Origin of the sequence: Haloarcula montana (assembly GCF_035666295.1) — an archaeon.
Classification (GTDB): domain Archaea; phylum Halobacteriota; class Halobacteria; order Halobacteriales; family Haloarculaceae; genus Haloarcula; species Haloarcula montana.
Genome location: NZ_CP142028.1, coordinates 115,343 through 228,562 on the forward strand (window position 1 = coordinate 115,343; position 113,220 = coordinate 228,562).

A 113,220-nucleotide genomic window follows, 5' to 3' on the forward strand; every position below is an offset into this window, starting at 1 on the left:
TGCTCGTCGGCGGCGGCCACGTCCGCCGAGAAGAACGCCGTCGGGAGGACGAAATGCCCCGCAGGGAGCCCCCGCGCGTCCGATCCGAACACCGCGTCTCCTAACACCGCGATCCCGCGTGCCTCGTCGACGAGCGCGTGATGGTTGGCCGTGTGACCGGGGACGTGGACAGCGGTGAACGGGCCGACCGTGTCGCCGTCGCCGTATCTGTGGTCGACGGCAGCGGTAGTCTCGACGCCCGCCGGAACCCAGGATTCGACATCGTAGCGGTCGACAATCCCTGCGAGCCCGCCGATATGGTCGGGATCACCGTGGGTGACGACCACGCGTTCCGGCGTGATACCGAGATCGTCGAGTTCCCCGGCGAGGACTTCGACCGTGTCCTCGAACCCGGTGTCGACGAGCGTCGGCGTCTCGCCGTCGAAGACGTGGACGCGCCAGCGGGCGTCCGGCGCAGTCTTGACCGTGATGTCGTACACGTCCGGGGCGATTTCCGTAGCCATACCTGGTCGTGGGTCGACAGCAGCAAGCCTCTTTCGGGACCGATACGCTGATAGTGGTTCACACTGTGTCACTCGGTACTGAGAATGTCGGACCGAACTGCGAGTCCCGCAGCCGTCCTTCGTGGTGTCGATCCGGCCTGGCTCTCCGTCCCGGCCGGAATACTCGCGGCGGGTGCCGTCCTCCGATTTGCCCCGCTCGCGCCTGATGCGGCCCGGATGCTCGGCATCACGCTCTTCTGTATCGCGCTGTGGGTCGGTGCCCCGGTCAAGCCGTGGTTCACCGCCCTGATCGGCATTGGCCTCATCGGCGTCACCTTCTCGACCGAACTCGCGTTGACGGGGTTCCAGTCCCCGGCGACGTGGCTCGTCGTCGTGGGTATCCTCATCGGCGAGGCCGCCCGACAGAGCGGGCTGGCGGACCTCGTCGAACGGCTGGCGTTGTCCCGGATGCCGGCGGCTGTCGCAACCGACGCCGTCGCAGCCTACCGATATCTGCTGGTTGTCCTCTCGTTCGGAAGCCTCGCGCTCGCGGTGTTGATCCCGTCGTCGCTGGTCCGGGTACTCATCCTCGCGCCCATCCTCCAGTCCCTGGGGGAGCGCTTCGAGGAGCGGCGGGCGAAGATCGGGATCTTCCTGGGGCCGCTGTTCGCGACGTTCTACGGCGCATCGGGTATCCTCACGGGCTCGCTGGCGAACATCATCGTCACCGGCCTCGTCGAGTCAAGTGGCGGCCCGGCAATCACCTGGACCGAGTGGACGCTGTGGCTCGGGCCGGTGATGGGGATCGGTCGGGTCGCGCTCATCGTCGGTATCACGTACCTCCTGTACCGCCCGCGGGACCGTGACGGCGTGACCGCCCCGGACCGCGGCGGGAGCGTCTCGACGACGCCACGGGAACGGCGGATGCTGGGCTTTCTCCTGCTCGGGGTGGCTATCTGGGCGACGGACTTCCTCCACGGTCTGCATCCGCTGTTCGGCGCTGTCGTGGTGACGCTGCTAGCGTTCGCACCGCGGATCGGTGTCGTCGGCGCTGACGCCGTCGGTGACGCCGACTTCTCGATCCTCTTTTTCCTCGGGGCGATCTTCGCCATCGCCGAGGGGCTCCGACAGACGGCCTTCACCGACCTCGCGGCGAACCGGCTGTTGTCGACGCTCCCGGCGGACCCGTCCCTACCGCTGGTGCTCGCGGTCGTCGTCGTGGCGGCGCTGGCGCTGACACTCGTGATGGAAGGGCTGGCCGTCGCTAGCGTGCTCACCCCGGTGTTGGTCTCGTTCGCGAGTAGCGCCGGAGTTCCCCTCGTCCCCGTGGCGATGATCGAGGCCGTCGCGCTGAACGCCTACTTCTTCCCGTACCAGTCGGCGGTACTGGTGGCGATTCTGGGCCTCGACATCGTCGACTCGATGGAACTGACGAAGATGGCCAGCGTCTGCTCGCTGGCGACGCTACTCCTGTTGGTGCCGATCCAGATCGGGCTGTTCGCGCTGTTTTTCTGAGCTACCGGTCGGGGAAATGGTCCTCGACGAGTCGGTTCCGGAGGACGGTCCCGGTGTCCGACCGCGCGAGGGGGTCGCTGGTCACGGCGTACTCCCGGGGGCGTTTGAAGTCGGCCAGCGACTCCGTTTCGAGGCAGTAGTCGTCCAGTTGCTCGGCCGTGAGGTCGCTGTCGGTGACGACGACCGCGGTGACGACCTGGCCCCACTGTTCGTCGTCGAGGCCGAAGACACAGACCTCCTCGACGTCCGGGTGGTCCTCGATGACGGTCTCTACCTCAGCGGGGTAGACGTTCTCGCCGCCGCTGACGATCATGTTGTCGACCCGGTCGACGATGTAGAGGTAGCCGTCCTCGTCGACGGTCGCCACGTCCCGGGTGCGGAGCCAGCCGTCGAAGTACGTCTTCGAGGCCGCCTCGGGGTTGTCGATGTAGCCCTCGGACTTCCCGGGGCCGCGAGCGATGATCTCGCCCCGCTGGCCGGCGTCAACCGTCGCCTCCGGGTCCGGATGCTCGTCGAGGGGTGCCGTCTCGACGACGCGGATCTCCCACGAGAACGATTCCTTCCCGATGGTACCCGGATGGTCGTCCTGGGCACTCGGGTGGGCGAAGGTGAGATCCGGGCCGGCCTCGGTCATCCCGTAGGTGTTGTAGACTTGATCAGTCAACTGTTCGGTCGTCTCCTCGACGAGGTCCTCGGTGACGATGGAGCCACCCGTCCTGATGTACGCAAGCGTCCCGACATCGAAGTCAGCCTCGCGCTGGACGTCGTTGAGCGCCGTCAGTTGGGTCGGGACGGCGAGCAGGCCAGTCGCGTCGTGCTCTTCGATGAGCGCCAGCGACGCCGCCGGATCGAACGAGGACTGGAGGACGATCGTCGCACCGGCGACCAGGTGGGGGTAGAGCCACGCGTCGGTGGTCACCATGTGGTACCACGGTGTCGTACACAGCGCCGTGTCCGTCTCGTCGACGCCGTGTTCCATCACGACCTGGATGGCACCGTACCACAACTGTTCCTGGTCGAAGGGGACCGCTTTGGGCGTATCAGTCGTCCCGCTCGTATAGAGAATGCCACATTCGTCGCCGACCGGGAGCGCCGGGTCGCTGTCGGCGTCAGCGTCGGCAACGACGGCCTCGTAGGACTCGACCAGATCGTGGTCGATCTCCCGGTCGCCGGCGTGGATCGCGGCCTCGAACCCATCGCGGTCGAGCAGGTCGAGCGCTACCTCCGCGTTGTCGTCGTCGAAGACGAGCGCACGCGCCGACGCCGTCTCGACCATCCGTTCCAGTTCTGCCGGCGGCGCCCGGTAGGACAACTGGACGGTCCCCACCCCGCGCTTGTTGTTGGCGAGCATCGATTCGATGGCCGGAAGTCCGTTCAAGGCAAGCACGGCACACCGCCCGTCACCGATCCGCTGCTGGAGTGCGTTCGCCAGGCGTGTGCTCCGCTGGTCGAGGGTCGCATAGGTAATCGACCGCCCGGCCTCGGTGATGATCGCCGTCTCGTCGGGGTAACACCGTACTGACCGGGCGAATGCCTCTCTGAGTTGCATGGTGGTGTCGGTACCGAATACCAGACTAACTGCAGTATTAATAGTTCTGGTTACACCGGTGTGACCGGGACAGTGTGGCTTATGCCGGTCTATCGAGTACCCGGTGGTATGGCAGGACGCCTCGCCGGGCTGGCCGCACACGTCCGTCCCGCGTTCATGCTGCCGGTGATCGGGACATCGGTCTGTGGAGCGATGCTCGCACCGACCGTGAGCGGGTGGACCGGGGGCCAGCACGCTGTCGCCGTCGGAACGGCGCTGTTCGTCGCCCACCTGCGTGACGGCCTCGTCGACGGCCACGTGCGTGGCGAGGAGGAACCGCCGCTGTCGGTATCGGCGTATCGATGGGCGACGGGGGCTGGGACCGCCGTAGCGATCCTACTGGCGGCCTCGCTGACCATGAGCGCCGGCGCCCTGGCCGGCGGGTCAGTCCTCGTGCTACTCGGTCTCGCGCTGTTGCACGCCCCGTACCTCGACCGGCATCCGGTCCCGGTGACCGTCGACTACCCGGTCGGTATCGCGATCACGCTCGCCGGCGGGTTCGCCACACAGACCGGGCGACTGCCGACCGGCGTCGTCGCGGTGGCCGCGAGCACAGCGGTGCTGTTGGCGGGGATCAAGGTCGGCATCGACCGGCTCGACGCCGCCTTCGACCGTACTATCGGGAAACGGACCGTCCCCGTCATCACAGGGACCACGGGTACCCGGGCGGTCGCGGTCGGGAGCTTCGCTACCGCGGCGCTGTCCGTGGGCGGCATCGTCTGGGTGGGCGTCCTCCCGCCGATCGCGGCCGTCGCCGCAGTCGCTGCGGGCGGGTGTGCTGCGGCCACGCTGCTCGTCCCGGCTCGATCGGCCGTGCGAGTCCAGATGGTCCTGAGCTACGTGTTCGTCGGCACGCTGGTTGCCGCTCGCTGTGACGGTGCGTGTGCCGGGTGGACGGTGGTGACCAAGGTGGCCCCGCTCTCAGCGGTACGCCAGGTTCAATTCGATCTCGTCGGTCGCGGCCCGGAGCTGATCGAGTACCTCGCCCTCGCAGCGTGCCCGTGAGAGCCGGTGAGCCGGGCCAGCGATGCTCAGGGCACCCTGTATCTCCCCCTCGAACGTCAGCGGGATACCGATCGCGTGGACGCCCTTCAGGTCCTCGCTGAGGTTCAGCGCGTACCCCTGCTCGCGGATCTGTGCGAGTTCGTCGAACAGGGCCTCCCGCGTAGTGATCGTGTTCTCGGTCCGGGCCGGCAGCCCGTGCTCGTCGACGATGGCGTGGATCTGTTCCTCGGGCAGGTGCGCGAGAATTGCCTTCCCGCCGGAGTTGCAGTGCATGTACGCCCACGTGCCGAGGATGGTGTTGATATCGATGTCGTTCTGTCCGCCACGGCCGTAGAGGTACATAGCCTTCCCGTTCTCGTGGGTGATGAGCCACGCCATCTCCCCGGTTGCCTCCTCCAGTTCGTCGACCGCCTGCATCCCGGACCGGAAGATGCTCTGCTGGCCTCTGACGTACTGTCCGTAGTCGAAAAACCCCAGCCCGAGATGGTACTCCGTCCCGTGTTTCACCACGAAGCCGTGCTCGCGCATCGTCGTCAGATGACCGTGGATAGTACTCTTTGCGACATCGAGGCGTTCGGCCAGTTCAGTCACGCCTGCTCCGTCTAGCTCCCTGAGTGATTCGATGAGAGCGAACAGCGTTTCGTCCGATTTGATCCCGCGCCCGGTCTTCGCAGGCTGTTCCATACCCACAGCTACGGATACATCACAATTAAGCATTACTGACCGTCCGAGGAGCCGTCGACAGCCCTTCGAAAAGCTGTTCGATACTATCGAACCAATGATCCACGCGGTCGGCGTCAGCTGGATAACAGCCGTACATCTATTATCCCGATCCGGTGCCGCCACGCTGCCAGCTTTCCGTGAACGCGGATGACTGCGCGAACGGCCGTTATTCGGCCTTCGATCAGTCGTCGGTTCCTGCCTCGGCCGCCGTCCCACGGTAGGTCGCCGCGAGTTCGACGTAGCTCTCGTGGGTCTCGCCGATCTGTGCCAACTGTTCGTCGGTTAGTGGGCGTGTCTCGGCGGGAATACCGTAGGCCATATGTCCCGACGGGACCCGCTGTCCCTGCCGCACGACCGCGTTCGCCGCGACGATACAGTCCGACTCGACCGTTGCACCCCCCATGACGGCGCTCCCCATCCCGACCAGTGCGTGGTCGTGGACGGTGGCGTAGTCGACGACCGCCCCGTGGCCGATCGTCACTTCCTCGCCGATGGTCGCCCCGTGCAGCATCGTGAACTCCTGAACGTTGCTTTCCTCGCCGACCGTGACCGTCCCGCCATCGCCACGGAGACAGACGAACGGCCAGATACTCGCCCGTGGGCCGACTTCGACATCGCCGACCGCGTATGCCATCTCCGAGACGAACGCCTCGTCCGCGACCCGTGGAGCCGTACCGTCGAACGGTCGTTGCATAGCTACCGCACCGTCGGCGAGCGACTAAAACCTGGCCAAACGTTCCTGACAGACCGTTCGACGTTATCGAACACATCGACCCGGTCGGGATGACAGGTCGCTTACCCCTCACGCTCGGCCGGTGGACGCTGGACTGCGTCGACGACTGGGGACGCAAGCGAGAGGTGCATTTCGAGTTCGCCGCCGAGTTGTTCGATGACATCGAACCCAACGTTGTCGTACACGGTGATAGCCGCGTCGTTGTCGGCCTTCACAGTCAGCACGAGCGTCTCGTGACCGCGGTCGGCCGCATAAGCCACCAGTTGCCGTATCAGTTCCGAGCCGATACCCCGGCCCTGGGCCTCACCGGTGACGAAGACGACGAGATGGGGTGCCGCCGCGTCCCCCGGTGTCACGCCCGCGTGCCCGACGACCGTCGAGTCCACCTCCGCGACCAGACTCCAGCCGTCGTCGACGAACCGGTCGAGCCACCGCCGGAGTTTGGTCTCCGTAGCAGGGGGTAGTCCCATCGTCCGGTCGTCCGGATCGAAGTCGAGGTACATCCCGACGAGTGCCTCCAGGTCTTCGGGTTCGTGGGGCCGAACGAGTACCGTCGCCGCCTCACGGTCGGTAAAGCGTGGACAGCGCGGCGGACAGTACGGTGTCCCCACACACTGACTGCTGTCCCAGCCGTCACAGGCCAGGTCGTCTTCTCGACCCATGTGAACAGATGACAGCTATGGATACTTAACAGATACCGCGAACGCCGCCTGCCGAGAACACACAGTAGTTATAAGGACGCATACAACGAACGGAACCTCATGGTACGATTGCTGGTGGCGCTCGACGACGATCTATCCCAGGCACAGGCACAGATCGAGGCGATCGAGGACATGGTGGAGACGGCGGAGGGCGCGGAGGCGTTCCTCCTCCACGTCTTCGACGACAACCCGGAAGGGGCCTCGGTCAGCCAAGTAGAGGCGGTCAGGGAGACCAAAGACCGTCTCGAAGCCGCAGGTGTCACCGTCGAACTCCTCGAATCCAGCGGGGACCCGGCGGAGGAGACACTCAAACACGCCGAACAGTACGACGCCGATCAGATCTGCGTCGGTGGCCGCAAGCGAAGCCCTGCAGGGAAAGCGCTGTTCGGAAGTGTCACACAGGACGTGATTCTCGGAACTGACCGCCCGGTGCTCGTCTGTGGGAGCACGGCGGAGTAAACGTCAGTTCGTCTCGACGACCTCGTCGAGGTTCTGCTCCAGGGCTTCCACGCCCTCGCGAATCGTCCGGATCTGTGCGGTCTGGCGCTGATTCGCCGATGCGAGTTCGGCGACCTCCTCGGCGACCTGCTTGACACCCTCGACGGTTCGATCCAGTACTGCCGCGATCTCCTCGGCGCTTGTCGCCTGGTCGTCGGTCGCATCGGCGATCTGGCCCAACTGAGTCGAGATATCCGTGATCGCGTCCTGTATCTGCTGTTGGTTCTCGTTCACCGCCCGGATCTCCGTTTCGATGTCCGCGACTTGCCGGGTCGTCTCTTCGACGCTATCGACCGTCTCAGTCGCTATCGCGGAGATATTGTCGATCAGTCGCTCGATCCGGTCGGCCTCGGTCTGGGACTCCGAGGCCAGGTTCTTCACCTCGTCCGCGACGACGGCGAACCCCGCGCCGGCCTCCCCGGCACGCGCCGCTTCGATCGAGGCGTTCAGCGCGAGCATGTTGATCTGCTCGGCCAGGTCGTCGATCGTCGCCACCACGTCGTCTATCTCGTCGATCTGCTCGGCCAACTCGGTTGCGTCCGTCGCCATCTGCTCGCTCGCATCGGTGACGGCGTCGACCGTTTCCAGGAGGTCCCGAGTCGCAGTCTCGGATTCTTCGGCCAGCGTCTCCGTCTCGGTGCTCTGTGTGCTGATCGTCTCGACGCTCGACGCGACTTCCTCGGTCGTCGCGCTGAGCGTCTGTACCTCCTGGTCGATACCGTCGATGTTATCGGCCTCCTGTTCCGCGATGTCGGCGATCTCCTCGGCGTTCTCGGTCACCTGTGCGGACGCGGATTCGAGATCACTGACAGATGTCTCGATGTCTCTCTGGACCTGTTCTTGGACCTCTTGCATCGACTCACGCTGTTCGACGAGTCCGGTGACGCGACTGACGTACTCGAAACAGCCGACGACATCGCCACCGGGAGCGACCAGTGGCACACCGGTCGCTCGGACGTGCCAGTCGGTGCCGTCCTCGTGGGTCCCCGATCTGACATCGGTCTCCCGGACGGCCTCGCCGGTTCTAGCGACTTGTTCCGCGAGGGTCTCGGTCACGTCGTCGGTTCCGACCACCTCGTGTGCCGGGCGGTTCAGCGCCTCGTCGGCCGGAGTCCCGATAAACTCCACTTGCTCGTCGTTCCAGTGTGTCAATCGCCCGTCGTCGTCGACGACGATGACCGGTTCGGGGAACGACGCGACCAACTGGTCGAAGAGGTGACGCCAGTGGTCACGCTCGGCACGGAGCCGTTCGGTCTCGTCTGCTTCCTCCGGGAGGGGCGGATCAAGTGTCGCGTCGTCCGAGGCGGTCTTTGACATACCCTGACGTGTTGGATCATCTGTGATAAAGGTAACTGTCCACACACTAACACTTGTCGAGGGTGACCAGTCGCACTAGTGCCGCATCGTCTTGGAGAGCACGAACCCGATGACCCTGTTCGGCGGCCCGGGAACGGCTACTCGTCGCTGCGCCGCCGGACCATCGCGGTCGCCTCGTAGGAGATGACCAGATCGTCGTCCTGGTTCACGCCCTCGTGGCGGGTCGTCACGAACCCGCGATCGCCACGACTCTCGGAGGGACGCTTCTCGATAATCTCGCTGCGGAGTCGGAGTGAATCACCCGGCCGGAGCGGACGGTGCCAGCGGAGGTCGTCGATGCCGACGCCGGCCTGGATCGCCGTCTCCTCGCTGCTCTGGACGTGGAGACGCATACAGAGAGCGGCAGTCTGCCACCCCGAAGCGACCAGTCCACCGAAAACAGAGTCTTCGGCCGCCTCCGGGTCCGTGTGGAATGGCTGGGGGTCGTACTTCTCGCCGAACTCGATGATCTCGGATTGGGAGATCCGGTAGGGCTCCGAACGGGACTCGTCGCCGATCGGGATGTCGTCGTAGAAGCGCATGTTGGTGTGGTCGCGACGGATAGACAAAAAACCGACGTGCTGCCGCCGCTAGTCCCTCGGGTGTCCCCGAAGTGCCGCGTAGCCTCCAGTGTGCCATCCTGTTCAACAGAGCAGACGACCGCGACCGAACTGCACAGTCGAAAATTATATTCAATCCACTGGAGAAGCGTACGTGTGAGTCTCACAGCGTTGTTCGATCCGGACAGCATCGCAGTCATCGGTGCGTCGAAGACACCGGGGAAACTCGGAAACGACGCGATGGCGAACGCGAAGGAGTTCGACGGCCCGGTCTACCCCGTCAACCCCTCGGGCGAGGGAGCCGTCTACGGCTACGAGTTCGTCGACTCCGTCGGCGACACCGACGCGGACCTCGCGCTCTGCTGTGTCCCCGGGCCGGCGACCCCGGAGGTCATCGAGGAGTGTGGGGCGGCCGGTGTCGGTGCCGCCGTCGTCTTCGCCGGCGGTTTCGCCGAGTCGGGTGACCGCGGGAGAGAACTCCAGGCCCAGATCCGGGACACTGCAGACGAGTACGACATCGCCGTCCTCGGGCCGAACACCGCCGGACACATCATCCCACACCGGGACCTGTTCAGTTCCTTCGTCCCGGGGTTCGACGAGATCGAGTCCGGTGACGTCGCGATCGCCGCACAGAGCGGGGGTGTCGGCGTGACTGCGACCTTCCAGTTGGACCGCGAGGGGTACGGGACCGCCGGGATGTACGGGCTCGGAAACCGCGTGAACACGGACTTCGACGACGTCGTTCCGATGCTCGACGAAGACCCGGCGGCCGAGGCCATCGCGCTCCACATCGAGGGGACCAGCGAGATCGACGCCGCGATCGACGCGATCGACGAGGCCGAGACGCCCGTCGCCGCGCTCAAGTCGGGCGACCGGATGGCGGAGTTCGTCCAGGCACACACCGCGGCGCCGATACAGGAGTCCGAACGCTACGAACAGGCCTTCAGGGACGCGGGTGCCGTCATGGCCGACTCGTTGACCGAACTGCTCGACGCGAGTCGCGTCCTCGCACAGTGTCCGCAGGCGGACGGCCCGAACGTCGGCCTCGTCACCGCACAGGCCGGCCCGGGGATCATGATGGCGGACTCCCTCCAGGAACGCGGCGTGACCTTCCCCGAACTGACCGAGGAGACCCGCGAACGACTCGACGAGATCCTGCTGGGGTTCACCTACGATCAGAACCCTGTCGATACGGGCCGGCCGATGCCGGAGTTCGGCGACGTCATCGACGCCGTGGGACGGGACGACAACGTCGACATCGTCCTCGTCTACGAGATCTTCGAGCATTCGCTGGGGTACCCCGTCGAGGAACTCGAACAGCTCACGGCCGACATCGACAAACCCGTCGTCTTCACCGTCGCCGGCCCGGACGACGCGTTGACCGAGGACCGCGAACGGTTGGAAGAACTCGGTGTCGCAACGTTCGATACGCCCGAGCGTGGTGCCTACGCCGCGTCCGTCCTCGCCGAAACATCGCGGTAGGCACGCGTACGGCACCAGAAACGTTTAGTTGATATCGTCCATCATCGACTATATGGTTCGAGAAAGCGACTTAGCGGAAGTGGCTGCTGAAGCCGACGACCTCCCGCACCCGCGTGACGTCGTCGGTGAACACGAGGAGATCCCCGTCGAGGAGATCTTCGACCAGCCGTTCATGCAGGAACACACCGACTTCGAGATCTTCGACGAGATGGTCGCGGCCAGTCCGTCGGACGCAGAGGACGCCGCGGAACTGGAGCTGGTGCCCGACGGGAGCTGGGACGCGTTCGTCGCCGAGACGACGGTGTTCGAGGACGAAGAGGCGATGGTGTTTGCGGCCAGGGACCACTGGGTCGAGACGCAACTGGGCCTATAGGTGGCCCTCACGGGGCGTCCGCTCCTCCCGATAGCCGTGGGCGTCTCCGCCGATATAGCGTCTGTATTCCCGGATTTCCCGGGAACACCACAATAATTATGATGGTCGTGTCACAAGGATCGAGTAGACACGATGACCACTACTGATGCGGAACGCCCAGTGTTGATTGCAGGTGCGGGGCCAGTCGGGATGACCACGGCCCTCGCGCTGAACGCACGCGGTGTGCCCGCGACGATTCTCGAAGCGGAATCGGAGGACCGCGACCGGTCAGGGAGTCGCGCCATCTACGTCCACGGCACGACACTTCACACCCTCGAACGGGTCCACCCGGGCCTGGGCGAGAACCTCGTCGAGGAGGGGTTGGTCTGGCCCACCCGACGGACCTGCTGGCGAGGGAAGGAAGTGTTCAAGCGGACCTACGAGAACCCCGGTGGCGACGGGAAGTTCCCACACTTCACCAGCGTCCCGCAGGTCCGCACCGAGGAGTACATGCACGAGGCACTCGACGAGGCCGGTATCGACATCCATTGGGACGCTGCCGTCGAAACCGTCGAGAGCAGCGCCGACGGCGTCCACGTCGAGACGGCCGACGGCCGTGAGTGGGAGACACCGTACCTCGTCGGCGCGGACGGCGGCGGTTCGACGGTCCGCGACGAGATCGGCGCACAGTTCGAGGGCGACCAGTCGAAGAACTCCTTCATCATCGCCGACGTGGACGAACTCGACGACGAGGACGAACAGTGGCCACTGGAGCGTCTCTTCCACTACGACGACCCGAGTGTCGGCGGCCGCAACGTCATGCTGGTTCCGTTCACGGGCGGATGGCGCCTCGACATCCAGTGTATCGAGGACGACGACCCGGACGAGTTGGTCACCGACGAGAAGATGCGGGAGTTCGTCACCGCGGTGATGGGCGACGCCTACGCCGACAACCTGACGTGGGTGTCCAGCTACAAGTTCCTCCAAGTGATGGCGGATACGTTCGTCGACGATCACCGACGGGTCCTGCTGGCCGGCGAAGCGGCCCACCTCCTCGCGCCGTTTGGCGCACGCGGGATGAACTCCGGGGTCGCCGACGCCGACGAGGCGGCCTCGGCGATCGCTGTCGCCTATCGCGCCCAGAGTGCTGCCGTGGCCCGTGACGAGGTCGAACTGTACGCGGCTCGACGGGAGAAAGCCGCCGAATACAACCTGAACGCGGCCGGGCAGGCCCTGGAGTATCTCCAGGGGGACAATCCCGCGACCGTCCTCCGCAAGGAGGCCGCCGCCTCGCTGGCCGACTACTTCGAACCGGCCGGCGAGTACCTCGACGACGCGCCCTACGGCCCACACGATGCGCCGCCGATCGTCTCGACCGGCAACTACTGAGCGCAGAGAGGAAGACGCCGGTAGTAGCTCCGTGCCGTTCTCGCGTCTCTCTCATTTTCTGGAGTTCTGGAGATAGAGATGCCATTTCATCGTTACTTATAGCCGATAGAGTGTTTTTCTCGGTTCTAAAGAGATGTATTGGCCGTATTTACTTCCGTAATTTACCACTACCGTAGTCGATTCGAGAAAGATGCGGTTTTGAGGGATGTTCTAACTGTGAGAGGGTTCGATCCAGAGCCGTTTACTGTGATTTCAGTTCCTCAGGCGTAATTCGGGAGAGCCGCATCGCGTTGCCAGTCACACCGAGGCTCATTCCCATGTCACCGACGACGACGGCCAGCGCGACACTCACTAGTCCCAGGGGGACACCGAGTGCGAGCAGGAACTTCACGCCGAGACTCACCCAGATGCTCTGTCGGATCACGCCGTTGGCGGTGTGTGACAGGTCGTACAGGTACGGTAGCTTCCCGATGTCGTCGCCCATCAGCGCGATGTCGGCGGTCTCCAGTGCGGTGTCGGTGCCGGCCGCGCCCATCGCGACGCCGACCTCTGCGGTGGCCAGCGCCGGCGCGTCGTTGATTCCGTCACCGACCATGGCCACCGCACCGTACTCGGATTGCAGTGCCTCGACCGCGTCGACCTTCTCGTCCGGGAGGAGTTCGGCGCGGTACTCGTCGACGCCGACCGCCTCGGCGATCGCCCGGGCGGTCCCCTCGTTGTCGCCGGTCAGCATCACGACCCGTTCGACCCCGAGCTCGTGGAGACGTTCGACGGCCCGCTTCGAGGCGGGACGCACCTCGTCGGCGATGGCGATGGCGCCCAGTACCTTCGATCCCGTACCGACGACGACGACCGTCTTTCCCTCCCGTTCCAGCGCGGCGAGGGTATCCTCGGCGAATGCACCGCTGTCGGACTGGCTCGTCTCTTCTGCAACGACGCCACCGTCGGTCTCACGGCGCGCGAGAGAGAGATCGAACCCTAACTCCTCGAAGAGTGCGGGCTTCCCCGCGTAGTACGTCTCACCGTCGATTTCCCCACGGATGCCTTTGCCCGTCAGGCTCTCGAAGCTCGTCGGCTCGGGCAGGTCACCCATGCCCGCCTCGTCGGCCCGGGCGAGGATGGCCGCGGCGATAGGGTGTTGGCTGCGGCGCTCCAGTCCGGCAGCGTAGCGGAGCAGGTCGTCGTCGGTCGTGTTGAGTGAGACGACATCCGTGACGGCGAGTTCCCCCTTCGTGAGCGTCCCCGTCTTGTCGACGGCGACGGCGTCGACTCCCCCCATCGCTTCGAGGTAGTTGCCGCCCTTGATCAGGACACCGTTCTTGGCAGCGCTGGTGATACCCGAGACGACGGAGACCGGCGTCGAGATGACGAACGCACAGGGACAGGCGATCACGAGCAGGGTGAGTCCGTGGACGAACCACGTCTGCCAGTCGCCGGCGAAGACGAACCCGTATCCCGCAAACTCGACCGACACGGGATCGGCAATGACCAGCGGTGGGATGGCAGCAGTCAGGATCGCCAGCACGACCACGGCCGGCGTGTAGTACCCGGAAAAGCGGTCGACGAACTGCTCGGTCTCGGTCCGGTTTGCCTGTGCGCCCTGTACCATCTCGATGACCCGTGAGAGCGTCGAATCGCCCGCCGTCGACGTGACCTCGATTTCGAGATAGCCCTCCTCGTTGATGGCCCCGGCGTACACCTCGTCGCCCGCGGCCTTGTCCACGGGGACGCTCTCGCCCGTGATCGGCGATTGGTCGACCGCACTCTCGCCCTCGCGGACCGTCCCGTCGAGCGGGATCTTCTCGCCGGGCCGGACGACGACCGTCTCGCCGACTTCGACCTCGCCGGCCGGTACTGCCAGTTCCTCACCCGCGCGGAGGACGGTGGCCTCGTCGGGCGACAGTTCCATCAGTTCACGCAGGGAGTCCCGCGCCCGATCCATCGCGTAGTCTTCGAGCAGTTCGGCGATACTGAACAGGACGGCAAGCGTGGCAGCCTCGACGAAGTAGCCGATGCCGGTCGCGGCGATGATCGCCGTCCCCATCAGTAGGTCGATGTCGAGACTCCTGTTTTTCGCCGAGTAGTAGCCGCTCCGGACGACAGGGATGCCGCTGGCGGCGACGGCAGCCAGGAACAGCACGTCCGCGATGGAAAGCGGATAGTCGAGGACATTCGCCACCGCGACGTTCTGTGTCGACAAGAGGAACTCGAAGAGGAGCCCAACGACGACAAACACTGCGCCGATCCAGGTCTTCTTCGCGCGGGGCGTCGTCCAGATCTCCGACGGCGGCGCGATGTCGACGCCATCGCCCGTCTCCCCTCGTTCGTCTTCGTCGGTACCCGAACCACCTGCGACCTCGTACCCGGCGGCCTCGATCGCCTCGATGACATCGGCCTCGCTGATCCGGTCGGAATCGTAGGTGACGGTGGCTGTGCCGGTAGTCGGCTGGAGTGTCGTGTCGACGACACCGTCGACGCGCTGGAGGCTCTTGTCGACCTTCTGCGCACAGGAGGGGCAATCCATTTCGGGGACGACGAGGCGGGCAGTCAACTCCCGGCGTCGACCGTCGCCGCCCGCCCGCTCGTCTTCGTGTGATCCGTCGGTCATTACCCTGAGGTAGGGGTGTTAGTTCGATAAGCCTTTGTTGGAATATTCCAACCCCTGGCGTCAGATCGGTGGTGACGGCCCCTCGGTCACTCCCTCGCCGGTGACGTGCTGTTTCGCGAGGTGTTCTTCGGCCCGTCGGAGTCGATACGTGAGCGTCGACCGTGGTACGTCGAGGTGTTCGGCCAGTTCACCGACATCGACCGCACGCGGGGACTCGTAGTATCCGTGTTCGACGGCGCCCCGGAGTGCGGCTTCCTGCTCCGGAGTCAGATCAGTCGACGCCCCGTCTCTGTCGCCTGCTGATGCCGCCGTCTCCGCCGTTCGGAGCATCTCCATCTGTGCACACTCCCCGACGGCAGCCTGGAGATCGTCGAAAAACGCCGCCACGTCACCCGCACCGGAATGGATGAGTCGCCACGTGTAGTGACGGCCCTCGTGGCGAGTCTCGAACAACACGCCGTCGCCGAGGTGATCGTGGGCGATATGCGGGACAGACGCACAGGACGGGGTGCGCTCCCAGTCGGAGTAGAGGACGAGCGTGTCTTCGGTGCGGTCGAGGACGCGAGTCGTCTGGGTGGCACCGCAGTCCTCGGTTGTGAGACAGTCGGCGTAGTAGTCGCTGTTGAGAAAGGCCTCTTCGATAGCCGCAACTGCGGCCGGGGGTCCGGTCGCATGGTCGACCCGCCAGAGACGTTCGGCGGTTGCGTGCAGCGAGAGCGAGCGGACGCGGGCGTCGGGGTGGTCAGCGAGAGCGTCAGCGACCCGGTTACAGCCGGGTTTGTATTCGAGAGCGAAGACCAGCTCGCGCATAGCCTGTCTTGGTGCCGGCGAGATATAAGCCATCGGCTCGCCGAAACCGGTTGTATCGTCACTGTCGGCGTGGCAACGGGCACAGCTGGCGGTGTCGGTGGAATCACTGCCACTGTCGACGGCGGTACACCGGATGCAGGCGAAGCCTTATCATCTCACCGACACGAATGGTACTGTGTCACAACGAGACGAATACGAAACCGAGCTGACCGGCAGTCGTGCGGAGATCGCGTCGGTATTGCACGGTGTGGCTGACGGGCTCCGGACAGGTGCCGTTCGGTTAGGTGACGAGACGGGCGCTGTGACCGTGGAAACGCCGGAGGAACTCACCCTGGAGATCGAATTCGAAACCGAGGACGACGGTGCGAGTCTGGAACTGGAGCTAGAGTGGTCCGTATCGAGCGATACGGCCGCTGTCTCGTCCGCCGAGCCCGCTTCCGAGGAGACGGCCGAAGAACCAACACCCGTGGGAGCGGCCGATGGCTCACAGTCGCTGGCCCGGTTCGAGGTCTACCAGGCTCGTGACGACACGTGGCGCTGGCGGCTCCGCCACCACAACGGGAACATCATCGCGACCGGCGGGCAAGGGTACACGCGTAAGCACAACGCCCTGAAAGGGCTCCGGAGTGTGATGGCGAATTCGCCGGAAGCAGCGGTCAACGGGGAGTTCACGGAGTAATGGTCAGTCCGAGCCCCGACAGGCGATCGAAGCCGGAATTCCGTTCGGATCGGCCCTGCCGTCGTAGTTCGACGACGGCAGAGTGAGCTTGCGGTTCGCTTTCTGAGACGCACACTCGTCGCTGGCGTTCCGGGGGACAGGGATGTAAACGGGATGCCGTGCGAGAGAGAACGGACCGGCAGTTGTCCCGTCTCAGTCGGTTTACCCGGCGATACCAGGCCACTGTACACATCGATAGAGGTGTGTGAACACTCCACGAGAGGTCCGAGTCGACAGGCGCGTACCGATCGTGAGGCGGTTCTGCGCTGTCCGACCCCCACCCACGCAAATCTTTATATCCGAGACGGGGGAACGCCAATCCACGATGAATCGAACAAAACTCATCGCGATCGTCGCTATCGTCGCTATCGTCGTCATCGGTCTCCGCCGCCGTGGCGGGAACGACGAAGAACCGACCGAATAACGGATCGGCGTCCGCGTCGGGTTCCCTCCGATCGACTTCTCGCGACGCGTGAGAGCCCACGGAATCGAATGCCGAGTTCAGCGAGAGGTGCGGCGTCCGAAGGTATTATTTCGGTAAGTACCTTCAAGAAACTATTGGGGAGAGCGGCGAGCCCGTTTTATCGTGCGGTTCGTTCGAAACCGCCAGTACGGTGTCTCGAACCGCGGGACGAACGATACCGGTCGAATGTCCGGCCAGCGAGTTCAGTCGTCGTTGAGCACGCCGTCTGCGACGGCGACGTCGTCGACGCTCGGATCGTCCGCGGACTGCCTGAGCACGAACCGCTTGCGGACCAGGTCTGCGGCGTAGATGACCGTCCCCAGGATGATCAGCGTATCACCGGGGAGTCGCGCCCAGAACAGCGTCTGGACGATCGGTTGGTTGTAGAACGCCAGGCTGCGCGCGGCGTCGTAGCTCTGGGTGAACGCCGTCTCCAGTTGCAGGAACCCAACCGGCAGGACGGAGACGAACACCATCAGCGCGAGGCCGACGTTCCAACACCAGAAGGCCGCGCGGAGCCAGGAGGCGTCCCAGCGGCGCGGCTGGATCGACAGTTGGAGCATGTAGCTGACCATCCCCAGCGCGAGGAAACCGAAGGCACCGAACATCGCGGCGTGGGCGTGGCCGACGGTAAGGTAGGTCCCGTGCTCGTAGTAGTTGATCAGCGGGAGGTTGATGAAGAAGCCGAGCACGCCGGCGCCCACGAAGTTCCAGACGCCGCTGGCGATGATGAACATGAACGGGAGTTTGTAGGGGAACCCGCCGCTCTCGGACATCGCCTGGTACTGGCCCAGCGCCTCGTAGAGGATGAATACGAGCGGGATCAGCTCCAGGGTAGAGAAGGCGCTCCCGATAGGGATCCACATGTCGGGCATCCCGACCCACCAGTAGTGGTGCGAGACGCCGATGACGCCGGTCCCCATCACGAGCAGCGCCTGCAGCATGACGGCCTTCTCGGCGCTGCGCCGGGAGAGGAGGTTCATCGACACCAGCGTCAGTCCGACGATGGCGACGATGAAGAACTCGAAGGCGCCTTCGACCCACATGTGGACGACCCACCAGCGCCAGAACTCCGTGACGGCGATGTTGGTGTCGGGGGTGAAGAGGAACCCGGCGGTGAACAGCAGGGCGATGGAACCCCCCGCATAGAGGATCATGTGGCCGAGCCCGAAGACGGGCTCCTCGTCGAGCAGCGGCTTGAGACCGCGGATCGACAGCACTGCCCAGATCCCGAAGCCGGCGAGCAGTCCGACCTGCCAGATTTTCCCGACTTCGAGGTACTCCAGCCCTTCGTTGCCGAAGACCCACCAGAGGTCGCCGAAGTAGCCGTGCGAACCGAGCCAGATGCCGCCGAGGCCGCCGACGGTCACGACGACGATGGCACCCAGCAGGCCGTCGATGTACGTCGACTGCCGCTTGGGCTCGTGGCCGGTCAGCAGGGGCGGGAGGAAGAGCCCGGCGCCGAGCCAGGTCGCGGCGATCCAGAGGATCCCCAGGTCGATGTGCCAGGTCTTGGCGATAGCAAAGGGCAGCATCTGGAGGATGTGGACGCCGAAGATCTCCTCGATACCGAAGAAGCCGGCCCGTTCGATGTAGAAGTGCGCCAGTAACCCGCCCAGTAACACCTGTGCGAGGAACAGTCCGGCCGCGACGGGGATGAACCGCAGTGCCGCCCGCTGGCTGGGGAAGATCTCTACCTCGCTCGGTTCGGGCACCGAGAGCCCGTCGGCGGAGGGTTCCGGGAGTTCGACCGACCGGTAGAGCCAGATCCCGAAGCCGGCGGCGCCGACCAGCAGGACCATCGCGATGACGCTCCAGGTCATCGCGGCGGCGGTGGCGTCGTTGCCTGCACCGGGCGCGTAGGGCCACTCGTTGGTGTAGGAGTGGTCACCGTCTGGCCGGTCGGTGTGGGAGAACCAGGCCGTCCAGAGAGCGAAGTCCGCGAACTTCCTGGCGTCGGCCTCGGAGTCGATCATCTCGACCGGGACCCCGCGCTCGTGGCTACCTTCGTGGTAGCGCTCGACGTATTCTTCCCGGACCTGCTTGTGGGCGAACAGTTCCGCGGCGGAGTACTGGATGTCGCCGCCGTCGTACTTGTCGTCTAAGTCCTGTCTGACGACGTCGTCGATCGCGGCTTGCTCGCTGCTTTCCAGGGCCGTGTAGTCGTCGCCGTAGCGCTCACGGGCGTAGTACTGGCGCATGTACTCGGTCTTCAGATCCAGCGTGTCGGCAGTGTAGTCCGCGCCGTAGTACGCGCCGTTGCCCAGGATCGACCCGTGGTTCATCAGCCCGTCCCGCTGGAATGCCTTCTTCCCGTCTCTGATCTGTTCGTCCGTGACGACGGTCGCCCCGTCCGGACCGGTGATCTCGTCGGGGATCGGCGGGGCCTCCTGGTAGGCGAACCAGGCCCCTGCCCCCATGACGACGAGGTTGAGGACGAAGGCGGCGGCGATGAATTTCGCGATCGTCTTGCGTTGTACTTCCATACAGGCGGTGGTTCGATACGGACACTCCAAAAGTGCCTACCGGGTTCCCAGTCGCCGGGCGGGTACGCGAACATGTTCGATACGGGGGCGAGCGTTCCGGACCGGAACTAGATCTGGGCCAAAATTGTCGGTCCAGGAACTATTATTTGGATGGATACTCACAGTGGTAGTAACGCAGCCGATGGGTGGTTCGTATGTTCCATGGAGAGATCGGGGCGTCTCGTCACTGATCGGTGTGGTCCTCATGGTCGGCGTAGTCGTCCTCGTCGGAACGCTCCTGACGGTGCTCGCGTTCTCGTTCGGTGACAGTGTCTCGTCGGTCGCCCCGACGGCCGACATCGAGTTCGAATCCCGCTACTTCGGTGACGGCGTGGCAAAAAACGACTCGGTCGTCATCACACACGGCGGCGGCGACCGACTTCGACGGACGCGCCTGGAAGTCGTCGTCGGCGGGACGACAGTGTTCAACGATACTGCCGACAGCGAGAGCAACAACGCCTCGCCGTCGACCGACGTGAAAGGCCTGATCGTCGAAATCAGCGACGACGAGTTCAACGACCTCAACAAGCCCCCGTCGATCGCACCGGCAGACACCCGTGGCGGACCACCGGGCGACGGGGACGGCTCTGACCCCGGTGTGGTCAACGAATGGGAGGAAAACGTCACGGCCGGCCAGCGACTCGTCATCCAGGAACGGAACGCTCCGAAGGCAGTCGACGTTCTCGAACCCTGTGATCCGATCACGGTCATCTGGCGTGGCCAAGAGGCGACGGCGATCATCGACGAAGGGACGGTCGCCCCGGGGACAGGCTGTGATGGGTGAGAGAGCGACCCGGTGGCTGTTCAACCGTCCTCGACGGCGGCGGCGACGAGCGCGGCCTCGGCCTTCCGGAGGAGTTCGCCGGCGGTGCTGTGGGCGCAGTCGAGTTCGGTCGCCACGTCGGCGACACTACCGGTTCTGGGTATCTCGTAGTAGCCGACCGCCGACGCCGCATCGAGGGCTGCACGCTGGCGATCGGTGAGAACGCCGGTCGCCTGTCCCCGCTCGAAGGGGCGGACCCGCCGGATCGTCGTCGGGACACGCTCGTCCAGTGCCTCGTAGAACTCCCCCAGTGCGGCCCGACTTCCCACGGCTTCGACCGTCGCCGCTCCCGCTTCCTGGAAGACGACCGGCGGGAGGAAGATGACGCGTGCGTCGGCAACGACAGCCAGCACGCCCGTATCGAGTTCGTAGTGGTCCTGTTCGAGAAACGCGTAGGTGCCCGCTCCCTCCCCGATCAGTTCCCTCGTCGTGGAATCGACCGCATCGAGCAGGTCTTCCGCCCGGTCCGGCGGGCAATCGAGCCACAATAGCGACGTGATCCGGCCCGTCGGCCCCCACATCAGCAGTTCGGCGCGCGAGACGCCCGCAGTCGTCTCGACGGCGTGGTGGAGTGGATGCCTTCGATCCGGCGGATACGTGACGGCGAACTCGACGCGTTGCACAGCCGCCCGATCGTCGCTTGTATATAAATAACCGGATGCATCCGCCAGAGGACATTCGTATCGAGGGGCGGTAGCGACAGGCGATGCAAGTGAGCGCTACGGCCCTTGAACCAGACCGTGAGCGTGACGGAGCGACGCGGGTGTCCCGCGTCCCGATCGGTGGCGACCGTCACGTGGCCTACGCCGAGTACGGCGACGCCGATGGCACACCGCTACTTCTGTTCCACGGCACGCCGGGGTCACGCCTCGTCGGTGCGCTCTTCGACGGCCCCGCCAGCCGGGAGTCCGTTCGGGTGATCGCGCTCGATCGACCCGGCTACGGCCGATCGAGCGCCTGGCCCGACCGTCGGCTCGACGATACCGCGGCGTTCGCGCTCCCAGTGCTGGACGATGCCGGCGTCGATACGGCGACGGTCGCGGGGTTCTCCGGCGGTAGTCCCCACGCACTCGCGCTGGCGAGGACACGGCCGGAGCGTGTCGACCGTGTTGCGGTCCTCTCCGGTGCGGTGCCACCGAGCCTGCAGGAGGAACCGCCGGCCGTCCAGCGGTTCCTGGGCGTTCTCGGGACCCACGCTGGGTGGCTCCTGGCCGGGGCGTTTGCCGCCACTGGCCGCCTGGCACGTGTCCTCCCGCCGTCGTTCGTCGTCTCACAGTACACGACCGCGGAGGGGCCGGCGCTCAGTGAGGCCGAGGAAGAACTCGTCCGCGAGGAGTTCGTCGCCGCCATCGAGCGAACCCGGAGCGGCGCGGTAACTGAGGCAGGGCTACTCGCCGATCCCTGGGAGTTCGACGTGGCAGCCGTCGAATCGCCCGTCAGGCTCTTTCACGGGGAGTTGGACACGAACGTTCCGCTGGCGGCTGCCAGACGCTTGGCCGACACGATCCCTGGTGCCGAACTCCACGTCGACGACACCGATCACCTCACGACGCTGCTTCGCGCTCGGGAACGCGTTCTCGCTGCCTGTACGCAGTGATGGGACGCCACTCAGTGCATCCCTGGTGACGGTCACCCCGCGCCCGGTCGCTCGGTCCCTGCAGTGATCGTGCGGAGCTGGCTGACGCCGGTGTAGGCGACGTGTGAGAGGACCAGTAGACCGACAGCGATCACCAGCAGACCGATCGGCGAGGTCGTGACGCCGAAGAGCACGGCGCCGACGACCAGATCGATCGCGGCGAGGGCGACGGCACGGAGGGCGTGGAGGGAACTCGTCATGGTACTAGCGACGAAACGCGCGGTCCCCCTAAAGCCGGCTTTCGCTCAAACGGCGACTGAGCGACGCCAATCGGCGGCGTCACTTACTCCTCGCTCCGTTCCGTACCGCCGCTATGCACGACGTCTCGGCCGGGAACGCCGACGTTCCGGCACTCGGTGTAGGGACCTTCCAGATGGACGACGGGGAGTGTCGGGAGGCCGTGCGAACTGCCCTGGAACTGGGCTACAGACACGTCGACACCGCGGAGTACTACGGGAACGAGGCGGCAGTCGGGGACGCGATCGAGGCGTCCGCCGTCGACCGCGACGACGTGTTCGTGACGACGAAGGTATGGCGGTCGAACCTCCGTGCCGACGACGTCCGGCGGGCGGCACGGGCGAGCCTGGACCGACTGGGGCTCGACTCCGTCGATCTGTTGTTGATCCACTGGCCCCACCCGCGGGTCCCCGTCGGGGAGACGCTGGGCGCGATGGCCGACCTCCGGGCCGAGGGGGTGGTCGAGCACGTCGGCGTCAGCAACTTCACCCGATCGCAACTGGCCCGGGCTCGGCGAGCAGTCGATATCCCGATCGTCGCCGATCAGGTCGAGTACCATCCCTACAAGGACCAGCGGGACCTCCGGGAGTACTGCGCCGACAACGACCTCGCGCTGACGGCCTACAGTCCGCTCGCACGGGGCGACGTGCTCGACGACCCGATCCTCGACAGCATCGGGGACGGCTACGGCAAGAGCCCGGCCCAGGTCGCGCTCAGGTGGCTGGTCCAACAGGAGGGGGTCGTCGCGATCCCGAAAGCCCGCAGCCGGGACCACCTGGAGGCGAACCTCGACGTCTTCGACTTCTCGCTGTCCCGGGCGGAGATGCAGCGAATCCAGGATCGGACCGGCAGCATCGGTCGTCGACTCCGCAACCAACTCCCGAAACTCGTCCGGTCGTTCCCGCTGTAACGGCCGGTGTTTCAGCACGGCGGGAGGTTTTATCATTGCTTGCGGCCCTCATATCCATATGGTAGATTCGGTCGAGCGAGAGCGGGTCCCGTCCGGAACGCCCGGCCTGGACGCCGTGTTACACGGCGGATTCCTCCGTGGGCAGACGACGATCGTCAACGGAGGGCCAGGGACCGGCAAGACAGTGCTCGCACTGCAGTTCCTCGCTGCCGGCGAGTCGGGACTGTACGTCGGATTCGAGGAGCGAGCGGACGATCTCCAGCGCAACGCCGCGACCCTGGGAATCGATCTTTCGAGCAGTACGATTCTGGACCTCAGCGAATCGGGATCGCGGTTTTTCACCGAACAGGGGTACTCCCTCCTCTCGCCCGACGAGGCCGAGGGGACGGATCTCATCGGGAAGATCGGGGACGCGATCGACCGCGAATCGCCCGACAGACTGGTGATCGACCCGCTGACCGAGCTCCGTGCGCTCCTGCCCGACGAGTATCAGTTTCGGCGCCATATCTCCTCGCTCGTCAACGCACTCAAAGAGCGATCGATCACGACAGTCTGTACTGCACAGGCGACGAGCGAGAACGAAGAGCGGGACATCCAGTTTCTCGGCGACGCGTCGATCGAGATTCGCCGGACGACGAATCACCGGAGTCTGGAGGTCACGAAGTTCCGCGGCTCGGACTACGCCAGTGGCAGACACACGTACCGCATCCGCTCGGGGGCTGGCGGCCACGTCTATCCGGAGTTAGTCCCCGGCGACCACCAGGACGAGCGCTCGCGGGAACAGGTCGGCTCCGGGATCGAATCGCTGGACGGCCTCCTGGGTGGCGGAATCCAGCGTGGGTCCGTGACAGTGATCTCCGGACCCTCGGGCGTCGGGAAGTCGACGCTCGCGACCGTGTTCCTGCGGGCGGCGGCCCAGCGCGGCGACCGTCCACAGGGGTTCCTCTTCGAGGAACTCGCCGCTGATTTCCAGTATCGGGCGCGACAACTCGACCTCGACCTTGACGAGTTGGTCGCACGAGACCAGTTACTGCTGACCGAGATCGAATCGCTCACACAGAGTCCCGACGAGTTCGCCGCGATGGTCAGAGACGGTGTCGAAGAAGACGGCGTCGGGATGGTCGTTATCGACGGGATCTCGGGGTACCGGCTCGCCCTGCGTGGCGGCGATTCGGAGACCCAACTCACCCGGGAACTCCACGCGCTGTGTCGATACCTCAAACGGATGGGCGTGACGACGATTCTCCTCGACGAGGCCTCGACCGTCACCGGTGATCTGACCGCCACGAAGGACCAGATCAGCTACCTCGCCGACAACATCGTCTTCCTCCGGTACGTCGAGATCGACGGGGAGATCCAGAAGGTCATCGGCGTCCTCAAGAAACGATACGGTGACTTCGAGCGGACGATCCGGAACGTAGAGATCGGCGCCGACGGGCTCACCGTCGGTCCCTCGGTGGCGGGTTATCAGGGCGTGCTGACCGGCGTGCCCAGACGGGCCGACGAGGGAGACTGATGGCCGACGACCGCTCGCCAAACCGGCTTGCGAGTGGTGGCAGGGGGGCTGGCGAAATTCCGCTCCCCGAACGAGGAGCGATCACAGTCACAGTAGCCGTCCCGGACGGGCGTGATCGGCAGCTTCTGACCGAGACGCTCTCGGAGTACGAACTGCGACGCGTCGAGGACGGAATCTCCGAGGGAACGGATATCTGTGTGGTCGGCGTCGGTCAACTCGAAGACTGTCGCACACGGCTCCGTGACTGGAAACGGTCCGAGCAGCCGGCGATGGCGCCGGTCTTGCTGTTGGTTCCCGACAGCGTGTCCGACCCCTGGTCCCAACACGCGGGGGAGTTCGGTGACGTGATCGACGGGATCATCCAGATACCGGCATCGAAACGTGCGATCCGCTCACACGTCGACGGACTGATGGCCATCCGTCAGTACTCGCTGGTCGCTGCACGCCGCTGGGAGCGCCTCGAACTGTACAGCCGCGCGATGGACAACGCGGACATCGGCATCAGTATCGCCGATGCGCGTGCCGAGGAGGACCCCCTGATCTACGTCAACCGTGGGTTCGTCGATCTGACCGGTTACTCGCTACCGGAGGTGTTGGGGCGGAACTGTCGGTTTCTCCAGGGGGACGGGACCGACGAGACGACGGTGACGCAACTGCGCGAGGCGCTGGAGGCCCGGGAACCGGTCTCCGTCGTCATCCGGAACTACCGGAAAAGCGGTGAGCCGTTCTGGAACCAACTGGATATCGTCCCGGTCTACGACGGTAGCGGGACGGTGACACACTTCCTCGGGTTCCAGCGGGACGTGACCGAAGAGATCGAACGCAAGCAGTTGCTCGAACAGTACGAACACGTCTTCGAGTCCGTCAGCGATCCGGTCGTCGTGTTGCGTGCGGATACGACGGTGATCCACGCCAACGGCGCCGCGACAGACGTGTTCGGAGCCGGGTTCGGCGGTCCGGAGCCGACCGTTTTAGCGGACCACCTCCCCACAGAGCTTGCCGCCATCGTCCGTCGAGCCTGTCGGATCGTCGTCGAGACGGGCCAGACCCAGGAACGGGAACTGTCGCTTTCGGTTCCGACAGGCCAGAAGCGGACGTTTCAGGTGAAGTTCGAACACGAATCCGTCTCGGAGCGCGACGGCGACCAGATTATCGCGATCGCGCGTGACATCTCCGCGATCCGCGAACAACAGGGCCGACTGACCGTACTGGATCGAGTCCTCCGGCACAACCTCCGGAACCGGTTGACGGTCATCTCAGGCCAGGCGGAATACGTCACGACCCACGCCGACGAGCTGGACCCGTCAGCGCTGGCGGATAGCGCCGGAGCGATCCAAGCCGCGTCGGACGATCTGTTGGACATCGTCGATACCGTCAGACAGTTCGAGATCGGGCGAAACCCCGAGAAATCGAGCGATCCACTCGACGTGCCGACACTCGTTCGGTCGGCAGTCTCGGCGCTCCGGACGGAGTATCCGGACATCGAGTTCTCGGTCGACGGGCCGAGGACCGCGAGGGCGCGCTGTCCACCGCAACTAGAACTCTGTCTCGAACAGCTCGTCGAGCGCGCTGTCGACGGGTGGGAACGTCCGTCGGGCCGGTTCGCCGTACGGATCGTCGACGATCCGTCGAACGACACAGTTCGAGTTCGGGTGGAGGTCCCCGGCATGGAGTTCTCGGAGATCGCCCTCAGTGCGCTGGAGGCAGGAAGCGAGACGCCGCTGGAACACACACAGGGAATCCGACTCTGGCTCGTCAAGTGGGCTGTCGAGAACGCTGGCGGCTGGGTGTCGCTCGAAAACACCGAGGGCGGTGGCGTGGTGATCCTCTCGTTCCAACGGGACGCAGAGACGGAGAGCCGACAGACACATTGACGGTTCTGCGGTCGCTGGAACGTGTACGGACTATGGAGGGGTGCCAAGCAGTCGTTTTCAGTCACGACGAGGAGTACGTCGACCGGATTCACGCGCACGTCACGGAGATCGAACTCGGACAGGCCGAGACGGTCGACGACATCGTCGGTACCGGGATCGACATCGATATCGCCGTCCTGGATCTCGCGACGTTGGCGGTCGAGGTCCCGGCGATCGTCGAGGAACTCGACGCCAGCGGTGCCGGAGCGGTGCTTCTGATCGCGGGGAGCGAGACGGCGCCCGAGACGGTCGTCGATAGCCTGGAAGCCGGTGCCGTCGGGTACGTCGAACGCGATCCGCCCAACGGAGGCCCGGCCCGCGTCGCGTCGTCGATCGAGGCGGCGAATAGAGCCACCGACAGGGCACGGGAGACCCCGTTTGTCGATCTGTTCCGGGAGGAACTGATCACCCGCCGACACGCCGACGCACGGTTGGCCGCCGTCATCGACTGTGTCCAGAACCCCACGTTTCTCAAGGACGCTGACGGTCGATACGTGGTCTGTAACGACGAGTTCGTGTCGTTTGTCGAGCGGGACCGGGACGCGATCATCGGCAAGCGAACCGCGGAGTTCCGCCCGGATCTCGCGGAGGTCTGTGATACCACCGACGCGCAGTTGCTCGCCACTGGTGGCACCGAACAACTGGAGTTGACGATCGAACTGGCCGACGAGAACCGGGATATCGTCGTCGAGCGGCGCGGCTACGACGGGGACGAGTTCAGTGGGATCGTCGGTGTTATTCAGGACGTGACGCTCCAACAACGCCGTGAAACCGAACTCCGCGAGCAGACACGGAACCTGGAGATACTGAACCAGGTCACCCGCCACGACATCCGAAACGACATGCAGGTCATCCTGGGAATGGCCGACGTGTTGCGCGGGTACGTCGACGAGGAGGGACAGCAGTACCTCGAACGCCTCACCGAAAGCGGCAAACACGTCGTCGACCTCACGCGGCAAGCCCGGGACCTGACCGAGACGATGTTGAGCGGCGACGAGGAGCTGACGGCGATGTCGCTTCGCCCCGCCCTGGAAGCACAGGTCGACGAGGTAGGGTCGGCATACGACAGGGCAGTCGTCACTATCGCCGACACCATCCCGGAGGCGGAAGTCGTCGCGGACGAGATGCTCTCGTCGGTCTTCCGGAACATCATCGCGAACGGCATCCAGCACAACGATTCGGAGGTCCCCAGAGTGACCGTCACCACGACAATCGACGACGACTTCGCCGAGGTGCGGATCGCCGACAACGGGCCGGGCGTCCCGGACGAACGCAAAACCGAAATCTTCGGCCGCGGCGAAAAGGGCCTGGAGAGTTCCGGAACCGGGCTGGGGCTGTACCTCGTCGATAGCCTCGTCGAGAAGTACGGCGGCGAAGTCCAGGTCACCGACGGCACGGAGGGCGCCGAGTTCGTCGTTAGACTACCGCTCGCGACTGCAGCAAGGACTGGGGTGTGAGCCGTCGCTTCACTCGGCGGTCGGCAGGGTCACCTCGACAGCGGTCCCGCCCAACGTCGACTCGGTAACGTCGAGCGCGCCGCCGAAGTTCTCCACGAGCGTCGCGGCAAGTGAGAGACCGCCGCCACCGGTGGCGGTACTGGCGTTCAACAGCTGTTCTTGGCCCACCGAGTCGATCCCCGGGCCGTTGTCGGCGACCGTAATCGTGACTGTCTCCGGCTCGTTGTGGACTGTTACCTCGACTCTCGGCTCGGCCGAGTCGTTGTGTTCGATCGCGTTCTCGACGAGATTGTCCAGCACCGAGCGAATACCGGCATTCGCCGAGACGACCGCCGACTCCGGGAGATCGATCGTGACCGTCGCCTGGAAAGCGTCGTCGAACTGGGTCGTTATCTCACGGACGATCGGGACGACATCGACGGGATCGAGCTCCGGGTCGTGGAGGAGCGTCGAAGCGATCGCGCGACTGGTCTCGATCCGGGTCAGGGCCTCCATGGACTTCTCACGGACGATCGCTGGATCACCCGGTTCGTTCGTTTTCCGGTCGGCGTCGGCGAGCAGGTCCGCGTGTCCGTGGATCACGTTCAGGTCGTTCCGGAGGTCGTGTCGGATGAGTTCGTTGACGAACCCGAGCGCGTTTCTGGCCGTGGTGGCACGGCGTGCGCTCGCCCGAGCACGGGCGTTGTAGTAGCCCCCCAGAAAGCCGGCGACGCCACCGGCCTCGGCAGCGATCAACAGCGAGAAGCCGGGTTCGGAGACCGTCCGCCCTTCGATGAACTGGATACCCAGCGTCGCCCCGATGACGGCGACGAACAGGATGACACCGGCGAAACACCAGACACACACCGTCCAGCGTTCGCGTTGATCGAGGGGAGTCCGCGACAACCAGTATCCGGCGTAAGTCAGTCCCACCGCTGCGGGGACATCCAACACCAGCGCAGCGATCGGCCCCACGGCGGTGTCGAGAACTAACAGTTCCGTAATATGATGGACGATGGCAGCGACGAGCAACAACACACCGACTCCGGCGATAAGGGCTGGCGAGGAAGACCGGAAAGAGCCGGAGGACATATTTCAACGAATAAGTCAATCCTGCTTAGCTGTTGTGGAACCGTCCTGCGATCCCGACCGAGACCGGGGAGAATCGATGTCGCCGACGAACCGGTCACTGATGTCGTCGTCGGGGATCATACACTGGTCTTTCCGGCCGAACCACTCGTAGCGACGGTCGGCGACGAGATCGTAGACGAAATCGCTGATCCGGACGGGGACGAGTCGGCCGACGGTAGCGAGCCGGTAGGGCCATCCGAGCAGTTCCAGGACTCTGATGACGGCCCGTGACTTCGTGTAGATCTGCTCGCCGTCGACGAGGACGACGGAGTCGAGCGAGTCCGTCGAAAGGCCGTGAGACGTTCGGACCCACGTCCCGTACTCCGATTGCAGTGACGCGAAACTGATCCGACCCTCGGGGTCCCGGGGGACGATCGTCTGGACGAGCCAGTTACAGAGGTTACACACGCCGTCGAACAGGAGGACTGGGCCGTGATCCTCGTCGCTGGCCTGGGCCACCGAGCGGGAGTCGTCTGTCTCTGAGATAGCCGGATGTTGGTGGTTCAGCCCCTTTATTCCGACGGTGCCAGCAGGCAGCGGTGGAGTGGCGGGGCCGGCGATACCAGCCCGTCGGTCGTCGGGAGGCACCGTCTTGCTACTCGTGGCCCTGCTCGATTGTCACGTCGTCGTCGGTGAGCCTCACGACGATCGTCCGGGCCGGGGTGTCGCCGACGAAGACTGTTGCAGTGGTCTCCGTGTCGTTCTCCAGTGTCACCGCGACAGTGTAACGGCCATCTGAGAGCAAGTCCAGCGAACAGCCGCTCTGGCCGGGATTGAGTCGGTACGTCTCCTCGTGGCAGACACCGCCGTCGTCCCTGACGGTGATCCGGACCTCGTGGGCCGTCTCCGAACTGTCGTTGTGGACGGACAGATCCTCGCGGCGTCGGCGCCACTCCGTGGTCGATCCGAGAAGCAGGCGACTACCCGAGACGTTGATGGAGGGCAATCCGGGCATACTGTGGAGAACGGACAGCGCGGACTTATAGTCGGCTAACGGTTCAAGACTGATTTGAGCATCCGACTGGGCGCGGATGGCCTTTCGCAGTCGGGGATCACTCGCCGTCGGCGGTGATCTCTTCGAGTGCCGACTCGAAGTGCGCCTGTGTCAGGACGATGTCTTCGACGGCTGTCGGTTCGTCGCCGGACTGTGACCGGACGTGTTCACGGACGGCGGCGGTCGCCGCACCGCGACACATGGCTGCCACGTCGGCGCCCACGAGTCCGTCCATCTCGGCGGCGAGTGCATCGAGATCAACGTCGTCGGCCAGCGGCCGTTTTCGCGTGTGGATCGTCAGAATCTCGCGTCGGGTCTCCTCGTCGGGCACACCGACCTCGATCTTCCGTTCGATCCGGCCGGCACGGGTCAACGCGTCGTCGATGAGGTCCGGCCGGTTCGTGGCCGCGATCACGACGACGTCCTCCAGTTCTTCGAGCCCGTCGAGTTCGGTCAGCAACTGCGAGACGACGCGTTCGCCGACCTGATTGTCCCCGCCACCGCTGCCGCGCTTGCTCGCGATAGCGTCGATCTCGTCGAAGAAGATCACCGTCGGTGCGTTCGAGCGTGCCTTCTCGAAGATCTCCCGGACGCCCTTCTCGCTCTCGCCGACGTACTTGTCGAACAGCTCCGGCCCCTTCACCGAGATGAAGTTCGACTGTGCTTCGTTCGCGACGGCCTTCGCCAGGAGGGTCTTCCCGGTCCCGGGCGGTCCATGGAGGAGGATACCTTTTGTCGACTGCAGATCGACTTGCTTGTACGCGTCAGGATAGGCGAGGGGCCACTCGATGGCCTCCTGCAGCCGCTCTTTCGTCTCCGCGAGGCCGCCCACGTCGTCCCACGTGACATCGGGTTTCTCGACGAAGACCTCCCGGAGCGCGCTGGGATCGATCTCCCGGAGCGCCGACCGGAGGTCGCTCTCGGTGACTTCGAGCGTTTCGAGGGTCTCGGCGCTGATCTCGTCGCCTTCGAGGTCGAGATCCGGGCGGACTCGGCGAAGCGCGTTCATCGCCGCCTCACGGACGAGGCTTTCGAGGTCCGCCCCGACGAAGCCGTGCGTGTTGTCGGCGTACTGCTGGAGGTCGACGTCCTCGGCGATGGGCATCTCGCGGGTGTGGATCTGGAGGACCTCGTGACGGCCCTCGGTGTCGGGGGCGCCGATCTCGATCTCGCGGTCGAACCGGCCGCCTCGCCTGAGTGCGTTGTCGATCGAGTCGACGCGGTTGGTCGTCCCGATGACGGTTACCTGGCCGCGGTCTTCGAGTCCGTCCATCAGGGAGAGCAACTGCGCGACGACCCGGCGTTCGACCTCGCCCTGCGTGTCGTCTCGCTTCGGGGCAATGGAGTCGATCTCGTCGATGAAGATGATCGACGGCTCGTTCTCGCCGGCCTCCTCGAAGACTTCACGGAGGCGTTCCTCGCTTTCGCCGTGGTATTTCGACATGATCTCCGGGCCGGAGATCGTCGAGAAGTTGGCGTCGATCTCGTTGGCCACCGCCTTCGCGATCAGCGTCTTGCCGGTCCCCGGCGGCCCGTGGAGCAAGACGCCCTGTGGCGGCTCGATACCGAGTGCCTGGAACAGCTCGGGATGGGTCATCGGGAGTTCGATCATCTCCCGGACCTGGTCGAGTTCGTCGTTGAGGCCACCGACGTCCTCGTAGGTGACACTCGGCGGTTCCGAGCCGTCGGCCGTCTCGGCGCCGCGGTCGGCATCGACGGCTTCGGCCGACTGCTCGACGACTTCGACGTCGGTCGACTGCGTGACGATCACGGTCCCCTCGGGATCAGTGCCGACGATGCGGATCGGAATCCGGCGGTTCGCACGGCCCATCACCGAGCCGAGTCCGAGTGCCAGCGGGACGGTCTGTCCCGCCTGGACCGCGCGGTTGACGAGTTTCTTGCGGAGATACGGAGCGAGGTTGCCACGGATCTGGAGTCCGTCGGGGAGTGCGATCGACAGCGTGCGTGCTGGCTCCACGTCGGCTTCCGCGACCGAAACCAGTTGATCGAGCCGTGCCCCGATTGTCTTGCGTGTCTGTCCGTCGATACCGACGATCCCACGCTGTCGCTCGCCGGCCTGTCCGGGCCGGGCACGGGCGACTGCGGTTCCGTCTTCGCCTTCGATGGTGACGAAATCGCCGGGTTCGATCCCGAGTTCCGACATCGCCTCCTGATCGATCGCTGCGATACCCTTCCCCGCGCTCTGCCTATCGAGAGGTTTGACAAGTAATCTCATACTGAGTGGCCGTCCAGTCTGCACTCGAAGGGAACGGGTCCAGGTCGTCGAGACGGATACGAGACTGGGACTTGAAGTATATACTCGGTGACAACTGAAATAAGTTCGTGCCGGCCACCGCGCGTGGAGCCAAACGAGACCGATCAGCCAGTGTCGACGATGGACACCGGACCCGCCTGGAGCGGGTCTCCTTCGTGTCACCGCTCTCGTTTCGACCGAGCCGACCCGATCCGGCTGCTACTCTCGTAGTCCCGTAGCGATATAAAGTGACTATACCGTATAGCTATACTGTTTTTAAAAGATGGTTCGGTCAGGGACAACATCCCCCAAACGGCGGTGAGACGGCGGCAGCGCTGTTTTCCCGACGGAACGTCACTCGCCGACTGCGATCCGTCGGCCGGTCTCGGCGGCCTCGTAGACGGCTTTCAGGGTCTTGATATCGACGAGCCCGTGCTCGCCGTCGGCGAGCGGATCGGTCTCGGTTAGCACACAGTGTGCGAAGTACTCGAACTCCGCCTCCATCTGATCGGCCTGCTCGAAGTCGACGGTGATCTCGCTGTCGCCGTGAGAGACGTGTAGCTGTCGGTCGTCCCAGGGGTAAAAGGCCGGTTCGACGCGGACTTCGCCGGCGGTGCCGGTCACCCGGATATGACTCGACATGTGGGCGTTCTGGCTGGCCGTACAGCAGGCGGTGGCGTGTCCGGGGAACTCGACCTGGAAGGTGGCGTGTTCGTCGGGCACGTCCGCGAAGGCCTCCCCGACCGACGCGACGGTCCCCGAGACCGCGACGGGATCAGCCTCCAACAGGAACCGGGCGGTGTTGAGCGGGTAGATCCCGAGATCCATGGCCGCACAGCCACCGGAGAGGTCGCCGTCGAGGCGCCACTGATCGGGATCGGGAACGAGGTCGAGGATCGGTTCGGTCATGCTGCCGTGGACGACCACCGGTTCGCCGACGTACCCCTCACGGAGGAGCTCCCTGGCCCGGCGAACCGCCGGTTCGGTGTGCATCCGGTAGGCGATCATCAGCGGGACATCGTGCGTCTCGCAGGTGTCGACCATCTGTCTCGCACGCTCGACGGTCGTTTCCATCGGTTTCTCGCAGAGAATCGCCTTCCCCAGGTCCGCAGCCGTCTCGACGAACGGGAGGTGGCGCGCGTTCGGAGTGGCAACGTAGACGGCGTCGAAGGCGTCGCTTGCCTCGCCGTCGTGAAACTGGTCGTACGTCAGCGTTTGCTCGACAGTCGGAGTGTCGGCCGCGACCGACTGGGCTTTCGTGGTGTCACCACTGACGAGTACCGTCGTCTCACTGAGCTCGCCGGCCGCCACTGCTGGCATCGCCTGTTCCCGCGTCCACCACCCGAGGCCGATCATGGCGAAGCGGACCGGATCGTCGGTTTCGGTGACAGTCTGCCAGTCCCGTCGGGTGAACCCCTCGGTCAACGCGTCCAGTTCCATGGAACACGTTTACAACCCACAGTATTAAACTGAGGGCAGGGTCGGGTCGTCCCGTCCACTCCAGCAGGTTCAGTCGTGACCGTCCCGGAGGACCCGACCGGCATTGTAGAAGTGTAACACAGACGATCTGTTTTTCCCTGTCGACTCTGTAGGTCCTAATGGGAACAGTACCCGGTCCGCTGCTGTATCCGCGAACCTGTCAGAGCCACGCGGGGACCTCCCCCGGAGTTTTTGCCGCCTTCGCACTACTCGCCACCCCCGTCACCCCCGCCGCCGTCGCCGCCGAAGCCACCGCCATCGTCGTCGTATCCCCCATCGACGTGGCTACTCTCCCCGGAATCGCTCGTCAGGACAAAGACGGCGGAGACGACAGCCAGGACCGCCGCGACCAGGATTCGATCGGGGCTGGCGAGGACGAACGCGATGACCTCCGGGGGCGTGACACCGTCGGCTGTCGGCACCTCCGTTGTGGCGGTTTCGTCGTGAACTGTGCTCTCCGGGGCCGGGCGAGCGCCGGCCTCGGCGTCCTTCCACCCCGTTGTTCGGATAGCACCATGGCACACTGTATCTTTACTTACATGAAAAGATATCGTCCACCGGGGGACACGGACCCACCCTGGTAACACTCGTGCCAGCACGGACTCAAGTACCTCCATCCCGTATCGGTCGGTAATGACAGAGCCGACACCCGGAATCCACCACGTGACCTGTATCGCATCCGACCCGCAGGAGAACATCGACTTCTGGGTCGAGACACTCGGGCTGCGCCTGGTCAAGCGGTCGATAAACCAGGACGACGACGGGACCTATCACTTCTTCTTCGCCGACGCGGAGGGGACACCCGGGACGAGCATGACGTTTTTCCCCTGGGAAGACATCTCACAGGGGAAGGTCGGCTCCGGACAGGTCTCACGGACCGCGTTCCGGGTCCCCGAGGGGAGCCTGGACTACTGGGAGGATCGGTTCGACGACTACGGCGTCGAGTACGACGACAGGATCGAGCGCTTCGGCGAGACGGTCCTCCCGTTCCGGGACCCGGACGGACTGCCCATCGAACTCGTCGCGGTGGAGATTCCCGACGACGATCCGACAGTTCCCTGGACCGAGTTCGTCCCCGAATCGGCCGCTATCCGCGGGTTCCACTCGGTGACGCTGTGGCTCGCCGATCCCGAGCAGACGGAGGACCTGCTCGATACGATGGGGTTCGAGCGGGTCGGGACCGAATCGTCGCCGGGTGATACCCCTGGCGACGAGCGGACACGCTTTGCCGCCGAGGGACCGGTCGGCAAGTACGTCGACGTGTTGCCGACCATCGAAGGCGGTCGGCAGGGTCACGGGACGGTCCATCACGTCGCGTTCCAGACGCCGACCGACGACCACCAGATGGAGATGCGAAACGCCGTCAGGTCGCTCGGACTCCGCCCGACACAGCAGATCGACCGTCACTGGTTCCGCTCCGTCTACTTCCGTGAGTTCGGCGGCGTCCTGTTCGAACTCGCGACGAGCGGACCCGGATACACGAGCGACGAACCGCTGTCGGAACTGGGCGAACGACTCGTTCTTCCGGGATCGTTCGGGGACCGGCGCGACGAGATCGAATCACAACTCACGCCCGTCACGGTTCCACGGGCCGAACAAGCGGACGCGGACGACTGACACCGGACCAGGCGACACCTACTGACACCTCTGACTCCCCGCTGCACCGTCCACGGACGCTTCGTACTCGGGGACGGGAACGGCGAATACACTTCGATAGAGGTGTGTCTCTGGACGGGACGGGCGATCCGTTCGTCGGGCTCGTCGTCGTCGAGGTGTCGCTCTAGCCGGTCGCCGAGTTCGTCACTGAGTTCTATCGCGTGAGTTGTTCCCTCTCACGACGTGCTGATAGGGAACGCATATAGAGATCGGTCGGGGACCCGGATCGGAGTCGAGATCGTCGATACACATACGTCGGTCGCCCTCAAGCAGCGAATATGGGCGCATCTGAGCGGACTGCGATCCTGGGTGGAACCTTCACTCCGATCCACAACGGGCATCGAGCCTTGCTCCACAAGGCGTTTCAGACCGCAAGCCACGACGGGCCGGGCGCGGGCCACGTCGTCGTCGGCCTCACCGGCACCGAACTCGCCCGACAGACGCGAAGCGACCCGGAGCACGCCGACATGCTCGGTTCGTTCGCCGACCGTCACGATGCGCTGGAAGCGGAACTGGATCGGATCGGCGCCGCCTACACGAGTTCCTTCGAGATCGTCGAACTCTCGTCGCCACTGGGTCCGGCCGCGGTGCGATCCGACCTCGATGCGTTGATCGTCTCCCCGGAGGCGAAAGCACAGCGGCGGGCGTACGAACTCAACGAGCGCCGCGTCGAGAGCGACCTCGACCCGCTGGAGATCCACACACCGCCGTTCATCGTCGCCGAGGACGGCAGACGGATCAGTAGCACGCGGGTTCGGAACGGCGAAATCGACGTGCACGGACGACTGCGGTCGGAGTGACGACACCGGTCCCCACGAGACGGTACCCTGTTCGATCCGGACGCGATCACGACGGGTGATACCGCCTGTCAGACCTGGAATGAGCGGCCCCTGTCGTTCGAACGGTCGGCATCGTCCTGACTACGTATCTCCATTGGGAGGTATATAGCTCACATAGCAACGAACAACGATGTCCCCGCAGTTGTCGTTCGTAACGCCCTCCGGGGTGCCCCGGAGCTTCGGAAACTGCGCTCCGATCGGACCATGCCCATGCCACAAACGACCCACAACCGGATCGAAACTGCGATCGAGACAGTCGACCGTGAGATCACGTACGTGGCCGACGAACGGCAGGCGTTCAGTCGGTTCACGACACGGACGCGGGAGCTGAGTCCGGAACAGACAGCCTCCGGAACGGCAGTCGGCGGTGACACGATGGCCGTCTCCACGGGGGGACAACAGCTCCAGTCGAACGGGTTGCGGTCGGTCCGCGACGCGTACGAGGAGACGGTTATGGCGGTTCCACACTACGAAGCCGTCTACGGGGAGTCACTAGCCGAGAGCCTGGCCGCGGAGTTCGGCACGGCGGTCGCGACACAACTCCTCGACGGCCAGCAGTTGACGCCCGTCCTTCGAGAGACGATTATCGCCGCCGGGGAGCGAGCGATGACCGAACGCGAGGAGTTCGGGGAGACGCTCGAAACCGAACGCGCCGCTCTCGAAGAGATACGGGAGACGCTCTCCGAGATCGAGTCCCGGGCTGCAGTCATCGGCGAGTCGATCGGAGCTGCGACCGAAAGTGCCCAACTCGGGCAGTACGACGCGGAACTGGAACGCCTCGAAACGGACTGTGAACAGTTGGCCACACAGCGTCAGCGGCTCCTCCACCGGCGTTCGGCAGGCCGCCTCTCCGGCGTCGACGCCGACAGTCTGGTCGGATTTCTGTACGACGATCGTGCGGAGACCTGTCCCGCGTTGGCCGAGATCACGGACTGCCTCGGAACGATCCGGCGACAGCGCGAGCGATGTCTCCGGTGAAAACCGGTGTGAGTAGAGTCAGCCGTTCGAGACCTGGATCGATCCCAGATCGACGGTGTAGTTCGTTGTCCGGGTCCCGGTGTCGCTCCGTGTGACGGCCGTCGCCCCCACGGCGTCGGGCTGGTGGCCTTTCGGAAGTACCCACGCCCCGGTGACGGTTCCGTTGCCACCAGCCGGGACCGTCCCGGTCGTCGCGCTACCGGGAACCGTCGCGCTGTCTCTGGTCTGAACCGCGCTCAGTCGGAGTTCGTAGGGCCGGTCGGTCGGGTTCGAGACGGAGACTGTCAGGAGGAACCGCCAGCCGTCGTCGCCGGTGACGACGGTGGCGCGGTCGATCCGTTCGACTGCCGCCGTCTCGGTGAGGATCTCGTCGCCGACACCGGCACCCTCCATCTCTGCGGTCGGCGTGGTCGCCGTGGCGGTCGCCCCGTCGCCCCCGGAACCCAGCAGCGAGTGGCTGACCAGGCTGCCGAACGTCACCACCTCGATGAGGACGGGAATCGCGATCGCCAGGACGATCAGCGTCCGGACCAGTGTCGTCTGTTCGGGGCCGTCGATATCGTCGAGCATGGATAATGAAAATGTGCGGTTCTCAGACCGGGATCGGCGGGCTACCGGGTGCAGTGATGCCGTCTGCGATCATACTCGCCAGCGGCGGCCCATAGGCGATGACGATGAGCACCAGCGCGATCGCCGTCCAGAGCTTGTAGTTGTCGAGGATGCGCGGACTGTGTTCGGCCCCGGACAGCGGGTCCGGGAGCGTCCCGTTGACCGAGAGGGTTCCGCCCCGCCGGGCCAGGAACGTCTCGGCCATCACGATCAGGAACAGCGCGGCGCCGACGAACAGCAGGAACCCGCCGATCGCGATCTGTATCCGCATCTCGCCAACGGTGCCGGCGACGCCCTCGAAGGCGAACTCGTCGTAGGTCGGTTCAGCGGTCCGGCGGGGGATGCCCGCGAGGCCGGCCCGGTGCATCGCGTTGGACATCAGCGTCATGCCGATGAACCAGACGTACGGCTGTGCGACCGCGAGCGAGCGCCGCTGGAGTTTCTTGCCGGTGATCTGTGGGACCAGCCAGTAGCTGATCGCCATAGCCGTCAGCGCGAAGGCGGTGCCGACGGTCAGGTGGAAGTGGCCGGGCACCCACAGCGTGTTGTGGATGAGGTAGTTGATGTTCATCCCGGCGTTGATCATCCCGGAGAACCCGCCGGCGGCGAACATCAGGCCCGCGAGCGCACAGCCGGCGAAGGCGGGGTTACCCCACGGCAGGTTACGGAGCCAGGAGAGATACCCCGTCGCGCCGCGCTGTCGCGCCCCGTGTTCCATCGAGGCAACCACGGTAAAGGCGGTCAGCAGCGACGGCAACAGCAGGAACATCGTGTTCGTCATCGCGATGAATTTGAACCCTTCCGGGATGCCGGGGTCGACGTACTGGTGGTGGAAGCCCACCGGCGTCGACAGCAGCAGGAACAGGACGAACACCACGCGTGCGAGCGGGTCACTGAACAGCCGCCCGCCGGCCAGTTTCGGCAACACGGTGTACCAGACGAGATACGCCGGCATGAGCCAGAAGTAGACGACTGGGTGGCCGAAGTACCAGAACAGCGTCCGGGTCAGGAGTGGGTCGACGTTCTGGATGAGCCCCAGCGACCACGGGATGAGGAAGACGACGACCTCGACGGCGACGCCGATGGTGGAGATGTACCACATCAGCATCGTCGTCACGACCATGAACGTCCGCAGCGGGATGCGCTCGTCCGGGTTCTCGGAGCGCCACTCCCACAGCGACTTGAAGTAGGCCCCGCCGGCGACCCAGGAACCGACGATGATCAGTGCAGCCCCCAGGTAGAACGCCGGGTGCGCCTTCATCGGTGCGTAGAACGTGAACAACACGTCGGCTTTCAGCGAGTGCCCGAGGACACTGGGCGCGCCGACGAGCCCGCCGATGATGGCGACAGCCGCCATGACTGTCCCGACGAGCATCACCCAGAACGCGGCCCAGGCGATGCGGTGTGGGAGTTCCCGTTCGAGGCTGTTCGAGACCGCCCAGCTGAACAGCCCGGCGATGAAGAACGTCGTGAACACCAGCGCCAGCAGGACACCGTGGGCCGTCAGGAGCGTGTAGTAGTCCGCCGAGCTGACGAACCCGCGGAAGACGCCGGTCCGGTGGAGCGCCTGGATCACGCCGAAGAGCGCGCCGATCGCGAGCGCGCCGAACGCGACGATGAACTCGCTACGGACGAGCTTCGACGTTTTCGGGTACTCGTCGACGTAAACCATCAGGCGCTCACCTCCTGGGACTGCTGTGCGGTGTAGTTCGACGGGGCGACCACCTCGACGGAGCCACCCATCGTGTGGTGGGCGGCCCCGCAGTACTCGTGACAGACGAGCCCGTACGTGCCGGTCTCGTCGAACTCTGCCGTGACTTCAGCGACCTGTCCTGGGATGACCATAGTGTTGATGTTCGTTTCGGTGATCGAGAACCCGTGGACGACATCCGCGCTGGTCACCTTGAAGGTGATGCGGGCGTCCGCCGGGACCCGAATGGGGTTGTCACCACTGCCGGGGCTGAACTGGAACTGGCGGGCGACGACGTAGACGACGTAGTGGTCGTCGCTCTGTTTGACGACGCCGGGATCGTCGAAGCCGGTGCCAGTCTCGCCGCTCTGGACTGCCTGTGCACTGATCGTTCCGCCGCTGTCGTCGACCATCGAGATGCCAGCGCCGACCGAGCCGTAGGCGATGGTGGCGATGAAGCCGACGATCAACAGGAGCGCGACACCGAGCCAGACTTTCTCGAAGTTGTGGACCTGCATGGTATCACCCGATCACCGAGACACGGCCGAGGAACTCGACGAAGTACATGAACACCCACAGGACGGCGATCAGGACGAAGTAAAACGCCACCAGAGCGGCCGTCCCCCAGGGATCGTACTCGTCGTGCCCGATCTCCGTCGTCGGTTCCGTCTCTGTGGCCGCTTCGACGACTGCCCGTCCGTCCTCGTCGGTGACCGAGGGCGGACCCTGTCGCTTCCGGCGGCGCGATACAGCGGCGTACAGCAACGGCATGAAAAACGCCGCCATGATCGACCCCGTAAAGAGCCAGCGCGGCCCCGACACTTCGACGCTCGGGCCGCCGCCACCGCCGCCTCCGCCGCTTCCCGGGGGTGCGCCGACGACGACGGCACCTTTCATCCCCAGGGATTCGTGGGGCGTACAGACGTACTTGTAGATACCCGTCTCCTCGAAGGTGTGGCTGTAGGTCGTCCCGGCCTCGGAGACCGGATCGCCCGAGTTCAGCGGCCCGTCACCGTCGGAGACGACGTTGTGGCCGCCACCCTCACCGGTCCAGCTCCAGACGACCTCCGTCCCGGGCGAGACCCGGACTGCGGGTGGGTCGAAGGCGTACGCGCCGTTGTTGCCCTCCGCGCCGACCGTGATCTCGACCGAGTCCTGGCCGGTTTGGTCGGCAGTTTCGCCGTCGAAGTTCGAGACGCCCTCGAAAAAGCCGCCGTAGTCGGGGTCGGCCGGCGGGCCGGTCGGTTGATCGCCGCCGCCACCGGAGCCGCCGGACCCACCGGGCCGAACCACGACCGCACCTTTCATCCCCAGGGCCTTGTGGGGCGTACAGACGTACTTGTAGATGCCCTCGCTCTCGAAGGTGTGACTGTAGGTCGTCCCGGCCTCGGAGACCGGGTCGCCCGAGTTCAGCGGCCCGTCACCGTCGGAGACGACGTTGTGGCCGCCGCCCTCGCCGTTCCAGGACCAGACGACCTCGGTTCCTGGACTGACCATCACCGCGGGCGGGTCGAACGCGAACGCGCCGTTGTTGCCCTCCGCGCCGACCGTGATCTCGACGGTGTCCTGCCCGCGGCTGTCGACGGTCCCCTCGAAGTTCGAGACATCGTCGAACCAGCCACCGTAGTCGGGTTCTTCCTGTGCTGTCGCCGTCCCGGCTCCCGCCAGCGCCCCAGCAGCGGCCGCGGTCTGAACGAACTGGCGCCGGTTCAGCGCCATCGCGACCCCTCCTGTTGTCGCGATCTGTGTGAATCTCCAGCAGTTCCTCTGCCCATGAACGACCGCACTATGACCAGTACAAAAAGTCTACTCCCGCCTTTTCAGCCGACAGGAACGGGCCTATTGTTTTTATGTCCCCTCCATCTTAGGGGCGAGTATGTCCGGATCTAGTCCGCGTCTCGTGACTGTCCTGGCCCTGATCGGGCTGGCACCCGTCGCGTACTATCTCCAAGGAACCGGTCGGACGATCGTCGCGCTGTCGCTCGTGAGCGTCGTCATCATCGCCGCGAGCCTCTTCCTGATGACCGCACCCCACGAGGGCCAGCCTGCCTGAGATGGGGCCACTGACCGCCGGCTTGACCGCGGGCGAGACAGTCGGGATCGCGGCCTTTGCCGGTCTCGGACTGATCGGGAGTGTCCACTGTCTGGGGATGTGTGGCCCGCTCGTGACGACCTACGCCGAGCGGCTGGACGACGGTGGCCCGGTCTCGACGCACGAACTCCGGCAACAGGCCCTGTTCAACGTCGGGCGGGCAGGCAGCTACACGGCCGTCGGTGTGGTCCTGGGTGCCGCGGGCGGCGTCCTCTTCGACGTGGCCGGACTCGCCCGACTCGGGACGGCGGTTCGCGGCGTCGTCGGTGTCGCGGTCGGACTCTGTATCCTCGCTGTTGGGCTGGGCTATCTCACGCGCGGGAGCGCGGTGGATCTCGCGGCGTCGATCCCCGTCGTCGGTGGCCTCTTCCGTCGGATCTCGACGGCACTTGTGGCGCGGGTCGACGCCTGGGTCGACGGCCCCGGGATCGTCGCGCTCGGTGCGATGCACGGGTTGCTCCCGTGTCCGTTGCTCTACCCGGCGTTTCTCTACGCCTTCGCCACCGGTTCGGCGGTGACCGGCGGGCTCTCGCTTGCGGCGCTTGGACTGGGAACGATCCCGCTGATGTTCGCCTACGGGACGGCCTTCGGGTCGCTGTCCCCATCACGCAGGGCCACACTCCACCGCGTTCTCGGGGCCGTCTTCCTGGTGCTGGCGCTGGTGCCCCTCTCGAACGGCCTCGGCGTCTTCGGCGTCTCGATCCCGAACCCGTCCCTGCCGATGCCATGGACCTGAGCCAATGACGACGTGTACGCTCTGTGGACTGGCGGCCGATCCGCCCGTCACCGACAGCGGCGTCGACGGCGAGTTCTGCTGTCGTGGCTGTCTGGAAGTCGCGAGAACGCTCGACGAACCGGCCGACCGGAGCGTCGACGATGTCGAAACGGGGGCTGATCCCGACGACGCCGAGGGCGAGACGGCGTATCTCTCCGTCGACGGGATGCACTGTGCGACCTGCGAGACGTTTCTGGAGGCCCGTGCCACCGATCACGAGGGAGTTGCCGGCGCCGCCGCAAGCTACTCGACCGGGACGATGAAACTCACCTACGACCCCGGGCGGGTCTCGGCCGAGGAACTGCCCGCGGTCGTCGAAGGCACTGGGTACGAAGCCACTGCTGCCGAGGCGGGCACCGACGACGAACACGAACTCGAAGGCCGGTTGCTGGTCGGCGGGTTCTTCGGGATGATGACGATGCTGTGGTACGTCCTCTTTCTCTATCCGGCGTATCTGGGTCTCGGCTCCGACCTCCTGTTCGTCGATCTGACCGGCCCCGCTGGATCGTATCTGTTGTGGAACACCGCCGTCATGGCCGCCGTCGTCGTCGGCTACACCGGCTTCCCGATCCTCCGTGGCGCGTACGTCAGCCTCCGGGCCGGCCACCCCAACATGGACCTCCTGGTGGCGATGGCCGCGGCGACGGCCTTCGGCTACAGCGTCCTCGCGCTGTTGCTGGGCCACACGGAGGTATACTTCGACGTGGCGACGGTCATCGTCATGGCCGTCTCGGTCGGCGACTACTACCAGGACCGAGTCCGCGAGGCCGCTGCCGGGCGGTTGACCGAACTCACGGAACAACGGGCAGACAACGCTCGCCGACGCACCGCCGACGGGACCGAGACGGTCGGTGTCGGCGATCTCGCGTCCGGTGACGAAGTGGTCGTCGGGGACGGCGAGCGGATACCGGTCGACGGAACCGTCCTGGAAGGGACCGCAGCCGTCGACGAGTCGCTGGTCACCGGCGAGTCGCTGCCGGTCCGGAAAACGCCGGGCGACGAAGTGATCGGCGGCGGGATGGTCACCGACGGCGGCCTCGTCGTGACGGTCGGCCCCGACGCACGGAGTACCGTCGACCGGCTCACCGACTTCCTCTGGGAGGTCCAGAGCGACCGGGGCGACGTGCAACGGCTCGTCGACCGGATCGCCGCGGTGTTCGTCCCGCTCGTGGTCGTCCTGGCGGTCGTCGCAACCGGCACACACCTCCTGGCGGGGGCGACAGCCACCGACGCCCTGTTGACCGGGCTGGCGGTACTGGTCGTCTCCTGTCCCTGTGCGCTCGGGCTGGCGACGCCGCTGGCGACGGCTGCCGGCGTGAAACAGGCCCTCGACGACGGCGTCGTCATCACCGACGGGTCGGTGTTCGAGACGGCGACGGAAGCCGACGTGGTCGCCTTCGACAAGACCGGTACGCTGACGACGGGCGACGTGTCGCTCGTCGAGCGGGCCGACGAGCGCGCCATGCGCAGAGCCGCCGCCGTCGAGCAGTTCGCCGACCACCCGCTCGCGACTGCCATCACGGACGCGGCGTCGGTCCCCGACGCGACAGTCGAGCGGTTCGAGAACCACCCGGGACGGGGCGTCAGTGCGACCGTCGACGGCGAGCGCGTCGTCGTCGGCACGCCCTCGCTGCTCACGGACGAGGGGCTGACCGTCCCCGCGGAACTCCGCGATCGATGTGACCACGCGCGCTCGAACGGACACGTCCCCGCGCTCGTGGGCTGGAACGGACGCGTTCGGGACGTCGTCGTCGGTGGCGACCGGCCACGGGATGCCTGGGAGTCCGTCGTGCGCGCGCTGGCCGTCGACCACGAGGTCGTCGTCATCACCGGCGACAGCCCGGAGGCGGCCGAACAGTTCCGCGAACACGAGGCCGTCGACGAGGTGTTCGCCGGCGTCCCGCCGGAAGCGAAAGCCGAGGTGGTCCAGCGGCTCCAGTCCCGCGGGACCGTCGCGATGGTCGGGGACGGAACGAACGACGCGCCAGCATTGGGAACCGCGGATCTGGGTATCGCACTGGAGTCGGGGACCAGACTCGCCGCGGAGGCCGCCGACGCAGTGGTGACGACCGACAGCCTCAGGCAGGTCCCGTCGGTGTTCGATCTCACCGCCGCGACGCGGTCGCGAATCCGCCAGAACCTCGCGTGGGCGTTCTGTTACAACGCCGTCGCGCTCCCGCTTGCGCTCGCCGGCGTCCTCAACCCGCTGTTTGCCGCGCTCGCCATGACCGCGAGCAGCCTGTTGGTCGTCGGAAACTCCGCGAGACACCTGTCGACTGGGTCCGACAGCACCGCCGCCGACGCTGCGGGCGCCGATCCGACGGGAGCCGTCGCCGCCGAAGCCGATTGAGCGGGTCGTTCACGTGCTGATCGGGTTCTGTCCCCCGACGTACAGCGAGCGCACCAGGAAAGCGAGCCCGATCAGCACGAAGACTCCCTGGACGATGAGGACCTCGCCCGTCGTCCAGGTTGTCACGAGCGAGACGAAGCCGCTCGCCGCCAGCCCGACGGCGATGCTACCGAACCCGTAGCTGAACAGCCTGAGCGGCTCCGAATCGGTCCGACGTGCCGCGCGATACGCCAGATGTGCGATGCTGCCGCCGACGACCAGCGTCACAGCGGTCACGACGACGAGCAACACCGTCGCGGTAGTCGTTGGGATCATTGCTCTGGATGCGGGTGTCAAGTCCTCGGCTGTCGGCCAGGCCCGCGCTCGGGGTGAGCGGCGGGCCGAGGGCGACGGTCTAGGAGGAACTTTTGTGAGAGATGTCTTCAATCGATCCCGAGGTTCCCAGCGGCTGGGAACCACACTGGCCTGCCGACGGCCGCGCAGCGGCGAGGGACAGGCCGTCACCAGAGTCAGTTCTGGGCACGAATTCTCGGAAATGAATAATACCCCAAACGAATATATGTTCATTTGACGAATATCTTGGTATGAGCACCAAACGGACGCTCCAGTCGGAGATGCTCGGACGCAACGTCAGGTTCGATTACTCGGAGACCTGGATCGGCTACTCCCTGTTTTTCATGCGGATCGTGATGGGCTGGACGCTGTTCCAGGGTGGGATCACGAAACTCGTCACGTATCTCGACGCGGACCCGTCGAACAACTGGACCGCAGCGGGCTTCCTGCAGAACGCGGTTCCGGCGGGGAACCCGTTGACCGGCTTTTTCGCCTCGATGGCGGGGATGCCGATCATCGACTGGCTGAACATGCTCGGGCTGACTCTGACCGGACTCGCACTCTTAGTGGGCGCCTTCGTCCGGTTCAGTGCGTTCTGGGGCGCGATAATGATGCTGTTCTACTGGCTCGCGGCACTACAGGGCGGACTGCTGGCCGGACTCCCGGTCGCACACGGCTGGGTCGTCGACGACCACATCGTCTACGCGGTGTTACTGTTCGGCCTGGGCGCGTTCGGCGCTGGACGCATCCTCGGATTGGACAGCTACATCGAAGAGCTGTCGGTGGTACGAGACAACGAGTGGCTCAAACTCCTGCTGGGCTGAGCCGGCAGGTACCGCCCGGCGAATGAGTGTCAGAGGGCGTGTGTTTTCGGCATCTAGTCATTCGAGGTTAATATCCGCTCTTTCAGGCGTACACCCCCAGGCCGACCAACACCCCGAGACCGAGCCCATAGGCCGCCTGCAGGATAGGAAGCACCGCCAGGAGGGCTACTGCACGACCGGGCCGCTGGCCTGCAGCGTGAGCGTAGCCGGCTGCCAAGACGCCCACGAACCAGCAGAACATCCCCAAGTCGAACAGCACCATCTCGGTCCCCGAGAGCGGGCGCGGTAGTTCCATGGAGACGGCCTGGAGGTACACCAGGAGGACGGCGATGCCCGAGCCGGCAGCGCCCCAGAGCAAGAGCCCGACCGTCTGGAGCGGCGGCGTCCGGGGCCGGACGCGGGCGAACAGGAGTGTGGCGACGACGGGGCCGGCGACGAGTATCGGGATCGGTCCCGCACGGAGAAACAGTAGCTGGTCGACAGCGTGGGCAAGCAACCCGAGCAGGAACGCGACGGCGACGGGGACGTTCGATCGACGGAGGTCGGTCCCGGCCGTCATGGGTCCCGGATCACCGTGGTGTGAGGTCGACGGTGAGGTCGTCGAGGTAGTGGGTCGCGTCGGCCTCCCAGACGACGCTGGTCCCGGCCGCGACGTACAGCGTGTCCGTCGACAGCGGCGGTATCGTCCACTCGAAGCGGTACTCGCGCCACCCCTCGGCGAGGTGCAGCGGTTCGCGGAGCCCACCGTACGGTACCTCACCCAGTGTCGTCGTGTTCACGCCGGGGTCCGGGAAGTCGGATTCGTCTTCGGGACGATCGGTCCCCAGGCGCATCACGGCGTTTCGGAGCGTGTTGAACGACTCCGACTCGCTCCAGAACGAGGCCGTCACGGTTGCCCGGTACCGACCCGACGATGGCACCGAAACCGGATGGACGACCCAGGCGGTCCCGTCGTCGTAATCGCCTTCCGTGAACAGTTCCAGACTCTGTTGGCCGCTTGCGGCCCGCTCGTCGGTCACCGCCACCGACCACTCGAACTCGTCGATGGCCACTTCCGGACCGATGGCGGCCCCCGAGTCCCACCGACCGAGTCCGTCCTCGAACCCCTCCTCGAAGGCGGAACCACCCGACCGACCCCCACAGCCGGCGAGTCCGAGGACCGCGGCTGTCACGCCGGATCGGAGGACGGTGCGTCGGTCCATTCGAGAGGTCGATGGCCTCATACTCCGCCCTCGGCGTTGTCGCCCGGGGTGCGGATCGACAGGACCGGGGCCGGGGCGGTTCGGGCGAGTTTCTCGGTGACGACCTCCGGCAAATACTGGTCGACGCCCCTGTCTCCCTGGACGACAGCCAGTGGGTGGGCAGCCGCCCGGTAGCGGTCGGCCGGCGGACCCGCGTTACTGACCGCTTGCCGAGCATCGGGGCCGTCGTCGGTGGGAACCACGATGGTCTCGAACATCTGCATGTCCGACGTTGACATCCACCATGTATAAACGTCGGGCGGGACCGACCAGCCGCTCCCGCGGCGTTGCTCGTGACCCGACCCTCACAGGAGCCCGAGGAGGACGAGTAGCAGGGTCACGAAGCCAGCGACCGCGGCGGCCTGGCCCCGCGTGACCGAACGGGCGCGTTCGAGCCCGAAGGTCCAGACGACTGCACCCCACAGCGACCCCACGAGGTTGAGCGCCAGCGCGGCCGGAACCCACGGCTGGAGGCTATCGAGGAGGGACTGTTGAAGCGCCTGCGGGGCGGTCTCCGGTGAGACGGTGACTGGGTCCATCAGCAGCCACAGCGCCCCCAACGCGATCGGCGTGGTGACGATAAACGGCGTCATCCCCCAGAGAGTCACGGTCAGCGTTCGGGCGAACCCGCCGCTTGCGTCACAGATCGCCGTGCCGGCGTGGAGCAGGCCAGCCGTGACGAAGATGACGATGGGGAAGCCGATCACCATCGCGGGGTATAGCTGGCCGATCGCCTGCCGGAGGATCGTGTCGACGTTTCGCTCGATCCGGGCGGGTTGGCTACAGTCGAATCCGGTCCCGTTCGTCCCGGTCAGGTTGTCGTTCATGTCGTCGAACGTCTCGTTCATCCCCGACTCGCAGAACCCTTCCGGCGGTCTGTCGGGGTTGTCGACCGTGACGGTGCCGTCGACCTTCTCGGTGAACACCATCCCCAGACCGGCGACGAACGCGACCGCGGCACCGGTCAACAGGACGCCGAGGACGGCCGCCCGAGCGATCGATAGCTCACGGTTCGCGAAGTAGCTGTCGGGGCGGAGGAGGGGTGTACGCGGGGCCATGTTCGAAATGGCCAGGGGCACATCGCTTATGTCTTTTGTCGACGGGAGCGGGGGCGGTAGGTCGCGAGGGAGACGGCCGGCTCACTCGGGGGTGTCCGACTGTACCTTGTAGCTCCGTGCCTTCTCGTAGCGCTTGTAGAGATACGTGAGCGGGAAAGGCACCAACAGGGCAGTCAACAGGTACGCCCCACGGGCGAACGTATAGCCCACGAGCGCCGTCGAGAGCAGGATCGTCACGTGGCCGTAGATCCAGAGCGGGCGCGTGACCGACTCGTACTGGCCGTACATGTGCCGATAGAAGAACGATTCGATCCAGTCGAGCATATCCCAACGGGGCCGCGGTTCGAACATAAATCCGCGGGACCGGAGCGACAGCCGTGGGGTCCCCACTACGGGTCCTCGCAGTTCGGTTCCGAGTCAGTCGCCAACTCACCGTATCGCCTGAGAAACGTCCGGCGGTCGGTTCGGCCGGCCCCGGCGGCCACGAGCGTCCGTTCGAGGCCGTCACGAGGCTGGTGACAGCACTCACGGTCGCAGGGTTTACAGAGGTATTCGAACGTCTTGTCCTCGCGGTCCCAGCGCTCGCCGTGTTTGTCGTACTCGCGGGCGTCGTCGCGGTCGACCGTCTCCCCACAGGCGATACACGTGACCCGGCGGGTGTGATCGTCGTCCCACAGCGTCGAGGGAGTGAGCGTCATCGGTCGCTCCCCGCTTCGGTGACCGCCACATCTCCGGGCCAGTCGTCGGTCGAGGGTCGTTGCTGTCGCATCGTCTCCCGTGCGGCAGTTGCCGCTGGGAGCCGGTGTGTGCGCTGCCTCACCAGTGGCGGGGTATTAATACCGGAGAGCCCTCCCCGTCGGGTCGGACCCGATCGACTCAGCGAGGGTCGTCCGGGTACGCTCTTGTCGCGGTCGCTTTGAACGACGTCGTGACCGGTTCGCCCGGCGCCAGGGCCAGCGTCTCCGCGCTCGTCTGTGTCACCAGCGCCTTGAGGGGGGTTTCGCCGCCGATGTCGACGGTGACCCGCACGACGGCGTCGCCGGGCACGACCTCCCGGACCTCGCCGTGGAAGCGGTTCCGGGCGCTGGTCTCCGTCTCCGGGACGCTGTCGGGGGGATGGAGCGTGACGGCGTCGTCACGGATCGCCAGCCGAACCCGGCGCGTCCCGGGGGGGACCATCGCCTGGACGGGTCCCGGATCGGTGTCGACCGTCCCGAGTTCGCCCTCGCGCTCGACGACCGTCCCCCGGAACACCGTCTCCTCGGCCTCCGCCACGCCCGTGAACTCGGCCTCGACGCGGTCGAACTCCGCGAGGAGGTCGCTCGCTGTCGCCGTAAGCGAACTCCCGCCCCCGCCCGATCCCCCGCGCTGTCGTTCGACTAGCTGTCCGAACCCGTCTTCGAGTTCGACGACGCGCTGTTGTGAGCGCGAGTACGACCGCCCGAGTTCGGCCGCCGCCGCGTTGAGCGATCCCCGTTCCCGAACCGCTCTGAGCAACTGCACGTCCCGTCGGGTGACTCGGACACCCCCCTTGTCCAGATGGGCATCGAAGTCCGCGTCGAACTCCATATTCCCTCATTACCGTCCGCGAGCAAAACGGTTATGCTGGAACCGACATAACGGGGATGTGTCTATGGGGAAACAACGGGGGCGAGTTCGGAGACACTCACGGCGACAGCTCCTCCGGACGGCCGGGATCGGGGTCGCCGGCGTGCTCGGGGGCTGTCTCTCCAGTGCGCAGTCCCCAAACCCGGTTTCGATTCTCTCCGCCGGGAGCCTCCAGTACGCGCTGGAGAACGGACTGAAACCCACGGTCGACGTGCCGCTCCGGATCGAGTCACACGGCTCGGCGACCGTCGCCCGACTGATCGACGAGGGCCAGCGCGACCCCGATATCGTCGCCGTCGCCGATACCGCACTGTTCGACGCGCCGCTTTCCCCGCCGTGGTACTCGGCCTTCGCGAGCAACGCCGTAGTCCTCGCGTACAATCCCGACACCAGCGGCGGCCAGCGGATGGAGGAAGCGGGGGCAGAGCGGTGGTACGTTCCCCTGGTCGACGATGCCGTCAGTCTCGGCCGGACCGACCCGGACCAGGACCCGCTCGGTTATCGCACGCTGTTCGTGCTGGAACTGGCTAGCCGCTACTACGACGACGCGCCGGACCTCCGAGCGGTGGTTCCGACGCGCGAACAGCGGTACCCGGAGACGGGGCTTCTCAGCCAGTTCGAGACCGGAAGCATCGACGCGGCGTTCGCCTACCGGAACATGGCCGTCGAACGCGGCTACGACTACGTTTCCCTCCCGAACCGGATCGACCTCAGCGACCGCAGGTACGCCGACGAGTGGTACTCGACGACCGCCTACGAACTACCGAGCGGCCAGCGTGTCGAGGGCGGACCGATCGAATACGGGGCGACGATCCGGACCGACGCCGAGTCGGTTCGGTCGGTGTTCGAGCGGTTGACGACCGGGGCGTACCTCGACGATACGGGCTTCGTCCTCGGCGACCGGTTCCCCCGCTTCGATGGTGACGTTCCGGGGACCGTCTCGACGACAACAACGGAGGACTGAGCGATGTCGACACAGGTGTACAGCGCCGTTCGCTCGCGTGACTGGCTGTCGGTCGCGCTCGTCCTGGGCGGGCTGTTGGTCCTGTACTACCTCGTCCCGCTCGCGTCCCTGTTCCTCTCGGCGTCACCGGGCGCGGTTGCCGGGCGACTGGCCGACCCAGCCGTCCAGCGCGCGGCGGCCACGTCGCTGCTGTCGGCGTCGATCACGACCGTTCTCGCGACTGCCTGTGGCCTGCCGCTGGCGTACTGGTTGGCCCGGGCGTCGACGCCGTTGCAACCGCTCGTACTCGCGGTCGTCGTCCTCCCGCTCGTGGTCCCGCCGACGGTCGGTGGGGTCGTGTTGCTCACTGTCGTCGGGCCGGAGACCCTCGTCGGCCGGACGGCCGCAGCGGCCGGGGTCCCGCTCACACGCTCGCTGGCCGGGGTCGTCCTCGCACAGACGTTCGTGGCCTCGCCGTTCGTCGTGGTGACCGCCAAGGCGGCCTTCGAGAGCGTCGACCGGACGCTGGAACACGCCTCGCGTTCGCTGGGGAAGAGCCGGTGGACTACCGCTCGGAACGTCACGCTGCCGCTTGCCGGTCCCGGGATCGCCGCCGGGGTGACACTCGCGTTCGCGCGGTCGATCGGCGAGTTCGGGGCGACGATGATGGTCGCGTACTACCCGCGGACGCTGCCGGTCGAGATCTGGGTCTCGTTCGTCTCCACCGGGCTCGACGCGGCGTATCCGGTCGCGATCCTCCTGGTCGTCGTCGCGATCGCCGCCCTCGTCGTCCTCAACACCGTCGCGGCCAACCCCTGGCGATGACACTGGAACTCACCGGGCTCTCGAAGTCCTACGGCGGGTTCGAGTTCGGCCCGATCGATCTCACGGTCGGCCGGGAGGTCCTCGCGCTGCTTGGCCCCTCCGGGAGCGGGAAGACGACACTGCTCTCGCTGATCACCGGGATCACCGATCCGGACGAAGGCTCGATCACCCTCGGCGGCCGAGTGCTGGACGGAGTCCCGCTGGAGGGCCGGCAGGTCGGGATGGTGTTCCAGGACGGGGCGCTGTTCCCGCATATGACCGCCCGCGAGAACATCGCGTACGCGGGTGCCGGGGCCGACCGACTCGACGAACTGGCGGCGCTACTCGAACTGCAGGGCGTACTCGACCGGCAGCCCGACGCCATCTCCGGCGGTGAACGCCAGCGCGTCGCGCTCGCGCGGACGCTGGCGGCCGACCCCGACGTGTTGTTGCTCGACGAGCCGCTGTCGAGCCTCGACGCCCCGATCCGGCGACGCCTCCGGAACCACCTCCACCGACTGTTCGAGGGGCTGGATATCCCCGTCGTCTACGTCACCCACGACCAGCGGACGGCAACCGCTTTGGGGGACCGACTCGCAATCCTCCGGGACGGCGGCCTCGAACAGGTCGGCGCGCCGACGGAGCTGTTGGATCGGCCGGCGAACCGGTTCGTCGCCCGTTTTACCGGCAACGAGAACGTCTTCGAGGGGCACGTGACTGACGCGGCCGGTGACGGCGCCACCGTCCGGATCGGCGACCACACACTCCGGACAGCCACGAGGGACCTCCCCGAGGGAGCGGTTACGGTCTGTCTCCATCCCTCGCGAGTCGTCCTCGACGAGCCAGCGGGGAACGGCGAATCCGGCGAGGAGAACGTGCTCACCGGGACCGTCAGCCGCTGGCTGAACGAAGGGACCGCCTATCGGGTCGACGTCGAGAGCGGGGCGCTCACGCTCACTGTGACCGTCCGCCCGCCCGTCTTCGATCGGTTGGCCATCGACACCGGCACCGAGGTCGATGTCTCGCTGCCACCCGAGTCGATCCACGTCCTCGACGATCGGTGACAGCGATGCCGGCCCCTCAACAGGATGCTGAGACAGCAACCCGACGGCTCCGGTCAGGACGGCGCTTGGTTCAAAAACTCCGACAGCGTGTCGGTGAGACGGTCCCGGAACCTGTCGGTGTCGGCGTCGAGCGCCACGCGCCCGTTTGCCGCCTCGTCGGAGATTCCGTGGAGATCACACGCCAGCGCACCGTGTTCGATCGAGGAGTTGGTCCCCACGTCCATATGACAGTCCCTGATCGTCAGCAACTGGTCGTCGAGGAAATGAGCGACGACCGCGGCGTCGTGGATCGGCGCCGATTCGAGGTCGTAGCGGGCGAGTGCCTCCTCGTCGTAGTAGGTCAGCCACTCGGCGAGCAGTCGCCCGCGGCGCGTCCCGCGGTCGATTGACTCGATCCACGCCGGCGAGAGTGTAGCCTGGAGGGTCGCGTCCAGTCCGACCACGGTCGGCGCACACTCCTCGATCACCTTCCGAGCGGCGTGTGGGTCCGAGTGGAAGTTCGCCTCCGCGAGCGGCGTCACGTTCCCGTGGGCCGCGACCGTCCCGCCCATGACGACGAGTTCGTCGAGCAACTCCGGGAGCGCGGGTTCGATGGCCACTGCGAGCGCGATATTCGTCAGCGGGCCGACCGCAGCGATCGAGAGGTCGCCCTCGTGTGCCCGCGCCTGCTCGACGATGAACTGTGCGGCGTGTGTCTCGACTGTGGCAGGTGATCCGGACACCGCCGGGAGGTCCCCGCGGATGCCACCGGAACCGTGGATATGCTCGGCAGTCGATCGGGCGACGAGCAGCGGATGCGCCGCGCCCGCAACGACTGGAACGCCCCCCGAGTCGAACAGTTCCATGATCGCACGGGCGTTTCGCGTGGTGTTCTCTACCGTGCTGTTCCCGTGGGTCGTCGTAACCGCTCGGAGTTCGATGGCCGGATCGAACGCCGCCAGACAGAGCGCGACGGCGTCGTCACACCCCGGATCGGCGTCGATGAGGAGTGGAGATGACATGTACGGTATCTCGCCGCCACGGACTAAACTGCGGCGGCGTCCGGGCTACCGTGAGCGCCGAATGGTGGGGAGTCCTCGTGGCTGTCTCACTCGACGGACGGCGCCGTCTCGTCGGATCGACCCGGGAGTTCCAGTTCGATCTCCAGTTCCGGCTCGCCGACACCGTCGAAGTCGACCTCCAGTTCGACGGGTTCGCCGAATGCAAAGGGGAGTTCCCACTCCTCGTCCGTGATGAGGACCTCGTCGCCGTCCCGGAGTTGTTCGCCGAGTTCGATCAGGAACCGACCGGCCTCGTCGGCGTCCAGCCGGTACTCCTGTTCGAACTCGCGGCCCGTTCTGATCACCGTTCGGTCCGGTTCGTCGTCGGACTCTGTCTCTGTGTCTGACATAGTGGTCTCACCGTGGTTGCTGCGGGTCGGTCTGTGCTGAGTAGCGTGGGACATTAAACGAACCGGGTCCCGGGGTGGGCACCCAGAACCTACAGGGATCCGCGGCCAACGAGGTATCGTATGGCAAAGACAGTCGACGAACTGCGAAACGAGATCAGGGAGGCGACGGGCCGGTTCGAGCGAGAGATCTCGGCGTCGTTCACCAAAGAGGATCTCGCGGCCCTCTGTGACGCAGTCGGGTACGAGATCGACACCGAGTCGCTGCCACCGAAGCCGGAGATGCGGGCCGGAATCCTCTCGGCGATCGGTGCTACTGACGACAGCGACGGGACCGACCGGCCGTTCCGGAAAGGTGAACTCGAAGCGATCGCCGAGTCGCTCGAAGCGTAGGCCGCCCCTGCGCTCCAGAAAACTTATTTTGGACCTGGCCACATCTTCGGGTGGGTCCCGGTTCCCGCTACGGACTCCCCCATCCCTCCCTCAGCATCCCGCCGGGGCCCTGACTCCGACCACCATCTGTTCGGTCGCTGGACGTGTTCGAGACCACGTCCCGACCGGTCCTCTTTGGATGTATTAGCTCGCTCCAGCCGTTCACTCGGCCTCGACGACAGCGGCGAAGGCGACGTTCTGTGTCACGCGTTCGATCTCGACAGTCGGTTCCTCACCGGGTTTGGTCTCGGGGACGATGACGACGTAGCCCCGCTCGACCTTGGCGATGCCGTCACCCTGGTCACCGATAGACTCGATGGTTACCGTTCGGACTTCACCTTCGTCGACCGGCGGCGACGGCGGACCCGGTTCGCGGTCGATCGCGGCCAGTTCGGTCGTCTCGGGACTGGATTCGGTGTCTGACGAGCCCTCACCGTGGTGTGGGAGGACGCCGATACGATAGGTCTGACCGGCTTCGACCGCGTCGAACTCGATCTCGTCTTTCGGAACTTCGATGACGAACCGATCGTTCTCCGCTTCGACGGTCCCACTGAACAGCGACGTGAGTCGTTCGGGAATCTCGACCATACCACACACTGTGGCTCCTGGTAAATAATCGCTAGTAGTCTGGTCCTCCCGTCGACTGGGTGATCCTCCCCCCACCACGCAATACGGTAGTGGGAGATAGCCGGTACGTGGATCAGGGGAACAAAATAAAGAGGCTCGAAACGTTCCTCGAAAGATATGCGAGGGGGGAGTGGGCTGCTGTCGGCTGCAGGTATCCAGTCCGGACCACAGTATAACGGGAGCCGAATACGAGCGGCGTCGGCGGAAGAGCAGTGGTTTAATTGGTCAGCTCTCGCCAGTATGACACTGTGTCCGGGACAGGTGTTCTCCCGGTAATGAGCGTCGGACCGATCGGAGTCGGAGTGATTACCGCTTCAATCACAGCCGGCTTCGGCGCGGCGTACCTGCTCCAGTATCTCTATCACAAGCGGGGGAGCCCGGGTGCGTCGTGGTTCATGGGTAATATCGCGGCAGTGACCGTATTCTGTATCACCTATGGAGTCTCACTGCTCGTGTTCGACCCGCAGCTTCGGGGTGCAGCCGAGGCGGTTTCGTTCGTCAGCGTCTGTTTCATGGGTCCGTTCTTCCTCGCCTTCGGCCTGGATTACACCGGTCGAACCGACCTCATCCGGAGTCCGCTTTTCGGGGTGGTCGCTGCCGTACCGATCTCGACGATACTGTTGGCAGCGACCAACTCGGCCCACGGGTTAGTGTGGACCGACTTCCGCCTGACACCGGTCTTCGGGTTGGCAACGGCTCAGTACACTATCGAAACGTGGGGCGTGTTCGCGCTCCTGTTCAGCGTCGGGACTGCGGCCGTCGGTTCGTTGCTGCTCATCGGGGCGATACTCAGCTACGGGCCGTTGTACCGACGTGAGGCGACGGCAGTCACCCTGAGTACGCTCCCACCGAGCGTCGGTGTGTTGCTGTGGCTCTTCGATCTCGGACCGGTGCCGGAACTCCACCTCACCGGACCGCTGATGCTCATTCACGTCGCCCTCGATGGGTATGCCTTCGTGGGCACCCACATGTTCGAGACGAATCCGGCGACACAGCGCGTGGCCGAACAGACGGGGCTCGACAAGCTCACGGAGCCGGTGATGGTCCTCGATACGGGCGAGAACGTCGTGAAATTCAACGAACGTGCTCAGAAGCTGTTCGAACGAGCGCAAACGGCGGACGGGCTGGTCCCGCTGTCGTCCCTCGTCGGCGACGGGCTGTCGACACTCCGGGAGACGGGCGAGGTGGAGATCGGCGGCCCCGATGGGGGGATATTCGCTGTCTCCTACACGCCGTTGACGGACCCGAGCGGGGACCCCGTCGGGGGGATGATCGTCCTCTACGACGTCCGTGAGGAACGCCAGCGCAAACAGCAACTGTCGGTGCTCAACCGTGTCCTCAGACACAACCTCCGGAACGAGATGACCGTCATACAGGGGTTCGCGGAGTCGTTGGAACGGTCCCTCACAGATTCGGAGTTACAAGAGCAAGCCGCAACGATCTCCCGCGCTGGCGATCGCCTGTTGGCTATCGGCGAGAAGGTGCGCGAAATCGACCGGATGCAAGACGAGGTCGTCCACGTGGAACAGATCGATGTCGAATCGATGTTTGCACGGTTACGACAGGATCTCCTGGAACAGTTTCCCGACGCGACGATCGAGACGGATATTTCGGTTTCTGATCCGACACTGTGCACGCGACCGTCCATCCTCGAACTCGCACTCGCGAACTTGGCCGAGAACGCACTGAAGCATGCGTCCCCGGCCGATCCCACAGTCCAGTTACGGATGAAGACCGTCGATCGAGCGGACAGACCGATAGCCATCGAAGTTCGTGATACCAATACACGGATTTCGGAGAGCGAAACCGCCGTCCTCCGGACGGGTACCGAGAGCCCGTTACAACACGGGCAAGGGATCGGGTTGTGGATCGTCAACTGGTGTGTCACCACCCTGAACGGTGGCATCGAGTATCGCTACGACGAGGGGAACACGTTCATCATAACGCTTCCGCCCGAATGAGACCAGTCACTCGGCAAGTGCAGTAGCGACCCAGTCGGGCCGTTCGAGATCGCGATCCCCGAGGCTGACGACCTCGTAGGTGATATCGACGACACCCGGTTCGCTGGCCGATCCCGACGTGACAGTGTAGTTCCCGGAGGCTTCGAAGACCAGGATTCGGCCGCTGGCGTCGACGACCATCCGGGCCTCGTAGTTCCGGAGGTCGGTACCGTTGGCCGGGAGCACGGCGGAAGCGTTCGTCGAGGTCGCTTCCAGCGTTACCAGATATCGGCCGTCACTGGACAGGCTATCGACGACCTCGAAAGACGACGCGGTAAGATACGCACGCAGTGCGCCGGTTCCAGTGAGATCGGTGGCGGTCGCCGGTGCGCCGGTGGAGTACCGGACGGTATCGCCCACCTGTCCGCGCAGGACTTGCATGCTCTGGTTCCCCCAGGTGTCGAACTGAGAGGTCGGCGTCCCGGCTCCGGACGTCACCCGATACCGGTATTCGGTCTTGTTCGCCTCGACGAGGGTCCGCTGTCGGCCGACGATCGTGACGACCTGTCCGTTCCGGACGGTCGATCGGTTCGCCCGGTAGTCGTTCTCGAACCCGGTGGCGAGCATCGACTGGGCGTGTGCATCGAGCAGGGCCTGCGAGTCGGTGAGCTGTCCGTCGGTGACGCCGGGAACGGCGTTCGGTCCCGAGACCGTCGTGTTCGCGTCCGTGGGAGTCCCTCCGCCTGGCCCACCGAGGGCGTTACAGCCAGCCAGGACGACCAAGAGCAGCAGACAGACGCCGAGTCGCGAACGTCCCATACCCACCGGTCGTCGGTCGACGGTGAAAAAGGGAACAGTTCCGTCCCGGAGCTACCGACTGTCGACGGAGCCTGCTGTCCCGCTGACCCAGGCAGTCAGGCCCGGGTAGTCGGCGATCAGCCCGTCCACGCCGGCGTCGGCGAGGGTCGCGCCACGGTGCCAGGTGTCGACGGTCCAGACGTTGACCCCCATGTCGCGGTCGTGGATGTCGGTGACGACATCGGCCTCGGTGACGAGTTGCCAGGGTGGATGGATCGCCGTCGCATCGTAGCGATCCGCCGTCGTCAGCCCGTCAGCGAGGGATTCGGCGGTGATGACGGCGAGGGGGTGTCCGCTCCCGGCAGCGTCGGCCGCCGCGAGCGCGCCCTCGTAGAACGAGGAGAGCAGCACCCGGCCGTCGAAGCCGTCGAGTACGGCCAGCACGTCGGCGACGAACGGCTGCCACCGCTCGCGTGCGCGCTGTGGCTCGGCCAGCGCGAGCGCGTCGGTGATCGGGGCGACCGGGCCGGTGGGGTGTTTCAGTTCGACGTTGATACCGACGCCGTCGGGGAGCACGTCGAGGACGGCATCGAGAGTCGGAACTGTCGCGTCTGTCCCGAGGACGCGTGCGTCCAGCACCGTCTCGGTTGCCGTCTCCCAGATCGTCCCCTCGGCGTCGGTGATCCCCCGGCTCTCGTCGGTCTCGTGGAGATGGGAGTCGTGAAAGCAGACGACCGTCCCGTCGGCCGTGGGGACCACGTCGACCTCGACCATGTCGGTCTCGTCGTGCCGGCAAGCGTACTCGACGGCCGGGACGGTGTTTTCGGGGGCAGTGCCGGCGAAGCCACGGTGAGCGATCACGCGGGGAGCGGAATCGTCGTCCATCTGTCTGTACGCCAGCCAACGCGGTCGGGATAGGAATGGGTACCGACTGCCGGGACGGAAGCGGGCCGGTCGGCCGTCGGCTCGACCAACCGCTACCTGAATCTTCTTAGCCCTCTGGCACCGCTAGGGACGTACGATGACAGCATACGCAGGCGTCGCTGCTGCCGACGGCCGGACAGACGAAAACGCCGTCTTCACGGTAGGAGCGTCCGACTAATGGGGTTTCACACGTTCGACGCGGAGCGGGCCGGCGACCTCGAAGACCTCGCGCGGTTCCGGTACTGTTCGCGGGACGAACTGCTGGGTCACATGGCAGTCGACCGGGAGGCAGTCGTCGCGGACCTGGGGAGCGGAACCGGGTTCTACACGGACGAGGTCGCTCCGTTCGTCGGGAGCGTCTACGCGGTCGATGTCCAGTCGGAGATGCACGACTACTATCGATCGAAGGGGATGCCGGAGAACGTCGACCCGGTGACTAGCGACATCGCCTCGCTCCCGTTCGCCGACGGGGAACTCGACGCCGCGTTCTCGACGATGACCTTCCACGAGTTCGCGACCCCGGAGAGTCTGCGGGAACTCACCCGTGTGACGGCTGACGGCGGCCGTGTCGTCACGGTCGACTGGACGGCGAAGGGGACCGGTGAGCCGGGACCGCCCCTGGACGAGCGCTACGACGCAGCGGCGGCAGTCGAAAAATTCCAGGCTGCGGGCTTTACCGTCGACCACAGCGTGGAACGGCCCGACACCTTCGTCGTCGTCGCGACCAGTTGAGTCGGCCCGCGCTGTCGCTGATAGCCACGCAGGACTCGGTCCAGGAGCCCACACCGTCAGAGACGGGCCGAACGACTCCCGTCGACGATGAGAGGGCAGTAATGCAGAAAATCCACACACTTATACTCGCCAGAGAAGTACGATCAGTTACACATGCCAGATTCGATGAGTGAGTATCTCCAGCAGGATATGGACTGTGAAGGGTTGTTGGAGTGTTTCCACGGACTGAAGCAGTTAGACCGGAAAGTCTTCGGGCATATCACGGCTGCAGGTGGTTCGATGACTGTCGAGGAGATCGCGGAAGCAGTCGACCGGGACCACTCGACCGCCTATCGATCCGTCCAACGACTGCTCGACGCCGGGTTCATCCAGAAAGAGCAGGTCAACTACGACCACGGCGGCTACTACCACGTCTACCATCCGACCGACCCCGACGAGATGGCCGAGGACATGCAGCGGATGCTCAACGACTGGTACGCGAAGATGGGTCAACTGATCCGGGAGTTCCGCGAGAAATACGACCAGCCAGAGTCTGTCCCCACAGAATAGTACCCACCCCAACGAGTGCTAGCCCCGTGAACAGGCCAGCTTTCTTCGACCGTCGACGCGTCGCGTGAGGGCGTCCTCGACAGTCCAGTGAGGTCGGTACAAAACGGTGTCCGGACGCGTTCCAGTAGTGTGTATTGTACAAATATCGCAAAACAGTTAAGCGTGTGTAGCATCTAGCTCCGACGATGAGCGACAACGACTCCATCGAAGAACTCAGGGAACAGAAGATCGAGAACCTGCAGTCCAACGGTGATACCGGAACGCACAGCCCTACCGATCCGATCCAGATCGGTTCGAGCGCGGATCTCTCCGAGGCCGTCGAGCGCTACGAAATCGTGTTAGCTGATTTCTACGCCGACTGGTGTGGCCCGTGTCAGATGATCGCGCCGATCGTCGAGGAGATCGCAGCGGAGACTCCGGCGGCGGTCGCGAAGATCGACGTCGACGCGAACCAGCAACTCGCCGGCGAGTACGGCGTCCGAGGGGTTCCGACACTGGTCCTGTTCGCCGGCGGCGAGTCGGTCGAGCAACTTGTCGGGGTCCAGCAGAAGGACGAACTCGTCGCCAAGATCGAGCAGTACAGCTCCTGATTTAGAGGTTCTCGTACGCTTCCTCGACGAGTTCGCCGGTCTGGTCGATGATGTCGGCCATCTCGTCGTCGTCCGGAGCCATCCCGGTCAACCGGGCGAGGCGCATGATGCTGACGTGATAGACCGTCTGGAGACCGGGTTCCTCCTGCCAGACGACGACGTTACAGGGGAAGAGCCCGCCGATCCGGTTGTCCGAGGCGTCCAGGGCTCGGTCGGCGACCGCCGGGTTACACGCTCCCAGGACGTAGTAGGGGGCACGGTCGGCGTCGACTTTCTCGTTAAGGAGCTCCGACGGGGAGAACTCGGCCGGGAACCCGAATCCCGCGTCCGCGAACGTCTCGCGGACGTGTTCGACGGCTTCCTCGTGATCCATCTCCAGTGTCGTCCGCTTCTCGCCGATATCTGCCGGGTCGATAGTCGTCGGATCGATTGGGAGCATCGCTAGTTCCGGATTTGGGCGTATGTCACAAAGCTGCTTCGGTCGGGAACGCTCAGTCTGGTACTGGCGTAACGGTCAGTTCGTCGCCCTCCCTGGTCCGGACGTACCACGTCTCGCCGTCCCGGTCGCGGACGGTCCAGGTGCCGAACAACAGGTGCAGGTCCAGTTCGAGTCCATTCAGGTGCGTTCCGGTCTCGACGATGCGATAGGTGGTCATCCGTCGAACGGTTACAGGGCGCTCGCGAACGTCAGGAGGTCGATCACGAGGACGAACAGGATGACGAGAGCCGCGACGGCGATGATGACCTTCAGGTAGCGCGGGAGTCCACCGGGTTCCTCGGGGCCAGATGCGTCGGTCATACCGAACCAGTGGTGGCTTGGCCCCCTGTAACCTGTGGTCGGGACCGTCAACGAGCCAGTCGAGAGGTATGAGCGCTCGTGTGTCGGAAACGTCGCCCGGTATCGTCGTTCCCGCGCATCGGGAGTATCGTCGGGACAGATCATGGTGAGAGTCGTCGCCCCGACGAATGAAAGGAGTGTCCTGTCCAGTGGTTTCAAACCGACCGGGAACGCACGTGGGTCCATGACGGACACCGCCTGGATCGGCGAGACGATCACGAGCGACGTGGGCTGGTCGCACTTGGAGCGCCTCGTCGACATCGGGAACCGGATAGCCGGCAGCGACGGCGAACGGGCGGCCGCCGAAGCGACCCGGGACGTGCTGGCCGAGTACGCTGACCGCGCCCGATTGGAACCGTTCGACATCCAGGGCTGGGAGCGGGACGACAGCGCGATCTCGGCGGGGGGCGAGCCGGTCGCGACGGCCGACCACGAGATCATCGCCCTGCCCCGGTCGCCGGCCGGGGACGCCAGCGGGGAACTGATCGACCTCGGCTACGGGCTGCCGGAGGAGTTCGAACAGACTGACTGTGCGGGCAAGATCGTCATGGTCCGCTCGGACGTGCCCGACTGGTACGACCGGTTCATCCACCGCCGGGAGAAGTACTACCGCGCCGTCGACGCCGGCGCAGCCGGGTTCGTCTACCGCAACCACGTCGAGGGGATGGTTCCGCCAACGGGGAGCGTCGGGACCCAGACCGACCCGCTCGGTGCGATTCCGGCGGTCGGCGTCGCCCGCGAGACCGGCGCTCGCCTCTCCCGTCGGTACGACGGCGAGCCGATCGCCGTCAGCGTCGACTGTGAGACGCCGGCGGCCACGAGCTGGAACGTCCACGCCGAACTCGGCCCGGAGACCGAGGGGACGGTGCTGGTGACGAGCCACGTCGACGCACACGACATCGCCGAGGGCGCGCTGGACAACGGCGCCGGGACGGCGATGCTGGTGGAGGTCGCCCGCGCGCTGGCCGCCCGCGAGAGCGAACTGGACCGACGCGTCGAGTTCGTCGCCTTCGGGGCCGAGGAAGTCGGACTGGTCGGCTCCGAGCGGCTGGCAGCGACGCGGGACCTGGATGCCGTCGGCGCCGTCCTCAACTTCGACGGCGTCGTGCGCGAGCGGACCCTGGAGTTCCACACCCACGACTTCGCGGCCATCGAGGAAGCCGTCGACGAGGTGTCCGATCGCCTCGACCACGCCACCGCGACGACGCCCCAGCAGGGGCCACACAGCGACCACTGGCCGTTCGTCCAGTGGGGAGTGCCCGGCTGTCACGTCATGAGCGAGACCGCCGACGCCGGGCGGGGCTGGGCACACACCCACGCCGACACCCTGGAGAAACTGGACGTGCGGACGCTGCGCGAACAGGCAGTCGTTCTGACTGAACTGGCCGTCGCCTTCGCCAGTGAGGGGTTCGAGCCGAGCCACCGGGACCCCAAGGAAGTCGCCCGACGCCTGGAGACCGAAGGGAAGGCCACGGGGATGCGGCTGACCGGCGACTGGCCGTACGACGACTGATCAGGCCGGAACGATCCGGTGGAGCCCGGCCTCGGACTCCCCGTTTGTCACCACGTAGAGTTCGCCGTCCGCGTCACGCCCGAACGATCGAACCTGGGCGAGCTTTCCGGTATCTTCCTCCCTTACCGGGAGGGTCGTCGTCGGCCACTGCTGTCCCGCAGCGGGTCGGCTCGCCACGAACAGACGCCCCTGCGCGACGTAGTCGCCGAAGACGTACCGCCCGTCGAGGCTCGGGAGCGCGTCGCCCCGATAGACGTGGCCGCCGATGACGGAGATGCCGCTGACGGGCGCGCCCTCGTGTGGGTACTCGACGATCGGGTCCCGGAGGGGTTCGCCGCCACGGACCGAATCTGGCGTCTGATTGGGACACTCCGAGGCCTGGTAACAGTGGGTCCCCTCGCGAACGTTCCAGCCGTAGTTGCCGCCCCGCTCGACGAGGTCGACCTCCTCGAAGCGACCCTGCCCGACATCACCGACGAAGAGATCCGAGCCATCGAAGGAGAACCGCCACGGATTGCGGAGTCCCCAGGCGTACTGTTCGTCGAGTCCCGACCGACCGACAAGCGGGTTGTCTTCGGGGATCGCATACGCCTGCCCGTCGTCGCGGTTGTCCACGTCGATCCTGAGGATGCTTCCCAGCAGGTTCTCCGTGACGTCCTGGCCGTTGCCCCCGCCGACGCCGTCGTACCAGTCCTCGACGTGACCACGCCCCTGGTCACCGCCCGCTCCGCCGTCGCCGACGCCGACGTAGAGGTATCCACCGGGGCCGAACGCGATCGAACCGGCGTTGTGGTTACTCTGTGGCTGGTGGATCTCCAGGAGGGTCCGTTCGGAATCGCGTCTGGCCCGCGTCCCGTCGTCGGTCGCGCGGAACTCGCTGAGGACGAACGTGTGGCTGTATCCCGACGGGAGCCCCGGACGGCCCGGGGCGCTGTAGCGGACGTAGAACCGACGGTTCTGTTCGAATTCGGGATGAAGCGCCAGTCCGAGCACCCCCTTCTCCCCGCCGGTGGTGACGGCGTCCCGAAGGTCCAGAAACGGCGTCGACGCGAGGCCGTCGGGGCCGTGTCTGGCGACGACACCCTCCTGTTGGGCGATATACCGAGCGTCGATGTCCGGCGGGAAGACGACATCCAGCGGTGCCGAGAGCGCTGTTGTCAACGGGTCGAGGCCCACGGCGTCGGGTAGCTCTGTCGGCGTCGTCGCCGTCTGTCCCGTTCCGGTATCGGGGTCGGTCTGTGTCCCCGTCGGAGTCTCGCCGCCGGAATCGGTCGTACACCCCGCAATACCGACCGTCGCCACGCCAGCCAGCGCGGCCAGGTATCGGCGTCGGGTACGGTCGTCGGTCATAGGGAACGTTGGATTCGCACGTTGAAATACCATGAGGACGACGGCCGTGGATCGACACCGCATCGAGATTGTTTCAGTTATTTATACTATCCATTATTTTAGATATTCTCGGAATATTCCGAGATAGGGAGATATGTAAAACAAACATTTTAGTTACATGGTAATCCATAACATAGACATGGCCGAAACTACCCTCCCTGACGGCCCACGACAGTATCTCAGGGTCTTCAGACACCACGTTAGAGAGCCTATATCGGACGCACAGGCGAGAGTCGCCCGGGAACGCGAGGAGATCGCGGCCGAGCGGTCGGCCTTCGAAGCGTTCAGGACGGCAGTGGCCGACCTCCGTCCCGTCACAGCGTCGCCGTCGAACCGTCAGCGGTCCGTCGTCAGTCTCGACAGTCAGCCAGACCAAGTCGAGCGACTGTGTGAGACCTTCGAATCGACTGTGATGGGTGTTCCACACTACGAGGCGGTCTACGACGAGTCGCTGTCGGAACACATGCTCGCCGAACTCGGAGATCCCGCCGCAGCGGTCGTCGACTCGCCCACGAACACGATCACTCCCCAGCAACGCTCCGCGCTGCTGACCGCAATCGACCGTGCGATCGACGACCGGACTGCGTACGCGGACGTACTCGCCGAGGAAGCCACCGCGCTCGCGACAGCGGACAGTGCGATCAAAGAGATCGTCGAGGGACTCGACGACGTGCTCATCCAGGACTGGTACAAGGCGGAGTTCGAAGCTCGACTCGACGAGATCATCCGGGACCGCCAGTCGGTCGTCCACGGACGGATCTCCCCGTCACCGATCGACGGCCGCTCGCTCTGTGTCCACCTCTATGCCGACCAACCCTGGACGTTCCCGGTCCTGACTGCTGTCGCCCGGTTGCACGACGCCGTCGTTGTCGAGTGAGACGGTAGCTGGTGGCGGTGCCCAACTCAGCCCGCGTCCGGACACGTAAACGCGAGGCTGTACATCCGACCGACCGATTCCTGTTCGATCCCCTCGACGAGGGATCGCGCCCTGTCGCGGATCGATCGGAGGTGCGCCGACCCGTCTTCGGCCGCCAACTCCTCGATCACCGCCGTGTGTGCCGACAGATGTGAGTGTGTCCACGGGACTGGGTCGAGCAGCGTCCGCTCGCGCTGGAACTCCCAGCCGGCACCTTCGAACCAGCGCCGGAGCGCCCCGGACGGGTAAAACGAGAGTGCCGGCGTCCCGGTAGTGGCGTTCGCAGCCGCGTTCTCCAGCCCGAACAGTGTGCTGACGCCCGAGTCCGCCGGCGGCGGGTCGTAGTCGTCGACCACGAGCCGACAGCCCGGGGTAGCGACGCGGGATAGCTCCGTGACGACAGCGTCGAGAGCGGCCGGCGGGAGGACGTTACAGAGTCCGTGAGCCGTGGTCACGTCGACCGTCTCGGCATCGACGGGGAGGGATCTGAGGTCCGCCTGAAGGACGTGGAGTCGGCCGTCGTCGCGGCCGACCCGCTCACGGACTGTCCGGGCGTGGTCCCGGTCTTTCGTCACCGCGTACACCCGCCGTGCACCGGCATCGAGCAGGCCAGCCGTCGTGTTTCCGACGCCGGCGCCGGCTTCCAGACACGTCGTGCCCTCGACGGAGACATCCGCCAGCGCCGCCCGGACCGTCTCGGGAACGTCCATCCCTCAGTGATGGAGTTGTTCCGGCACCGGGCTCTCGTCGTGGCGGAGCCGTTCGACGAGCGAGCGCTGGGCGGCCTCGTCCATGCCGTCGTACCGACTGGCGGCCTGGAGGACCATCGCGACCAGTTTCGGGTCGCCGGGGCTGACGACGCTCGTCAGGCCCCGAGAGGCGGCGAAGTCGAACCGTTCGGAGATCTCTTCGGGGGAGTCGACCGGCTCGTACCAGTTCGCGTACGGCCGGTCGGTCTCGGGGAGGTCGTCGGTCGACGGCCACCGACCCTTCGCGAACGCTTTGATCCCGAGCGTCCCGATCCCGGCCTCCTCGGCGGCCTGTAAAACCCCGGCGTAGTCGTGTTCGGCGTCGTCTTTTCCGACGACCACCGGGTTCAGCGGGAACATCAGCGTCTCCAGATCGTCGATGCGATCGATCGCGTCGCGAATCAGCCCGGGGTTGCCGTGGCTCGTGAGTCCGATATGGCCGATCTTTCCGGCCTCCTTGGCCTCCCGAAACGCCCGCAGCGCACCGTCCTCGCCCGTGATCTCGTCGAGTTCCGAGTCGTACTCCAGCCCGTGGACCTGATAGAGGTCGATGTGGTCGACGCCGAGCCGGTCCAGCGAACGGTCCAGTTTCCGTTTCGCGCCCTCGTAGCCCCGCTCCTGTGTCTTACAGCCCAGGAAGATTTCCTCGCGGTGCTGGCGGAGTTTGGGGCCGAGTTTCAGTTCCGCGTCGCCGTAGCTGGGCGCTACGTCGAAGTGGTTGACGCCGTGGTCTAACACCAGTTCCACCATCTGGTTGGCGCCCTCCTGTTCCAGCAAGCTGAGCGCGATCGCACCGAAGGTCATGACGCTGCTGTCCTGTCCGGTGTCGCCGAGTGGTCTCGTCTCCATACCGAATCATACGGGTCCGGAGGCATAACAGTTGGTCGTGACCGCTACGGGTCCGTCCCCGGTCGGGTTACCACCAGCGACGGCAAACGGGCATAATAAAATAGTTATATGATATAGCTATACCGTATAGACAGAAGGATTTTCCGAGAGGGTTACGCGGACGGGGTCCGCCGGAAAACGGTCGGTCGCTGGGACTTTACCGGGACTGCGTCGGAACGGCGTCGCTGGGTTCCGCGCCGGTTCCCGCCGGTTGTGGTGCCGAGTGATACACCGCTTCCCCCGACTCGATGTCGAACAGGTGGAGCCGGTCGTCGTCGAACTCGAGTTCGACGGTGTCGCCGGGGTAGATCTCGCTCCGGGGTTCGACCTTGGCCCGGAGTTCGTCGCCGCCGACATCACAGTGTAACAACAGCAACTCCCCGAGTGGTTCCCGAACCGTGACGGTCGCCGTAAACGTCTCCGAGCCGGGCGAACAGTTCGCTGCCAGAGAGATGTCCTCGGGACGGACGCCGAAGGCGACCTCGTCGTCAGTCGCCGGACTGCGGTCCGCCGTGGGAAGCGTGACCGTGAACCCGTCGTGGTCGACGACCGCTCGCTCGTCGTGGTGTCGAAGACCGGTCGTGAATACGTTCATCGCCGGCTCGCCGACGAACTCCGCGACGAACCGGTTGGCCGGATAGTCGTAGAGTTCCTGTGGGGCTGCGACCTGCTGTAACCGCCCCTCGTTCAACACCGCGACGCGGTCGCCGAGTGTCATCGCCTCGGTTTGGTCGTGGGTGACGTACACTGTCGTGGCGTCCAGATCGCGGTGGAGTTTCAGGAGTTCGGCCCGCATCTGGACCCGGAGCTTCGCGTCGAGGTTCGAGAGGGGTTCGTCCAGCAGGAACACGTCGGGTTCACGGACGAGCGCACGACCGATCGCCACGCGCTGGCGCTCGCCGCCGGACAGCGCCTCGGGTTTCCGGTCCAGTAGGTCCTCGATGTCGAGCGTCTCGGCGGCATCCTCGACCCGGCGCTCGATCTGTTCGTCCGAGTAGTCGCCGACCGATTTCATCCCGAAGCGCATGTTCTGGGCCGCGGACATGTGTGGGTACAGCGCGTAGTTCTGGAACACCATCGCGACGCTCCGGTCCTTGGGCGGTCGGTCGGTGACTACCTCGCCGCCGAGCAGTATCTCCCCGTCCGTCGCCGATTCGAGGCCGGCGATCGTCCGCAGCGTGGTTGACTTCCCACAGCCGGAGGGACCGACGACGACGAGAAACTCGCCGTCACGGACCGTCAGATCGATGCCTTTCACCGCGCGAACGTCGTCGTATCGTTTCTGTAGGTTCTGTAGTTCGATCGTGCTCATGACTCTCACTTCTGCTGGATAGCGAACGTTTCGAGGAGCGGCCGATGGAGTGCGATCAGGACGAGCAGCGGCGGCAGGAGTGCCAACACCGCGCCGGCCATGATCAGCCCCCACCGCGTGAGTCCGGCCTGAGCCGATCCCTGGATGTACCGAATCCCGACCTGGACGACCTGGCTACTCTTGTCCGTGACCGCGACCAGCGGCCAGAGGAACTGGTTCCAGGCGTAGATGAACGTGATGACGGCGACGCCGGCGATCATTCCCCGGGACATCGGGATCAACACTTTGACTAAGAACGTCAGCGGTCCGACCCCGTCGAGGCGTGCCGCCTCGACCAGCGACGAGGGGATCGACATGAAATGCTGTCGGAACAGGAAGACCGCGGTCGCACTGGCGATGTAGGGGCCGGTCAGCGCCAGCAGGGTGTTCGTCCATCCCAGGTCCGCCATCAACTGGAACAGCGGGACGATCCGGACCGGGACGGGAAGCAACAGCGTCAGCAAGACGAACATGAACACCCCTCGCTGGAAGGGGAAGTCGTAGTAGACGAGCGCCAGGGCGGCAAGCAGTGACAGGGTGACCTTGCCGACCACGATGACGACGCTCATCACGAGCGAGTTGAGCATGTAGTTCGCGAACCCGTACTCCGTGAGCGCCGTCTGGTAGTTGCTGAGTCCCTGACTGCCGATGCCGAGGTTCGTCACCTGATACACCTCGGTGGTGGTCTGGGTGCTCATCACGAGCGCGAGCACGAGGGGGGCCGACATCAAGGCGATGGCCCCGACGAGTCCGGCGTGCATCGCGAGGTTCTCCGGGAGCCGTGTCTCGACCGCGTCGGCAACTGTCGTCTGTTGTGTTTTCGTTCCCATTGTCACACCCCGTACTGTGCGTACTCGTCCGAGAGTCTGATCTGTCCGTACATCAGGACCGCCACGAGGACGAACAACACGACTGATTCGGCCGACGCCAGGCCCAGACTGCTGAACTCGAAGGCGTCACGGTAGAGCTTGAAGATGAGGAAGTTCGTCGCGTCGCTTGGTCCGCCGCTGGTCATCAGATCCACGAGCGGGAACGTCGAGAAGAAGGAGTAGATCGTGTTCATCACGGCGAGGAAGACGAGCGTCGGCGAAACGAGCGGGATATACACCTTGTACAGCAGTCGGAGGTGTCCGACCCCGTCGATCCGTGCTGTCTCGCGTAAGCTCTCCGGGACGTTGTTCAGTGCCGCCACGAGGAAGATGATGTTGTAGCCCAACTGCTTCCAGATGGCGACGACCGCGACGACCCCGAACGCCTGGGGGCCGCTGTTGAACCAATCGAGCGTGAACGGGGTCAGCAGTTCGAGATAGTGGGTGAAGATGCCGAGGTTCGGATGGAGGAGGAAGTTCAGCAGGATTGCCGCCACGGCCGGGGGGAGCGCGTACGGCCAGATGGCCGCGACGAGATACGTCGAGGAACCGACCTCGACGTGAAAGAGCATGTAGCTGATCACGAGCGACAGCGAGAGGGTCCCGACGACGACGATCGCCGCGAACAGGACCGTGATCAGGAAACTGTTGTGGTAGGCCGACGATGTCGCCAGTTCGGCGAAGTTCCCGAGGCCGACCCAGCTGGTCTGTTGGCCCAGAAACAGTGTCTCGTACAGGCTCAGCCGGAACGTCTCCAGGCCCGGATAGTAGAGGAACGCGACCAGCACCACCGCTGTCGGGAGGAGGAGAACGGCAGCCTGCGGGATGGAATCGTACGGTTTCGTTTGGGTCGACATGCTCCCGTGGTTATTCGCTGCCGTCGTAGTTTCCGCTGTAGCCGCTGAGTGCCTCTTCGACCTGCGTGTCCATCTCCGAGAGGCCTTCCTGGACCCCGACCTCGCCGTTGATGATGCTGACAGAGAGCTCCTCGTTGATCGTTCGCGCTTCGGGGAACACGCCCATCACGGCCCCTCGCGTCGCGGGGGTGTCCTGTGTGTCCTGGAGCTGGTCGAACGCGGTCCGGAAGTTGGGGTTCTCCTCGAACCAGCCGTCGTCGGTCAGTTGGTCGATCGCGCTCTGTCGGACGGGGAAGTAGCCGCTGTTGCGGTGCCAGCGAGCCTGTTGCTCGGTCCCAGTCAGGTGGGCGACGAACTCCCCAGCGGCGTCCTTCTTCTCGTCGGAGAGGGCGTCCGGGACCCACAGCGACCCCCCGCCGATGACGACGCCGGTGTTGTCGCCGTCTGGGGTCGGGAGATACGCCGACCCGAGTTCGAAGCCGTTCTCCTGTGCGCCGGATTTCATCGAGACCATGTTCGAGGTCGAGTCCCACAGCATCGGGACTTTCCCGGTGAGGAACGCCTGACGCGCTTCGCCCCAGGCCTCGATGCCCGGGTTCAGATACAGCCCTGCGTCGGCCATCTCCTTCCACCAGTTGTAGACGTTCCGGCCCGCTTCGCTGTCGAAGTTCGTCGCGTTGGGACGGCCAGAACGGCCGTTCTGGTTGTTGACGAGGGTCTGGTCCTGTTTGGCGAACTGCTGTTCGACCTGCATCCACGTGTGGTTGGGCCAGGTGATCCCCTGCTCCATCTCCGTCTGATCGACGATGGTCTCGGCCGCGGTACGGACCTCCGCCAGCGATCGTGGCGGGGACTCGGGATCGAGACCGGCCTCCTCGAAGGCGGTTTTGTTGTACAGCATGATCGTGTTCGAGGAGTTAAACGGCATCGAGTTGAGGGTCCCGTCGATCCGGTAGTAGTTCAGGACCGAGGGGAGGAAGTCGTCGAGGTTCATCTGGTCCTGGGGGAGGATCTCGCCGATGGGCGTGAACGCACCGCTGTCCAGCGCCAGCCGGGTCCCGATCTCGAATATCTGGATGATCCCGGGCGGGTCACCCGCTCGCGAGGCCTGGAGCGCCTGGTTGAGGTTCTGCCGGTACCCGCCGTTGTTGACCGCCTCGATAGTCACCCCGTCGGTTTGCTGGGAGAACTCACCGGCCATATCTTCCAGCGTCGACCCGAGTTCGTCGCCGAAGATGTGCCAGAACTCGATCGTGTTCGACGAACTACCGCCGCTCCCGCCGGTGCTCCCGCCGTCGCTCGAACCGCCACTCCCACCGTCACTCGATTCGCCGCTTCCGCCGGTACAGCCGGCAAGTGCGGTAACGCCGACCGCGCCGGCGCCGGTAACGAACTGTCGTCTCGATACGCCATCTCCGGACTTCGTAGTGCGTGCCATCAACTACACCCGGCAACCATGGACCCATTAACCATACTATGAGTTACATATAGCAGTATCGAGTAGTATGTCGAGTTTTTTCGCTATTGTTCCCGAAAAACCACTATTGAGAGTATATATCCGTCACTGGAGTGTTATCGTCGATTAGGAGCGAGGGTGAGCAGCGTCGGTCGTGTAGCCCGTCGAACGCACGTCCCGGTCGGCGCTCTCTCGGTATGGGGCAGTCGTCCGTCGGATCGGTTTCCGACCACGAACGCTTAACACAGGTCCCGTCGAACCGTCGATTACGGCCATGGAGGGGGTTCGAGGCCGCCCGCCAGTGATTCCAGCTATGTACGATACCATCCTCGTTCCGACGGACGGCAGCGATCACGCGCTCCGCGCGGCAGCACACGCGCTCGCACTCGCAAACGCTTTTGATGCGACTGTTCACGTTCTCACCGTCGTCGACGTGGACGCCGCGGCCGGGCCGATCAACGCCGGTGGTGTCACTGACGACTACGTCGAGCAACTGCGCGAGAGAGGGCGGGAATCGATCGACGCGATCGAGGCACTCACAGCGGCCGAGTCGGTGCAGGGACACGTCGTGGAGGGGTCGCCCTCGGATGCCATCCTCGACTTTGTCGAGAGTCGCGATATCGACCTCGTGAGTATGGGGACCCACGGCCGGACGGGTGTCCGCCGCTTCGTCGCGGGGAGTGTCACAGAAGACGTGGTCCGGCAGTCGCCAGTCCCCGTCCTTACTGCTCGGGCACAGGACGACGACGCCCCGGTCTCCGGCTACGACGATATTCTCTTTCCCACCGACGGGAGCGAACGGGCCACAGCCACCGTCGATCACTGTCTCGCCCTAGCGAATGCTTTCGACGCCACCGTCCACGTGATCAACGTCGTCAACCTCGGTGCAGTATCGAGCGGCCCTGACCAGCCAATCCCTGTTGGATTGTTGCAGACGTTACGCGAGAACGGCCAGTCGGCCGTCGACTCCGCGGCCGATCGAATCCGAGAGGCGGGCTGTACTGTCGAGACCGAGGTCCTGGAGGGGTATCCCGCACGCGATATCCTCGACTACGCCGAGGAGAACGGGATCGATCTACTGACGATGGGGACGGCCGGCCAGACCGGTCTCAGCCGGTTTCTGCTCGGGAGCACGACCGAACGGGTCATCAGACACGCATCGGCCCCGGTGGTCGCGGTCAACGCTCGGGACACCACAGCAGAATAACGGCGCTTGTGCGTTCGAGGGGGTCTCGGCCGTATTTGGAGTTGATCCGGGGTGATTGTGTCGCTCGTCGCGAATCCGTGCTTGCGTTCCGGGGGCGGAATTAACTATCGGCAGTACCAATCAAGGGATATGCGCGTCCTCGTGACGGGAGCGACCGGGTTCGTCGGTGGCCATCTCGTCCCTGCGTTACTGGCGGCCGGTCACACGGTGGTCGCGATGGTTCGGAACCCCAGCGAGTACGACCCGCCATCCGGGGTCGAGGTGTGTGAGGGGGACGTACTCGATTCGAATCTCACGCTGCCACCCGCCGATGCGGCGTACTATCTGATCCACTCGATGGGTGCCGACGGGGACTTCTCCGAACTCGACCGTCGGGCCGCCCGGAACTTCGTCGAGGCCGTCGACGCGGCAGGAATCGGCCGGATCATCTATCTCGGTGGCCTGGGTGACGACGACGCGGATCTCTCGGAACACCTCCGCTCTAGACGGGAGGTCGAACAGCTTCTCGGTGAGGGTGAGGCCGAACTGACGGCGCTCAGGGCTGCCATCGTCATCGGCGACGGGTCGGCCAGCTTCACCGTGATCCGGCAACTCACCGAGCGATTGCCCGTGATGGTGACGCCGAGTTGGGTCCGGACGGACTGTCAACCGATCTATATCGACGACGTGATCGCCTATCTCGTCGGAGTGCTGGAAGCGCCGGCTACAGCCGGCCGGACCTTCGAAATCGGTGGTCCGGAAGTATTGACTTACCAAGACATCCTCGTCCGGACCGCGAAGCTCCACGTCGGCCGGCGACCGCTCATCCTCCCGGTCCCAGTGCTGACACCAGGTCTGTCGGCACGGTGGCTGGGTCTCGTCACCGACGTACCCGTCGGTGTCGCGAAACCCCTCGTCAACGGACTAAAGAACAGGGTCGTGGTCACCGACGACAGCATCACCGACTACGTCGACATCGAGTTGACCGCATTCGAGGAGGCTGTGCGGCGGTCACTCGAAGACGGTACCGCTCGGCGGCGGGAACGTCCCCAAGCCTGATCGGTGGTAGCTCGGCGGACCTGAGTGCGTCGCGGACGATCCGTGAAACGCCATCGGGAAGTTGTGGATCGGGAGTAAGGAATTAACCAACAGCCTGCGGGATTACCCAGGTTTGTTGGTTAAGCTATCCGCCAACGACGACCGCCACACACCTCTATCGATGTGTTCGGATACGAGTGGGTCCGTCCAGACCCACCAGACACACCTCTATCGAAGTGTTCCAGCGGGTATTTTCCCGGGACAGAGGGAGGGGCACACACCTCTATCGATGTGTCGCCGTAGCGAATCAGACAGAGATTCACGATCTATCCGAAGCCGTTGGAAAGTCCGAAAACGTCTACTCGACAAAGAGGCCAGAGATCGAAACCACTGGTTCAAGCGGTAAAACTGGTGAGTACGGTGTCCGGTCGAGGTATGGCCCGTCCATCGATGGAGAGCCAGCCAGCACAGACACACCCCTCTATCGATGTGTTCGGGACGATCATGTGGGTGGGACGATGGTACCGGTCCGGGCCGACTAGTCAGATGGAAGGGACGGGCAGAACCGAGGACCGTGAAGAAAGTGCAGATTACAGGCAGTAGCAGTGCCGAAAAGGCAATTTCGGAAAGTTGAGAGGGTAGAGTGAAAGATGGACGAGTCTAGTGGTCTGTCCGTAGAGATCCATGGAGGTAGTACAGATCGAACACTTCGATAGAGGTGTGTGTGGGTTCCCTACTAGAACTAGCTAGCTAGAAGCGACTAGAAGAAGAACGAACAAGACAAGACCGGAGAAAGAGCGCTTCAGCGGCCGGTTTAGGTGTCTAGATCCATTCCAAAGAATACTCGAAACAGCTCTTTCAGGCCTGCTATCCGGTACGTATCGTAGATATACTCCGATTGTTTCCTCCGTTTGGATCGACGTTTTGACCCCCTCCCCTCCATTACTCCCGAACACATCGATAGAGGGGTGTGTCTGTTCCTCTCCATCACGAGCACACACATCGTCGGACCACCCCTCGTATCGACCGACTCTCTCGCTCATACTCGTCTGAAATGACCGTGTCACTCCTGAGAAGCCGTATTTCATATCGATAGGGGTGGGGAAGTTATTTAAGCCCAGCGTTGTTGGGAACTGACATGGATACAGACGACGCCCAGGACAACACCGAGGGCCGTGCGGCGTCGAACGGGGGGGACGGGGAACAGGCGAGTCTCTCGGAGCGGATCGGTACTTCGGAGGAACAGTCCGATCCGCCACCGACGGAGCAACAGGATGCCGCCGAGTCGTCGGAAGCGACCGTCGATTCGTCGCCCAACGAGATATCGGCCGATTCGGACTCCCAGTCGGACACTGGGTCTCAGTCGATCGAGGAGATGCTTCTGGAGTTCGACGAACAGGAAGGACTGATCCGGGACCGATCGCTCATCGACCCGAACCACGTCGTTGCGGAAGACCGGATCGTCGGCCGGGACAGGCAACTGCAGGAAGTCACCAAGATGCTCCGGGTCGCGCTCGGCGACAATCGCCCGCCGAACCTCTTTCTGTACGGTCCCTCGGGGACCGGCAAATCCCTGATAACCAAGGCAGTCTGTAAAAACATCAGTCGGATCTGTGAGTCCCGGGATATCCGGTTCGGGACTGTCGAAGTAAACTGCCAGGACATCGATACTCTTGGTGTCGGTGTTTACGAACTCGCCTGCCGTGCAGCAGACGAAGCGGGTGTCGAGGTGGAAGTCCCGAAACACGGTGTCGCGACCAAAGAGAAGTGGGACGAACTGTTCCGGATCGTCAACGAGAACTTCGACTCGGTCGTCTTCGTCCTCGACGAGTTAGATATGCTCGTCGGCCGTCGCGATAAACAGGAACCGGCGTTTTCCCGCCTTCTCTATCAGCTCTCGCGGGCGGGTGCCAACGACGAACTGACGGCGTATCTTTCAGTCGTCGCGATATCGAACGACACGAAGATGATGGAGTCCGTGGGGAGCCGCGCACTGAGCTCGTTCACGCCGGAGGATGTCCACTTTGACGACTACGACGCCAATCAACTCCAGGCGATCCTCCGACGGCGGCGTGATGCCTTCCACGAAGATGTCCTCGACGACGATGTCATTCCGCTCGCGGCGGCGTTTGCCGCACAGACTCACGGCGACGCTCGGAAGGCGATCGATCTCATGCGGGTCGCCGGCGAACTCGCAGAGCGCCAAGGTGACGAGCGGGTCCGCGAACAACACGTCAGGGCCGCCCAGGACAAGGTCGAGAAGAACCGCGTTTTGGAGGTCGTTCGAGGGATCAGTCAGCAAAAGAAACTCTGTCTCTACGCCACAGCGGCCGTCGCAGAACAGACGGAAGACGGTACGGCCCGCAGCACGACTGGCTACAAGGTGTACCAGTTCCTCACTGAGTCGATCGACGCCGACCAGTATCACCAGGAGACCTACGTCAACAAGATGAAAGAGATGACGACCTACTCGTTGGTCGATTTCGAGCGCCGAAGCCACGGCCCGAGTTCCGGGATGTTTCTCGAATTCCAGTTCGGCGAGCGACCGGCAACGATCCTAGAGACCCTCCGGGAGGATTCCCGGATCGAAGTCGCTGCCTCCGACGAAGTACAGAGTGTCGTCACCGCACAACTCCGCAACGAAACGTGAGCCGTTGCTGTGGTTGTCTGCTCTGGACGCCGGCGCGTGGCTGACACACACCGTTATCGAAGTGTTTCGTTTCACCGTGTCGTTTCTCATCAGTGAACGGCTCCGGGTTCGAGAGACCCCTCTATCGATGTGTTCGTCCGGCTCCCGAGCACGCTGCGTGGGACCCCCTATCGACCCTCGGAGCAGATCCCATCAATTCGGAGGCCGTCCGGGATTCGGGAGGTTCGGATCCGATGTCGGTGCTGTCGTCGGCTTCGATGGAGACCGCCGACGGCTATCGTGACTGGACTCACTCCTCGCGGTTGCCGTATGTGTCTTCACCCCACCCGTAGTCGGACTCCTCGTCGTTCCGTTCGAGGTAGTCTTCCAGTATCTCCTGTACCGCTCGGCCGAGATCATCCAACTCACCGTCGATCATCGAAACTGTGCTCGAATCGAGTGATTCGGTCGCGTCCCGCTCCCGCCAGTCGTCCGAGATCGTGGGGGCGTCGAAGCGAAGGCGGTCCTCGCTCGGGTCCCAGTAGAAGTCGAACGATTGGAACAGGCCGAGATCGTCGACAGTTTGCCCGTGCGTTTCATCGAGACTCGTGTACTCGGCCCATTCGTTGAACCCCTCCTTCCACGCACCTTCCTGAAGCAGATCCTCGATGTCCTCGCGGTAGAAGTCCTCCGAGCCGAGTGTCTCTTCTTCCCACTCGAACCCGCGTGGCGTTCCTCGGTTCGAGAGATCCGGTGGCTCAGGGACCGCTATATCGAATGTCATACCACTGATTTCGCCGGTAACACAATAAAGCCCACAGACGGTTCTAACCGAGTAACAACGGACATCGTCGGGTTATACCCCGAGCCACTCGTCGTCTCGTACCTGATAGCCGTTCGTCCGACAGAATTTCGCCGCTTCTCGGCGTACCGCCCGGGAGGACGGGAGTCGTTCTTTGTCACGAACTCGCTCGGTGATCCAATCGCTGATGGCTTGGATCCCTTCGTCGTCGTCATCGGCGTCGATCGCTTTGAGTTCCTCGAAGGTCTTCTCGTAGGCCTTGCGCTGTGACCAACTGAACTCCGTATTCCGAACCGTCTCGCTGGCTTCTACGACCCGTTTCATCGCTGCGGCGACTGTCGGCCGCTGTACTTGGACTCGGATGGCATCCGGGGAGTCAAACGTCTCCTCGTCCGTCTCGGGGAGTAGCTCCGCGATACTGTAGCGTCCCTCGGTGGATTCGATCTCGTGATCGCCGATCGCCGCGACAACCGCTGTCCCCGTCGCTGGGAACGTCAGCGCTTCGAGTTCCACCTCGAACCCGGTGAGCTCCGCCGGGTCAACCGGTGGTTCTACTTCGTCGCCACGCTCCAGTTCCGTGGCGAGTTCACGTTCCTGCTGACGGTTCTCGGCGTCTTGTGCTTGCTTGTCTCGGCCGCTCTTATTGTCTGCCATTCTGATTGATACGTTCTCCAGGCTGATAGGTCTGTGGTCGAGACCGGGGTCCAGGATCTCCCTGGAGGACACACCCCTCTATCGAAGTGTAAATCACCTTCCCAGCGTCGTAGCGGGACGCAGGAGTCAGTTCTGTCGACTGAGACGTGACAGCGCGATCTCGACTGCGAGGAACCGACCGGCGTAGAAGACAACGACACTAGCGACGAACGCCAGGAGCGAAACTGTACTGACCGAGATCCCTAGACCGGACGCCGCAAACGGGTTCCGTCCCATCACTGCGACGTAGGATTCGATCGCACTGGCTCCGCCGAGCCCGATCGCAAAGAGCAGCGTGGTTACGAGGATCGCCACCCCACCCGTACCCAACGCCACGTACCGGGCGAAGTCCTCGACGTTGAGAACGCTGTGGGCCTGCTCTTCTGTCAACGGTGCCTTCGAGACCCGATAGAATACCGCTCCGACGAGCAGTACGGCACTGATAAGCTGAAAGAGACCGCCGAAGACGCCCATCAACAGGACCTTCGGTGAGGCGACTACTGGGTCGACCGCCGGGAGGAACTGTGCCGCGCTGTTCGGATAGAGTCCGTACATCGGGAGGACGAGCGCCAGCATCCCGAGCGACGCACTCTGCAGCGCGAGTGTCCGCGGAACTGTCTGCCGGAAGTACGAGTGTCGCTCGTAGCGGACGCGCTCGTACGCTGAGTCGGAGAGCAATGCAGTGGTGATCCTGTCTTCGTTCATCTCTGGTGCCATAATCGGGCCGGTACTTACTGAGCATGGTACGCCGGACCTTCTATATACGTCTTTCCTGTGTGGACGACCTTTGACCTCCGCTAATCGACGGTGATACTGTGGGTTTTGGGTACTGTCTCTGATAAACGTCATACCCTTGGGGGATGATAACATGGGTATGAACTGGAAACTCCTCTTCCTCGGGATCGCCGTCGGGTTCCTGGTAGTGATCGCGACCGTGCTCGTCGGCGGCTGGCTGGTCGTCACCGACGACAGCCCGCTGCTCTTCTACGATTCGCGACCGGCGACAGTGGACGAACCGGCAGTTTCCGAGGCAGGGTATACGTCGTTGAACACCACGTCGTTCAACGCCAGCTACAGCCCGGTCCCGGGGGTCGGCCGAAACGTGAGTCTCAGAGTCTGGGTGAGTACGTACGTAACTGGACTCTCGACGGGGAACCAGACGGCAGGTCCCCCCTCGGAGACACCGACCAGTGGCAACGCGACGGTCGACGTGGCAAACACCTCTGTGGTGACGGTCGTCTCGATGTCCTCGCTCGAACTCGGGCCGGTCGCGTTCAACCCACTGGTCTATGGGTCGGACCCTCGTGTCTTGAACCAGTCCGGATTCTTCATCGACCAGGGAGAGGCCTACTTGCCGTCGAACGTGACCAACGTCACCGACCTGACTGTCCGCAGCGACAGACCCGTCCGGATGGTCGGACAGGACACTCAGATGTCTCGGCTCAGCGGCTCTGTCGTCGCTTCACCCGAGGCTGATCCGGTCAACGTTACCGTCTACGTCGCCAGGGTGACCCACGAGGGAGATCTGGTGATGCTCATCGGCGTCACACCGGCGTCCGGGGACGCGAGCGAGGAGTTCGGGAGACTCGTCGAGAACGTTCGTCACTGGGAGCCAGACGCCGGGACCCCACCGACTCCAAGTGGGGTCGGACAACAGAGCGAGCAGACGACTTCCGACACAAATACGACGGGAAGCGCGTAACCTCGCGACCTCTCCCGGTAATGTAGCCACTCACCGACGGACGACGCTGTCGCAAAAACCGCGTGCGGGCGAAGCCGTCACGCGATGACGGTCGCCGCTGCGATGAACGACCAGTTCGTTCCGCTGCGGGTTTCTGTCTGCTTCTGTGCTGCCGTGGTCTCGTTGCGGCGGTGCTTCCAGTTCATTGTAACAGAGAGAACGGGCCCCACTCGTAAATACCTTTTCTATTTTTGATATGTTATGGCCGAACAACGATGACAGTTCAGACTCCCGAATTCTGGTTATACACGCAATTTCGGGAACGTACCCGAACGTCTATTATATTATTTCATATAATTTGTCGAGTGGTACCAAGACACAGTACCGGAGAGGATCCAGCGGCGCTCGTCCCACTGCTTGGACGACAGCAGAGATATGCGCCTCCGGAACAAACATCAGCCCATGACCATCCTCGTGGCAATCGCTGACGACGCTGCGCGTGATCGGGTCCTCGAAGTGGCGACGGAGTTGGGAGCCGGGCTGAACCGGGAGCTCTATATCGTCCATCTCATCGAGCAGACGGACGCGAGCCCGGACGCCCGGCGGGTGCGTGAGGAGACCCGGGACCGGATCGGCGACGAGACCGTCGTTTCGACCATCTCCGTCGAGTACATCACCCATCAGGGGAACCGCAACGCCACCCGGACAGCGAAGGAACTGCTCGATATCGCGGCCGATGTCGATATCTCCCACATCGTCATGGGGCACCTCCCGAAAGGCGTCGTCGAGAACATCACCCAGGGCAACACTGCCTTCGCCGTCGTGGACGAGGCGACCGTTCCCGTGACGATCGTCCCAGTCGGGGCCGAGTGAACCGCCAGGCGCTCACTCCGGCCGATCGGCGAGTTCGGTTCGCTCGCTCTCACTGACCGGTTCTGCCCCCCGCTCGGGAAGTCGAACGAACCTGGTTCGGCTGTACAGCGTCAGATCGTACTCCGGATACGTGTGGTAGGTCTCGTATCCGTTCTCACCGAGATCGATCGCCGTGACTGCGTCCGCTCCGAACCAGTACGCCAGATCGAAGGGCGCTTCGGACGGGAACGCTGCCAGTGGTTCGTGTTCGATCACCGTCTGGCATTTGACCCGGTCAGTCTCGTGGCTGAGTCGGCGGCGCTCCCCACCCGTCTCAAGCGGAATCACCGCACCACTGCTGTCGACGGGATCACACGACGAGAGTTCGTAGAAGTCGTACTCCGGCGCGCTCACGTAGTGTGAGCTTCCGATCACCCGGAAGCGGAACTGGGTACCGACGAAAGACTGGGTCAGTTCGTCGTAGACGGTGATCTCGTCGGTGGGCGGGGTCGAACTGTGGACGAACGTGAGCGTTTCTCGTGTCATGTGTAGCCAACGATGATGTCGTAGTTGGGATCGAAGACGCTGTTTGGCTTGATACCACGATACGTCGCGAGGCGCTGCCACTCGAAGGGACCCAATCGATCCGCGTTGTCCCTGACGTACGCTCCGTGGGCGTGCTCCAGATCCGGCTGTGGCGTGGGACCGTCCGAGAGGACGTAGAACTGCTCCCCGCGTTCGTACTCCCCGTCGCCGTCGAGGTCCTCGACGACGGAGTACGGCAGGTGTCGGTCGAATCCTGCGGCGGCGACGGTGTTGTGATACGCCTTGTTGTGCTGTGGGTAGGCGTACTCGGAGTACACCCAGGAGACGACGATGCCGCGATCGGTCAGATGCCGATTCAAGAGCGTGTAGAACTCCCGGGAATACAGCGGGAGCGCGTCGTCGCTTCGCGCGCCGGGAATGTCCAGCAGTATCAGATCGTACTCCTTGTCGGTTCCCCGGAGGTAGGTGTAGGCGTCACCGACGGTGGTGTTCAGCCGATCGTACTCGTAGGCATCGTCGTGGAACTGCTCGAAGTAGCTCCGGTTCTTGGTGTATTCGAGGAACTCCCCGTCGATGTCGACCTGGTCGATCGAGACGTTGTAGTCCCGGAGGTGGTTCACCGCGACGTAGTCGCCGCCGCCGACGAGCAACACGTCGACCGACGACTGGTTGTCGTACATCGACATGGGCACGTCGACGAGACCGCTGTGGTAGGAGTCGACCCAGCTATCACACAACTGGAGGGCGTTATCGAGACGCAGGCACTGCTCGGGGCCGGCGTGGGTCGCGACGCGCCGCTCGTACATCGTGATCCGCTGGTAGGCGGTCGTATCGTAGCTCTGTACGTCGATTTCGACCGAACCGGGACGGTACTCGTCGGCGATTCGGTCGCCCATGTACGCACCGGTGACCGTCCGGTCGACCGCGTCGCCGTTGGCGACCAGCCCGCCGTACGTCCCCGTCACCAGCAGGCCAACGACGAGTACGGCACGCCAGTTTCCGACGGTCGGCCTGGAGAGCGTCTCCGAGCGGCCGGTCAGCGTCCAGGCCGCGAACGCCAGGGCCGCAAGGGCGTTGAGCAGCCCCAACACGAGCACTGTCACGACCAGCCCCAGTCGGGGATACAACACGAGTGCGTAGACGACAGTCCCGAGGAGGCTCCCGATATAGTCCGCGCCCAGGACCTCCGACAGCGACCGACCTTCCGAGTCCGAGACGCTGAAGAACAGGCCCATGACACGACGGACGACTCGGCGGGGGTAGAGACTCCCCATCGCCGAGAACAGTGACCCCTCGCGGTCCTCGACGAGCGAATCGAGCAGGGGGATCTCGAACCCCGAGAGGACACCGACCACGATGATCGGCAGGTGTGCTGCGACGAGCGTGACGGTGTATTTCCCCGGGAAGGCGACGTTCGGAAAGGAGTTCAACGCGATGATGAATCCGGCGCCGACCGGCCCGGCCACGGAGAGATACACCTCGGTCCGCAGGAGGTTCGATTCGGGATCGTCGAGCTGACCCGACAGCAGCGCGCCGATGCCCAGCGAGAACATGTACAGTCCGATGGTGATGGAGTACCGAACCACCGTCCCGCCGTAGAAGACGGTCAAAAACTGTGAGTAGACGAGTTCGTACGCGATCGAACAGAAGGCGACGACGACTGTCAAGCCGAGTTTGAACCGCCGGTCTGTCACCATCGACCGCCGGGGAGAATCAGGACTGTCCATGTCGTTCTTGCTGTCGGTCGCGGACTGGGACATCCGGTGGGAGGTTCACACGCGTGGCCGGACGTGCCAGGCCTTGTCGATCTGCCAGGTCCCCTCGTTGTCGATCTCGAAGTCAGCGCCCTGCCAGCCGAAGTCGGCGCCGGACTCCTCGCCGACGAGTTTCGTCCCGACGCGGTACCACCCCTCCCGGGGGGCGTCCGAGGGTGCGGCTTCGGAGAGGGGGACCGTGTGGGACTCGCCGTCCTGCTGGTTCTCCCATTTCTTGTCCCACGGTACCGGTCCCGCGTCCGGCGGGTCGTCCTCGTAGCGCTGGTCGCTGCCCAGATAGGCGACGCCGGCCGCGCCGATCATGGCTGGGTACATTCGCAGTTCGTCCTGGTGGTTCTCCCGCCAGTCGTCGTCGTTGTTGCCGCCGTGCCAGACCGCCCAGCCGTGCCGGCCTCGGGGGGCGCTGCCGTAGGCTCCGGACCCGCGCGCCGCGCCACCGCCACCTTTCTGTGCACTGGCGACGCCGACCGGGGAGAGCTGACCCACCGCCAGCGACCCCTCGGTCGTCTCGACGCGAGATTCGACTCTGGGGTCCGAGACGAACTGGATCTGCAACTGCCGTCCGTCCAGCGAGACGCCTTCGAACACCTGTGCCCGTCGCGGTGGAGGGGAGCTGCTGCCGCTACCGCCGAAACAGCCGGCGAGGGAACTCAGGGCGGCTCCTCCGACCAACGCCGAACTGCTCCGGAGGAACGATCGTCTATCCATATTCCATCCACGTATGTACAAGGGTAAATAAGTTCCGTTTATCTCAGTTGTCGATCATCTTCCCACTGTTTGAAGTGGACTGGTTCGATAGCTAGGGTAAGTATGGCTGCCGACTGGAACGCCCCGACCGACGAGTTCTCCGGCGACGTACGCCTGCAGCACCGCGAGGAGACGATCGGACTCCGGGGAGCCGAGGACGTGTACGTCCGTGGCGACGCCGTCGACGGCGAACTGGCGTTTCTCGATGCGGAATACGTCTTCACCGATGTCGCAGTAGAGGGGTCTCCATCGCTGAGCGGGACCGATATCGACACGGCTGTGACCGGGAACCTGGAAGACGGCTACGTCGACGGCGTCGCCGACGACGTGGTTATCACCGAGATCGAGGACGCGTTCGTCCAGTATGGCGGGGCCGAGCAGGTCACTGTCGGCGGCGTCGAACAGGTCTTTCACGACGACTCGGCGGCACCGACGAAAGCCCCCGAACAGTACGAAGTCACGGTCAACGGCTGGAACCACTCGACAGAGGCGACCGATCCACGTGACGGCGTCTCCGTCGTCGGGGCGAAAAACGAGGTGACGATCAGGGAGGCGACACACGACCTCACGGTCTACGTCGTCGGCTGGGACAACGAGGTCCGCATCGAGGGGCGGAACGCTGACGTGACGGTGTTTTTCGTCGGCCGCGACAACACTGTCAGTGTCGGTCCGTATCTCTCGCAGTCGCTGGCAGCCGAGAGCGGGTTCGACAACGCGGTGGATGCCGACCCGCTTCCGCCGGAAGCGGTCATCCAGACCTCGAAATCCGAGGCCCACAGCGACGCCGTCTTCGGCCGGCACAAACTCACTTGGCAGGAACCGGCAACGGACAAAGACTGGTGTCCCAACTGTGGCAGCAACGCTGACGCCGTCATCGAACGGAAACAGCGAGACGCGCTGTTCCTGCTCAAAGTCCCGGTCAGAACCTACGACGACGGCGGTATCTCCTACGAGTGTGAGCACTGCAGTCACCACGCGCCCGGTCACGTCTCTCTTTCCGAGGACGAACGGCGGGACGCACTAGAGTAACGGGACACTCATCGGGGGACAGATTTCGACCGTCATTGCAGAAATATTTCCCCTCACGGAAAAACACTTTTGACGGTTCTGTTGAACTATATAGCAATGCCAGACTCTGACGTATCACGCGCCCGTGCCGTCCTCACGCGGTCGCCCCAGGAGCGTGAGAACGAGGGTATCGGGACCGAGGCGGTCCAGGACGCCCTGAGGACGGTTCTCCGCCATGGAACGGCCGACGAGAAGACCTTCGAGGGCTGTACCTTTCCGGCGCTGAACCTGGATTACGAAGTGGTTCACGGCGCCGACAACCACCCTGCTGTCTTCGAGAACTGTACGTTCGAGGAGGGGATCAGCGCCGAGAAGGCGGACATCGACATGCCTCTCCGGTTTCACGACTGTACGATCGGCAACCTGTTTCTCTACCACGCACGTTTCGAGTACGATGTCGAGTTCGACGGCTCGACGTTCGGCGGGACCGTCCAGGCCGACGAGACCCGGTTCGAACAGGACGCGGAGTTCGACGACGCCGTCTTCGAGGACACGGTCGACCTCATCGAGACCGGGTTCTACGACGACACGAGTTTCGTCGACGCTCGGTTCGAGGCCCCGGCGTCGTTCCGCGGGTCCCAGTTCGAGGGCGAGTCGAACGAACTCGACGACAACGTCTCTTTCGCCGGTGCGGTCTTCGAGGCCGAGACGACCTTCGAGCAGGCCCACTTCGAGGCCAATCGCTTCGACGGCGCCACGTTCCAGGCCCCGGTAGTGTTCACCGAGGTCCTCTTCGACCACGACACCGAGTTCGAGGGTGTCGTCTTCGAAGCCGACGCCACCTTCGACGAGATCGAGTGCAACGAGGACGCTGATTTCAGCGATACGCACTGGCAGGGAACGGTACAGTTCCGTGGTGCGGTGTTCAACGGCGGGGCCCGGACGATGGAAGACGACGCCTCCTTCGAAGGGGCCACCTTCGAAGGGGAGACGACGTTCACGGAAGCCCAATTCCGGTACAGCAACTTCACACGGACCACGTTCGAGGCCGACACGACGTTTCAGGAGACGCGGTTCCGCGGGGACGCCGACTTCACCGAGGCACGCTTTTCGGGCCTGGCCGACTTCGACGAGACCCGGTTCCACCAGGAGGCCCTCTTCACCGACAGCGTCTTCGACGGGCAGGCACACTTTCGCGGTGCCGAGTTCGAGGGCCACGCGAACCAACTGGAACAGAACGTCTCCTTCGACCGGGCCAGGTTCGCCGACGCAGCCGAGTTCACCGGAGCGAAGTTCAGATCGGTCTCCTTCGACGATACCGAGTTCGCAGCCACGATGGATTTTTCCGGGACAGATTTCACCGACGACGCGTTGTTCCTGTTGCGCGCTGTCGGCGACGACCCGTACGTGAACTTCACCGACGCCTCGATCCAGGGTGGATCGATCACACAACCGACCGAGGGATGGGTCAGATACGACTTCACCAGAGTCAGCCTCGGCGACATCGACCTCTCGGCGGAGCGGGAGCGTGACTACCGCGAACTGTTCGACTACTTCCGGTTCTGTGAGACCATCTTCGACGAGTTCGACGGCAACGAGTTCGACTTCGAGGCCCACACCGACTACCTGGACCGAAACGAATGGAACATCCATACCTTCCAGGACCCCGTCGAACGGAGCTACGCCATCGAGATGACACCGGAGGCGATCGAGGCGACGTATCTCCGTGCGAAAAACAGCGCTTCGGCCGCCGGCGACATGAAAGCTGCCGGGGAGTTCCGCGTCAAACGCCAGCAGTACGCCCGGAAGAAACACATCAACATCGCGCTGGACGGGTCAGCCGGGACGACCGCACGCGCGAAAAACGGGATTAGAGCCGTCGAAAACGCGTTCTTGGGGATCTCCTGTGGCTACGGGATGCGGATCTTCAGGATCTTCGGCGTCTTTGCCATCACGCCGGCGGTGTTCTCCTTGTTCTATGCGTTCGGTGGGCAAGTCTTCGCGACGAGTGCAACGCAGCCGGCGTCCGTCACTGCGGCGCTCACGACGCCGGAAGGCCAGGCGGCCTTCTACAAACTCGTCTCCTTTAGCTACATCTCGTTCCTGACGATCGGGTACGGGAACATCGGTCCCGTCGGATGGGGAGCCCGGATTCTCGTCGCAGTAGAGGTGTATCTGAGTGTCATCCTCAGCGGGTTGGTACTGTACGCGCTCATCAAGCGTTCGGAGATGTAACAGTACGACGAATCCCTGCTCAGTCCGCCGAGCGTTCGCAGTCAGCGAGGAAGGCCTCGTAGCACAGAGCGTCGATGAACCCGTAAACGATAGCGGAACGAAAACGATAAGGGCTCAGGATGGGTACGCTTTGCCACCTAGTTACTCGCGTGACGTGACGCCCGATGAGGCCGCTCACGGCTGAGGGAACTGGTGCCAGACACCGCTCAGGGTGATGGTACCGCATGCACCGGGCATGTCGAGACCGGGCGCTCGGACAGCGCTTCGGTCCGCTCTCTTGCCTCTGGACCACTGTCGCAGTTGGGTAGCGTCGCGATCGATTCCGGAAATCGACATCCGTAGGATCGCATACGCGAGCCCGCCGACGCGGTTCCATCGGAGAACCGTCTGACGACTCAGCCGACCAACTGGATCGTGTTCCCGTTCGATGTCACGTGGAGGTCCCGACCGAGTTTGTAGCCCTGGTTGCCGGCCAACTCGACGTAGCCCGAAAAGCCGGCCATATCCTGGTGGGCCGGAATCACGTGCTGTGGTTGCAGTGCATCGAGCATCTGGTAATGTCCCTCCTGTCGGAGATGTCCGGAGACGTGGACGTCGTCGTAGATCCGAGCCCCCTGCATCCCGAGCAGCTTCTCGGATTGATAGCGCTGACCCACGTTCGTCGGCTCGGGGATGACCCGTGCCGAGAAGATGACCTTGTCTCCCTGATCGAGTTCGTACGGCGTCTCACCGCGACCCATCCGTGTGAGCATCGCACGCGGTTCGCCCTGATGGCCGGTGACGACGGGGAGATAGTTCTCTTTGCCCTCATTCATGACGCGTTCGAACGCACGGTCGACTGAGCGCCGGTGGCCGTACATTCCGAGATCGTCCGGAAAGTCGACGAGTCCGAGTCGCTCGGCGGTCCCGGAGTACTGTTCCATCGACCGACCGAGCAACACCGGTTGCCGGCCGATACGCTCGGCGAACTCGACGATCGACGTGACACGTGCGATGTGGCTGGAGAACGTCGTCGCGACGATGCCGCCGTCGTAGTCTTCCAGACTCAACATGACGTCTTCGAGTTGCTCACGGGCGACGGCCTCACTCGGTGTCCGCCCCTTCTTGTTCGCGTTCGTACAGTCCTCGATGTAACAGAGGACGCCCTCGCCCTCCCGTCCGATCTCCCGGAACCGCTTCATATCGATCGGGTCACCGATAACGGGAGTGTGATCCATCCGTTTGTCGAGCCCGTAGACGATCGCACCTTCCGGCGTGTGGAGGACGGGGTTGATCGCGTCGATGATCGAGTGTGTGACGTTGACGAATTCGAGTTCACACCGCTCGCCGATCGACATCGTTCCGCCGGCGTTCATCTGCACGACGTCGTTGTCGGTGTGGAACTTGTCCTCGTCGTCGATCTCTTCTTCGACGAGTGCCGAGGTAAACGGCGTCGAAACGATCGGTGCGTCGTATCGGTGCGCGAGTTTCGAGATGGCCCCGATATGGTCCAGGTGGCCGTGTGTCGGGACGATCGCCTGGACAGTCCCGTCGAGATCCGAGAGAATTCTGTCGTCGGGAATCGCACCCATATCGATGAGGTCCAGTGAGTGCATACCTTCCGTCCGGAGATTATCGTGAATCAAGACCTTCGAGAGGTTGAGTCCCATATCGAAGATCACGATATCGTCGCCCGCACGCACTGCTGTCATCTGTCGTCCGACTTCCTCGTACCCGCCAACGGTCGCGATTTCAATTTCCATAGGTGGAGCCGATCAGAGCAGTCCCAGAACTCGCCCCTGAGCGCGCCTTCAGCAGGAGAGCAGGCAAGAACGGCTGACAGTGGAGTGGAATCGAGAGATGCCACAGTGAGTGAGGCGTATGCGTTCTACGACCCGCCCGGGGACAACGCGTTTTTCGGATATAATATACTTCGTGGCCAACACGTAAATACTCCGTGCAAACTCAACGTCATGGGGCGATGGACTCGACGTTCTTACCGACGAAGCCCTCTCGGACATCGGTTGGAATCCGACTCCGTCCGCTCCGTTGCGTCTGTTCGATAGTCGCACGATCACGAATCGGAAGCGGGCTCGATACTCGGGCGTCCGCCCCCAGGGTATCCCTTACCGACGGGGACGCCGGACCGGGCGTCATAGTGAGTATTGTAGGTCTGTTCAGGATCGATCGCACGCTCGTGCGGTCGTCCCGGTAAATCGCTACACAGTCGGGCTTGCTCCCAGTTAGTCGACTCGAGCGACCGCACGAACCGGGGCACCGTCGCTATCGGTCAGCTTGAGCGGGAACGCGACGAGTTCGAATCGGTCCGGAAGTTCGGCGAGGCCGGTCAGGTTCTCGAATATCAACAGTCGCTCGCTCAGGAGCTGTCGGTGGACGGGAAATCCCGATGGCTCCGTGCTGTCGGCCCGCTCTGTCGGTGTCGGATCGGGATTGAGTGTATCGATAGCCACATTGTACCCCTGTTCGACACAGAACTCCGCGGCAGCGGGCGTCAGATACGGGTGATCCAGGTACTGCTGGTCGTCCCAATGATCGCTCCAGTCAGTCCGAACAACGACGACATCGGCGTCGGAGGCGGGCAACGACTCCGGACCGATCGATTCCCGCTGTTGCCGTCCGCTACAGTCGGCCAGGACCGCGTCCAGGACGAACCGCTCGGCGGGGAACGTATCGATATGATCTCCGTCGCTCAGGATATGGCTCGGCGCGTCGACATGCGTCCCCGTATGTGACCCGCAGTTCAGCGCGTGAACCTGGTACCCATCTGTCGGCACCGTCGCGTGTTGGTCGAGTGTGACTTTTGGGTCACCGGGGAAGACTGGCATCCCGTCACGAACCGGTTGTGTCAGGTCTCGGTACGACATACCACCACTGTTGGGGGAGTCGAAATATGTACTATTGGTATGCGAACTACCGTGGTCAGTCTGGCGTGAACTGTGGTGGACAGCGAACGCTTCGAGCCAGTTTCGAGCTGTCTCTAGTTCGACATAGCTGAAAACATTTATAATCGATACTGTTTGGTTTATATATCGGAATCCATACGTTTAACGAGATTCGCACTTCCATCTGCGAGCGTCTGAAATCGGGAGCCGTTTTCAGCGATACCGGGACCGAGACAATCCGCATCACCAACGAGAAACGGCACGTCGGTAACCTGTTATCGGTGGTAGCGGTTGGCAAGGAACGATCGCGTCGTCTGCTCCGTGGTCACTGCCGACTTCGACTGTAGAGCGGACTTGTGGATTCACTCGTGAAGCGAGATCTGACTGACAAGTGATACTGGATGCCTGCTTGCATCGCTCACTCGGACGTCCGCCGCTCGACAAACGACAAGTCGGTCCACTCGATACGGCCACTGCGGCGGTCGAATCCGGACATAGACACGCAGAACTCGTCCGCTTCATTCACAAATGAAACGCGACCCACCAGTAGCCTGCAAGTTATTTACCATAACAGCAGATACGTTGTGATATGCCCCAACGGCATCGTGCTGTTTCTTCGATTATTTCGACTGTTCTTCTGGTCGCTGTCGTTGTTGTACTCAGTGCAACTATCAGCGTCTTCGCGCTCGATCTCGGTTCTAACATACAATCGGAAGCGCCGTACGTCGAGGTATCGGGTGAGTTTGTGGAAGCCGTGGATGCCGGCGAACAGGCCATAGCGATCACGCATCTCGCAGGTGATTCGGCACAGACCGAACAGCTCTATGTTTCTGGATCGAAGCCACTCGATATCGGCGGCCGCCCCAATAGCAGTTCCACACCTGCAAACGATGCGTACGCAAGCAGGCGAGAGAAGTTCACCGAAGCAAGCGGGAGCAATCCCCCACAGGTCGGGATCGGAGCTACTTGGGACGCGGGGGAGACGATCTACGTCGATCCCGAAGGAACTGCTGACGGCGTCACTGTATCCATCTACTGGACGAGCGTGTCCGTCGAGGGTGTTAATCCGGGGGAGCCGGAGGGAGATACCACTTACAAACTCACAACAGTGGAAATGGGATCGACATCGTAAGTCGCGATCCTCGGCGTCGTGTGCGACGTGCTGGAGCGTCGCTGTCGAGTGTGTTGACGACGTGGGAGAAACGTATTGCCGAACTGATCGTCGACAGCCGTTGCCCGGTGGCCGGTGTAGATCTCGTGGCGTTCCCGGGCAATGTCGGTGAACGTCTCGGCGATGTCGGAGTCCTCCCGAGGGACCAGCGCCTCCATACTCTCCACGATCGTGACCTCAGTCCCCACGGATTCGAAGAAGTAGCCGGGTTCGACGGTAATGTAGCTACCACCGAGAATCACCAGTGAATCCGGCTGTTCGCGACGGTACAGCGCATTCTGGCTTGTCATGTAGTCGACCTCGTCGAGTCCGTCGGTGGGCACCACGAGCGGACGGCTCCCCGCAGCGACGACTACGTGTTCGGCTGAGAGCCGTTCTCCATCGACAGTACGTCCGCTCGTCGACGAAAGCCGCCTCGGTTTTGTACAGTATCGGGTGGTCCGTTCGCCGATAGCTGTCCGATTTTCAGCGCCCCGGGGGAGGGGCGTCCTCGTAGGTACACTATCGCGCGCAGTCGTGGAGCGAACCGCCGACAACGTGGGTCTCACTGCACAGTGGAACTCGACGCGCGGTTGAGCAGGTAGACCATGGCGCCGCCGAATACGATGTCGAGGGCGAGCAACACGGCAATCGCCGGGACGAGCGTGTTCCAGATCCCGCCAAAGCGGGTGACCTCGATGACGGTCATGACGTCCTGGCCGAGCATGAGCGCACGGGCGGCGTCGACGCCGTAGGTGATCGGGTTGAACGTCGCGACGACCTCGATCCAGTCGGGCATCGCGTCCAGCGGGAGGAAGGCCGTCGAGACGAACAGCAGGGGGAACTGCAGGAGGTTCGCGCCGATGATGGTCGACTCCTGATCGCGGGTGACGACCGCAATGATGTTCGAGAGGGCGATGAACCACAGCGAGAAGAGGACCCCGATGCCGAGGATCCCGACGGCGCCGACGAACCCGGTGGCGACGTTCGCGCCGAGGAACGCGCCCAGCGCGAGGATGATAGCGATCTGGACGACGATCCGGAGGATCTCCGCGGCGGTCTTGCCCAAAAACATCGCCGAACGGCTCATCGGCATCACGAGCGTCTTCTCGAACATCCCCTCTTCCATGTCGTTGACGAGGCCGATCCCCGACCCCGCGGCGGCCGCCAGCGACACCTGCATCGCGATAGCGGGCAGCAGGAACGTCTCGTAGGTGATGCCCCCCGCCCCGCCACCGCTCCCGAGCGCGCTCGTCGCGATCTGGCCGAAAACCTGTGTGAACAGGACGAGGAAGATGATCGGCTGGACGAGCGACCCGACGACGACGAACGGATTGCGTATCGCCTTCAGGTTCCAGCGGACGAAGTTCACCCAGAAGTCGCTGAGAACGGAGTTGCTCGACGGCGTCGTGCGGACGTGCCCACCATCCGCGCGGGGCTTGTCGGCGGCCCGATCTCCCGAGGGTTCGCTCATTCGGCGGTCACCTCCGGTTCCGTCACGTCAGCGGGGTCGGCCGACCGTTCCTCGGAGTCGAGTTCCTCCCCGGTGATCGCGAGGAAGACGTCGTCGAGCGTCGGGGCGCGGATATTGAACCCAGTGACGGTGATCCCGGCGTCGCGCAGGGCCACCAGCAGGCCCGTTCCGTGCTCGCGTGCTCGCTCGGCGGTGACGCTGATCCCGTCGTCGGTGACGGTCACGGCCGCGTCGGCGTCGAAGACGTCGCCTTCGCGGGCGATCTCGGCGGCGCGTTCACGGGCGTCCTCTCCGTCGGGGACCTCCACGTCGAGGATCTCCCCGCCGACTCGCCGTTTCAGCTCCGCGGGCGAGCCCGTGGCGACGATCTCGCCGTCCATGATGACGGCGATGCGGTCACAGAGTTGGTCGGCTTCTTCGAGGTACTGCGTGGTGAGAAACAGCGTCGTTCCGCGCTCGTTGATGCGCTCGAAATAGTCCCAGAGACGGTTGCGTGCCTTCGGGTCCAGCCCGGTCGTCGGTTCGTCGAGGAAGACGAGCGGCGGGTTGTGGACGAGGGCCGTCGCGGCGTCCAGTCGCTTCTTCATCCCGCCGGAGAACTCGCTGGCCTGCTTGTCACTCACGTCCGCTAGGTCCACCAAATCCAGCAGTTCGTCGATGCGCTCGGCGCGCTCGCTCTTGGGGACGCCGTAGGCCTGAGCGGCGAAGCGGATGTTCTCGCGGGCGGTGAGTTCCTCGTCGACGCTGGTCTCCTGAGCCATGTAGCCGATCGTTTCGCGGACCCTCCGGGGCTCGTCCCGCACGTCGAAGCCGTTGACGGTGATCGAGCCCGCAGTCGGCGACAGTAGCGTCGAGAACGTCTTGATCGTCGTCGTCTTCCCCGCACCGTTCGCACCGAGAAAGGCGAAGAACTCGCCCTCAGGGACGGTCAGGTCGATCCCTTTCACCGCCTCCGTCCCGTCGGCGTAGGTGAGTTCCACGCCCTCGGCATCGATGGCGGCACCGCGCCCGTCCGTCCGTAGCGTGTCGTCGATCACAGGGGTCTTTGTGACCACGGACCTGTAGTCCGTACCCTAATCTGTTCGGGGCTTTATACTGGTGGTGCGTCGAAACTCCGCGACGAGGTGGGTCTGTGCGCGTCGCAGTCGCTCGGAGAGCGACGCGGACGCGACGCCGAGTTCGTCGGCGATGTCGGCCATCGTGGCGGTCCGCGGCGTGTCGAAGTAGCCCATCTCGTGGGCGGTGACGAGCGCCTCCCGCTGGGCGTCGGTCATCTCGCGCGGCCGGGAGCGGTCGCCGTTCCCGAAAGGGCTGGACACCCTCCCGTCCGGCCCCTCGTCGGTCTCCACAAGACGGTCCAGCCGGAGTCCGTAGTCGTTGGCGCGGCAGAACGTCCGGAACTGGTCGAACTCCTCACGGTCGGCGAACCAGCGGCGCTCTTCCCAGCCGTTCGGCGTGGCGAGCACCCGATCGGGGATCGACCCGTTGTCCGCGAGCAGTTCCACGTCAGTCGGCGGGTCGCCGGTCGGACGACAGCGGTAGCGCCGCGTCGCCCCGTCGGCGACGAGCAGCGAGTAGTCGGTCACCGAGTCGGCGTCGGCAAACGCCGCCTCGATCGCGTCGGCGTCGGCACCCACGATCCGTACGATGAACGTTGGCGCCCCCGACGGGCGCCCCTGGACCGACTCGAACTCGACGGTTGCTTCGGACACGCCCTCCGCTACGTCGACCAGCGGCAGCTGCTCGGAGGCCATCCGGAACTCCGCAATCAGTCCCATGGCGGTCGTAGGACGGACGAACAGTTAGCGCTGGCGGCGGAGCGTTCCGGAGACCAGTCTTGCGGGTCGTCCGCGACGACGGTGTAGTAGTCAACGTCGTCGGCGATGATCGCGCCGGCCACGACGACGGCACCGTTGCCGATGGTGATGCCCCGCTTCAGCGGCAGCCAGTTCGCCGTTCGCGGCTCCGGCAATTACCGACGACCGTCCGCACGCGGTTGTCATCCGTAGTCCGCTTCTGTCGGATTGCCAGAAATAGTAATTTCCTATCATTTAAGAGTTAGTCTTAATCGAATCTATGCGTTGCTATCGATTCGACTCTGATGAGGCGAGTCAGCGCAAATTCAAACCCCGGTCTTCCCCTGGCAAAGCGGCATCCTGAGGCGGTTACAGCAGTCGTGCTTCTCCGAGGGCGGCGACCCACTCCAACCCACAGCACATTATTGGAGTAATGTTTTGTGTGTTGTGGGAGCCAGAGTTACGGCGAAAAAACCCGCTCTGGCCGCTGAAGCGCCCATATCCACGTCTATATATCATATTATGCTATACAAAAACTCCCTCTTTGGAAGTTGAGACTACAGTGGGTTTAGCGGGCCTGTGATGTGTGGTTTCGGGCGAACCGACGAGCGGAATCTGTTTCAGATCCCTCCCCAAACGGGGGTTCTTGTTGAACTGGAAACTAATCCGAGGCATTTCGTCGACTTCCGACAGCGTTGCCACTCAGACGCCGCGCTAACACGGGGAGAGCCCCCTCATTATCCAATTCCGGTTTCTTTCTTCAACAGCGTCAGCGTATTGTCGGCTGTTACGATCGGTGAATGCTCGTACTCATCGGTCAACTCAACCCGTACCAGCAGGTCCACCGCTCGCCAGATCGAGTACAGGAGACACGCGAATGCGAAGTAGAAGAACCGCAACCCGAAATCCTTCGACGTCGTTGCGGCCATGAATCGCTTGATCGACTTGTAGCCACTCTTGATTTCCCAGCGATAGCCGTACTCAGTAAGAAGGCCACTGCCTCGGTTCGTCATAAACACAGAGTACTGTCTGTGATCGTCGTGTTCGGAGTTCTCCTTGCGACGGTAGATCAGCGTCGTCTCGTGCCATTCGTTCTTCCCGAGATGCAGTTTCCTGTCGGTCTCGTATCGATCTTGACCGCGCTGGAGCAATCGCTTGGCCTGGGCTTTCTCGCTGGTCTGCATCCGTTTCGGGACGACGGAGGAGAACCCGCGTTGGCTGAGCATCTCTAGAATATGCTGACTGTCGAACTCGCGACTCATCAGCATATAGCAGAAATAATTCAGTTCACAATAGATATATACCAGTCCAAGTGTTAGTTCCGGTACGGAGGCGTCACGAATGGATATCACTGACATTCCCGACGATGCGTACGCTGGCGACGAGTCACCGGCGGATCTCGATGATTTAGAATCGCCCGATTCGCTGGTCAAGGATGGTCCGATCCGCGAGCGACTCCTCGATATCGTCACCGGGCTTCGAACCCCTACAAAGGTTTCCGACATCGCCGATCTCGCTGACTGCGATACTGAGACTGCCCGCGACTACTTGGAGTGGTTCGACGGGATGGGATTGGTTCACCGTCACGACGGCCGCCCCGTCCGGTATGAGCGCAACGATGCGTACTTCCAGTGGCGACGTATCGACCGCATCCGCGAGAACTACTCCGACCAGGAGATCGTTGAGGCGCTTTCAGACGCCATCGAACAGATCGAGGAGTACAGAGAACAGTTCGACGCAGACGATCCTGACGCCGTCTCTCTTGTCGAAGCCAGCCGCGAAATGACAACTGAATACGCGTGGGAAGCGCTCTCCAAGTGGAAAACGCTCGAACGCAGAGCTACCCTCCTCGACGCGGCGCGGCGTGATCACTCAACTTCTGGTAGTTCTCCCGATCATATCGATGCCTGACAACCAGGACGGGCCGTCCAGTACCGGCCCGATCGATGCTGAAATTCTCGACCGGATTACCCCGCATCTTTCCAGAAGCGCCCGCTTCGCCGATGTCCAAGTACGCCCTGAGTATGCACCTAACGCCGTCGTTGCTGACTACGACCTCGGGTACTTCCCAAGCGGGGTCACGCGAGCGTATCTTCGTATCCGATGGTTCGAAACCGATGACTTCAGCATCCATTACTCCGAGCAATACCGGACGGGGAACTCGTGGGAGTGCCGCTGGGACCGCCACCCCAATGACCACAACACCCGCGAGCACTCCCACCCGCCCCCGAATGCGCCGACGCCAGGCGAGGACGAAGACTATCCAGATGAGTGGCAGGACGTGCTCGCCACCGTACTCACTCGTCTTGACGAACGAATCGAGGCATTCTGGAGCGAGTGACGAGCCAGGATGGAAACGAGGTGTGCGGTTCTACGGAACGCTATCGGGCCAAATACGACTCGGGTCGGGGAAACGGATTACTGGCGTTCCGGTGTATCGCCGCATCGATACCTCAGGTATTCGAGTTCTACTATACGAACCCTGACTAGACTTTGTGGCATTCGGACCGTATGCATTGAGAGTGTCGGTCTTCCACCCGATGAACTGGAAGCCGTGATCAACGGCCCCGGTTCAGCAGGCAGCGATGATCCCCGGGCCGGAACCGAGGATCATCTGCCTCAACTCCGTCGATATCCACCCCTACAGCTGTCCCCACGCCGATGCTGATGAACTCTGCTACAACAAATACGCGATGGCACCTCTTCGTGGCATCGCTACCTCGCTGGACTCGTCCTCTGTCGAGCTAAACTACTTATCGTCCAATGACAACGACACTCGGGGACCGCCGCCCAGTTCAGGTCATTCGCCAGTCACGGAATACGTTTTGTGGTCGTCTCTTTGCCACAGCATCCAGTAGTATCTAGTTTGTTGACCGCTCACTCGGAAAGTGGGCGTGATTTGGTGCCGTCACGGCGGATTGATAGCCGTATTTATCGTAGTCATTGAGAATCAATGCACACCCGATCACATGACTGCAGTGCGATCGGTGCGTACAGCGTTTCAATTGTTATGATAGGGTACCGAAGTGGGGAAATTAGAGTCGGTCCGCTCCTTGTTCAACCATGTGACCGGAGAGCATACCGTTCTTCTCCAACAAATAGTATCCTATCGTATGAGAGATAAGTGCTGCGACGAGACCATTGAGTGCTGCACCTCCGGGACCTGGCAGGAGTTGGGGTGCAGCGACTCCGGGCACAACTTGGCCAGCGGTGAGCATCGCGACAAGAATTCCGGCGACGTAGGCGATGACCCCGACCCAGCGAATCCCGGTAAACCGAACGTTGTCCATCTTCGGGATCTCCATGCGCCAACAGAGTAGGAAATCAGCGATGATGACACCGCCAAGCGGTGGGACGTACTGCCCGAGTGTCGAGAGCCAGGGGATAAGCAAACTATCGGCACCAGCAAGTGCAAGGAGAATACCGATAGCGCCACCGCCGAGGACGAACGGGCGCTTACGGTTAAAATCGAACGCCTCGCTTCCGGCGACGCCGAAGGCGTAGGCGGCGTTGTCGTTCGTCGTCCAGATGTTCAGGACGAGCGCGATGAGGCCAATCGCGGCCAGTCCCTGAGCGGCGAGCACTTCATAGAGATCACCCGCGGGCGTCACATCGTAGACGGTTCCGCCGACAGCACCCGAGAGAAACAGGAAGCCGTTCCCAAGCAGGAACGCAATGAGGCCTGCCCAAAACCCGACTCTCGTGGATGCTGAGAACCGCGCCCAATTCGGGGCCTGTGTGCCACCGCTGATGAACGTCCCCACGACGATCGTTACGGCCGCGGCGAAGCCCATCTGCCCGCTGCCACCCCCAGCGAACAAACCCCCGATACCGCCGGCATCCTGGACAGCGATACCCATCGAGAGGAGACCGACGACCACTAATATCGGGACTGCGACGAGCGAGAGTTTCTCCATCCCTTCGTACCCGAAGTAGGCTGTCGCGAGGTGGAGAAGACCCCAGATGAAAATGAGGGCCAAAACGAATGGCTGAGAGTCGATCCCGAAGAAACTCGCCGTCGGGATCGCGACCATAGGAATTGTGACGCCAAACCATCCGACCTGTGTCCCCCCGAGCAGGAGGTCTGCAAACTTCGCTCCCAACCGCCCGAAACTGTATCGTGCGAGGAGCACTGTCGTCAGCCCCGCTTTGGCGGAGATGCCACAGAGCGCCGCGACGTACACCCCCAGAATCGCGTACCCGACAGCCATCGCGCTGAGCATCGGTCCAAAGCCCATCGCCGCCCCGATTTCGGCTCCGGACCACAACGTCCCTGCAAAGAACACAAACCCGAGAAGGACGGCGGAAATGCTGACGAGCCCTTTCCGTTCCTCCTGAGGAACATGATCAATCGGATAGTCCGGGTCAGGAAGTTCTTCATTACCGAATACGAACTGACGCCACGTCGATGTGTCTTCGTCTGTTGCCATAGACATACCTAAGTCTGCGATAAATTCGAATAAAATAGGCCTATAGACACAATATTTGTCCCAATTTGGAAAATAGCAACACATATGCATCTCTTTTTCGTCAGTAGCATCCATGTCGGAATATCTCGTCACAAGCGCGACGACACTAGACGGCAGCACCGTCGACATCGAGATTGCGGACGGAGTCATTGACCGGATCGTTCCTGCAGGGGAGAGCGATCCGGAACAGTTCCCAGCAGACCGTCGCTACGAGGCCGACGGACGGTTCGTGACGCCGCCGCTGATCGAACCACACGTACACCTTGACGCGACGGGGACCGCGGGGGAGCCGTCGTGGAATACGAGCGGGACACTGAGTGAGGGTATCGACATTTGGGCCACATATAAGCGAGATATCACGGCCGAGGATATCCTTGAGCGGGCGACGCGTACCGTCGAGTGGTACGCGGCCAATGGGGTGACCCGAATCCGGACACATGCCGACGCGACAGAGCCGTCACTGACCACCGTCGAAGCGCTCCTCGAACTACAATCCCGGGTCGCGGACATCGTCGACATCCAAGTCGTCGCCTTCCCCCAGGATGGGGTGTTTACCGATGAAGAAAACGAGGATCTGCTCCGTGAGGCGATTGAGATGGGCGCTGACGTGGTCGGAGCGATCCCACACGTCGAACACACTCGCGAAGACGGCGTCACGAGTGTCGAACTCGTGTGCGACCTCGCCGAACGTTATGATCGTCCCCTTGACGTACATATCGACGAGACGGACGATCCACAATCGCGGTTCACCGAAGTCCTGGCGAGCGAATCCTTGAAACGGGGTATCGGGGAGCGAACGACAGCGAGTCATACTACGGCGATGCACTCGTACAACAATGCGTACGCAGACAAGCTAATCCGGCTTCTCGACGAGAGCAACGTGAGCGTTATCACGAATCCACCTGATAACTCTGTTCTCCAGGGGAGTTACGACGACTATCCGCGGCGACGTGGACACACGCGCGTAGACGAACTTCGCGCTGGGGGCGTGACCGTTGGCCTCGGTCACGACTCTGTCCTCGATCCGTGGTATCACTACGGGATGGCGGACCCGCTTGACGCCGCCTTCATTCTCGTCCACTACGCCCATATGGCGGGCCGCAATAACGTGCCTGATATCTGGGAGATGCTGACCGCAGCGAACGCCGAGATTTTCGGCGTCGACGAGTACGGTCTTCAAGAGGGACACGAGGGCTCGCTCGTCGTGTTCGATAGTCCGGACGCGTTCAACGCCCTCCGAACGCGGGCACCGCGGACACTCGTGCTACGCGAAGGGGACCTCGTCGCACAGACGGAGCCTGCCGAGGTCAAAGTACACCGTGAAGCCGGCCAGAAAGCGATCGATTTTCACCGGTAGCACCTCTTAGTCCTCCAATCGATACAAGCAGCCATTCCGAATGTATCGACGACGGCAGGGCAGTCCCCCCGATTGCTTCTAGCCGTTTCGTTCATCTATTTGAGCGCGGCCCCAGTTTTTCCCGTTGTGGCTGTGAGTTCTGAGTCACAACGCATTGTCATTCAACGAACCGCTTAACAGCCGTACGCTAGGTGGCTGTCTTTGTCTACCTATCACGATCGACGGGTATGATATGTTCCGGTCGGTGTCACCGGCACAACAGTGTCGCTCGAACGCGCATCGTCATCCGCGCCGGTGGAGTGAGTATGCAATGAAGAGGACACCGACGAACTGAAGCATACGCGTGATGAGAGTGAGCGGTTGCTGGAACTTCGACGGGAGAAGATTGCCCCGTAGCAGGGCTGAACCGACGAACGCGACAGTAAACGCGGCGGCAGTGAGGAGAAACAGGCCCACGGACAGGTACTGCATGGTAGGGCTGTCGTGCCGGCGGTAGCCCCGGTATGCCTGGTACCCGATGTACGCACCAATGATCGTCGACCCGAAGGCCAGTGTGAGAATGAGCCAGTCAGTAATCGTGGATACCAGAACCATATTATAGATTCTCCCACATCTTCGTGAACCGGTCCGCCGTATCGTCCTCGTTCTGTCCCGGAAACGCCGGCGTCGAGAGGCGTTCGATACGTGGCTCGAACGCCCCCTCTTCGAGGGTAAGTGTGAACTCCGAGAGCGTCGCTCGGTAGACGCTGTAATCGTTGCCGCCAGTTTGTATCTCCGTTCGCTCTGCCAGCAATCCGTGTTCCTGTAACCACTCAACTCGGCGGTATACCGTCGGTTCCGACATATCACACTGCTGTGCGAGTTGTTGGGCGGACATTGGTTGCTCACTCGTTGCTGCGAGGATATCCCGGGCGTACTGGTCGCTGAGCAACTCAAGAACGTCCTCCAGCGCCGGGTCTTCGCTCACGTACCCGAACAAGAGTTGGGGCGCGAATAAAGTACCTTGCCACTTGCTGACCCAGAAAACGGTCGGGGGATGGGATGGAGGGGTGTGCGCGTCAGGGGACCGAGGGAGGGACGGGACCAACATACCGTTACTGGAGTCAGGCGACGGACTGGACCGGTGAAGCGATCCAGGCCATGACTTGCCCTCGGTGTCAGGGTCCAACTGGGGGTGACTGCGGGCCGAGGGTGTTCCGTACCGTTAGCATAGCCGTCCGTGATCCGTCGCAACTCGACGATAGTGGCGTACCATCTTATAATATGGAACCGGCTTTCTGACCCAGAAGCCGGGGGGAATGTATTTGGACCCACACAGGCACCTGCACGGATCACGTAGCTGGACAGCCGACCGACTGACCGACAGCAATTAGCTGTTGTCTGGTGGTTCCCGTTGCACGAACGGTGTATCGGTATCTCTCACAGTTCCAGGACAGCATCACTGTCGGGCCAAACGAGAGCACCGCCTGTCGCCCATCGATCGTAACCTCCGTTTCTCCGTTCTCGGGCGGATACGTGAAGTTGTACGCCGAGATCGAGATACTGCTTGTTTCGTTGACGTACTGGAGGCCGACGCTATGGACTTGCCCCTCAGTCCTCGTTGCTGTGGTTAATTCGTACGACATCGGTAGCTCCGGCGTCGGTACTGTGACCGTCGTATCTGACCGCAACTCGCCGATACTGTCGTACTGTCGGACAGTGGGCGTTGCCGGCGTCTCGAACGTCGTGTTCGGACCCGGTTCGAATCGGAACGTTCCTTTCGGGAGTTCAGGAGTGACATGCACGTCGGTGTACGTTGTCGTCAGTTCCCGCTCCACCTCGTTATGTACCCACGTCGTCTGTCGCTGGATCGGATACAGCCACTCCGTGTCGATCCAGAGTGTTTGCTGATAGCTGATATCTTCGTCGGGACTAGTAATATTGATAACATACGCCTCCCGTCCGTTCAGCGTTTCCGTCCCGGTGTATCGAATATCGTACGTGGTGTTCGGAACAGTATGTGGTGGGCTCATGCCGCCGCGGTCGCCGGGTACGACCGGTAGTGGCTCGACAGGCATCGAAGGTCTCGAATCGTCGCTAACCAAGCGCGTGCGAACGAGAACCCGTTCGATCCGCTCTTGGGTCGAGTCGTCCGTGGGCGTATTTTGAAGACCGATTCGGGTTACTGCTTGCTCACTCCGATCGTGCAACCAGAGGGTCGAACCGTTCGAGACGCGGAGGTCGTATCGTCGCGACGAGTTACTTTTCAGTCGGAGACGGCGTTTGTCACTCCCTGGTACCGTCGTGACATCGTACGTGGCACGAGCCGTAACTGTCCCGTTCCGTTTGACAACGGTTGTCCGAGTCGCGTTGAGGCCGTCGATGGAATCGTACGTTTCACTGACGTTCGATCGTACCGCTGGTGTCTCGGCGGTCGCTGTGGAACCCGCTGCCCAGACGGCGGTGGTAATCGATATAACGGCGACAGTACAGGCGAGGGCGATAACAAGGGTGGTAACTGAGAGGGTCCGTCCGTAACGGTCTGCGGGTCTCGACATATCAAGCGCTCCGTGAGAGGGGAGTCAGGTAGGACGTGTATCGCCTGTCGTATTAAACCCGCTCTTTCTGAAGGGAGAGCAGTCACCCCGCTCTCACATCTTCTCACGATCTGCCACCGGTCCTCTGGAACCGCACAAAACGGGGGTTTCGGTGATGAGTAGAGCAACGGAGTGGCTCTTACGAAGGTATCTGTACCAGTCGAGAATGCTGACGTTCATTACGGTACCTGTCTAGGTCGTCACGTACCGATGGCACAAGGGCGAGCGAAGTGACAAAAACGGATGCTCGGGAGTTCACGCTGCTCTCTACGTTTCGACACCGAACGAGTGTGGAACTGATGGAAGCCAAAGGTCGGCGAGTTGGGACCACTCCGTATAGCGGATATTACTATACTTCTCGCGGTCCCCTGCTGTGAAACTCGGGAACATCCGATCACTGCCACGGGATTTGAAGATAGAGTACCGATAGTATCCCTCTTATTCACCAATTGTGCTAATTATACCCAGCAAACGCCGGTAGATAGGAGATATGTTTTCTAACTTGTTTAAATAGATAGAGATCTTCTAAAGTAACTATGCTATCTCCTATTCTGGAAGTATTCTGGCAATTCTATATTTGAAATCGAATATCCACCGAAACAGCCCTCAAAAATGGAGGTATAAAAACACATTCGATTCGAGACGGCGTAATAGCGTCTTATCGGTGTGTCTGAGTGAACTGGATCTGGCTTCTGAGAGCAAGCGTCACGACCCTCACACACATCGTGTTCGCGAGTCCCGAACGCATCCCCTACTGGCCCGGGAACAGCACCACAGGGCTGTCTGTCTCGGTGTTGGCTGTGTACCACAGATAAAATAACAGCCGTACACTTGTTTTATCGAGGGAGATCGGTGTTGATAGCCGACGAAAGGGATAACAGCCGCACGGTTGTTACGTGTTCCCTACAGCTCGGCGTCCGATCCAGTTCGGTGTCATAGGGAACTGCACCATGGATTCGGGACAGTCCCGCCATTACTTTCCCCTGAAAAGCCGGCTCCACACCGAAACACAGTGGCTGGCCGTATTCGCGACTCGCGAACGGACTACGAATCGGGGAGAGCCGTCGTCGTGGACGCCTGTCAAATACCGAATAGCTGATCGGTGGCCGGTGTATCGGAGACGAGAGCAGCAGTGTCTCAGCGATACCGTCAGGGACCATCACCGGCAGCCCAGGAACACCACACAGTTGTATTCGCCTCTCACAAACGACGACGAGCGACCGTACGTAGCGACGCTCCAGATACTGTTTCTTCCCACAAGACGGCCTTACAGTAACGGGGAAAGAACAAAGCTCTGTTCGGCTACTGCAAACGGCCTAGACTTGCGTCGCGTTCACTTCGATCACGTTCGCCGCTCCCTGGACGATCTCGGGGAGTTCCTCGTGGAACCGGTCACCTTTGAACCGGCTCGTCGGTCCGGAAATGCTGATCGCACCGTAGATAGCGCCGGTCGGATGTTCGATCGGTGCAGCGATACATCGCAGTCCCTTGAGGATCTCCTCGTCGTCGAAGGCAACGCCCTCCTCACGGATCCGTTCGAGGACCTCGAACAGTTCCTCGCGGCTGGTGACGGTTTTCTCGGTCCGCTGTGGCAGTCCATGCCGCTGAATGATCTCGTCGATCCGCTCGGTCGACAGTTGCGAGAGGATGGCCTTCCCCAGCGCGGTGCAGTGAAGGTCCTTCCGGTTACCGGTGTAGGAGGCTGTCTGGATGGCGTTCTCCCCACGTGCCTTGTGGAGGTAGACGCCCCGGCCGTGTTCCTCGACCATGAACTGGGCCACCTCCCCGGTCTCGGCGGCCAACCGATCGACTTCCTCTTTGGCGACCTCGTAGATGTCGATCTGGTTTTTCGCGTACTCGCCGATATCGACGAACCGGAGACTGATCTCGTAGGTGTCGCCGTGCTTCACGACGTACTCGTTGTCGGTGAGCGTCGCAAGGTGGCTGTGGATCGTCGCTTTCGACCGGTCTAACTGTGCCGCGAGTTCGGAGACGCCGGCCCCGTCGTTCTCACGGAGCGCTTCGAGGATGTCACAGGAGATCTGGACTGCCTGTACGCGTCGTCCCGATTCGGGCTGGCTCGGTGGCTCGCTCATACTCGATGGTATGGCGAGTACACACTTAATTGTTCGCGAGAAACAAACGAAGGGTTACGCCCGGACCGTGTCGAACGTCTCGTCGAGTTCGCTGTTCTTGACTGCCTCTCCGCTCCGGCCGTCGAAGAGGTGGATCTTCTCTTCCGGGAAAACGACGTGGACATCGTCACCGGCCTCGATCCGGCGTTCACCGTCGATGCTGGCGGTGTAGTTCTGGCCACCGACCTCGAAGTACGCGTAGGTTACTTCGCCCATCGGCTCGACGACCTGGATGGTCGTCGGGACCGCGTTCGCCTCGTCACCGCCAGCCAGTTGGATATGCTCCGGCCGGATACCGAGCGTCAGGCTCCGGCTGGCTTCGGTGAGTGCCTCCTGGGTCTCAGTCGAGATATCGTACGTAAACTCGTCGTGTTCGAGCTGGTCGTCGCCCTGACGGACGGAAAGGAAATTCATGCTCGGAGAGCCGATGAACCCGGCGACGAACTGGTTGACCGGCCGGTGATAACATTCCAGGGGTTCACCGATCTGCTGGAGTTCGCCCTCGTCGAGGATCGCGATCCGGTCGCCCATCGTCATCGCCTCGGTCTGGTCGTGGGTGACGTAGATCGTCGTGATATCCATATCCTGCTGGAGTTGCTGGATCTCGGTACGCATCGTCGTCCGGAGCTTCGCGTCGAGGTTCGACAGCGGCTCGTCCATCAGGAACACCTCCGGTTCACGGATGATCGCCCGACCCAGGGCGACGCGCTGTTGCTGCCCACCGGAGAGGTCACCGGGCTCCTTATCGAGCAGTTCCTTGATCTCAAGCAGTTCCGCAGTTTGTTCGACGCGCTGGTTGATCTCGTCTTTGTCCAGGTCGCTCGTGATCTTCAGCCCGTAGCCGATGTTCTTCCGGACGGACATGTGGGGATAGAGCGCGTAGTTCTGGAACACCATCGCCATGTTGCGCTCCTTGGGCTTGCGGTGTGTAATGTCCCGGTCGTCGAGGAGGATCTGCCCGGATGTCGTCCGTTCCAGCCCGGCGATACACCGGAGTGTCGTCGACTTCCCACAGCCCGACGGGCCGACCAGGACGAGAAACTCCCCGTCCCGAATGTCGATGTTCAGTTCGTTGACTGCAACGATGTCGTTCGCGCCCGATTCGAATACTTTCTTCAGGTCGTTCAGTTGTAGGCGTCCCATTGTATCACCGTGGTTCGTTATCGCACCATTCAGCATCTCGATTAATAAATCCACCCCTCAGACGACGATCGTCACACCGGTCCCGGTGTCGGTCCAGGTACCGGCATCGGGGTCGTCGTCGACCGATTGCAGCGTCTCCCCGTCGACGACGACCGTCTCGGGGGCCGCGTCGCGGACGGTTACGGTCACGCGATCGGCCGTACACGCCCCGAGGTCGACCGACAGGGTGTCGCCGCCGGCCTCGACCGTGAACTCGACGAGTGCGTCCGCGTCCGCGTCGTAGAACCGACCCGCCGCGTGGCCATCGGCCAGCGTCGCGTCGAGTTCCAGTTCCGCGGGCGTCCCGGGCTGGACCGACTGGGTGGGCTCGCGTTCCGGGAGGACACTGCCGGCCCGGACGAACACCGGCATCTCGTCGATGGAGACGTCGACGTCGACGGTCCGGCCGCCCTCGTGACGCTGCCCCGTCCAGTAATCGCGCCACTCACCTTCCGGGAGATACACCGACCGGGTCCCGCTGTCCTCGAAGACGGGCGCGACAAGCAGATCCTCGCCCAGGAGATACTGCGTGTCCATGCGGTGGACCGTCGGGTCGTCCTGGTACTCCAAGACCAGCGGGCGCACGACCGGGAGGCCGGTCCGGGCGGCGACTTCCGCGTACGTGTAGAGATACGGGAGCAACCGGTAGCGCAGGCGGGCGTACTCCCGGAAAATGTCCAGGGCCTGCTCGCCGAACTCCCAGGGCTCCCGCGGCGTGGTCCCGTGACACCGGCTGTTCGACGAGAGGAGGCCGAACTGCGCCCAGCGGGTGTAGACGTCGTCGTCGGGCGTGCCGCGGAAGCCGCCGATATCGTGGCTCCAGAAGGCGATTCCCGACAGCGAGGCGGAGAGTCCGCCGCGAAGCGCCGCGCTCATCCCGTTCCAACTGGTCTGTGGGTCACCGCCCCAGTGCATCGGGAACGCCTGGCTCCCGGTCCAGGCCGACCGGCCCCAGACGACGGCCTCCTCCGGCCCGTTGACCTCGCCGACGGCCTCGTAGACCGCCTCGTTGTAGAGGTACGGATAGAGGTTATGCATCGTCTTCCCGCTCCGGCCGTTGGCGAAGACGGCGTCTTCGGGGACGTACTCGCCGTAGTCGGTCTTGAAGACGGCGACGCCCTGTTCGAGGAGTCGGTGGTGTTTGGCCTTCCACCACTCGACGGCGTCGGGGTCGGTGAAGTCGACGAGCGCCCCGCGGTAGTCGCCCTGGCAGGTGTTGTCCATCACGTAGGCGTCGCCGGTGCCGTCGGTGACGAAGTAGCCCTCGCTGACCCCCTCGTCGAAGGCCTCGGTCCCGACGGGAACGTGGGGGTGTTCCCACAGGGAGAGCCGGAAGTCGTCCTCACGGAGTTCGGCGATCATCCCCTCGGGATCGGGGAACTGCTCGGTGTCCCACTCCAGGTCCGTGGACTTGTTCGCCCGCATCCAGAACGGGTCGAGGTGGAGCACGTCGCTGGGGATCTCCTCCTCGCGCAAGCGCGCTGCTACGGCCTCCAGTTCTTCGCGGGACTCGTAGCCAAGCCGTGACATCCACGTTCCGAACGACCACTTGGGCGGCCGCGAGGGACGGCCGGTGACGGCGGTGTACCGCTGGAGGATGTCCCGGAACTCCGGCCCGTAGAAGAAGACGAACGAGAAGTCGTCGTCGGCGACCGACATCGTCCCCGAAGCAGTGGAGGTCTTCCCGAAGTCGTAGTGGACCCGCGCGGTGGTATCCAGCAGAAGGCCGTAGCCGTTCGTCGAGAGGTGGAAGGGGATGTTCTTGTAGGCCCGCTCGGTCTCCGTACCCAGTGGTTCCTGGTGCCAGAGGTCCAGTTCGCGTCCCCGGCGGTCGAACTCGACGAACTGCTCGCCGGCGCCGTAGATCTTCTCGTCGGGCGAGAGCCGGAACGAGGTTCCGGTCCGGTCGACCCGCCGGGGGTTGTGGTTGATCTCCTCCTGGGTGAACCCCAGCGCGTCGACTCGCTGGCGGCCGAACACGTCGGGATCGGCCCGCTGTTCCTCGAAGACGGTCTCGCCGGTGTCGGCGTCCACCACGGCGAAGGACCACTCGTCGAGACCGACGGTGATCGAGAGCGCGCCGGTGTCGACGGTGAGCGTGCCGTCGGACTCCGCGATGTCCAGCGCCACGTCGGTCTCGACGGCGTCGGTCTCGACGGGCGGGTACTCGCTGTCCGTGTGTGTCTCGGGGTTGGCCAGCAGTTCGAACCGGAAGGTCCGGGGGTCGTAGACGGTCAGTGTCACCGGGACGGTGCGGTCGGTCACCGGCTCCGGGGCGTCGATCTCACAGTCGAACCGGACTGTCTGTCCGTCGACCTCGTACTCGCTCACGGCGGCGACGGTAATGCGTTCGCTCGTCATCCTATCGGGACGGGGGCGTCTCTGGATAATAAAACTACCCCGTCGTGCGTGGCTTTTTCTCGATGGGCGTCGACGTTCCGAGTCAGAACACCCCATGACAGCCCCAGCGATCGGCGACCTCGTCGCCGAGATGTCCCTCGAAGCCAAGGTGGCACAGCTCGGGAGCGTCCGGATCGGGTCCCTGCTCGACGACGGCGCGTTCTCCCGCGAGCGAGCGCGTTCCGAGATCCCACACGGAATCGGTCGCGTGACGCGGGTCGGTCGGGAGAGTGCCCTCGAACCGACCGAACTCGCACGGGCCGTCGCTGCGCTGCAGTCGTTTCTCCGCAGCGAAACCGCACACGGCGTCCCGGCGCTCGTCCGGGAAGAGAGCCTCTGTGGCTACGCTGGCCGCCGCGGGGCGACGGTTCCACAGGCCATCGGAATGGCAAGCGCCTGGGACCCCGACTTGGTGCGCGAGGTAGCGGCGGCGGTCGGCGAGCAACTGCGGGCGGTCGGCTGTCGGGTGACACTCTCGCCGGTCGCGGACCTCGGCGTCGAACCCCGCTGGGGACGGATCGAGGAGACCTTCGGCGAAGACCCGGCGCTGGCGGCCGAACTGACGGCGAGCGTGGTCCGGGGACTGGCCGACAGCGGCGTTGACGCCACGCTCAAACACTTCGTCGGGCATGGGCGACCCGCGGGCGGGCGCAACCGTGCGCGCCCGACGGCCTGCCTCGGGGAGCTGCGCGACGCCGATCTGATCCCGTTCCGGGCCGGGATCGACGCTGGCGCACCGTCGGTGATGGCGGCGTACAACACCGTCGACGGGGTACCGTGTCACGCAAACCGGCGGTTGCTGACCGAACTGCTCCGCGAGGAGTGGGGGTTCGGGGGGACCGTCGTCTCGGACGGCCGAGGAATCGAGATGTTGGCCGACGACTACGGGGTCGCTCCCGACAGGACTGCGGCCGGCGTCCGGGCCATCGAGGCCGGGATCGACGTGGAACTGCCCGAGACCGAGTGTTTCGGCGACCGACTGGTCGGCGCGGTCCGGGACGGCCGGGTCCCCGAATCGACGGTCGACCGGGCGGTCGGCCGCCACCTCCGACAGAAGGCCGACGCGGGACTGTTCGACGATCCGGGACCGGCCCCCGAGCGGGCGGCCGACGCGTTCGGGACCGACGCCGTTCGCTCGCTCGCCCGCCGGGCCGCGCGCCGGTCGCTGGTGCTGCTGGAAAACGACGGCGTCCTTCCGCTGGCGGATGCCTCGTCGGTCGCCGTCGTCGGCCCGAACGCCGACGCCGGCCGGAACCTGCTGGGGAACTACTCGTACGCCGGCGCTGAGAACGCCGACGGCGGCATCGAGGTGGTGACGCCGCGAGCCGCCCTCCGCGAGCGCGTGGCCACGGTGGCGTACGCAGCGGGCTGTGGGGTCCGTGCCGGCCCGGACGACGACATCGAAGCGGCGGTGGAAGCCGCCCGCGGCGCGGACGTGGCGGTCGCCTGCGTCGGCGGCCAGTCCGGAATCGACGTCGAGCGTGACTCGCCGGGGACGGCCGGTGAGGCCCTGGATCGTACCGAACTCGGGCTCCCGGGCCGGCAGTCGGAGCTGATCGAGCGAGTGGCGGCGACGGGAACCCCCGTCGTGGCCGTCATCGTGAGCGGCCGCCCGCTGGCGGTCCCGGACGTGGTCGAGCAGGCCGACGCGACCGTCGCCGCCTGGCTCCCCGGGCAAGAGGGCGGGGCCGCTATCGCGGACGTGTTGCTGGGAGCCGACCCCGGCGGCCGGCTCCCGGTCTCGCTCCCGCGGTCGGTGGGCCAGTTGCCGATCCACTACCGACAGGACGCTGTCTCCCGGGGCGAGTACGTTTTCACCGAAGGGACGGCGCTGTTCCCGTTCGGCCACGGGGAGAGTTATGCGGCCTTCGAGTACGGCGAGTGCTCGGTCGCCACGGAGGAGAGTCAGACTGACGGGACGATCACCGCATCCGTCAGCGTCGAGAACGTGGCCGACAGGGATGGCAGCGAGGTCGTCCAGCTGTACGCCCGCCACAGCGGCGGGCGTACGGTCCGGCCCGAGCGGGAACTGGTCGGGTTCGAGCGCCTCGACCTCGACGCCGGGGCGCGGGCGATGGTGACGTTCGACCTCCCGACGGCGACGCTGGCCGTCCACGACCGCGACGGACGGCCCGTCGTAGAGCCGGGGACCGTCGATCTCGTCGTGGGCCGGTCGGCTGCCGACAGCCGCGGGCGGGCGACCGTGGAACTGCGTGGGGAACCCACGCAGCCCGACCGGCGGCCCCACCGTGCCGACTCGACCGTCACTGTCCGGTAGCCCACCACAATCTTTAACCCGGCAATACACGACTCCACAGGTGATGACACAGGACGAGCAACCCGACTACCGGATTCCACAGGGCGGCGGCGTCCCCTGGCGCGACATGGGGATGGAGGAAACTCACCGCCCACCCGAGCGAGACGTCGAGATCACCGACATCAAGACGATGGCCATCGCGGGCAACTTCACCTGGGGCATCGTCAAGGTCGAGACCGATTCGGGCGTCTACGGTCTGGGCGAGACGTTCCGGGCCGAGGCCGCCCTGGACATGGCCGGCCGGATGGACGTCGACCTCGTCGGCGAGAACCCGCTGGACACCGACCGCATCCGCGAACTGCTCGAACAGCGCTACACCGGCTGTGGCCGCATCGGACAGGCCGCCTTCACGGCCATCGAGACCGCCTGTTACGACATCAAGGGCAAACTGTTCGACGTGCCCGTCTACGAACTGCTGGGCGGGAAATACCGCGACGAGATCAAGATCTACTGTGACACCCACGGCGGCGAGTCGCTGGGGGAGGCCCGCGACCACGACCCGAAGGACGTCTACACGCCCGAGGGCTACGCGCGTGCGGCCCGCGAGGTCGTCGACGAGGGGTTCGAGGCGCTGAAGTTCGATCTGGACGTGCCGACCCACGCCGAGTACGACGAGGCCAACCGGCGGATGGACAACGAGGCCCTGGAACACAAGGTCAGCCTGGTTGAGGCGGTCCGGGACGAGATCGGCTACGATATCGATCTGGGGATGGACCTCCACTGGAACTTCACGACCGAGACGGCGATCCGGCTGGGCAAGAAGCTCGAACGGTTCGACCTGGCGTGGCTGGAGGACCCGGTCCCGCCGGAGAAGACCGAGTCACAGAAACGGGTCACCGAGGCTCTGGACATGCCGGTCCTGACCGGCGAGAACCTCGTGAAGACGGACCAGTTCAACAAAGCGGCCCGCGAGGGGATGATGGACATCGCCGCGCCCGACGTGAACAAGTGCGGCGGACTGGGCGAGTACGTCGACATCGCGACGGTCTGTGACCTCTACGGCGTGCCGGTCGCCTCGCACAACATCTCCAGCCCGCTGGGGACCGTCGCCGGCGCTCACGTCTCGGCGGCCATCCCCAACTTCCTCTGTATGGAGTGGCACTCCCGCGACGTGCCGTGGTGGAACGATATGTGCAACCGGGTCGAGGGCTCCGGTCCGATCCTTGAAGACGGCTACATCGACGTACCCGAAGGCCCCGGTCTGGGCGTCGAACTCGACCGGGACATCTGCGAGGAGTACCTCGTGGACGGCTACGACCTAATCATCTGAGTCCCGCGAACACTCTCACACTATGTCTGAACACACAGTCGTCGTGACCGACCACGACTTCACGGATCTCTCGATCGAACGTGACGGCCTCGACGGGGTCGCCGAGGTCGTCGAACTGACCGGCGACGTGGGCGAGGATGTCGAGGACGCCCACGAGACGCTTGCCCGTGCGGACGCGGTCATCAACCTCCGGTACGACCTGGACGCCGAGGCGATCGACGCGCTGACCGACTGCCGGGTGATCTCCCGGTACGGGATCGGCGTCGACAACATCGACGTGGAGGCAGCCGACGAGCGGGGGATTCCCGTCACGAACGTCCCCGACTACTGTCTGGAGGAGGTCTCCGTCCACGCACTGACGCTGTACCTCGCGCTCGCGCGTGGGCTGAAGTCCTACGACGCCGACGTGGCCGCGGGCGGGTGGGACCGTGACGTGGCGACACCGATCCACCGGCTCTCGACACAGACGGTCGGCGTCGTCGGCTACGGCGCCATCGGCCGCGCGGTCGGCGAGCGGGCCGACGCACTCGGAACTGACGTGATCGCCAGTGATCCCTTCCTCTCCGAGGCGGACGTGGCCGACGACCCCGCGACGCTGGTCGAGTTCGAGGAACTGCTCGACCGGGCTGACTTCGTCACCGTCCACTCCCCGCTGGTCCCCGAGACCCGTGGGATGTTCGACGCCGACGCCTTCGAACGGATGAACGAGGACGCCTACTTCGTCAACGTCGCTCGCGGTCCGATCGTCGACGGCGAAGCGCTCGTCGACGCGCTGGACGCGGGCGAGATCGCCGGCGCGGGTCTGGACGTCTTCCCCGAGGAACCCCCGGCCGCGGACGACCCGCTCCGGGACCACCCGAAGGTGGTGACGACGCCACACGTCGCCTGGTACAGCGAGGAGGCCAACGACCAGCGCCGGCGGACGGTGACCGACATCGTCCGCACGGTCTTAGAGGGCGGCGAGCCCTGGAACGTCGTCAACGACTGACCCGCCGCTGCTTTTCGCGGTTCGCTCGTCGGGCAGCAAGCGGTGAACCAGAGCGTGGTCCGGAACGCGTCCGCTGGCGAGCGAAGTAAAGTCGAATCGGACGGGAAAATCGGGGGCCGGTCAGGCCTTACCGGTCGCAGTCAGGCCCTCGACGACCTTCCGCTGGAAGAACAGCATGAAGAGGATCAGTGGCATCACGGACATGAACACGGCGGCCGAGATGGTCCCCCAGGGATACTGGAACTCACCCTGGTACAGTGCGATCCCGACAGTGATCGTCCGCATCTGGTCTTCGGTCATGAACGTCAGCGCGAACAGGAACTCGTTCCACGCGTAGATGAAGACGATGATCGCCGCCGTCGCCATCGCCGGCGCGGAGACCGGGAGGATGATCCGGAAGAGGACGCCGATCCGGGAGAGGCCGTCCATCAGGCCCGCCTCCTCCAGTGAATCGGGGAGTTCCTTGAAGTACGCCTGGAAGATCCAGACTGCGAACGGTAGCTGGAAGGCGGCGTAGGGGATGATC

Annotated in this window: 108 protein-coding genes and 3 pseudogenes (2 of these 111 only partly in view); 44 read left to right on the plus strand and 67 right to left on the minus strand. The window is 63.9% G+C overall.

The annotated features are described in order from the left end of the window. Nucleotides 1-503, minus strand: the 5' portion of a protein-coding gene (locus VJ109_RS16270; protein WP_324760789.1) for an MBL fold metallo-hydrolase. The gene continues 118 nt to the left of window position 1, outside the view; the window shows 503 of its 621 coding nt (coding positions 1-503); the start codon lies at nt 501-503; its stop codon lies off the left edge, out of view. 84 nt (nt 504-587) lie between these two features. On the opposite strand from VJ109_RS16270, the gene VJ109_RS16275 reads away from it, so the two are divergent. Further along, the gene (locus VJ109_RS16275) at nt 588-1,997 is read left to right on the plus strand and encodes an SLC13 family permease (RefSeq protein WP_324760790.1); all 1,410 of its coding nucleotides are present in this window, start codon (nt 588-590) and stop codon (nt 1,995-1,997) included. Nucleotide 1,998: 1 nt separating this feature from the next. On the opposite strand, the gene VJ109_RS16280 is transcribed toward VJ109_RS16275, so the two are convergent. Then, nucleotides 1,999-3,546, minus strand: coding sequence for a class I adenylate-forming enzyme family protein (locus VJ109_RS16280; RefSeq protein WP_324760791.1), 1,548 nt, complete (start codon nt 3,544-3,546; stop codon nt 1,999-2,001). A gap of 108 nt (nt 3,547-3,654) precedes the next feature. Between VJ109_RS16280 and VJ109_RS16285 the strand changes: the two genes are divergently transcribed. Continuing rightward, the gene (locus VJ109_RS16285) at nt 3,655-4,590 is read left to right on the plus strand and encodes a UbiA prenyltransferase family protein (protein ID WP_324760792.1); all 936 of its coding nucleotides are present in this window, start codon (nt 3,655-3,657) and stop codon (nt 4,588-4,590) included. Here the strand turns inward: VJ109_RS16285 and VJ109_RS16290 are convergent. The 3 genes from VJ109_RS16290 to VJ109_RS16300 form a co-directional block, all read right to left on the minus strand. After that, on the minus strand, nt 4,507-5,274 hold the full coding sequence (locus VJ109_RS16290; protein WP_324760793.1) for an IclR family transcriptional regulator: 768 nt from the start codon (nt 5,272-5,274) through the stop codon (nt 4,507-4,509). The two genes, VJ109_RS16285 and VJ109_RS16290, sit on opposite strands and share 84 nt — an antisense overlap. Before the next feature lie 220 nt (nt 5,275-5,494). Beyond that, nucleotides 5,495-6,007 carry a gamma carbonic anhydrase family protein gene (locus VJ109_RS16295; protein WP_324760794.1) on the minus strand — a complete coding sequence of 171 codons (513 nt, stop codon included), beginning with the start codon at nt 6,005-6,007 and terminating at the stop codon, nt 5,495-5,497. 101 nt (nt 6,008-6,108) lie between these two features. Beyond that, on the minus strand, nt 6,109-6,708 hold the full coding sequence (locus VJ109_RS16300) for a GNAT family N-acetyltransferase (RefSeq protein WP_324760795.1): 600 nt from the start codon (nt 6,706-6,708) through the stop codon (nt 6,109-6,111). A gap of 99 nt (nt 6,709-6,807) precedes the next feature. On the opposite strand from VJ109_RS16300, the gene VJ109_RS16305 reads away from it, so the two are divergent. Further along, nucleotides 6,808-7,206, plus strand: coding sequence for a universal stress protein (locus VJ109_RS16305; RefSeq protein ID WP_324760796.1), 399 nt, complete (start codon nt 6,808-6,810; stop codon nt 7,204-7,206). Nucleotides 7,207-7,209: 3 nt separating this feature from the next. On the opposite strand, the gene VJ109_RS16310 is transcribed toward VJ109_RS16305, so the two are convergent. Continuing rightward, complete coding sequence (locus VJ109_RS16310; protein ID WP_324760797.1) at nt 7,210-8,562, minus strand: methyl-accepting chemotaxis protein; 1,353 nt, start codon at nt 8,560-8,562, stop codon at nt 7,210-7,212. A 137-nt stretch (nt 8,563-8,699) separates the two neighbouring features. Beyond that, the gene (locus tag VJ109_RS16315; RefSeq protein ID WP_324760798.1) at nt 8,700-9,143 is read right to left on the minus strand and encodes a MaoC family dehydratase; all 444 of its coding nucleotides are present in this window, start codon (nt 9,141-9,143) and stop codon (nt 8,700-8,702) included. Between the two features lie 174 nt (nt 9,144-9,317). Between VJ109_RS16315 and VJ109_RS16320 the strand changes: the two genes are divergently transcribed. From VJ109_RS16320 to VJ109_RS16330, 3 genes are all read left to right on the plus strand, one after another. Further along, the gene (locus VJ109_RS16320) at nt 9,318-10,643 is read left to right on the plus strand and encodes a CoA-binding protein (RefSeq protein ID WP_324760799.1); all 1,326 of its coding nucleotides are present in this window, start codon (nt 9,318-9,320) and stop codon (nt 10,641-10,643) included. A gap of 52 nt (nt 10,644-10,695) precedes the next feature. Further along, on the plus strand, nt 10,696-11,016 hold the full coding sequence (locus VJ109_RS16325) for a hypothetical protein (RefSeq protein WP_324760800.1): 321 nt from the start codon (nt 10,696-10,698) through the stop codon (nt 11,014-11,016). 132 nt (nt 11,017-11,148) lie between these two features. After that, entirely contained in the window at nt 11,149-12,384 is a 1,236-nt protein-coding gene (locus tag VJ109_RS16330) for an FAD-dependent monooxygenase (RefSeq protein ID WP_324760801.1), read from the plus strand. Nucleotides 12,385-12,625: 241 nt separating this feature from the next. Here VJ109_RS16330 and VJ109_RS16335 read toward each other — a convergent pair whose 3' ends face one another. After that, nucleotides 12,626-14,992, minus strand: a complete 2,367-nt coding sequence (locus VJ109_RS16335) for a heavy metal translocating P-type ATPase (protein ID WP_324760802.1) — start codon at nt 14,990-14,992, stop codon at nt 12,626-12,628. Between the two features lie 60 nt (nt 14,993-15,052). Further along, nucleotides 15,053-15,802 (minus strand): helix-turn-helix domain-containing protein, encoded by a 750-nt coding sequence (locus tag VJ109_RS16340; protein ID WP_324760803.1) that lies wholly within the window; start codon nt 15,800-15,802, stop codon nt 15,053-15,055. A gap of 175 nt (nt 15,803-15,977) precedes the next feature. On the opposite strand from VJ109_RS16340, the gene VJ109_RS16345 reads away from it, so the two are divergent. Beyond that, a complete protein-coding gene (locus VJ109_RS16345) occupies nt 15,978-16,481 on the plus strand; it encodes an amphi-Trp domain-containing protein (protein ID WP_324760804.1) in 504 nt (167 codons plus the stop codon). Nucleotides 16,482-17,186: 705 nt separating this feature from the next. On the opposite strand, the gene VJ109_RS16350 is transcribed toward VJ109_RS16345, so the two are convergent. Continuing rightward, a complete protein-coding gene (locus VJ109_RS16350; RefSeq protein WP_324760805.1) occupies nt 17,187-19,469 on the minus strand; it encodes a nitric-oxide reductase large subunit in 2,283 nt (760 codons plus the stop codon). 181 nt (nt 19,470-19,650) lie between these two features. On the opposite strand from VJ109_RS16350, the gene VJ109_RS16355 reads away from it, so the two are divergent. Then, nucleotides 19,651-20,292 (plus strand): type IV pilin domain-containing protein, encoded by a 642-nt coding sequence (locus VJ109_RS16355; protein ID WP_324760806.1) that lies wholly within the window; start codon nt 19,651-19,653, stop codon nt 20,290-20,292. A gap of 20 nt (nt 20,293-20,312) precedes the next feature. Here the strand turns inward: VJ109_RS16355 and VJ109_RS16360 are convergent, their stop codons facing one another. Beyond that, nucleotides 20,313-20,954, minus strand: a complete 642-nt coding sequence (locus tag VJ109_RS16360) for a helix-turn-helix domain-containing protein (RefSeq protein ID WP_324760807.1) — start codon at nt 20,952-20,954, stop codon at nt 20,313-20,315. Between the two features lie 83 nt (nt 20,955-21,037). Between VJ109_RS16360 and VJ109_RS16365 the strand changes: the two genes are divergently transcribed. Beyond that, nucleotides 21,038-21,928, plus strand: coding sequence for an alpha/beta fold hydrolase (locus VJ109_RS16365; RefSeq protein ID WP_324760808.1), 891 nt, complete (start codon nt 21,038-21,040; stop codon nt 21,926-21,928). A gap of 32 nt (nt 21,929-21,960) precedes the next feature. Here the strand turns inward: VJ109_RS16365 and VJ109_RS16370 are convergent, their stop codons facing one another. After that, complete coding sequence (locus VJ109_RS16370) at nt 21,961-22,167, minus strand: hypothetical protein (protein ID WP_324760809.1); 207 nt, start codon at nt 22,165-22,167, stop codon at nt 21,961-21,963. Between the two features lie 113 nt (nt 22,168-22,280). Here VJ109_RS16370 and VJ109_RS16375 point away from each other — a divergent pair, with 113 nt between their 5' ends. Genes VJ109_RS16375 through VJ109_RS16390 form a run of 4 tightly spaced genes read left to right on the plus strand, consistent with a single transcriptional unit; the run spans nt 22,281 to nt 28,000 of the window. Next, nucleotides 22,281-23,114 carry an aldo/keto reductase gene (locus VJ109_RS16375; protein ID WP_324760810.1) on the plus strand — a complete coding sequence of 278 codons (834 nt, stop codon included), beginning with the start codon at nt 22,281-22,283 and terminating at the stop codon, nt 23,112-23,114. A 58-nt stretch (nt 23,115-23,172) separates the two neighbouring features. Then, nucleotides 23,173-24,630 (plus strand): ATPase domain-containing protein, encoded by a 1,458-nt coding sequence (locus VJ109_RS16380; protein WP_324760811.1) that lies wholly within the window; start codon nt 23,173-23,175, stop codon nt 24,628-24,630. Next, nucleotides 24,630-26,504, plus strand: a complete 1,875-nt coding sequence (locus tag VJ109_RS16385) for a PAS domain-containing protein (RefSeq protein ID WP_324760812.1) — start codon at nt 24,630-24,632, stop codon at nt 26,502-26,504. Before VJ109_RS16380 ends, VJ109_RS16385 begins: the two co-directional genes overlap by 1 nt. Before the next feature lie 32 nt (nt 26,505-26,536). Then, the gene (locus VJ109_RS16390; RefSeq protein ID WP_324760813.1) at nt 26,537-28,000 is read left to right on the plus strand and encodes a sensor histidine kinase; all 1,464 of its coding nucleotides are present in this window, start codon (nt 26,537-26,539) and stop codon (nt 27,998-28,000) included. A 9-nt stretch (nt 28,001-28,009) separates the two neighbouring features. Here the strand turns inward: VJ109_RS16390 and VJ109_RS16395 are convergent, their stop codons facing one another. The 6 genes and pseudogenes from VJ109_RS16395 to VJ109_RS16420 all read right to left on the minus strand — a co-directional run bounded on the left by VJ109_RS16395 (nt 28,010) and on the right by VJ109_RS16420 (nt 34,259). Then, on the minus strand, nt 28,010-29,071 hold the full coding sequence (locus VJ109_RS16395; protein ID WP_324760814.1) for an ATP-binding protein: 1,062 nt from the start codon (nt 29,069-29,071) through the stop codon (nt 28,010-28,012). An 84-nt stretch (nt 29,072-29,155) separates the two neighbouring features. Next, a pseudogene (locus tag VJ109_RS16400) lies at nt 29,156-29,569 on the minus strand (thiol-disulfide oxidoreductase DCC family protein); the annotation flags it as partial. Between the two features lie 136 nt (nt 29,570-29,705). Further along, nucleotides 29,706-30,065 carry an Ig-like domain-containing protein gene (locus VJ109_RS16405; protein WP_324760815.1) on the minus strand — a complete coding sequence of 120 codons (360 nt, stop codon included), beginning with the start codon at nt 30,063-30,065 and terminating at the stop codon, nt 29,706-29,708. Nucleotides 30,066-30,162: 97 nt separating this feature from the next. Continuing rightward, the gene (locus tag VJ109_RS16410) at nt 30,163-32,340 is read right to left on the minus strand and encodes a CDC48 family AAA ATPase (protein WP_324760816.1); all 2,178 of its coding nucleotides are present in this window, start codon (nt 32,338-32,340) and stop codon (nt 30,163-30,165) included. Between the two features lie 372 nt (nt 32,341-32,712). Then, nucleotides 32,713-33,798, minus strand: coding sequence for a D-xylose 1-dehydrogenase Gfo6 (gfo6, locus tag VJ109_RS16415; protein ID WP_324760817.1), 1,086 nt, complete (start codon nt 33,796-33,798; stop codon nt 32,713-32,715). A gap of 245 nt (nt 33,799-34,043) precedes the next feature. Further along, nucleotides 34,044-34,259, minus strand: coding sequence for a hypothetical protein (locus VJ109_RS16420; protein WP_324760818.1), 216 nt, complete (start codon nt 34,257-34,259; stop codon nt 34,044-34,046). 211 nt (nt 34,260-34,470) lie between these two features. Here VJ109_RS16420 and VJ109_RS16425 point away from each other — a divergent pair, with 211 nt between their 5' ends. From VJ109_RS16425 to VJ109_RS16435, 3 genes are all read left to right on the plus strand, one after another. Continuing rightward, nucleotides 34,471-35,454 carry a VOC family protein gene (locus tag VJ109_RS16425; RefSeq protein ID WP_324760819.1) on the plus strand — a complete coding sequence of 328 codons (984 nt, stop codon included), beginning with the start codon at nt 34,471-34,473 and terminating at the stop codon, nt 35,452-35,454. Between the two features lie 317 nt (nt 35,455-35,771). Next, complete coding sequence (locus VJ109_RS16430) at nt 35,772-36,293, plus strand: phosphopantetheine adenylyltransferase (RefSeq protein WP_324760820.1); 522 nt, start codon at nt 35,772-35,774, stop codon at nt 36,291-36,293. Between the two features lie 249 nt (nt 36,294-36,542). Further along, a complete protein-coding gene (locus VJ109_RS16435; protein WP_324760821.1) occupies nt 36,543-37,310 on the plus strand; it encodes a DUF7260 family protein in 768 nt (255 codons plus the stop codon). Nucleotides 37,311-37,328: 18 nt separating this feature from the next. On the opposite strand, the gene VJ109_RS16440 is transcribed toward VJ109_RS16435, so the two are convergent. Genes VJ109_RS16440 through VJ109_RS16455 form a run of 4 tightly spaced genes read right to left on the minus strand, consistent with a single transcriptional unit; the run spans nt 37,329 to nt 41,328 of the window. After that, on the minus strand, nt 37,329-37,880 hold the full coding sequence (locus VJ109_RS16440) for a hypothetical protein (RefSeq protein WP_324760822.1): 552 nt from the start codon (nt 37,878-37,880) through the stop codon (nt 37,329-37,331). Nucleotides 37,881-37,902: 22 nt separating this feature from the next. After that, entirely contained in the window at nt 37,903-39,591 is a 1,689-nt protein-coding gene (locus VJ109_RS16445) for a b(o/a)3-type cytochrome-c oxidase subunit 1 (RefSeq protein WP_324760823.1), read from the minus strand. Next, nucleotides 39,591-40,127, minus strand: coding sequence for a cytochrome c oxidase subunit II (locus VJ109_RS16450; protein ID WP_324760824.1), 537 nt, complete (start codon nt 40,125-40,127; stop codon nt 39,591-39,593). Before VJ109_RS16450 ends, VJ109_RS16445 begins: the two co-directional genes overlap by 1 nt. 4 nt (nt 40,128-40,131) lie before the next feature. Then, nucleotides 40,132-41,328 (minus strand): halocyanin domain-containing protein, encoded by a 1,197-nt coding sequence (locus VJ109_RS16455; protein ID WP_324760825.1) that lies wholly within the window; start codon nt 41,326-41,328, stop codon nt 40,132-40,134. Between the two features lie 157 nt (nt 41,329-41,485). Between VJ109_RS16455 and VJ109_RS16460 the strand changes: the two genes are divergently transcribed. The 3 genes from VJ109_RS16460 to VJ109_RS16470 are packed head-to-tail and all read left to right on the plus strand — an operon-like array spanning nt 41,486 to nt 44,826. Then, nucleotides 41,486-41,662 carry a DUF8131 family protein gene (locus VJ109_RS16460; protein ID WP_324760826.1) on the plus strand — a complete coding sequence of 59 codons (177 nt, stop codon included), beginning with the start codon at nt 41,486-41,488 and terminating at the stop codon, nt 41,660-41,662. A gap of 1 nt (nt 41,663) precedes the next feature. After that, nucleotides 41,664-42,437 carry a sulfite exporter TauE/SafE family protein gene (locus VJ109_RS16465; protein WP_324760827.1) on the plus strand — a complete coding sequence of 258 codons (774 nt, stop codon included), beginning with the start codon at nt 41,664-41,666 and terminating at the stop codon, nt 42,435-42,437. A gap of 4 nt (nt 42,438-42,441) precedes the next feature. After that, nucleotides 42,442-44,826, plus strand: coding sequence for a heavy metal translocating P-type ATPase (locus tag VJ109_RS16470; protein WP_324760828.1), 2,385 nt, complete (start codon nt 42,442-42,444; stop codon nt 44,824-44,826). A 9-nt stretch (nt 44,827-44,835) separates the two neighbouring features. Here VJ109_RS16470 and VJ109_RS16475 read toward each other — a convergent pair whose 3' ends face one another. Then, nucleotides 44,836-45,141 carry a DUF7521 family protein gene (locus tag VJ109_RS16475; RefSeq protein ID WP_324760829.1) on the minus strand — a complete coding sequence of 102 codons (306 nt, stop codon included), beginning with the start codon at nt 45,139-45,141 and terminating at the stop codon, nt 44,836-44,838. Nucleotides 45,142-45,410: 269 nt separating this feature from the next. Here VJ109_RS16475 and VJ109_RS16480 point away from each other — a divergent pair, with 269 nt between their 5' ends. After that, a complete protein-coding gene (locus VJ109_RS16480) occupies nt 45,411-45,983 on the plus strand; it encodes a DoxX family membrane protein (protein ID WP_324760830.1) in 573 nt (190 codons plus the stop codon). 82 nt (nt 45,984-46,065) lie between these two features. Here VJ109_RS16480 and VJ109_RS16485 read toward each other — a convergent pair whose 3' ends face one another. From VJ109_RS16485 to VJ109_RS16515, 7 genes are all read right to left on the minus strand, one after another. Beyond that, entirely contained in the window at nt 46,066-46,542 is a 477-nt protein-coding gene (locus VJ109_RS16485; protein ID WP_324760831.1) for a hypothetical protein, read from the minus strand. 10 nt (nt 46,543-46,552) lie between these two features. Continuing rightward, entirely contained in the window at nt 46,553-47,185 is a 633-nt protein-coding gene (locus VJ109_RS16490; protein WP_324760832.1) for a hypothetical protein, read from the minus strand. Between the two features lie 17 nt (nt 47,186-47,202). Then, nucleotides 47,203-47,448: a hypothetical protein gene (locus VJ109_RS16495; RefSeq protein ID WP_324760833.1), complete on the minus strand. Its 246-nt coding sequence runs from the start codon at nt 47,446-47,448 to the stop codon at nt 47,203-47,205. 81 nt (nt 47,449-47,529) lie between these two features. Beyond that, nucleotides 47,530-48,282 (minus strand): YIP1 family protein, encoded by a 753-nt coding sequence (locus VJ109_RS16500; protein ID WP_324760834.1) that lies wholly within the window; start codon nt 48,280-48,282, stop codon nt 47,530-47,532. An 81-nt stretch (nt 48,283-48,363) separates the two neighbouring features. Next, complete coding sequence (locus VJ109_RS16505) at nt 48,364-48,606, minus strand: hypothetical protein (protein WP_324760835.1); 243 nt, start codon at nt 48,604-48,606, stop codon at nt 48,364-48,366. 65 nt (nt 48,607-48,671) lie between these two features. Then, nucleotides 48,672-48,980 carry a DUF7562 family protein gene (locus VJ109_RS16510; protein WP_324760836.1) on the minus strand — a complete coding sequence of 103 codons (309 nt, stop codon included), beginning with the start codon at nt 48,978-48,980 and terminating at the stop codon, nt 48,672-48,674. 178 nt (nt 48,981-49,158) lie between these two features. Continuing rightward, nucleotides 49,159-49,851 carry a TOBE domain-containing protein gene (locus VJ109_RS16515; protein WP_324760837.1) on the minus strand — a complete coding sequence of 231 codons (693 nt, stop codon included), beginning with the start codon at nt 49,849-49,851 and terminating at the stop codon, nt 49,159-49,161. Between the two features lie 64 nt (nt 49,852-49,915). Between VJ109_RS16515 and VJ109_RS16520 the strand changes: the two genes are divergently transcribed. From VJ109_RS16520 to VJ109_RS16530, 3 genes are read left to right on the plus strand one after another with little or no spacing between them, the layout of a single operon-like run. Next, nucleotides 49,916-50,854 (plus strand): extracellular solute-binding protein, encoded by a 939-nt coding sequence (locus tag VJ109_RS16520; RefSeq protein WP_324760838.1) that lies wholly within the window; start codon nt 49,916-49,918, stop codon nt 50,852-50,854. A gap of 3 nt (nt 50,855-50,857) precedes the next feature. Then, nucleotides 50,858-51,658: an ABC transporter permease subunit gene (locus tag VJ109_RS16525; protein WP_324760839.1), complete on the plus strand. Its 801-nt coding sequence runs from the start codon at nt 50,858-50,860 to the stop codon at nt 51,656-51,658. Next, on the plus strand, nt 51,655-52,701 hold the full coding sequence (locus VJ109_RS16530) for an ABC transporter ATP-binding protein (RefSeq protein ID WP_324760840.1): 1,047 nt from the start codon (nt 51,655-51,657) through the stop codon (nt 52,699-52,701). Before VJ109_RS16525 ends, VJ109_RS16530 begins: the two co-directional genes overlap by 4 nt. A 53-nt stretch (nt 52,702-52,754) precedes the next feature. On the opposite strand, the gene VJ109_RS16535 is transcribed toward VJ109_RS16530, so the two are convergent. Continuing rightward, nucleotides 52,755-53,702 carry a nucleoside hydrolase gene (locus VJ109_RS16535; protein ID WP_324760841.1) on the minus strand — a complete coding sequence of 316 codons (948 nt, stop codon included), beginning with the start codon at nt 53,700-53,702 and terminating at the stop codon, nt 52,755-52,757. Between the two features lie 86 nt (nt 53,703-53,788). Next, complete coding sequence (locus tag VJ109_RS16540) at nt 53,789-54,091, minus strand: amphi-Trp domain-containing protein (protein WP_324760842.1); 303 nt, start codon at nt 54,089-54,091, stop codon at nt 53,789-53,791. A 120-nt stretch (nt 54,092-54,211) separates the two neighbouring features. On the opposite strand from VJ109_RS16540, the gene VJ109_RS16545 reads away from it, so the two are divergent. Then, a complete protein-coding gene (locus VJ109_RS16545) occupies nt 54,212-54,481 on the plus strand; it encodes a hypothetical protein (RefSeq protein WP_324760843.1) in 270 nt (89 codons plus the stop codon). A gap of 201 nt (nt 54,482-54,682) precedes the next feature. Here VJ109_RS16545 and VJ109_RS16550 read toward each other — a convergent pair whose 3' ends face one another. After that, entirely contained in the window at nt 54,683-55,108 is a 426-nt protein-coding gene (locus tag VJ109_RS16550) for a TRAM domain-containing protein (protein ID WP_324760844.1), read from the minus strand. A gap of 314 nt (nt 55,109-55,422) precedes the next feature. Between VJ109_RS16550 and VJ109_RS16555 the strand changes: the two genes are divergently transcribed. After that, nucleotides 55,423-57,108: a sensor histidine kinase gene (locus VJ109_RS16555; protein ID WP_324760845.1), complete on the plus strand. Its 1,686-nt coding sequence runs from the start codon at nt 55,423-55,425 to the stop codon at nt 57,106-57,108. Between the two features lie 6 nt (nt 57,109-57,114). Here VJ109_RS16555 and VJ109_RS16560 read toward each other — a convergent pair whose 3' ends face one another. Both VJ109_RS16560 and VJ109_RS16565 read right to left on the minus strand, forming a co-directional pair. Further along, complete coding sequence (locus VJ109_RS16560; protein ID WP_324760846.1) at nt 57,115-57,906, minus strand: DUF7537 family lipoprotein; 792 nt, start codon at nt 57,904-57,906, stop codon at nt 57,115-57,117. A gap of 51 nt (nt 57,907-57,957) precedes the next feature. Beyond that, nucleotides 57,958-58,770, minus strand: coding sequence for a glycerophosphodiester phosphodiesterase (locus tag VJ109_RS16565; protein ID WP_324760847.1), 813 nt, complete (start codon nt 58,768-58,770; stop codon nt 57,958-57,960). 216 nt (nt 58,771-58,986) lie between these two features. Between VJ109_RS16565 and VJ109_RS16570 the strand changes: the two genes are divergently transcribed. From VJ109_RS16570 to trxA, 3 genes are all read left to right on the plus strand, one after another. Further along, complete coding sequence (locus VJ109_RS16570; RefSeq protein ID WP_324760848.1) at nt 58,987-59,541, plus strand: class I SAM-dependent methyltransferase; 555 nt, start codon at nt 58,987-58,989, stop codon at nt 59,539-59,541. Nucleotides 59,542-59,694: 153 nt separating this feature from the next. After that, nucleotides 59,695-60,090 carry a helix-turn-helix domain-containing protein gene (locus VJ109_RS16575; RefSeq protein ID WP_324760849.1) on the plus strand — a complete coding sequence of 132 codons (396 nt, stop codon included), beginning with the start codon at nt 59,695-59,697 and terminating at the stop codon, nt 60,088-60,090. Between the two features lie 185 nt (nt 60,091-60,275). Then, a complete protein-coding gene (trxA, locus tag VJ109_RS16580; protein ID WP_324760850.1) occupies nt 60,276-60,680 on the plus strand; it encodes a thioredoxin in 405 nt (134 codons plus the stop codon). 1 nt (nt 60,681) lies between these two features. On the opposite strand, the gene VJ109_RS16585 is transcribed toward trxA, so the two are convergent. Genes VJ109_RS16585 through VJ109_RS16595 form a run of 3 tightly spaced genes read right to left on the minus strand, consistent with a single transcriptional unit; the run spans nt 60,682 to nt 61,479 of the window. After that, the gene (locus tag VJ109_RS16585) at nt 60,682-61,119 is read right to left on the minus strand and encodes a DUF302 domain-containing protein (protein ID WP_324760851.1); all 438 of its coding nucleotides are present in this window, start codon (nt 61,117-61,119) and stop codon (nt 60,682-60,684) included. Between the two features lie 52 nt (nt 61,120-61,171). Next, entirely contained in the window at nt 61,172-61,336 is a 165-nt protein-coding gene (locus VJ109_RS16590; RefSeq protein ID WP_324760852.1) for a hypothetical protein, read from the minus strand. An 11-nt stretch (nt 61,337-61,347) separates the two neighbouring features. Then, nucleotides 61,348-61,479 (minus strand): hypothetical protein, encoded by a 132-nt coding sequence (locus tag VJ109_RS16595; RefSeq protein ID WP_324760853.1) that lies wholly within the window; start codon nt 61,477-61,479, stop codon nt 61,348-61,350. Nucleotides 61,480-61,702: 223 nt separating this feature from the next. On the opposite strand from VJ109_RS16595, the gene VJ109_RS16600 reads away from it, so the two are divergent. Beyond that, a complete protein-coding gene (locus VJ109_RS16600; RefSeq protein ID WP_324760854.1) occupies nt 61,703-63,031 on the plus strand; it encodes a M20/M25/M40 family metallo-hydrolase in 1,329 nt (442 codons plus the stop codon). Here VJ109_RS16600 and VJ109_RS16605 read toward each other — a convergent pair whose 3' ends face one another. Next, entirely contained in the window at nt 63,032-64,381 is a 1,350-nt protein-coding gene (locus VJ109_RS16605) for a PQQ-dependent sugar dehydrogenase (RefSeq protein ID WP_324760855.1), read from the minus strand. It lies immediately after the preceding gene. A gap of 178 nt (nt 64,382-64,559) precedes the next feature. Between VJ109_RS16605 and VJ109_RS16610 the strand changes: the two genes are divergently transcribed. After that, entirely contained in the window at nt 64,560-65,297 is a 738-nt protein-coding gene (locus VJ109_RS16610) for a DUF7260 family protein (RefSeq protein ID WP_324760408.1), read from the plus strand. 26 nt (nt 65,298-65,323) lie between these two features. On the opposite strand, the gene VJ109_RS16615 is transcribed toward VJ109_RS16610, so the two are convergent. From VJ109_RS16615 to VJ109_RS16640, 6 genes are all read right to left on the minus strand, one after another. Further along, nucleotides 65,324-66,046: a class I SAM-dependent methyltransferase gene (locus tag VJ109_RS16615; protein WP_324760410.1), complete on the minus strand. Its 723-nt coding sequence runs from the start codon at nt 66,044-66,046 to the stop codon at nt 65,324-65,326. 3 nt (nt 66,047-66,049) lie between these two features. Then, nucleotides 66,050-66,934 carry an aldo/keto reductase gene (locus VJ109_RS16620; RefSeq protein WP_324760411.1) on the minus strand — a complete coding sequence of 295 codons (885 nt, stop codon included), beginning with the start codon at nt 66,932-66,934 and terminating at the stop codon, nt 66,050-66,052. A gap of 196 nt (nt 66,935-67,130) precedes the next feature. Beyond that, nucleotides 67,131-68,285 (minus strand): ABC transporter ATP-binding protein, encoded by a 1,155-nt coding sequence (locus tag VJ109_RS16625; protein ID WP_324760412.1) that lies wholly within the window; start codon nt 68,283-68,285, stop codon nt 67,131-67,133. Between the two features lie 5 nt (nt 68,286-68,290). Then, on the minus strand, nt 68,291-69,154 hold the full coding sequence (locus VJ109_RS16630; protein WP_324760414.1) for a carbohydrate ABC transporter permease: 864 nt from the start codon (nt 69,152-69,154) through the stop codon (nt 68,291-68,293). 2 nt (nt 69,155-69,156) lie between these two features. Beyond that, nucleotides 69,157-70,050, minus strand: a complete 894-nt coding sequence (locus VJ109_RS16635; RefSeq protein ID WP_324760415.1) for a carbohydrate ABC transporter permease — start codon at nt 70,048-70,050, stop codon at nt 69,157-69,159. Nucleotides 70,051-70,060: 10 nt separating this feature from the next. Then, the gene (locus VJ109_RS16640; protein ID WP_324760416.1) at nt 70,061-71,488 is read right to left on the minus strand and encodes an ABC transporter substrate-binding protein; all 1,428 of its coding nucleotides are present in this window, start codon (nt 71,486-71,488) and stop codon (nt 70,061-70,063) included. A 331-nt stretch (nt 71,489-71,819) separates the two neighbouring features. On the opposite strand from VJ109_RS16640, the gene VJ109_RS16645 reads away from it, so the two are divergent. From VJ109_RS16645 to VJ109_RS16655, 3 genes are all read left to right on the plus strand, one after another. After that, the gene (locus VJ109_RS16645; protein ID WP_324760417.1) at nt 71,820-72,713 is read left to right on the plus strand and encodes a universal stress protein; all 894 of its coding nucleotides are present in this window, start codon (nt 71,820-71,822) and stop codon (nt 72,711-72,713) included. Between the two features lie 129 nt (nt 72,714-72,842). Beyond that, complete coding sequence (locus tag VJ109_RS16650) at nt 72,843-73,751, plus strand: NAD(P)H-binding protein (RefSeq protein WP_324760418.1); 909 nt, start codon at nt 72,843-72,845, stop codon at nt 73,749-73,751. Nucleotides 73,752-75,105: 1,354 nt separating this feature from the next. Then, a complete protein-coding gene (locus tag VJ109_RS16655) occupies nt 75,106-76,380 on the plus strand; it encodes an orc1/cdc6 family replication initiation protein (RefSeq protein WP_324760858.1) in 1,275 nt (424 codons plus the stop codon). A 289-nt stretch (nt 76,381-76,669) separates the two neighbouring features. On the opposite strand, the gene VJ109_RS16660 is transcribed toward VJ109_RS16655, so the two are convergent. The 3 genes from VJ109_RS16660 to VJ109_RS16670 all read right to left on the minus strand — a co-directional run bounded on the left by VJ109_RS16660 (nt 76,670) and on the right by VJ109_RS16670 (nt 78,559). Continuing rightward, entirely contained in the window at nt 76,670-77,143 is a 474-nt protein-coding gene (locus VJ109_RS16660; RefSeq protein ID WP_324760420.1) for a DUF7992 family protein, read from the minus strand. A 72-nt stretch (nt 77,144-77,215) separates the two neighbouring features. Beyond that, nucleotides 77,216-77,815 carry a DUF5789 family protein gene (locus VJ109_RS16665; RefSeq protein WP_324760422.1) on the minus strand — a complete coding sequence of 200 codons (600 nt, stop codon included), beginning with the start codon at nt 77,813-77,815 and terminating at the stop codon, nt 77,216-77,218. Nucleotides 77,816-77,941: 126 nt separating this feature from the next. Next, nucleotides 77,942-78,559: a hypothetical protein gene (locus VJ109_RS16670; RefSeq protein ID WP_324760423.1), complete on the minus strand. Its 618-nt coding sequence runs from the start codon at nt 78,557-78,559 to the stop codon at nt 77,942-77,944. Nucleotides 78,560-78,728: 169 nt separating this feature from the next. On the opposite strand from VJ109_RS16670, the gene VJ109_RS16675 reads away from it, so the two are divergent. Both VJ109_RS16675 and VJ109_RS16680 read left to right on the plus strand, forming a co-directional pair. Further along, the gene (locus VJ109_RS16675; RefSeq protein WP_324760424.1) at nt 78,729-79,556 is read left to right on the plus strand and encodes a DUF6517 family protein; all 828 of its coding nucleotides are present in this window, start codon (nt 78,729-78,731) and stop codon (nt 79,554-79,556) included. 441 nt (nt 79,557-79,997) lie between these two features. Beyond that, nucleotides 79,998-80,408: a universal stress protein gene (locus VJ109_RS16680; protein WP_324760425.1), complete on the plus strand. Its 411-nt coding sequence runs from the start codon at nt 79,998-80,000 to the stop codon at nt 80,406-80,408. Nucleotides 80,409-80,420: 12 nt separating this feature from the next. On the opposite strand, the gene VJ109_RS16685 is transcribed toward VJ109_RS16680, so the two are convergent. From VJ109_RS16685 to VJ109_RS16695, 3 genes are read right to left on the minus strand one after another with little or no spacing between them, the layout of a single operon-like run. Next, complete coding sequence (locus VJ109_RS16685; RefSeq protein ID WP_324760426.1) at nt 80,421-80,933, minus strand: DUF2617 family protein; 513 nt, start codon at nt 80,931-80,933, stop codon at nt 80,421-80,423. Next, nucleotides 80,930-82,693 (minus strand): spermidine synthase, encoded by a 1,764-nt coding sequence (locus tag VJ109_RS16690; RefSeq protein WP_434737290.1) that lies wholly within the window; start codon nt 82,691-82,693, stop codon nt 80,930-80,932. The genes VJ109_RS16685 and VJ109_RS16690 overlap by 4 nt, the downstream gene beginning before the upstream one ends. 12 nt (nt 82,694-82,705) lie before the next feature. Further along, nucleotides 82,706-83,416: a hypothetical protein gene (locus VJ109_RS16695; protein ID WP_324760427.1), complete on the minus strand. Its 711-nt coding sequence runs from the start codon at nt 83,414-83,416 to the stop codon at nt 82,706-82,708. Between the two features lie 102 nt (nt 83,417-83,518). On the opposite strand from VJ109_RS16695, the gene VJ109_RS16700 reads away from it, so the two are divergent. After that, on the plus strand, nt 83,519-84,484 hold the full coding sequence (locus tag VJ109_RS16700) for a DUF8108 domain-containing protein (protein ID WP_324760429.1): 966 nt from the start codon (nt 83,519-83,521) through the stop codon (nt 84,482-84,484). Between the two features lie 96 nt (nt 84,485-84,580). Beyond that, nucleotides 84,581-86,698, plus strand: coding sequence for a pentapeptide repeat-containing protein (locus VJ109_RS16705; RefSeq protein ID WP_324760430.1), 2,118 nt, complete (start codon nt 84,581-84,583; stop codon nt 86,696-86,698). Nucleotides 86,699-87,093: 395 nt separating this feature from the next. Here VJ109_RS16705 and VJ109_RS16710 read toward each other — a convergent pair whose 3' ends face one another. Beyond that, the gene (locus tag VJ109_RS16710) at nt 87,094-88,440 is read right to left on the minus strand and encodes an RNase J family beta-CASP ribonuclease (protein WP_324760433.1); all 1,347 of its coding nucleotides are present in this window, start codon (nt 88,438-88,440) and stop codon (nt 87,094-87,096) included. A 480-nt stretch (nt 88,441-88,920) separates the two neighbouring features. Continuing rightward, a complete protein-coding gene (locus VJ109_RS16715) occupies nt 88,921-89,562 on the minus strand; it encodes a cyclase family protein (protein WP_324760435.1) in 642 nt (213 codons plus the stop codon). A 607-nt stretch (nt 89,563-90,169) separates the two neighbouring features. On the opposite strand from VJ109_RS16715, the gene VJ109_RS16720 reads away from it, so the two are divergent. Next, the gene (locus VJ109_RS16720) at nt 90,170-90,712 is read left to right on the plus strand and encodes an archaellin/type IV pilin N-terminal domain-containing protein (RefSeq protein WP_324760437.1); all 543 of its coding nucleotides are present in this window, start codon (nt 90,170-90,172) and stop codon (nt 90,710-90,712) included. Here VJ109_RS16720 and VJ109_RS16725 read toward each other — a convergent pair. The 6 genes and pseudogenes from VJ109_RS16725 to VJ109_RS16750 form a co-directional block, all read right to left on the minus strand. Beyond that, a complete protein-coding gene (locus VJ109_RS16725) occupies nt 90,673-91,299 on the minus strand; it encodes an FAD-dependent oxidoreductase (protein WP_324760439.1) in 627 nt (208 codons plus the stop codon). The genes VJ109_RS16720 and VJ109_RS16725 overlap by 40 nt on opposite strands. Beyond that, nucleotides 91,296-92,204 (minus strand): ABC transporter permease, encoded by a 909-nt coding sequence (locus tag VJ109_RS16730; RefSeq protein WP_324760441.1) that lies wholly within the window; start codon nt 92,202-92,204, stop codon nt 91,296-91,298. Before VJ109_RS16730 ends, VJ109_RS16725 begins: the two co-directional genes overlap by 4 nt. Next, nucleotides 92,201-93,259 (minus strand): ABC transporter ATP-binding protein, encoded by a 1,059-nt coding sequence (locus tag VJ109_RS16735; protein WP_434737291.1) that lies wholly within the window; start codon nt 93,257-93,259, stop codon nt 92,201-92,203. The genes VJ109_RS16730 and VJ109_RS16735 overlap by 4 nt, the downstream gene beginning before the upstream one ends. Before the next feature lie 18 nt (nt 93,260-93,277). Continuing rightward, nucleotides 93,278-93,982 (minus strand): helix-turn-helix domain-containing protein, encoded by a 705-nt coding sequence (locus tag VJ109_RS16740; protein WP_324760444.1) that lies wholly within the window; start codon nt 93,980-93,982, stop codon nt 93,278-93,280. A 62-nt stretch (nt 93,983-94,044) separates the two neighbouring features. Next, a pseudogene (locus VJ109_RS16745) lies at nt 94,045-94,134 on the minus strand (acetyltransferase); the annotation flags it as partial. A 603-nt stretch (nt 94,135-94,737) separates the two neighbouring features. Next, a pseudogene (locus VJ109_RS16750) lies at nt 94,738-95,268 on the minus strand (transposase); the annotation flags it as partial. A gap of 73 nt (nt 95,269-95,341) precedes the next feature. On the opposite strand from VJ109_RS16750, the gene VJ109_RS16755 reads away from it, so the two are divergent. Together VJ109_RS16755 and VJ109_RS16760 are read left to right on the plus strand one after the other, a co-directional pair. After that, on the plus strand, nt 95,342-95,911 hold the full coding sequence (locus VJ109_RS16755) for a DUF7342 family protein (protein WP_324760446.1): 570 nt from the start codon (nt 95,342-95,344) through the stop codon (nt 95,909-95,911). Continuing rightward, nucleotides 95,904-96,341 (plus strand): toxin-antitoxin system TumE family protein, encoded by a 438-nt coding sequence (locus VJ109_RS16760; RefSeq protein WP_324760448.1) that lies wholly within the window; start codon nt 95,904-95,906, stop codon nt 96,339-96,341. The genes VJ109_RS16755 and VJ109_RS16760 overlap by 8 nt, the downstream gene beginning before the upstream one ends. 694 nt (nt 96,342-97,035) lie before the next feature. Here VJ109_RS16760 and codB read toward each other — a convergent pair. After that, nucleotides 97,036-98,430 (minus strand): cytosine permease, encoded by a 1,395-nt coding sequence (gene codB / locus VJ109_RS16765; protein ID WP_324760450.1) that lies wholly within the window; start codon nt 98,428-98,430, stop codon nt 97,036-97,038. A 112-nt stretch (nt 98,431-98,542) separates the two neighbouring features. Between codB and VJ109_RS16770 the strand changes: the two genes are divergently transcribed. After that, nucleotides 98,543-99,826 (plus strand): cytosine deaminase, encoded by a 1,284-nt coding sequence (locus tag VJ109_RS16770; protein WP_324760451.1) that lies wholly within the window; start codon nt 98,543-98,545, stop codon nt 99,824-99,826. Between the two features lie 282 nt (nt 99,827-100,108). On the opposite strand, the gene VJ109_RS16775 is transcribed toward VJ109_RS16770, so the two are convergent. The 6 genes from VJ109_RS16775 to yicI all read right to left on the minus strand — a co-directional run bounded on the left by VJ109_RS16775 (nt 100,109) and on the right by yicI (nt 108,080). Continuing rightward, the gene (locus VJ109_RS16775) at nt 100,109-100,420 is read right to left on the minus strand and encodes a DUF7521 family protein (protein WP_324760453.1); all 312 of its coding nucleotides are present in this window, start codon (nt 100,418-100,420) and stop codon (nt 100,109-100,111) included. 1 nt (nt 100,421) lies between these two features. Continuing rightward, nucleotides 100,422-100,793, minus strand: a complete 372-nt coding sequence (locus VJ109_RS16780; RefSeq protein WP_324760455.1) for an ArsR/SmtB family transcription factor — start codon at nt 100,791-100,793, stop codon at nt 100,422-100,424. A 364-nt stretch (nt 100,794-101,157) separates the two neighbouring features. Continuing rightward, nucleotides 101,158-101,883, minus strand: a complete 726-nt coding sequence (locus tag VJ109_RS16785) for a LolA family protein (protein ID WP_324760456.1) — start codon at nt 101,881-101,883, stop codon at nt 101,158-101,160. A 1,835-nt stretch (nt 101,884-103,718) separates the two neighbouring features. Next, on the minus strand, nt 103,719-104,498 hold the full coding sequence (locus tag VJ109_RS16790) for an IclR family transcriptional regulator (protein WP_324760458.1): 780 nt from the start codon (nt 104,496-104,498) through the stop codon (nt 103,719-103,721). 54 nt (nt 104,499-104,552) lie between these two features. Beyond that, nucleotides 104,553-105,680: an ABC transporter ATP-binding protein gene (locus VJ109_RS16795; RefSeq protein WP_324760460.1), complete on the minus strand. Its 1,128-nt coding sequence runs from the start codon at nt 105,678-105,680 to the stop codon at nt 104,553-104,555. Between the two features lie 57 nt (nt 105,681-105,737). Beyond that, nucleotides 105,738-108,080, minus strand: a complete 2,343-nt coding sequence (gene yicI, locus VJ109_RS16800) for an alpha-xylosidase (RefSeq protein ID WP_324760462.1) — start codon at nt 108,078-108,080, stop codon at nt 105,738-105,740. Between the two features lie 94 nt (nt 108,081-108,174). Between yicI and VJ109_RS16805 the strand changes: the two genes are divergently transcribed. Genes VJ109_RS16805 through VJ109_RS16815 form a run of 3 tightly spaced genes read left to right on the plus strand, consistent with a single transcriptional unit; the run spans nt 108,175 to nt 112,694 of the window. Next, nucleotides 108,175-110,397, plus strand: coding sequence for a glycoside hydrolase family 3 N-terminal domain-containing protein (locus VJ109_RS16805; protein ID WP_324760464.1), 2,223 nt, complete (start codon nt 108,175-108,177; stop codon nt 110,395-110,397). 43 nt (nt 110,398-110,440) lie between these two features. Beyond that, nucleotides 110,441-111,706 carry a mandelate racemase/muconate lactonizing enzyme family protein gene (locus VJ109_RS16810; RefSeq protein ID WP_324760466.1) on the plus strand — a complete coding sequence of 422 codons (1,266 nt, stop codon included), beginning with the start codon at nt 110,441-110,443 and terminating at the stop codon, nt 111,704-111,706. 22 nt (nt 111,707-111,728) lie between these two features. Further along, on the plus strand, nt 111,729-112,694 hold the full coding sequence (locus VJ109_RS16815; protein ID WP_324760468.1) for a C-terminal binding protein: 966 nt from the start codon (nt 111,729-111,731) through the stop codon (nt 112,692-112,694). 120 nt (nt 112,695-112,814) lie between these two features. On the opposite strand, the gene VJ109_RS16820 is transcribed toward VJ109_RS16815, so the two are convergent. Next, nucleotides 112,815-113,220: the 3' end of a carbohydrate ABC transporter permease gene (locus tag VJ109_RS16820; protein WP_324760470.1), read on the minus strand. Its footprint extends 455 nt past the window's final position; 406 of the gene's 861 nt are visible here — the last part of the coding sequence; its start codon lies beyond the right edge, outside the window — the gene reads right to left on this strand; the stop codon is at nt 112,815-112,817.

Bases quoted from the DNA above. Each gene is read 5' to 3' on its own strand.
- VJ109_RS16275 (WP_324760790.1), top strand. From the start codon at position 588: ATGTCGGACCGAACTGCGAGTCCCGCAGCCGTCCTTCGTGGTGTCGAT.
- VJ109_RS16280 (WP_324760791.1), bottom strand. From the start codon at position 3,546: ATGCAACTCAGAGAGGCATTCGCCCGGTCAGTACGGTGTTACCCCGAC.
- VJ109_RS16285 (WP_324760792.1), top strand. From the start codon at position 3,655: ATGGCAGGACGCCTCGCCGGGCTGGCCGCACACGTCCGTCCCGCGTTC.
- VJ109_RS16290 (WP_324760793.1), bottom strand. From the start codon at position 5,274: ATGGAACAGCCTGCGAAGACCGGGCGCGGGATCAAATCGGACGAAACG.
- VJ109_RS16295 (WP_324760794.1), bottom strand. From the start codon at position 6,007: ATGCAACGACCGTTCGACGGTACGGCTCCACGGGTCGCGGACGAGGCG.
- VJ109_RS16300 (WP_324760795.1), bottom strand. From the start codon at position 6,708: ATGGGTCGAGAAGACGACCTGGCCTGTGACGGCTGGGACAGCAGTCAG.
- VJ109_RS16305 (WP_324760796.1), top strand. From the start codon at position 6,808: ATGGTACGATTGCTGGTGGCGCTCGACGACGATCTATCCCAGGCACAG.
- VJ109_RS16310 (WP_324760797.1), bottom strand. From the start codon at position 8,562: ATGTCAAAGACCGCCTCGGACGACGCGACACTTGATCCGCCCCTCCCG.
- VJ109_RS16315 (WP_324760798.1), bottom strand. From the start codon at position 9,143: ATGCGCTTCTACGACGACATCCCGATCGGCGACGAGTCCCGTTCGGAG.
- VJ109_RS16325 (WP_324760800.1), top strand. From the start codon at position 10,696: ATGGTTCGAGAAAGCGACTTAGCGGAAGTGGCTGCTGAAGCCGACGAC.
- VJ109_RS16330 (WP_324760801.1), top strand. From the start codon at position 11,149: ATGACCACTACTGATGCGGAACGCCCAGTGTTGATTGCAGGTGCGGGG.
- VJ109_RS16335 (WP_324760802.1), bottom strand. From the start codon at position 14,992: ATGACCGACGGATCACACGAAGACGAGCGGGCGGGCGGCGACGGTCGA.
- VJ109_RS16340 (WP_324760803.1), bottom strand. From the start codon at position 15,802: ATGCGCGAGCTGGTCTTCGCTCTCGAATACAAACCCGGCTGTAACCGG.
- VJ109_RS16350 (WP_324760805.1), bottom strand. From the start codon at position 19,469: ATGGAAGTACAACGCAAGACGATCGCGAAATTCATCGCCGCCGCCTTC.
- VJ109_RS16355 (WP_324760806.1), top strand. From the start codon at position 19,651: ATGGGTGGTTCGTATGTTCCATGGAGAGATCGGGGCGTCTCGTCACTG.
- VJ109_RS16365 (WP_324760808.1), top strand. From the start codon at position 21,038: ATGCAAGTGAGCGCTACGGCCCTTGAACCAGACCGTGAGCGTGACGGA.
- VJ109_RS16370 (WP_324760809.1), bottom strand. From the start codon at position 22,167: ATGACGAGTTCCCTCCACGCCCTCCGTGCCGTCGCCCTCGCCGCGATC.
- VJ109_RS16375 (WP_324760810.1), top strand. From the start codon at position 22,281: ATGCACGACGTCTCGGCCGGGAACGCCGACGTTCCGGCACTCGGTGTA.
- VJ109_RS16380 (WP_324760811.1), top strand. From the start codon at position 23,173: ATGGTAGATTCGGTCGAGCGAGAGCGGGTCCCGTCCGGAACGCCCGGC.
- VJ109_RS16385 (WP_324760812.1), top strand. From the start codon at position 24,630: ATGGCCGACGACCGCTCGCCAAACCGGCTTGCGAGTGGTGGCAGGGGG.
- VJ109_RS16390 (WP_324760813.1), top strand. From the start codon at position 26,537: ATGGAGGGGTGCCAAGCAGTCGTTTTCAGTCACGACGAGGAGTACGTC.
- VJ109_RS16395 (WP_324760814.1), bottom strand. From the start codon at position 29,071: ATGTCCTCCGGCTCTTTCCGGTCTTCCTCGCCAGCCCTTATCGCCGGA.
- VJ109_RS16405 (WP_324760815.1), bottom strand. From the start codon at position 30,065: ATGCCCGGATTGCCCTCCATCAACGTCTCGGGTAGTCGCCTGCTTCTC.
- VJ109_RS16410 (WP_324760816.1), bottom strand. From the start codon at position 32,340: ATGAGATTACTTGTCAAACCTCTCGATAGGCAGAGCGCGGGGAAGGGT.
- gfo6 (WP_324760817.1), bottom strand. From the start codon at position 33,798: ATGGAACTGGACGCGTTGACCGAGGGGTTCACCCGACGGGACTGGCAG.
- VJ109_RS16425 (WP_324760819.1), top strand. From the start codon at position 34,471: ATGACAGAGCCGACACCCGGAATCCACCACGTGACCTGTATCGCATCC.
- VJ109_RS16430 (WP_324760820.1), top strand. From the start codon at position 35,772: ATGGGCGCATCTGAGCGGACTGCGATCCTGGGTGGAACCTTCACTCCG.
- VJ109_RS16435 (WP_324760821.1), top strand. From the start codon at position 36,543: ATGCCACAAACGACCCACAACCGGATCGAAACTGCGATCGAGACAGTC.
- VJ109_RS16440 (WP_324760822.1), bottom strand. From the start codon at position 37,880: ATGCTCGACGATATCGACGGCCCCGAACAGACGACACTGGTCCGGACG.
- VJ109_RS16445 (WP_324760823.1), bottom strand. From the start codon at position 39,591: ATGGTTTACGTCGACGAGTACCCGAAAACGTCGAAGCTCGTCCGTAGC.
- VJ109_RS16450 (WP_324760824.1), bottom strand. From the start codon at position 40,127: ATGCAGGTCCACAACTTCGAGAAAGTCTGGCTCGGTGTCGCGCTCCTG.
- VJ109_RS16455 (WP_324760825.1), bottom strand. From the start codon at position 41,328: ATGGCGCTGAACCGGCGCCAGTTCGTTCAGACCGCGGCCGCTGCTGGG.
- VJ109_RS16460 (WP_324760826.1), top strand. From the start codon at position 41,486: ATGTCCGGATCTAGTCCGCGTCTCGTGACTGTCCTGGCCCTGATCGGG.
- VJ109_RS16465 (WP_324760827.1), top strand. From the start codon at position 41,664: ATGGGGCCACTGACCGCCGGCTTGACCGCGGGCGAGACAGTCGGGATC.
- VJ109_RS16470 (WP_324760828.1), top strand. From the start codon at position 42,442: ATGACGACGTGTACGCTCTGTGGACTGGCGGCCGATCCGCCCGTCACC.
- VJ109_RS16475 (WP_324760829.1), bottom strand. From the start codon at position 45,141: ATGATCCCAACGACTACCGCGACGGTGTTGCTCGTCGTCGTGACCGCT.
- VJ109_RS16480 (WP_324760830.1), top strand. From the start codon at position 45,411: ATGAGCACCAAACGGACGCTCCAGTCGGAGATGCTCGGACGCAACGTC.
- VJ109_RS16485 (WP_324760831.1), bottom strand. From the start codon at position 46,542: ATGACGGCCGGGACCGACCTCCGTCGATCGAACGTCCCCGTCGCCGTC.
- VJ109_RS16490 (WP_324760832.1), bottom strand. From the start codon at position 47,185: ATGGACCGACGCACCGTCCTCCGATCCGGCGTGACAGCCGCGGTCCTC.
- VJ109_RS16495 (WP_324760833.1), bottom strand. From the start codon at position 47,448: ATGCAGATGTTCGAGACCATCGTGGTTCCCACCGACGACGGCCCCGAT.
- VJ109_RS16500 (WP_324760834.1), bottom strand. From the start codon at position 48,282: ATGGCCCCGCGTACACCCCTCCTCCGCCCCGACAGCTACTTCGCGAAC.
- VJ109_RS16505 (WP_324760835.1), bottom strand. From the start codon at position 48,606: ATGCTCGACTGGATCGAATCGTTCTTCTATCGGCACATGTACGGCCAG.
- VJ109_RS16510 (WP_324760836.1), bottom strand. From the start codon at position 48,980: ATGACGCTCACTCCCTCGACGCTGTGGGACGACGATCACACCCGCCGG.
- VJ109_RS16515 (WP_324760837.1), bottom strand. From the start codon at position 49,851: ATGGAGTTCGACGCGGACTTCGATGCCCATCTGGACAAGGGGGGTGTC.
- VJ109_RS16520 (WP_324760838.1), top strand. From the start codon at position 49,916: ATGGGGAAACAACGGGGGCGAGTTCGGAGACACTCACGGCGACAGCTC.
- VJ109_RS16525 (WP_324760839.1), top strand. From the start codon at position 50,858: ATGTCGACACAGGTGTACAGCGCCGTTCGCTCGCGTGACTGGCTGTCG.
- VJ109_RS16530 (WP_324760840.1), top strand. From the start codon at position 51,655: ATGACACTGGAACTCACCGGGCTCTCGAAGTCCTACGGCGGGTTCGAG.
- VJ109_RS16535 (WP_324760841.1), bottom strand. From the start codon at position 53,702: ATGTCATCTCCACTCCTCATCGACGCCGATCCGGGGTGTGACGACGCC.
- VJ109_RS16540 (WP_324760842.1), bottom strand. From the start codon at position 54,091: ATGTCAGACACAGAGACAGAGTCCGACGACGAACCGGACCGAACGGTG.
- VJ109_RS16545 (WP_324760843.1), top strand. From the start codon at position 54,212: ATGGCAAAGACAGTCGACGAACTGCGAAACGAGATCAGGGAGGCGACG.
- VJ109_RS16550 (WP_324760844.1), bottom strand. From the start codon at position 55,108: ATGGTCGAGATTCCCGAACGACTCACGTCGCTGTTCAGTGGGACCGTC.
- VJ109_RS16555 (WP_324760845.1), top strand. From the start codon at position 55,423: ATGAGCGTCGGACCGATCGGAGTCGGAGTGATTACCGCTTCAATCACA.
- VJ109_RS16560 (WP_324760846.1), bottom strand. From the start codon at position 57,906: ATGGGACGTTCGCGACTCGGCGTCTGTCTGCTGCTCTTGGTCGTCCTG.
- VJ109_RS16565 (WP_324760847.1), bottom strand. From the start codon at position 58,770: ATGGACGACGATTCCGCTCCCCGCGTGATCGCTCACCGTGGCTTCGCC.
- VJ109_RS16570 (WP_324760848.1), top strand. From the start codon at position 58,987: ATGGGGTTTCACACGTTCGACGCGGAGCGGGCCGGCGACCTCGAAGAC.
- VJ109_RS16575 (WP_324760849.1), top strand. From the start codon at position 59,695: ATGCCAGATTCGATGAGTGAGTATCTCCAGCAGGATATGGACTGTGAA.
- trxA (WP_324760850.1), top strand. From the start codon at position 60,276: ATGAGCGACAACGACTCCATCGAAGAACTCAGGGAACAGAAGATCGAG.
- VJ109_RS16585 (WP_324760851.1), bottom strand. From the start codon at position 61,119: ATGCTCCCAATCGATCCGACGACTATCGACCCGGCAGATATCGGCGAG.
- VJ109_RS16590 (WP_324760852.1), bottom strand. From the start codon at position 61,336: ATGACCACCTATCGCATCGTCGAGACCGGAACGCACCTGAATGGACTC.
- VJ109_RS16595 (WP_324760853.1), bottom strand. From the start codon at position 61,479: ATGACCGACGCATCTGGCCCCGAGGAACCCGGTGGACTCCCGCGCTAC.
- VJ109_RS16600 (WP_324760854.1), top strand. From the start codon at position 61,703: ATGACGGACACCGCCTGGATCGGCGAGACGATCACGAGCGACGTGGGC.
- VJ109_RS16605 (WP_324760855.1), bottom strand. From the start codon at position 64,381: ATGACCGACGACCGTACCCGACGCCGATACCTGGCCGCGCTGGCTGGC.
- VJ109_RS16610 (WP_324760408.1), top strand. From the start codon at position 64,560: ATGGCCGAAACTACCCTCCCTGACGGCCCACGACAGTATCTCAGGGTC.
- VJ109_RS16615 (WP_324760410.1), bottom strand. From the start codon at position 66,046: ATGGACGTTCCCGAGACGGTCCGGGCGGCGCTGGCGGATGTCTCCGTC.
- VJ109_RS16620 (WP_324760411.1), bottom strand. From the start codon at position 66,934: ATGGAGACGAGACCACTCGGCGACACCGGACAGGACAGCAGCGTCATG.
- VJ109_RS16625 (WP_324760412.1), bottom strand. From the start codon at position 68,285: ATGAGCACGATCGAACTACAGAACCTACAGAAACGATACGACGACGTT.
- VJ109_RS16630 (WP_324760414.1), bottom strand. From the start codon at position 69,154: ATGGGAACGAAAACACAACAGACGACAGTTGCCGACGCGGTCGAGACA.
- VJ109_RS16635 (WP_324760415.1), bottom strand. From the start codon at position 70,050: ATGTCGACCCAAACGAAACCGTACGATTCCATCCCGCAGGCTGCCGTT.
- VJ109_RS16640 (WP_324760416.1), bottom strand. From the start codon at position 71,488: ATGGCACGCACTACGAAGTCCGGAGATGGCGTATCGAGACGACAGTTC.
- VJ109_RS16645 (WP_324760417.1), top strand. From the start codon at position 71,820: ATGTACGATACCATCCTCGTTCCGACGGACGGCAGCGATCACGCGCTC.
- VJ109_RS16650 (WP_324760418.1), top strand. From the start codon at position 72,843: ATGCGCGTCCTCGTGACGGGAGCGACCGGGTTCGTCGGTGGCCATCTC.
- VJ109_RS16655 (WP_324760858.1), top strand. From the start codon at position 75,106: ATGCTTCTGGAGTTCGACGAACAGGAAGGACTGATCCGGGACCGATCG.
- VJ109_RS16660 (WP_324760420.1), bottom strand. From the start codon at position 77,143: ATGACATTCGATATAGCGGTCCCTGAGCCACCGGATCTCTCGAACCGA.
- VJ109_RS16665 (WP_324760422.1), bottom strand. From the start codon at position 77,815: ATGGCAGACAATAAGAGCGGCCGAGACAAGCAAGCACAAGACGCCGAG.
- VJ109_RS16670 (WP_324760423.1), bottom strand. From the start codon at position 78,559: ATGAACGAAGACAGGATCACCACTGCATTGCTCTCCGACTCAGCGTAC.
- VJ109_RS16675 (WP_324760424.1), top strand. From the start codon at position 78,729: ATGAACTGGAAACTCCTCTTCCTCGGGATCGCCGTCGGGTTCCTGGTA.
- VJ109_RS16680 (WP_324760425.1), top strand. From the start codon at position 79,998: ATGACCATCCTCGTGGCAATCGCTGACGACGCTGCGCGTGATCGGGTC.
- VJ109_RS16685 (WP_324760426.1), bottom strand. From the start codon at position 80,933: ATGACACGAGAAACGCTCACGTTCGTCCACAGTTCGACCCCGCCCACC.
- VJ109_RS16690 (WP_434737290.1), bottom strand. From the start codon at position 82,693: ATGTCCCAGTCCGCGACCGACAGCAAGAACGACATGGACAGTCCTGAT.
- VJ109_RS16695 (WP_324760427.1), bottom strand. From the start codon at position 83,416: ATGGATAGACGATCGTTCCTCCGGAGCAGTTCGGCGTTGGTCGGAGGA.
- VJ109_RS16700 (WP_324760429.1), top strand. From the start codon at position 83,519: ATGGCTGCCGACTGGAACGCCCCGACCGACGAGTTCTCCGGCGACGTA.
- VJ109_RS16705 (WP_324760430.1), top strand. From the start codon at position 84,581: ATGCCAGACTCTGACGTATCACGCGCCCGTGCCGTCCTCACGCGGTCG.
- VJ109_RS16710 (WP_324760433.1), bottom strand. From the start codon at position 88,440: ATGGAAATTGAAATCGCGACCGTTGGCGGGTACGAGGAAGTCGGACGA.
- VJ109_RS16715 (WP_324760435.1), bottom strand. From the start codon at position 89,562: ATGTCGTACCGAGACCTGACACAACCGGTTCGTGACGGGATGCCAGTC.
- VJ109_RS16720 (WP_324760437.1), top strand. From the start codon at position 90,170: ATGCCCCAACGGCATCGTGCTGTTTCTTCGATTATTTCGACTGTTCTT.
- VJ109_RS16730 (WP_324760441.1), bottom strand. From the start codon at position 92,204: ATGAGCGAACCCTCGGGAGATCGGGCCGCCGACAAGCCCCGCGCGGAT.
- VJ109_RS16740 (WP_324760444.1), bottom strand. From the start codon at position 93,982: ATGGGACTGATTGCGGAGTTCCGGATGGCCTCCGAGCAGCTGCCGCTG.
- VJ109_RS16755 (WP_324760446.1), top strand. From the start codon at position 95,342: ATGGATATCACTGACATTCCCGACGATGCGTACGCTGGCGACGAGTCA.
- VJ109_RS16760 (WP_324760448.1), top strand. From the start codon at position 95,904: ATGCCTGACAACCAGGACGGGCCGTCCAGTACCGGCCCGATCGATGCT.
- codB (WP_324760450.1), bottom strand. From the start codon at position 98,430: ATGGCAACAGACGAAGACACATCGACGTGGCGTCAGTTCGTATTCGGT.
- VJ109_RS16770 (WP_324760451.1), top strand. From the start codon at position 98,543: ATGTCGGAATATCTCGTCACAAGCGCGACGACACTAGACGGCAGCACC.
- VJ109_RS16775 (WP_324760453.1), bottom strand. From the start codon at position 100,420: ATGGTTCTGGTATCCACGATTACTGACTGGCTCATTCTCACACTGGCC.
- VJ109_RS16785 (WP_324760456.1), bottom strand. From the start codon at position 101,883: ATGCCTGTCGAGCCACTACCGGTCGTACCCGGCGACCGCGGCGGCATG.
- VJ109_RS16790 (WP_324760458.1), bottom strand. From the start codon at position 104,498: ATGAGCGAGCCACCGAGCCAGCCCGAATCGGGACGACGCGTACAGGCA.
- VJ109_RS16795 (WP_324760460.1), bottom strand. From the start codon at position 105,680: ATGGGACGCCTACAACTGAACGACCTGAAGAAAGTATTCGAATCGGGC.
- yicI (WP_324760462.1), bottom strand. From the start codon at position 108,080: ATGACGAGCGAACGCATTACCGTCGCCGCCGTGAGCGAGTACGAGGTC.
- VJ109_RS16805 (WP_324760464.1), top strand. From the start codon at position 108,175: ATGACAGCCCCAGCGATCGGCGACCTCGTCGCCGAGATGTCCCTCGAA.
- VJ109_RS16810 (WP_324760466.1), top strand. From the start codon at position 110,441: ATGACACAGGACGAGCAACCCGACTACCGGATTCCACAGGGCGGCGGC.
- VJ109_RS16815 (WP_324760468.1), top strand. From the start codon at position 111,729: ATGTCTGAACACACAGTCGTCGTGACCGACCACGACTTCACGGATCTC.